Genomic DNA, 114,469 nt, shown 5'->3' on the forward strand with positions numbered 1-114,469 from the left:
CACAACCATCGCGTCCTGGTTGTAATTGTACCGCTTGAAGTTTGGCATGGCGGGATTCCCCTTTTCGACCTGCCAATTCTATCAAAAAACACTATATTTTAAGAGTTTTTCTACAGCCAGAACGCCCACGGCAGGGGCGGATTACCTTATGTACGTTTTGCGCAATAATGGGAGCGAAGCGACCGCGCAAAATGTGCATAAGGTAAGCCGTCCCGCGGAGGCCCGAAGGGCCGGAGCTTCACTGCCCGTGTTTGTTATATGGCCTTAGGTCTCAGCCGACTTCGGTGACAAAAGGGTGAGAACCGCCAGGTACAGCCAGCCGCCAGCCCAACTTAGGCCAAGTACAAGCGCCACCAATGCGCATGCTACTTAAGAACGACCTTGCTTACGTGCCACCCAGAATGCAAGTACCGCGGGGAGCACTGATGTAAACAGAAAGAAGTATGGAAAGAATGCCAAATTCATATTCATTGTTATTCAAATAGTCCTAAAAATTACGAAATTAGCTTAGACATATAACGTTGCCAACAGGGGCGCCTGTAAGGCGTCCCTGCTTGCTTGGCCTTGTTATGCATTGATGCCACGCAATACCCCTTTTCGGTGCGCAAGCCACCCACCTTCTTCTTGTTGCTCAATATATCGGGAAATGGTGTTCTTATCCTCGCCAGGCAGCTCGTTGAGTGCTCTTATGAATAGAGCAATATCAGCCTCATGCTGCGTACCCACTGAATTGGCCAGGCTACACAGAAGCTCGCCTGCCCATTCTGAGCCTCTCTTTATCATTGGCGGCAGTTCTAGAGTTAGCGCTTCTATATATTCCTTGCTCGAGAACTTCCCCAGCGCTGCTTGGGTGGTCTGATAGGCTCCATAATCATCGTCAGACTGCATTGATTGAATTAAAGCCCTAGCAACAGGCAAACCTTCGCTCCCGTCTATTGAATCAAGAAGCTCAATATACCTATTGAATCGATTCTCTCTTTCTGGCCAAGGCACAGACTCATCAGAATCCTGAACAATGTTGCCAGTGAATATCAGCTCTCTAATTAGTGCTTCCATGCTCGCCTATGCATAACAGTTAATTCAAAGGACGCACCCTTCTATCCTCCCCGGCTCTATTTGTCGCGCGAAAATTGTACAGGAAAGAATAAGTCTTTTATTTTCAATGTATTAGAGCGTTGTAGATATCGTTTTGCCGGTAGTTACGGCAACTGAACCTATATCTGCCAGAGTGCTGCGTCTACTGATGTTAAGAGTAACCCTTTCAAAGTCAATCAGTTGCCAGATGTGCGGTGTGGATGCGCGACGTATCTCCTGATCCCCGCCTTGACGGCGTCTAATCGGCCATATGCTGTACAAATAAACAGTTAAGTGGCTGCATCATGGACGATATCCGCCATCATATACCCCCCGAGAGCCGCGAACGGCTTGTGCCCCGGTTGCGCCTGTTGATCAGGCGTATCGGGCTTTCCTATTCCACCGAGCAGACTTACGTACACTGGGTAAAGCGGTTTATCCGTTTTCACCAGTTGCGTCATCCCGAAGACATGGGGGCAGCGGAGGTGGAGGATTTTCTCGGCCACCTGGCGGTGGATGCGCACTGTTCGGTGAATACGCAACGGGTTGCGCTTAATGCCATGGTATTCCTTTACCGGCGCTTCCTGGGTCGGGAGCTGGAGTTGTTGCGCTATCGATCGGCGCGGCAGTCGAGGCGCTTGCCGGTGGTATACGGTGCAGCGGAAGTCGCCGCGATTCTTGAACAGCTGGAGGGTGTGTTCCGGTTGCAGGTGGAGCTGATGTACGGCAGCGGGCTGCGCAGTGCAGAGTTGCTGTCCCTGCGGGTGATGGATATCGATTTCGCCCGCCACAACATCTTTGTGCGGGCCGGCAAGGGTGGCAAGGATCGCACAACACTGTTGCCCGCATCCCTGGTCCCGCGCCTGCAGCAACAGATCCGCCGGGTCGGGCGGTTGCATGCCCAGGACCTGGACGATGGCTATGGTGCGGTCTACCTGCCGGATGCCCTTGCCCGGCAGTATCCCTCCGCCGCCACGGATCCCGGGTGGCAATACCTGTTCCCCGCGCGGGAACTCAAGCTCGATCCCGCTGCCGGGGTGATGCGTCGCCACCATATGCATGCGTCCACGCTGACCAGTCAGGTTCGTAATGCGGTGCGCCGGGCCGGTATTCACAAGCCCGGCCGCAACCATGCGTTTCGCCACAGCTTTGCCACCCGCTTGCTGGAATCCGGGTGCGACCTGCGCACGATCCAGGAGTTGCTCGGCCATTCTGATATCAGGACAACGGAAATCTACACCCATGTGGTCGATAGGGCTGGCAGTGGTGTGGTGAGCCCGGTAGACCGGCTGGGATGACATGCCCGGGGCCGTCGCGGGGTGAGGCCTGCTGCCTACTGGACGTGCTGCCCCCACGGGGTTGCGGTGGTTTGTATTGCACCCGGGGTCGCGCCCGGGCACAGCGGGCGTATGTTATGGGCTGCCCTGGCTACAGCCAGCCAGTCGTAGGCATCATCGTCGGCAAAGTAGTAATAGACGCTGTTATTGGGTAGCAGCAGTACCACCACGCCACCATAACCCGTCATATACGGTATCCATACTTCGCTCTCGCATCCCTCGAGGTTTTCACCAATCTCCAGTCCCCAGAAGCCATTGTTGTAGTGGCTGCCCGGGCCCAGCTCCGGGCCCCGGTCGGCCGGGTCTTGCTGGCGCGCGGCAGCCAGTTGCTGGGGGTGAAGCAGGCTGTTGTTGGCGTCGTTGAAGAAGCGGGCGATTTTGGCGATATCGTCCCGCAACCAGTAGAGGCCCCAGCCGGTAAAGGGCTGCCGTCTCTGGTCGTAAGTGCGGCGAGTATGGGCGGCGGTGGCGCTGAGGCCCAGCGGGGCCAGCAGGTCCCGGTACAGGAGGTCGGTAAAAATATCGCTGTTCGGTCCCTCATGCTGGCGCAGCAGGGTATTCATGGCGGTGCCGAGGATATAGGTATCGGAAGTGTGGTAGGCCCAGTCGGTACCGGGTTCTCCCTTGCGCGGGTAGTAGCTGCAGCTGTAGTGGATTTTTTCCCGGTGGCTGGTGGACAGGAACAGGCCGTCGGTATGTTCCGCCTGTTCGTCCTCCATAAACCCCGCCTGCGTAAAGTTGCCGCTTGCCATATCGAGCAGGTCATTGAGGCTGACACCCTGCCAGTTTTCACTGGCGGCACATTCCGGCACCAGCCCGGCGACCGGTTTCTGGAAGCTGCCGGGGTATCTACGTTCCAGCCGCATCAGGGCGCCGCCGGCAAAGACCGACTTGGCCACGGAATAGGACGGCACCACCAGTGAATCGCAGTAGGGGTACTGGCCCTGGCGGGTCTGGCAGCCGCCGGTGTAGTGAATGCCGTCGATTACATAGCCCACCAGCGACAGGGCGGCCGGGTCCTTGCCTGCGGGTGTGGAGAATGCCCGGTGGTCGCTACCGGGGAAGTCCTTGCCCAGTTCCGCCAGTGGTTTTACCCGCAGCCGTCGCCGTATTTCCGCCCGGTAGTCACGGATATGCAGGTCCGCTCCCGGAATTTCAGCTCGCGTATAAGTGGCTGCGAGTTTTCCCCACAGGTCCATCTGGTAGTAGGCACAGGTCTCCCCGGCGATCTGGTAGGCAGCATCCGAGATGTCACCGTTATCCCGGAAGAGGAAAGTCATCACGCCGTTGTGAATACAGTTGGCATTTCTCTCCTGTAATGCGAAGGGCAAGGCTACCCGGCTGTAACCGCGATCGCCCTGCTCATCCCATACGCGCCCGGGGGCCAGGATAAACTCCCAGTCCGGGTGGGCGCCGGCAACTGAACCGCGCTCCAGCGGAAAAATGTGGCTGCCGCTCTGTACCAGCTCGAAATCGAACTCGGGCAGGTGCTTGCGCGGGGCGTCGCGATCACCGGTGTAGCCGAAGCGGTCGCGGTGCTTGCGGAAGTTGCCACCGGTAGCTTCGCCAGATAATTGCAGCCTGCCCGTGAAGTGATTGCCGGGCGGGGCTGCATTGTCAGGAACCGCATAGTGACGGTAATCCAGCAGGGGCAGTGGAGTGTTGCCTTCAACAAGGGTGGAAAAGCGGAGTTGCGTGCGCTGGACTTCACCACTGGCTTCCGGCCTGTTGCCATACTCTCCGGCAGCATAGGAAATTGCGCCGGGGTGGCAGGTTATCGCCAGCAGAAGCACCCACCAGCAGGTCGGGCGCAGGCTGGAATACGTTTTTGGCGAGGCAGGAACCATGCGCGGCCTGTTCGGGCATTGGTGCGGAAGGGCAGCGACGCGACCCCGGTCCCCGGAGGGGAAAGTCTCCGGTACTTCGACCCGGGGCTGCGTGCTGCAGGACACAGAGCACCGACAGGCTGCCTCAATTTACAGGGTTTTGTTAGCGCCAGCTGCGTGATTGTTATTGGGCCAGTTGCATTTTTGGTCATTGGTAACCGGGCTGAAACTTGCGCAATCTGCGGCTTTAGGGGCATTATCGTTACAGGAAACTTGCCCGCAACGCCGCGATTCTGGCGGCGTCGGCACAGCAGAATAATAACTCCATGGCGGAATCACTTATCGTGCTGGACCCGCAGGCCGACAAGGGGCTGCAGGCACAGATACGCGAAAAAATCATTCAGGGTATCCTCTCCGGCAGTATTCCTGCCGGTCACCGGATGCCGTCATCGCGCCGTATGGCGGAGCAGCTGGCGGTTGCCCGCAACACCGTGGTGCTGGCCTACCAGCAGCTGGTCGATGACGGTTTCCTGGTGACCCGTGAGCGCAGTGGTTTCTATGTCAGTGAAACCGTGCAGGCCCAGGGGGTTATCAGCCCCGGCGATGCCACTGTGCCGGGCGAAGGCTCCGAGCCGGACCGGGCCTTCTGGCGCGAGCGGTGTAACCCGGTTTCCGTCAGCCGGCGGGCGCTCAGGTCCCGCCCGGCCAACTGGCTCCAGTATCCCTTCCCGTTTGTCAGCAACGAGTATGACCCACGACTGTTCCCGGGCGCCGAATGGCGTGAGTGCACCCGGGATATCTATACCGGTCGCGAGGTTGCCCAGTGGGCCACCCTCGGCGGCAACGAGGATGACCGGCAACTGGTCGAGCAGATCTGTACACGGTTGCTGCCGCGGCGCGGGATCTATGTGGATCCGGGCCAGGTGCTGCTGGCCAGCGACCTGCACCAGGCCTGTTACCTGATTGGCGAGCTGTTTATGGGAGCCGGGCGCAGTCTGGCCATGGTACTGCCCGGTTGCAGTGAAACCGAGGAGATTTTCCGCCGCACCGGGGTGCGCCTGCTGGGGTTGGCGCAGGACCGTGACGGACCCAACCCGGGATCGCAACTGACAGGCAGCGACTGCTGGTTCCTGCAACCCAATGCCCACAACCCCACTGCCGTGACCACCAGCCTCGAGCGGCGGCGCAAGTTGCTGGCACAGGCAAACGAGCAGGGCGCAGTGGTTATCGAGAATGACTGCGAGCACGAGTTCTGCTACCACGGCAATCCGTTGCCGCCCCTGAAGAGTCTCGGTGGCGGCGAGTCGGTCATCTACCTCTACCAGTTCCCCCGGGTCATAGACCCGGGCATGCAGCTGGCCTTTGTGGTGGCGCCCAAGCCAGTGATCCAGAGATTGCGGGCCCTGCGCTATACCCTGCGCGAGCGGATCCCGGCCATCAACCAGCGGCTGCTGGCCAAGTTCGTGGCCTCCGGTCACCTGGACGCCGCCACCTTCCGCATTACCCGGCAACTCAGGGAACGCTGGACCGCGCTGGGCGAGGCCCTGATGCACCACCTGCCCAAGCTGCTGGTGCGTCGTGCCAGTTGTGGCACGGCCTGCTGGCTGGAACTGCCGGATAGTATCGACGCGGAGCAGCTGCAGAAGCAGGCAGAGCAGCAGGGCCTGTTGCTGGAGGTGGTGCGGGAGTTCAATGCCCTGCGGATCGGGTTTTCGGCCATCGAGGCTGACCGCATCGAGGGCGGTATCAGCATCCTCGCGCAATTGATCAATGGTGAGCTGTCGCAAAACGAGGAAACCCTGGACAACGCCACCGGCAGGCACCTGTCCGCCGCGGATATCCAGGCGGAATTCCCGGGGGCGATTATCCTGGGCACCAATACGCTGGGTGAGTCCTACCGGATCCAGGTTTTGGCCGACGGTACCCTGCAGGGTTATTCACGCAATGATGTCGACGTGGATGAGACCGATACCGGTCGCTGGTGGCTGGACGGGGACATGTGGGTGCGCCAGTGGCGCACTTGGTCCTACGGCCGCAAGGCCGCTTTCCATGTGGTGGCGGAGGAACACCGGATCAAGTGGTTCAGTGAAGAGGGCCAGCTGATCGATACCGGTATCCTGGCCCAGCAGTAACCCCTGTCGGCAGCCAAGGGCCGATACAAGATCGGCCCCTACGGGTGGGGATTTCCAGGTGTAGGGGCGCACCTCGTGTGCGCCCAGGCCGGAGGGTCCTGGTGGCTGGGCCGATACAAGATCGGCCCCTACGGGTGAGGATTTTCAGGTGTAGGGGCGCACCTTGTGTGCGCCCGAGCTACGCGGAACCAGAGGAGTCAGGCATGGATGCCCGACGTCGCCGACTGCGTTTACGGGACTATGATTATTCCCGCGCTGGTGCTTATTTCATCACGATCTGTACCCAGGATCGACGCTGCCTCTTTGCCGATATTGCAACTGAGGGCCTGCCGTTGCTTGCCGCGGGCCGAATGATCTGGGATCACTGGCTGGGGTTACCAGAGCGGTTCCCCGGCCTGGAACTGGATGAGTTTGTGGTAATGCCCAATCACGTACACGGCATTTTTCTGTTTCCCGCTGGAGAGTCGGGTGACAAGAGCCCGGTGGCATTTACCGTGAGCAGGGTCATCCAGGCTTTTAAGTCATTTACCACCAACAGCTATATTGCCGGTGTCAGGGCTTGTGGCTGGCCCCGATTCGAGAGGCGCCTGTGGCAGCGCAGTTTCTTCGATCGCATCATCCGCGATGAATCAGAATTCTCGTTTGTACGTGAATATATCCAGAATAATCCTGCCAAATGGGAGCTGGATAGTCTGTATATTGAGCCCTGAAAGGAAACGGGCGGACACAAGGTCCGCCCCTACGGGTGGGAATTTCCAAATGTAGGGGCGCACCTTGTGTGCGCCCGGGCCCGGAAGGGCCTGGTGTTTGGGCCGATACGAGATCGGCCCCTGCGGATGGGAATTTCCTGATGTAGGGGCGCACCTCGTGTGCGCCCTGGTCTGGAAAAACCTGGTGTTTGGGCCGAAACAAGATCGGTCCCTGCGGGTGGGGATTTAAGGTGGAGGGGGCGCACCTTGTGTGCGCCCGGGGCCCGGTTCACGCGCGATCAAGTCGTGCGGCCGATGGCAATGCCGCCATGCACAGCACGATCATCACACAGGCAATGCCCACCAGCTGGGTATAGCTGCCCCCCGCCGATACAAAGTGCCCTGCTACCAGGGGCCCGCAGGCCAGCCCCATCTTGGAGGCAAAACCGCCGAACGCCCCCATCTGCCCGGCGGTATCAAACCGTGAAGCCATGGTGAGCAGGTAGGGCACGCAGAAAGCCCAGGTCATGCCGGTGGCAATATTGGCCAGGATAAATACCAGCGGAATATCACTGAAGGCGAACATGGCCAGCCCCAGCAGGGTAATCACCAGGGCGATCCCCAGGGGCGTCGCCAGAGCAAAACGCTGGCCGGTATAGGCGGCCAGGGCCGCGCCGCCGATGGCAATCAGGTTGGCCCAGAACAGGGTCTGGCTGATGAAGTCCAGCGGCAGGGAAAATGACTTGCCCAGGTCGAAGATAAAGGCGAACAGGGACATGTTGGCGAACTGGAAACAGAACAGTGCGACCAGCGTAACCAGCATCGGTGTCATGGACGCTTTCTTTTCTGCGATTGCCGTCTCAACTTCAGAATCAGTAGGGAGCAGGCTCTTGTCCGCGTCTTTCGGCAGGGGGTAGTCCGCAACAAACGGCAGCATCGCCAGGGTGATGGCGCTGAAGGTGATCAGGGCATAGAAGGGCACATAGGTGCCATGCTGCTGCACCAGTCCCGGCAGTACCAGCAGGCCGATGGCGCCGCCGGTGTACTGCACCAGTAACACCATGCTGTAGGCACGCCCGGCGATGCCACTGCGGGCAATCGCCGCAAACCCGAGTCCCACCAACGCACCGCCCAGCATTCCATGCACCAGCCGCAGTGGTTTCAGCAGTTCGATGTTCGCCAGGCTGATGGTCAGCAGGTCCATGCCGATGGAGCCTGCCAGCAGGCAGGTGGCGGCCAGTTTCCAGCGGGGAATCCGCCGCACCAGCAGCGAAATGGTGAATGCCCCGATAACCGCGCCCACCGTATTGGCAAAGGTGATCTCCCCCGCCTGCGCCGCTGACAGGCCGGCCCCGGCCATCAATGAGTCCACGATCACCGGGAAAATGTTCACATAGTAGAGGCCGGCCGATGACAGGAAGGCCAGTAACAGGCTGGCGATCCAGCCGTCAGCCGCAGCCTTCGGCAGTCCAGTGGGAAGCGGTCCGGTGGCAACGGCTGGTTGCCCCTGCTCGGTGAGGCTATCTGCATTGTGACTCATGGGCTCTCCGGGAAGGGTCTCAGAAAATAGTTATTAGCCCCGGCCTGCTCCGTTATTTCAGGACAGTTCCGGGAAGCCGCTTCCGCCAGCTGACAGTTTACGGCGTTACTGGCCCTAAGCTAACCCATGGCCCGTTCGCCGATAGTGCCAGTCAGCAGCGGGCGATGGGGCCAATGGCACAAAATGGGCCGCTGCGGCCCAATATGGATCCCCTGGCCTCATCCGCGGCCGGAATCTGGACCTATCGACCCTCCTGCGGATTATCCAAGATAAAGCCAGATCCAACGCCCGACCTGAATCGGGCGGTAGAAGCAGGAAACAATCTGGCGATGAAGAACCGAACATTTGGGATCGCGGCCCTCCAGCTACGGCTGGACGAAGCGGACAACCTGGAACTGCTGCTGCAGCGCATCCAGAAAACCAAGCTGCGTTACCCGTGGGTGCAGATGATCGTACTCAGCGAGCTGGCACTGCGGGGCGTGGGTGTACAGCACGCCCGCGAACTGCCCTCGGCGGAAGAGGACGCGCTCTGCCGCAGTGCGCGGGAGCTGGGGGTCTGGCTGGTACCGGGCTCCATGTATGAAAAGAACGGCAGTGCAGTCTACAACACCACTCCGGTGATCAACCCGGAAGGAAAGGTTGTCGGCCGCTACCGCAAGCTCTATCCGTTCCTGCCCTACGAAAAGGGCGTAACGCCCGGGGAAGATTTCCTTGTTTTTGAGGTGCCGGAGGTCGGGTGTTTTGGCGTTTCCATCTGCTATGACATGTGGTTTCCCGAAACCACCCGGGCACTGACCTGGCTGGGGGCGGAGATCATCATCCACCCCACCAAGACCGACACCATCGACCGTGGTGATGAGCTGTCGATTGTGCGGGCGAGTGCGGTCACCAACCAGTGCTACATCGTCGACGTGAATTCTGCCGGGACCCAGGGTGTGGGGCGCTCGATCGTGGTGGGCCCGGAGGGGGAAACCCTGCATGAGGCCTCTGTGGATGAGGAAGTGATCGCGTTCGAGGTGGACCTGGAGAAAGTGACCCGGGTCCGCGAGCGCGGCATGAAGGGGCTGGGCCAGGTACTCAAGAGTTTCCGTGATGGCAGGGTCCGTTTCCCCCAATACGAGGATGGGGCGGCATCACCCGCCTATGGGCGACTCGGGCCATTGAAACTGCCGGAGTAAAAGACGGGAGAAATCCCAAAAATTTTTTAGGCAACAACACCAGGCGGCGCAGTCCGGCCGATACAATAGAGAAAATACAGAGGGAATCATGGACAACAAAGACACCAGGGGTTTCAGCAGGCAACATCTGGCCATGGCGATCGCGGCGGTATCCGCTGGCTGCGCCGTGACATTCAGCCAGGCCACCTTTGCCCAAAATAACGAAGTAATCGAGGAAGTCATCGTTACGGCAACGGCCCGGGAAACAAGGCTCCAGGATGTGCCTTATAACATTTCCGCTGTCTCCGGTGACGATGTCAGTGCGGCGCAGATTACCGACCAGGCCGAGCTGATGCGGAACGTTCCCGGGGTTGCCGTGGTGGACCGAGGCAATCGCAATTCCGGTGTCATCAACGGCATCATGATCCGAGGCCTCAATGTCGACAGTGCCGCACTGGGGGATTATTCCGTGGCCGCGGCGCCGACAGTCTCCACCTATGTAAACAGCACGCCGGTTTACGCCAACTTTATCCTCAAGGACCTTGAGCGGGTGGAAGTCCTGCGCGGGCCCCAGGGCACGCTCTATGGTTCCGGGTCACTCGGCGGTACCGTCAGGTATATCACCCGCAAGCCGGAGATGGATGGCAATTCGGTGGACTTCAGTTCCGGGGTCTCCAGCACAACGGGCTCTGACGGGCTCAATTACTCGGCTGACTCCGTCGTTAACCTGGCACTGTCCGATAGCTTTGCCATTCGTGCCGCCGCTGGCCTTGTGGACAATGCGGGTATTGTCGATTACGTGAATGTGTATCGGCTCGACAGCAATGGCATTCCCACCGCCCCCGAGGGTGTCCTGTCTCCGGAAGCGGAATACCGGAATGTAGAGGATGCCGATACTGTCGAGATCACCTATGCCAAATTTGCGGCATTGTGGCAGCCCACCGACGGCTTTGAATTACTCTTTACCCATATGACCCAGGACGATGAAGTCGGCGGGCGTCGCCAGCAGACCGAGGGCCTGGATGGTTGGGGCAATGCCTATGACGATTATGAGAACGGCTCCATCCAGCTCGAGCCGTCCAGCCGTGAGGCCAGCCTGAACACCCTGGAAACAGAAATTGAGCTGGGCTTTGCCACCCTGACCTCCTCGACTTCCGATTACGATCACAGCGGCGATTCTGTTTCCGAGAATACCGGCTTCTACGCTCAGAATGGCTGGATTGGGGCCTTCTATTACAACTACAACCGGCCCATGGCCTCCGCCGTGCGCCAGTACGAGGATTCGGCCTTTATCCAGGAAGTGCGACTGGTATCCAACGGTTCCGAGAGCCTGGACTGGATCCTGGGTGCCTTCTATATCGACCAGGAGACTTCGGGTGCCCAGCAGAGTTACCTGCGCGGCTATCAGCAGTGGGCCGATACTGCCTGGGGACCGGGCATCGTCGCCAGCGACCAGGACTGGGATTATGCACGGGAAGACAACTTTACCGAGACGGCATTCTACGGTGAGCTCACCTGGCACCTGGATGCCCTGCACCTGACTTTCGGTGCCCGGCAGTTCAGCAATGAATATGAGTCGATGGTGTATATGGACTTCCCCGCCTACGGTTCGGGGGCAATCTTCCCGGTGCTGAATGACAGCCGGGTCACCGAAGATGACGGTGTTCTGTTCAAGGCCAATGCCGCCTACGATATTGCGGACAACATGATGGCCTATGCCACCGTGTCCGAGGGCTACCGTCGCGGTGGTTCCAACGCGGCACCGACCAGCGGTTTCTTTGGCGAGGACCCGTCCTGGGCGCAGTACGAAGCGGATACGGTGATTAACTACGAGGCCGGTATCAAGGGCAGCTTGGGTAGCGTCACCTATACCGCCGCTGCGTTCGCCGTCGACTGGGACAATGTCCAGGTCAATACCGCCACGCCGGTGTGGGGCTTCTTTGCGGTTGCCAATGGCGACCAGGCCAGCACCTCGGGTATAGAACTGGAGCTGCAGGGAGACCTGAGCCAGAGCTTCAGCTACAGCCTGGGTTACGCCTACGTCAATGCGGAGCTGGATGCCGACCTGCTGGCCCCGGGTTACTCGACCCCGCTGGCCAGTGCCGGCACGCGCCTGCCGGGCACCCCGGAGAATACCCTGACCGCCGCACTGGATTACCGGGCGCCGCTGGGCAACGGCGGGCTGGAAATGATCGGGCGTATGGCTGCCTACTACCAGTCCTCCACCATGAACGCCGCCAGTGACAGCGAGCGGTTTGCCGCCGAACTCGATGGCTTCTCCCTGCTGGACGGTCATATCGGCGTTGCCGGCGACTGGTGGACTGCCACCCTGTTCGCCAAGAACCTTACGAATGAGGAAGGTACCACCGGCCTGTTCAAGGAGGAGTATATGGGGACGGACCCGTCGCAACAGTATTACGGCAACGGGGCCAAAAGCTTCCTGGTGCAGCCGCGCACAATCGGTGCCAACCTGAAGGTCAGCTTCTGATTTTCTCCTTGATTGGGTACATTGGGGCGCATTGCGCCCCTTTTTTACGCCAGTAAAGCGAAACACATAGTGAATGCCAGTGAATCCGCAGCCGGAATACACGATGGAATAAAACGAGCCAATCACCTGCTCAGCCAGGGCCGGTTTCGTGAGGCTGATGGGGTTGTCGAACAACTTCGCTACAGCCATGTCGGCAATCTCGAGCTGTTTCCCCTGCAGGTACGCTGCCGGCTGTTCCTGGGGCAGCACCGTGCAGTGCGATCATTGCTGGCGGAATACCGCCATCATGCCGGACAGGATCGCCGGCACCTCGAACAGTGCGCTGAACTCTTTTCGCAGTGCCAGCGGCCCGCAGAAGCCGCGGAAATCTATCGCCGGCTGGCGCAGGCAGGCGACCGCAATGCGCGCTATAACCTGGCCGCAAACCTGCTGGCGCTGGGTGACCTGGAGCAGGCGGAGTCCATCCTCGGGAACCTCGTGCAGGAATCGCCAACCGATGGCCAGGCCCAGCAGGTACTGAGTGGTATCCGCCGCGTATCCCGTGATGCCAGCCATATCCCCACCCTGGAACAGCTGGTTACGCGAAGTGATCTCAGGCTCAATGACCGTATCCAGTTGCACTATGCGCTGGGTAAGGAATACGAGGATGTTGGTGAGTTCGACCGGGCATTCCAGCAGTTCAGCCGGGGGGCGGAGCTGCGTCGTGCGACGATGCGTTATCGCGTTGAGGGTGATCTCGAGGTGCTGCAGCTGATCGCCCGGGAACACGGGCAGCTGGAGGCTGGCGACGCGGATCGGCAGTGTGGTGAGCAGGCGGTTTTTGTCTTCGGCCTGCCCCGCTCGGGCACGACACTGGTGGACCGTATCCTGTCCAGCCACAGCCAGTGTGACAGTTTCGGCGAGATTACCGACCTGCCCCTTTCCCTGATGGTGGCTGCCGGTCGCAGCCTGCCGAAGGAAGAGTTGGTCAGGGCTACCGCACAATGGCCCGCCGGGAAAATTGCCGGCGGCTACCTGGCGCGTCTCGGGCAGTACGATTCACCCGCCCGCAAGCATATCGACAAGACACCGCAAAACTTTCTCTACGCCGGCCTGATCGCGCGCAGCATGCCCGGCGCCACCATGGTCTGGATGGATCGCCACCCGCTGGATGCCTGCTTCGCCATGTACAAGACCCTGTTCCGGATGGGGTATCCGTTCTCCTACAGCCTGCGGGACCTGGCGCGCTACTACATTGCCTACCACCGCTTGCGGGAAACCTGGCAGGAGTCGCTGGCTGGCCGCATACGCTTCCAATCCTACGAGCAGCTGGTGGGGCAATTTGACCGGGAAGCCCCCGCCCTGGTCTCCGCTGCAGGACTTGAATGGGAAACCGCCTGTGGGGAATTCCACCGCAACAGCAGCCCGGTCGCCACCGCCAGTTCGGCCCAGGTGCGCCAGCCGCTGTATACACGCTCGGTGGGCCACTGGCAGCACTACCGCGAGCAGCTGGCACCGCTGGCGGAGGAACTGGAAAATGCGGGTATCGCCGTAGGGTAGGTCCGGCAGGGATAGCCGGGACCCGTACAGTGCCGGGACCCGGTCATGCAGAGTGGGTCAGCGGGACAGGGCGCGGATAAACTCCGGTGCCTGCTCGCGCTGCGCCATGCACAGCTCGATGGTTTCTTCCGTCTGCGCCATGCTGCGCTGGTAACCCGGCGTCAGTGCACTGTGTTGCTCAAACAGTGCCTGAAGCTGGTCCAGCCGGTCGCTGGTGCAGAAGGTGCGGGCAAATGACGGGGTGCGGCGGCGCCACTGGCCCGGAATTTTCTCCACCACGGTGGGGAAGTTATCCCGCAGCCATTGCCAGTGTTGTTCCTGTACCGCCGGTTGTGCCACGGCGGTGGCGATCAGGCCGAAGGCCTCGCGCGGGCCCATTTCCTCACTCACCGCCAGGCGCTGGACATCCTGCACCTGTTCGGGATCGTTGGCCGCGCCGATGGCATTCGCGCTGGCATTCTCAAAGCGCGGGTCATCCAGCTCGCCACGGACCTTCACCAGGTGCGGCAGGAACTCCCGGCCGGCATCCTGTACCGCCACTACCAGGGCCGCTTCATAGAGGTCGGAGTCCAGTGCCGCGGCATCGCGCTCACGCTTGAAGCCGGTAAAGGCAATGGCCTTGTCGGCGAGGGTCTTGCGTGCCTGCGGGTCCTCGGCCACCAGTGCCATAAAGGCCAGCAGCTCGCTGTACAGCAGCTTCTGCTCCGGGGTGTCGCTGCCGGCGGTGCGCTCGAGCACCGGCTGGTAGAGTCCCTGCAGGAAGCGGGTGAAGTCCGGCAGGGCTTTCTCCGGCAGGATGCTGCGACGGTATTTTCCCAGGTACTGCAGCGGCGCAGTGATTACCTGCCGCTGGCTGGCGACAGCGGATTCGCGCACCACGTCGAGCACGGTGGCGATGGGCAGCTCGCCGGCCTCGAAGGCCGCAAAGGCGCTGTCGATAATGGAGAGCTGCTCGGTCGGGGTGAAGTCGGCGAAATTCTTCACCAGTGCCTGCCACTGTTCCCCGGCAAGGTTCCAGCGATAGTAGCCGCTGCCGTCGGCATTGGGCAGCAGCCATTGCGGGCACTGTTCACTCTCCAGCTCGACGGTCTGCTCGCTGTCCGCCAGCATCAGGCACTGGCGGCCCTGGTCGCTGCGCAGGCACAGGGGAATGGTCCACTGCTGGCCGCTCAGCTGGATCGGTGAGCCCAGCGGCTTGTAGCGTCCCTGGCGGATGGTGACCCGGGGCTTGTCGCCGCTGTCACAGTCCAGGTTGACTGTCAGTTCCGGTACGCCTTTCTGCTCGACGAAGCTGCGGAAGGTGTCGGTCAGTTCCGGGGTGTTGGTCTCCTCGCCGATGACACGATAGAAGTCGTCCGAGTCTGCCACGCCGTCGGCAAACGTCTCGATATAGCGGCCCAGGGCGGGGCGGAAACGGTCCGCGCCGAAGTACTGGTCCACCATATGGATCACGCCCAGGCTCTTGGAGTAGGTGATGGAGTCGTAGGCGTTGCGGATATCGTCATTCTTGTCGATGGGTTCGCGAATGGCGCGGGTGCTCGCCAGTGAATCCAGCTGCATGGCGCTGATGGCGCGCACCGCGGCGTTGAGGTCGTGGCCACCCTCGGGCTCAAAGATTGTCAGGGTGAGCGGGGTGCCCCAGGTGGAGAAGCCTTCCTTCAGCCACAGGTCGTCCCACCAGGGCGGGGTGACCAGGTTGCCGAACCACATGTGTGCGATCTCGTGGGCATGCACACCCAGCAGTGCCAGCCGTGCCCCCGGTGCCGGCTCATCCCCTTCCACCAGGATACGCTGCTCGCGGTAGGTAATGGCCGCGGACAGCTCGGTGGCGCCACTGGGCCACTGTGGTGCGGCGATGATGTCCAGTTTCTTGAACGGGTAGGGACGCTGCAGTTCTGTCTCAAATATCTCCAGCATGCGCGGCGTGACATCGAGGATATAGTCCAGGTCATCTCCGCGGCCCTTGCGGGCAAAGCCGCGCAGCGGGATGGGTTCCTTGCGGTACTTGTTAGGCGGGATGGCGTCGCGCTCCACCACATCGAACGGCCCCACTGACAGGGACAGCAGGTAGGTGGGGGTAGGCCGGGTGGTGGCGAAGGTGACTTTTTCCAGCCCCTCGCCCGCCGGTTCGCGCTTCAGTTCCGCGCCATTGCTGATGGCGGCATAACCCTCGGGCACCGTCAGGCTGATATCGAACGGTGCCTTCAGGCCGGGCTCATCGAAGCCCGGCAGGTACTTGCGCGCCTGGATCGACTCGGACTTGGCCAGGGCGTAGGAATCACCCTGTTCCTCCACCTTGAACAGGCCCGACAGGTTGCGATCGAAATCGGCGCTGTAGGCCAGGCTCAGGGTGAATTCGCCGGCAGGCAGCGGCTCGGCGAAGCTGACCCGCACCACGCCACTGTCGAGCACCTGCTGGTAGTCGGCGGCGACCGTCTTTCCGTCGGCAGTGGTGGCGGTGGCCTCACTGACGCGGATGTCCTTGCCGTGCATCCAGATATGGTCGGCGGACTCGTCCAGCTGGATATCGATTTCCACGGTGCCGGAAAAGTCGTCACGGCGCGGGTCCAGCAGCAGGTCGAGGCGGTAGGCGGTGGGGCGGACGCCCTCCGGCAGGCGGCCGTCCGGTGCCTCTTTCTCCGCATCGCCGGAGATCTTCACCAGCTGGGAAGTGGGTGGCTTGCCGCTGGATTCGGCACGCTCGCCGTCCGCGGGCTTTTCTGACGGGCTGCAGGCGGCCAGGGCCAGAAGTGGCACTGCCAGCAGGCTGCGCAGGGTTATCTTTCTCATAAGCTCCCGATGCTTGGCAAAACCGGCATTGTAACGGACCAGCGGCGGCTTGGCCCGTGGCTGGCCAGTGGTCGCCATTGATGGTTGCCGGAACAGCTGGCGCCACATTGCTCAGTAATGTGCCTACGTGTAATTGACGCCATTGCGGCACGCCCGCCGGGCCGTGGTAACGTGGATGCTCTGGGTATCGTGGTAGTGGTTTGCGTGGCTTGTTGATGGCCGCACGCAGGTTTGCAATCAACACAGGGAATCACCATGAATAAGGTCTTCGGTAACTGCATCGCCTTCTCCATCTCGCTGTGCGGGCCAGCCGCAATGGCTGGTGAGCCCACGCCAGCCGATATCGACGCAGTGTTCGCTGCATACGATAGTAAGGAGGCCCCGGGTTGTGCGCTGGGGATTTACCGCGGTGGCGAAATCGCCTATGCCCGCGGCTACGGCATGGCGAATCTGGAGTACGATATTCCGCTTACTCCCGATTCAGTATTCCGGATGGCATCCACATCGAAGCAGTTCGTGGCTACCGCCATTGCGCTGTTACATGAGTCGGGGGATCTCGACCTGGACGATCCGGTCCAGAAATACTTTCCACAAATGCCCGATTACGGCAGCCCGGTGACCCTGCGCCAACTGGTGCATCACACCAGCGGTATTCGCGATTACCTGGACCTCGCCGAGCTTGCCGATATGGGTGACTCGTACAGCACAGAATCAGCATTGCGACTGGTTACCGGGCAACAGGCATTGAACTTCGAGCCGGGGTCACAGCACCTGTATTCAAACTCGGGGTACCTGCTGCTGGCCCAGGTGGTAGAAAAAGTCACAGGACAATCCCTGCGCGAATGGGCTCACGAGAATATGTTCGAGCCGCTGGGTATGGAGCAAACCCACTTCCATGATGATCACACCCACGTTGTCCCGCGCCGGGCCGATGGTTATGCGCCGGGAGAAGACGAGAAATGGCGGATCAGCATGACGCAGCTGGATATGGTGGGGGATGGTGGCCTCTATAGCACCATCGGGGACCTGAAGCGCTGGGATGACAACTTTAGTGAGAACCGGCTCGGAAAGAAGCGGCAGGAGTTGATTCATGAGCTGGAGAAACCGGGTCGCCTGGAAAATGGTGAGGAGCTGGATTACGCCTTTGGCCTTTTTGTCGACGAGTTTCACGGTGCGCGGGAAGTGGCCCACGGGGGGACTTTCGTGGGCTTTCGTACGGAAATTGCCCGTTACCCGGGGGCCGACCTGGGCCTGGCAGTGCTCTGCAATCGCGCCGATGCCGACCCGAGGTCCCTGGCGAGGCAGGTCGCTGCACTCTACCTGGCAGAGAAGCGAGCCACAGGAAGCCGGGCGCCATCTCCGGTGCAAGCGGATGGTAAATCTCCCGCTGCCGTAAAACGGTTCAAGGACACTGACGAAAAGTTGCAGCAATATGCCGGCCATTACTGGCATGAGGATAAAATGATGGTGCAGGGTTCCATCACTGAAGAAGATGGGGATTATTACCTTGTATTCAGTGGCTGGGGCCGTTTCCAGCTGGATCCGGGCTCAGCTAGCAGTTTCCGTGCCTCAATTTTCGGCTCTCCCGCACAGGTGTCATTCACGGGCGCCGCCATGAAAGTGGCAATCCAGGGGTGGACCGAGATGGAGTTCGAGCGCTATGCCCCGGATTCTTTCGACACCGGGGAGATCAAGGCACTGGCCGGGAACTATTACAGCCCGGAGCTGGATCACTTCCAGCGACTTGAGCAAACCGGTGACCAGCTGGTAGCAAGGCGACGAACGGGGGATGAGAAGCTTTTGCCGGTGCCTGGTGATCGTTTTATCAGTGGGCGCGCAGTGATCGAATTCGAGCGCGATGCCAGGGGACGTGTCGTCGGGTTCTCAGCCAGTACTGAACGGGTGAAAAACCTGAAATACAAGCGTCTCTGATTCACCGTGCGAACCGGGGCGAATGGCCAGGAGCGCCGCGCAGCGGACCCGGCTATGCCCCGGGAGTTGCCATCACTTCCGGGGCAACTGGATCCCGGCCTGCCCGGGGTAACGAATCGCTGGGCGGAATCCCTGTGCTACCGGTCACCCGAGTGCCACGCGGAATATTGCCGGGTGGAAATGGCCTACAGCACGGGCACACTCAGCCTGGACACACGGCTGCCGCGGTAGGGAATCTCGACGGTGTAATTGCGGTCGTCGAGTTTCTGGTACAGCAGGCCCTCGGTGTCGATGGCCAGTGACAGGAAATGGCCGGCGGGCAGGTCGTAGCTGGTGGTGAAGAAGTCCACTTCCACCCGTTGCTCCTGGCCCACCTCCAGGCCCCGCAGGGTGATTGGTGCGTGGGTGACCAGCCGTCCCAGGCCGAGCATGTCGGTGTCGTAGAGGTGCAGGTGCAATTGCACGTCCGGTTTGCTGGGGCGGATCCAGAGCTCCAGGCTGGGGGTGCCGCGGATTCTCATTTTGCGCCACTGGATCGGCGAGTGGTATTCGATCGCGTGGTAACCGTTGATCCCCAGCATGTTGGTGTACACCGGGATACCCAGGCCCTCAAGTGCATCCGAGACCAGCGGGATACCGGTGCCGGCCCTGGTGTCGGCACCACCGTGGAACTCATTGCGCCAGCTCCAGCCGCCGTAGGCGTAACCCTTGAGGTCACCACTGTCGAGATAGCCGTAGCGCGGGTGCAGGTACCACTGCTGGCGCTGGTTGGTCACCGGGAAATCCTCGAATTGCTCCAGCCGGTTGTCGATGCGCACGGTCATATCCACCCGTGGTTCGCTGTCGATGCCATTGGCCGCACCCCTGAGATAGCGATCGAACCAGCGGAATGTGGTCTGCCAGATATGGCCGTTGTTGCCGCCCAGGAACTCGGTGATGGCGTGGGTGCCCGGGTTTAACAGCAGTTTTTTCGGGCCCTCGAGCAGCGTATACAGGTCAGTCATGCTGTTGGGCTTGAACAGGTAATCGGCGAAATTATTCGACATCAGCACCGCGGTGCCGTTGTCGTTCAGCGCGTCCACCATGGCGAGGGCCGAGCGCGCGGCACCGAATTCGCGTACACCATCGATGTTGACCCCGTTGCGCAGGTCCGACCAGACGTTGTCCACCACCGGCTCGCGGTGAAAGGCGGTGTTGACAAGCAGGGACCCCCAGACCAGGTTGACGGTCTCGTTGGGATACAGGGCCTCGACCACATCGGCCCAGCCGGATAGCGCCGCCACGGCATCCACGCGCGGATCGGCGGCAGCGGTCAGCAACGAGATGCCGGCGCCATAGGAAATACCCGAGAGCGCCAGCTTGCCCACCGGGTAATTGGCTTCCAGCCAGTCGATCAGTACCCGGGTGTCGCGGATACTGTTGTCCCCGGCAACATCCACCAGCCCGCCGGACTTGCCGAAGCCGCGGGTGGAGTAACTCATCACCAGGTAACCGTCTTCCGCCAGCGCCTCGGCCTGCAGCAGGTATTCGTTCTTGTCCAGCACCCAGCTGTTGGTGAACAGCACGGTGGGGTAGCCACCGGGCGGGGGCGCGCTATCCGGCACAAACAGGTTGGCATCCAGCTCGGTGCCATCAAAAGTGGTGATATCCAGGTCGGGAATAAACTGTGGCGCAGCCAGGCACTGGAACGACAGCAGCGCCCCGCCCAGCAGCCCCAGCAGGGGAGTGGTTTTCATAGATATCTCTCTCATCATCGCAAATTATTATTAGTTATCGTGACCGCTTTATTTTTATGGGTCACATGGAGACTTTAGCGCTGATTCGCAGCTTTTAGGGGTGCCTTGGCGGCAGTTTGCGAGCAGGTTCACCTGACTGGCGGTTCTATCTGCGAGTTTGGCGGCCAGGGCTGACCGGGAGTCGTTCCCGGGTCCCAATCAATCCGACGGATGCCCGGTTCTGGTCTAAAATTGTTCTTTTTTTGATCAATGAAAACCGGTAGGGTGTGAGGCTGTTATTCCCGCCACGGAGGGCCCGAGTAAAACTCACCAAGTGGCCAGAACTATGTTCCATCGCACACTCGCCCTGTTGGTAATATTTTCCAGTTTCGTGTTGTCCGCTTGCAGCGCCCAGCACAACCTGGGGGAGGAGACCTGGTACCAGGTAGACAGCACCAACTTCCGGATTGTCACCAATGGTGATCCGGAGGCAGTGGAAACCCTGGCGCGCGACCTGGAGCGCTATCGCGCGGTCGCCCTGAAGCTGCTGGGGACCGAGGGCGCCCGCCAGGAGCAGCACAAGCTTACTATTTACGCCACCGCTGACCGCCAGACCTACGCCGGCCTGGTTGGCCCGGAGCTGGCGGAAATGACCAATGGCCTGTTCGATACCACGGCCCAGGGCAGCTATGCGCTGGTAAACCTGGATGGCCGTACCGGCGAGCGCCAGCTGCAGGCGCGGGAATTCCTGTTCCACGAATACACCCACTTCCTCAGCTATAACCGCAACACCACGCACTACCCCTACTGGTACAGCGAGGGCTTTGCCGAGTTCATGTCCACCATGACATTCCCGACCCCGGGCCGTTACAAGCTGGGTGCCGTGCCGGAAGAGCGGGCCATGACGCTGATTTACACCAGCCCCATGCCGCTCGAGGAATTGCTGCGTGCCACGGTCATCAACACCCCCGATGAGGAGAAGCCGCGCGTGTACGCCAGTGGCTGGATGCTGGCCCACTGGCTGATCATGGAGAGCGGCAAGGTGGACCAGTTCCGGGATTACGTGCGGGCCTACAACAACGGTGCCGACCCGGTGGAGTCCCTCACCAGCACCTTCGGCGTCAAACTGGAAGACGTTCAGGAACGCTATGCGCAGCTGTTCCAGGAAGGCGAGTTTGAGATGGTGAGTGGCATTGTGCCGAAGGAGTTCCGCGAGGTGTCACCCGGCGTGCAGCAGCTCTCGCCGCAGCGTGCCATCGCCGAGGTGGGGCACTTCCTGGTGCTGTCCGGCTATAACCTGGGTGGACTGGGTTCCCTGCTGCAGTATGCGCACGCCAACGGCCTGATGAGCGCGGAGCTGATATCCGTACAGGCAGATGCGGAAACCCGTATGGGTAACTACGAGGCCGCCGAAGAACTGCTGGCCTCGGTGCCGCTGCAGGACCGCAGCCAGTTCCGCTACCAGAATGTGGACGCCTGGCTGGGACTGACCCGGCAGGCCAACACTCCCGGGGCGGAGCGCGACCGGGAAGAACTGAAGAAGGTACGCGACAAGTTCGTGTACCTCGTCAACAACGATGAAGACACGGCCTCCCACTGGTACGGCCTGGCGATGAGCATGCAGATGCTGGACTACCCGCAGGAGAAGTACATGGAGATGCTGGAGCAGGCTTACCTGCGCGCTCCGCGCCAGGTGCACATTGCCCAGTGGCTGGCCCAGGAGCTCTACAACAAGCGCGATGCCGAGTACTTCGCGCGCGTGGCACAGCCGCTGCTGATGGAACTGGATGATGAGGAACAGCACCAGCAGATGAAGCTGATGCTGGCGGAAATGAAGGCCGAGCAGGAGCCCGGCGTCAAGGCCCGGGTCAACAAGACCCTCGCCAGCAAGGAGCGTTCGGGCAACGAGAATAACGAGGGCTGACGCCTTTCCGCCCGTGCAGCCAGGAAGCCCCCTCCGTCCGGAGGGGGCTTTTTTATGGGGCGGGATTAAATCGTGGCCCCGCCGGCGGCATCCAGTGACTCGCCGGAACCGGTGTGGTGCTCGGCGGTGGTGGGATCGATGATATTGCGGACTTCCGCCACCGAGTCGGCGGGGAAGCCACCCATCTCTGCGTGCTTGAGGATGGATTCCCGATCGGGCGCGATATACACGCAGTACACCTTGTCATCGGTGACATAACTCTGCACCCACTGCACCTGGGGCCCCAGCTGGTGCAGCACATCGCAGGATTTCTGTGAAATTCCCGCCAGCTCCTGCTGGGTGAGCTTGCCGGCATCGGGGATTTCCCGCTCGATAACAAATTTAGGCATAACCTTTCTCCCTGCTTGTACCCCTTGCTCCATTGACTTTGTCTCTCCCGGGCGAGACATCCGCCGGGTATTCCCGAGAGCAGAACTATAGTCGCGGACGCGCTACTGAGGGTGACCGGTAGGGAAATTTACCGCAGAAATCCACCGTTGCCCGGTGGCTGCCCCAGCGGCGCTATAAATGGCTAAAAACTCGCGGCGGATACTGGCTACAGGTTTCCAGGGGGGACAGCACGCCGCAATCGCTCGGGCCGAGGTGCTCAGCGTGGGGCGGTCCCGGGCGGGTTAAGGCTGTTCTCCTGCAGGTGATCGCACGCTATAGCAGGCTACCTGTGAGGTTGGTGGCAATTGCTGGTAACCGGCCGGAGCCATTGCCTGCGGGTGATAATCGCGAACTAGTGCGAAGATGCATGGTCGTAGCGTCTGGAGCGTCGCGGAGTTACCCAGCTCGCCGGGGCTGCTGCCGGGTTTGTGGTGACAGCGTGGCGGGCTGATTGGATAATTTGGTCTTGGCGGGGTGCGCGCAGTAACCCCGGTAGTGAGTCAGGCCTGGCATATGATTAGTTTACAAGATTGGCGCAATGGCGCCGGCATTTTTGCGCACGGCGACTGGCCGGTGGTGACGCGCACCGGTGGCAATCCCGCGGGACCGGCGCTGTTGATGATCCACGGTTTTCCCACCTCTTCCTGGGACTGGAACCGGCTCTGGGATGCGCTGGCTGCAAATTTCAGCCTCTATACGCTGGATATGCTCGGCTTTGGTGATTCACCCAAGCCCCGGAGGTTTCGCTACCGTATCGCAGACCAGGCCGACCTGCTCGAGTCCTGGCTGAACCTGCAGGGTGTGGGTGAGTACCATATCCTCGCCCACGATTATGGTGATACGGTGGCCCAGGAACTGCTGGCACGGGATGCCGAGCGCCGGGCCGGTGTGCGTCCGGAGGATGATACCGGCCTGCGCATTGCCAGTGCCTGCCTGTTAAATGGCGGGTTGTTTCCCGAGAGTCATCGTGCAGCGGGAATCCAGAAACTGCTGCTATCGCCCCTGGGGCCACTGGTGGCGCGCTACAGTAACCGGGACAGGCTGGCGGAGAACATGCAGCGTATTTTCGGCCCGCAGACCCAGCCCAGTGAAGAGGAAATCGATAATTTCTGGAAGCTGCTGCAGTGGCGGGGCGGACGGCGGGTGATGCACCGGCTGATTCGCTATATGCCCGAGCGCAAGCGCCACCGGGCACGCTGGGTGGGTGCCCTGTGTGAAACACAGGTGCCAATAAAACTGATCAATGGCCTGCACGACCCCATTTCCGGTGCGCACATGGTGGATCGCTATCGGCAACTGGTTCCCGAACCGGACATTACCGGGCTCGAGGGAATCGGCCACTACCCACAGCTGGAGGCGCCGCAAGCAGTACTGGATGCGTTTCGGGCCTTTATGCACCGGCATGATTTCGCCCGCTATCCGGCCCAGGTCCTGGCCGGCGCCTGACCGGTGAAGCCGGGTAACTGAATTGAACTGAAACGGAGGCACCGATGGACTGGTTCAGCCGTCACTGGAAGCTGCTGCTGGTAGGCGCAGTGATCGCCGGCATGGTCGCGCTGCAGTGGCTGGGGCGGCGCGGGGAGAATCGTATAGCACCGCCTGGACCTGATTCCGCAGCAAAGACTATCGAGGGCCAGCAAAGTCCGGCCCGTTTTGTCGGTGCTGGTGCCGCAGGACGAAACCCGGCTGCGGCACCTTCCAGCGATGCCGCATCCACAGCGGTAACGGCTAGTGATATCGAGTCGCAGCAGCGTGCCTTCAAGGACTGGATGGCGGAGCGCGGCTTTTACTCTGCCGCTGACCTCCAGGCCTATGCCAGTTACGACCTGGCAACACTGCAGCAACTTGCCGCGGGTGGTGACCTGTTGGCAAACACGGTGCTGTATTCGCGCTATGTGAGGGATGGCGCGGAGGAAGCAGCCCTGGAGACCGCGTATAACGGTGCGGTAATGGGTTCCCTGCTGGACCTGCGTAACCTGGCCGGGCCACACCTGGGGCGGGCGCGGGAGTTCCGCGACAGCAACGGGCCAGCCACCGAGCGCGAGTTGCTGGATGTGCTCACCTGGTACCAGGTGGCACTCATGCGCGGTGACCAGTGGGCCCTGCGCGATGGGCTGCGTATGATTGAGGAATACGACCTGCAACTCGATGAGGGTGAGTTGCGGGTAATCGAGGGTCGTGCCGCGGCCATTTACGAGGGGCTGGAAAATGCGCGCATGGAGCGTGGCCTGGCACCCTTCGACAACAGTGCCCTGCCGGTGCAGTTTGTGGAATTTGGCGACGAACCCCCGTCAGGCTGGGGGCGTAGCTATTACCAGCAATTCAATTCTGGCGCGCAAAATAACGCCGATTGACCGGTCTTTTGCGCCCTAACAGTCCTTTCCTGATCTTTCCTGCCTTTTGCCGCCAGAGCAGAGTGGGTGTGACGTGTTTCTCAATCCGCTCGCTTGGTATAGTCGTAGCCGTGTATGAACGTTGACCAGAGTTCGGTCGCCGCAATCCATAACTACGCAAAAGGCCCCGTCGTGAAAACCAGACTCTACCGTGTAATCCCTGTCCTGCTGTTGCTGCTCACCCTGGGCGCCTGCGGGCCGGGAAAAGACCCGGGCAGCGAAACGGGTGCTGCGCCAGCGGAGGATGCTGCCGTGGCAGATACCGTGGATGCAACAGAGCCCGAGGTGCCGTCATTCCGCAATTACACTGAACGCGGTGACCTGCCCGCACTGGCCGAGCATGGCGTACTGCGCTTGCTGGCCCCGCGCGGGGAAACCAATAACGCCCTGCCGCGGGATGGCCTGCCGGGAAGTGCCTGGCGGCAGCTGGCAGAAAAGTTCGCCCACAGCCGGGGTTTGGATCCGCAGTGGGTGTACGTGGAATCTTTCTCCGACCTGGTACCGGCGCTGCTGGAGGGGCGGGGCGATGTAATTGCGATCAATTTCTCCCGCACCGACGGGCGCGCCGAGCAGGTGGCATTTACCCGGCCCCTGCAGTTTGTGCAGGAGCTCCTGGTCACCCGCAGTGACACCGCGGAAGGCGGGGCCGAACCGATGATGGTGGCGGTGCGCCGGGGCAGCGCTTTTGCGCGTACCCTCGAGGCGGAAAACGCGATGGTCGCCAGTGCTGCGGACCCGGTTCCGGGCGCGGGCACGGAAGCTGCCGGCGGTACACAAGCCCGTTTTGATATCACCTACCTGGATGAACCCGTCAATCACGACACGTTGCTCACTGCAGTGGTGGATGGCGAGTACCAGGCCACAGTGCTGGACAGCAACCTGGCGGATGCCCTGCTGCCAGATTACCCACAGTTGCAGGCCAGTGACAGCCTGGATTCGCAGCGCGCCATCGCCTGGGCGGTGCGCCAGGACAACTCGCAACTTGAGCGCGCGCTGAATGAGTTCCTGACCTCGGAACACGTAGTCGCGCGGCAGATGGAACAGCGTCCCCTGCGGGACTGGGCCGAGATCCAGTCCAGCCGCACACTGCGGGTGCTCACACGTAACCACCCCGCCTCGTATTTCATGTGGCAGGGTGAACTGATGGGATTCGACTACGACCTGCTCAAGCAGTTTGCCCGGGAAAATAACCTGCGCCTGAGCATGGTGGTGCCGGGGCCGGATGTGGACCTGGCCGAGGCGCTTGAATCCGGGCTCGGCGATATGGTGGCGGCGTCGATGACTGTCACCGACAAGCGCCGTGAGCAGGGCATTGAGTTCACCCGCTACTACCTGAAGGTGACCGAGCAGCTCATTGCCGCCGAGCCGTTGCCGGAAAGCGAGGCCGACAAGCCGGTGGCCGAGCTGCTGGCGGGAAGCGAAGTGGCAGTCAACCCGCTGACCAGCTTTTACGCCAACCTGCGCACGCTGGCAGCCGGCCAGGAGCAGCCGATGAAGGTGATACCGGTGAAGGGCGCGGCCACCGAGCACCTGATCGACGCAGTAGTACAGGGCAAATATGCCTATACCATCGCAGACTCGCACCTGGTGGATATCGAGCGCACTTACCGGCGCGATTTCCATGTGGTGGGTGAACTACCGGGCGAGCAGGAGATTGCCTGGGGAGTGCGCCAGGACCAGCCCGTGTTGCTCAAACAGCTGAACAGTTTCCTCAACAAGCACTATCGTGGGCTGTTTTTCAACGTCACCTACAACAAGTACTTCAAGCAATCCAAGCGCACCAGAACCCAGATTGCCGAGCGGCTGCGCAGTACGGACCAGTTGTCGCCCTACGACTCGCTGGTGAGAGAGCACGCCGCACGTTCGGACCGGGACTGGCGTATGGTGGTGGCGCAGATGTACCAGGAGAGCCAGTTCGATCCACAGGCACGCTCTTTCGCCGGCGCGCGCGGCCTGATGCAGGTGCTGCCGCGCACCGCAGGCCAGATGGGCATCAGCGACCTGTTTGTGCCGGAAAACAATATCCAGGCGGGCGTCACCTACCTGGACTGGCTGGAGGATCGCTTCCCGCGGGACCTGGATTTCGATGAGAAAATCTATTTCACCCTGGCCGCCTACAACGCCGGCCACGGCCATGTTCGCGATGCGCGCCGGCTGGCTGAGGCCATGGGTAAAGATCCGGATCGCTGGTTCGGTCATGTGGAAGAGGCCATGCTGAAGCTGTCCGAGCCGGAGTACTACCGCAAGGCGCGATTCGGTTATGTGCGCGGGCGGGAGCCGGTCAACTACGTGCGCCAGATCCGCAGTCGCTACCTGGGCTACCTGGCGGTAGCGCGCAACGACAGTGGTGAATGAGACTGGGATAATGTATTAACCTTGGCCCGGTGTGGGCATAAGCCCCGGGGCCAGGTCGCGAATCAATGTGGCAAGCCATTCGGTTACCCCCGGGTATTGCTGTGTATCCAGCACGAATTCCTGGCCGCGGGCGGCACTCTGCAGTTGGCAGTAGCCTGTCCCTGCTTCTGCCGCACGCTGCCAGCGGTCGCGGTTGGCGTGGTAGCTGAGCGGGCTGCGTCCCGGTTCCGGGTAGAAACTGGCCGGCAGGCGCCAGGCCGACGGGCGCGGTGAATCCGGCCGGGTCAGGACCAGCCGCTGGTCCAGTTGTGGGAATATACCGGCACCCGGGAGGGGGCCCTCAAGCCCGGGCAGCGACAGGCGCTTGCCGGAGATGTACAGGGTGTTATTGCTGTCCGGGCCGATATTGAAGTGGGGGTGGTAGCGCGCCCAGCCCAGCGCATCTTCTGCCAGGCTGTCCACCGGCGCTATCTCCCCGACCGACATCCAGCCCCAGATTATATGCTGCGCCGGGGCATGCCTGACAAAGCGCCAGCGCCCACCGGAATTTTCCACCGGGCGGAATAACCCGAAGTAAAGGAACAGGTCCCCCTGGGTAACGCCCTGGCGCCGCAGGTGGCCCTGGGCCGACCCGGTCTGCCCCAGTAGCGGCCGCCAGTCCCGATGGCGTGGCAGTGCGTCGGCGTGCATGTCCGGGTCCAGGTGTGCGCCCTCATCGCCACTGTGCCGCCCCCTTGTCAGGTCCTCCACCAGGTTGCCGATATTCTGCCCGCCGAACGCCAGGGCATTGAAAGGAATCGAAGACTGGCGATCGGGTATCGGCAGTGCATACAGGGAGCCATCGGGAAAAATCGGGCTGGGACAGCCGCCGGCGGAGGAATCGAAGCCCTTGCGACTGAGGATCAGGCGCATGGTTCCACCTGTGGCTGGTGGAGGTGAAGTTCGTTGGGGACGCCAGGAGATTTGGGGGAGGTGAAGGAGTTATCCATGAGGCGGAGTGATTGGTTGTTGTATGCGTGTTTAAGGCCAGTTGCGCGCGTTTTGCCTTTGCCCGTTACGGAGGGTTTTCCCCGAGGTCAGGCATGGCGTCAATCCAGCGATGTCGGTGCTGCCCGGGCTCTTTATCGCCACCCGGGGTACTCGAGCTGAAACACCCAGCCGCTGTTAACTGTCTCTGATGGCCGTTTACGCAGAAAGACTGTCTCCTCGCTATCTTTGCCTACGGTATCGCCATTTTGCAAGTCGCAGCCATTGACCAGTGCGTACCCGGCCAGGCCAATAAGGCGGCCGCGCAAAGCATCCGGTTCCTCCGGGGCATCCAGGGCTTCGAACTCGGTCCTGCCCAACAGGGCCAGTCCCTGTGTATAACCGACAGTTCGGCCATCGGTATCCCGGAATGCCTTGGCTGAGATCCACAGGCCCAGGGGCAGCTGTCGGTCAAAATCCTGGCTGAGTTCGCTCAGCAATGTTGCCCTCGATACAACATGGGAGGCCGTAGCCCAGAGAGCACCGATTACCTGGGGGCAGGTTGCCACCATTGCCCCGACCGCCTGCGATAATGCTATGGAGTGATCGAGCCCCATACCGCCCACCCGGGCTGAAACGACAATACACCACTCATGGGACCCCACCATCTCCCCCGCTTCAGGCCAGAGTGCGTTGTGTTCTAGGGCCTGACCAAGCCCTCCGGATATTGGTGTCGCGCGAGTCAGCTCAAACTGCAATTGCCCGCAGCTGGTAGCCAGCCTTTTTTCGCTGCCATAGCCTGGCGTCTCCGCCACAGGTTTCAAGTTGGGCCAGTGCCGTTCGAGATATGACTTGACCTCCTGGAGTGAAAGCCGGGGCGAACCGGTGCCGAACAGGATGGAAAATTGCGCACCCTGTTGTCCCAGCTCCTCGATGACGGTAGAACAATCCCGCAACAGGCTGAAGTCGACCGGGGGTGCGTGTTCCCGGTGTTCAGCCGGGACTGGCGTCGACCGTCTCACACCGGCAAAAACCAGTCCGAATAAGATTATCCCGCCGAGCAGATATACCAGGAGCATACCGATATCCGAATTTTCTGTCAGAACCAGCGAGTATAGCTACCCTGCCGGAGGTGGCCATGGTGGGGGAGCGCCATGGGCACCATGGGTTCAACTGGTGAGCAGGCGCAGGAAGCCCCCGCTGTGAGAGTGGTGCCGGGATGCACCGCGGAATTGCGGGCCGGGCTCAAATGGGCGGCTGAACCCTGTCAGGTTTCACCTCCAGGGCGTAATCATCCGGCCCGCTTGCGCGTTGCCGGCGAAGGATGCGCAGGTTATTGCGTGCGACGCTGTCCTCCCCGTTAAGGGACAGCGCATGCAGGTAACTCTCTTCAGCGAGTTCCAGCTGGCCGTTGCGACGGTACACTGTGCCCAGGCCTGCCCAGAGGTAGCTGGCATCCTCGTCGTGCAGGATTGCCTCACGGCTGTAGTGAAAGGCATCCCCATAGGCGTTGCGCCGCATCGCCTCCATGGCAAGGTTGTTGAGGTAGATAGCGTAGGCTTCCCGGTCACTGAGCTGGGAGAGCAACTTGCCGGCAAAGATGCGGAAATCCTCCTCGATGACATATGGCTTGTTGTCTGAAATAACGACGGCATTGATATGGCGGATATTCTGCACATAGCCCGCTTCTGCGCTGCCTGTCGCCAGTTGCTGTCGCACTGGAATGGTTGCCTGGTTAAGGCGTGCTTCTGCTCCCAGGTAGCGCGCCATGCTGACAATCATGGCAGCAAAAGAGACACAGTTACCCCGTCTTTGGGAAAAGGCCTGGGCTGCAGAGGCGGTCTGGTTCAGGTCATAGTGGAGGCGGAATTCTTTTTCCTTCAGGTCTTTCAGCACCGCGTTAAGCCGGTTGATTGGCGAGTTCCCTATCCCCACCCGGTCCAGGTAGCTACGCATTTCCTCGCTCACGATAAACAGGTCACGACCCGTGATCCGTTGCCCCTGCCGGTGTTCCGTCAGGGACGGGTGCCCCTGTAGCAGTCGGCTGGTGTTGATCCCGGGTCCGCTTTCCGGAGTGGTTGTCGTTTGTGTACAGCCCGTCGTTATGACCGCGAGCAGTAAAATCATCCATCGCATTGTTCACGCACCTCCCTGTTCCACACGTAATAGGATTACAGCGAGAGCGGAAATAGTTGCGCGGCTGAGATGAGCTACAGCGCTAGGGCGGTGAGTGGAAAACCGAGGGAATTACAGTGCCAGGCGGTTAAATACGACGAATAATCCATTCGTCCTGAAGCGCTGTTATTTCGTCGCGCCCCCGTGAGTTCCTGCCCTTTTAAGAGCCATAGGGGCGCACATCTTGCTTGATAAATGCTTGCGGCGTGCTAGCACGGTTGGTGTTCGGCCAGGCGGCCGTGATGCCAGCCTGGCTCGCTAACTCAGTACTCCTTGTAGGGCAGGAATTTTCCCGAAAGTACTACCTTCACCCGGTCGCCCTTCGGGTTTTCCTCCCGCTCGATATCAAGCGAGAAATCGATGGCGCTCATGATGCCGTCGCCGAACTCCTCGTGGATCAGTTCCTTGATCGTGGTTCCATAAACGTTGACCACTTCATACCAGCGGTAAATCAGCGGGTCGGTGGGAATGGCAGTGGGCAGGGAGCCCTTGTAGGGTACCGCCTGGAGCCAGGTAATGGCTTCATCGGGCAGGTCGAAGATCTCCGCAACCACCCTGGCCTGGGCTTCGGTCATTGCCATCTGCCCGAGACAGGCGGCGGTGGTCCACTCCCTGGACAGGCCGATGGCATTTGCCACCTGGGTCCATTGTATATCCTTGCGAACCTTTGCGGACTGGATCAGCCGGGTTACCTCTTCGCGACTGTTAATCATGGTTTTCTCCTTAAGTGGGCTGGTTGAGCAGGTACAGCAGGGTCAGGATCAGAACAAACTGCAGCGCGGCAAGGCCCCGCCAGAACGCGACTGGGTTTCGCTCGATCAGCGGCGGGCGCTGGCCAGACAGCAGGCTGTGGTTAGGGGTGCGCAGATCGTGGACGAATTCCGACAGGTGGGCATAGCGCCTGAATGGATCTGGGTGGACAGCCTGGCGGATAGCCGCATCCACCCAGCGGGGGACGGCGCTGTTGTCGCTAGCCAGGCTCCGGTAGCTGAGTCGCCTTTGCTCTGTGACTGTGCGCGCCCGTGCCATCCTGGGGCCATAGGGGAAGGCACCGGATAACATGTGATACGTGAGTACGCCGAGGGAGTAGAGGTCAGAGCGAGTGGTGGGGCACTCCCCAAGCAGGCACTCGGGGGCTGCGTACAGCGCAGTGCCCAGCAGCTCGTTGCCGCCACTGGCGCCGGCCAGCTCCTCCAGCCCGGAGACTCGCACGGCACCAAAATCAATGAGTTTTACTGTTCCACTGCGGTCGAGCATGATGTTCTCGGGTTTCAGGTCCCGGTGCAGCATTTCCATCCGGTGCAGGGCCCGCAGGCCGCGTGCCACCTGCTCGGTAATATCCCGCACACGCTCGAGGTCTGGCCGCTGGTTGTCCCGTAGCCACTGGGCCAGTGTCTGGCCGTCAATATACTCGCTGACGGTATAGAGATAGCGCCGCTGCCGGTCGATCGCTGCGGCGGCCAGCAGGTGCGTACTGCGCACCCGGCGCGCAACCCACTCTTCCATCAGCAGTCGCTCGAGATAAGCCCGATCCCCGCCAAGTTCCGTTGAGGGCGTCTTGAGGAATACGTGAGCGCCTGACTTGAGGTCTGTGGCCAGGTAGGCGTGACTACGCGCGGATATCTGCAGTTGGCGCTCGATGCGGAAGCCATCCAGTTGCTCCCCCGGTCCCAGTATGGGGGGTAATGGCAGTTGTTCTGCCTTTTCCCGTAACAGTCTGGCGCCCTCGCCGGGCAGTTGGTCGATACGGGCTATCTGGATGGTCAGGTTATCTGCGCTGCCATTGAGCTGCGCGGCGTCGACCAGCGCCTGCGCTACCTGGTCCAGGTTGGCCTGCGGGTCGGACAGCCGCTCGATAACCTGTTGTGGCGATATATGCTCATAGAGGCCGTCGGTGGCCAGGATGTAATGCTGGCCCTCCTGCAGCGGTAACTGCCGGTAGTCCGGCTGGTCCCGGTCTCGAGCCCCAAGGGCACGGCTCAGGTGGCGTTCCCCGCCAGCTGCCCACTTGCAGTGATCACTGGTGAGCAGTTCCAGGGAACCCTGGTGCAGGCGGTAAATCCGGCTGTCACCAAGGTGGAACAGGTGTGCCGACCGCCCTCGCAGTACCAGGGCGGCAAAAGTGCAGACATAGCCGTGGTCGCGTTGGTAGCGGAACTGCGTTGCACGGGTCTTGGCATCGAGCCACGCGTCAATGGCGGAGATCACGCGGGTCCCGGCTGCGCGCACAGACCAGGCCTCCGAGGTGCAGTAGTAGTCGGCCAGGAACGCTTTTACTGCGGTCTCGCTGGCAATACCACTTACTCGGCTGCTACTGATGCCATCCGCCAGGGCCAGTGCAATTCCCTTGACCACCAGTTGCGCGGCACGGGGAACGGTTGCGCCGTGGCAGTCCTGGTTATGCGCTTTCCTCCCGGCGCTGCTGTACTGGCCGATCGCGACCTGTAGTTGGCCGGGGGTATCCCTGTGGGAGTGCCCGGCCGCTGTTGGCGGCCGGGCTTTCAAGCTTTCCATACTAGAGCAGCAGGGAATCAGCTGGCGGCGGCCGGCTCTGGACTGGAATCAAGGCTGCGAGCCGGGGCCGTGCGTACATGGGTGCTGTAAAGCGTGAGCCCGGTAAAGGCGAGGCCACCCACCAGGTTACCCAGTGCAGTGGGGATCTCGTTCCAGAGAAAATAGTCGGCTACAGAAAAGCCACCACCCATGATAATGGCCGATGGAAACAGGAACATGTTTACCACCGAGTGCTCGAAGGTCATAAAGAAGAACAGCATGATCGGCATCCACATTGCCAGCACCTTGCCGCTCACGTGGGTGGAGATCATCGCGCCCACCACGCCCATGGAGACCATCCAGTTACACAGCATGCCGCGCAGGAAGATTGTAAACCAGCCGGCGGCACCGTATTCCGCATAGCCCACGGTGCGGGACTCACCGATGCCGGCAATCTTCTGCCCTACTGCACCGGGCTCGACTGAGAAGCCGTAGGTAAACACGAAGGCCATCATAAATGCCACGGTCAGCGCCCCGCCAAAATTGCCCAGGAACACCAGTCCCCAGTTGCGCAGGATCCCATTGACGGTCACCCCGGGGCGCCGGTCCAGCCACGCCAGGGGGGTCAGCACAAACACCCCCGTCAGCAGGTCAAAGCCCATCAGGTAAAGCATGCAGAAGCCCACCGGGAACAGCACCGCGCCGATCAGCGGGTTGCCGGTCGTCACCGTAATGGTAATGGCGAACACCGCTGCAAGTGCCAGGATGGCCCCGGCCATATAGGCCCGGATCAGGGTGTCGCGGGTGGACATGAAAATTTTAGCCTCGCCAGCGTCGACCATTTTGGTCGCAAATTCGGTTGGAAGTAGATAAGCCATGTTTTTGCCCCTGGAATCTGGTTATGGGTGTTTCCACTTAAAGCCATGGGCTGATTCTGCAGGCCAAAAAAAACGGCGCCTTCACCCCGTGGGGCCAAGAGGCCCGGGGAGAAGACGCCGTCGTCTGTGGAAACTGGTTGTTACAGCAAGCCGCGGAATCACGGCGAGCCTGGCAATACCAAAGCAAGCTCTATGCCAATACCTTCCAGAAAGCGTGGCCGGCCAGGAAGTGCAATAGCTGATTTACGAACTCACTTGCCCCTGGCCGGTCTGTGCGTATTTATAGTGTTTCTGGTGCACCGAGTTGGTGCGCACCCGTCCTCTGAGATTCATTCAGTCCTTGCAGTCTTCAGAACAGGTTAGAGCCGGGGAGGTTCGATTTGGCTACAGGCACTAACTTACTGTGTAAAGTTGAGCCTTCTTCTTGGTAGAGAAGCTTTTCTTTACGCGGTCGAAAATCTCATTGGCCTCCTCTCCGGAAAGGGCATCGGTTGAGAGCAGAAGCTCCAGGGCTTGTTTACAGGCGAGAATCTTCTGCTCGGGACTCGCTTCCGGATTTAGTTTCAGTTTATCTATCTCTGTCTCAAGGGACTCCAGGAAGTTTTCGCAGGCTTCCCTGCTGGGTGAGTTTTGCCACAATATGATTGCCGGTGCGCCATTATGCCTGTTTTTCACAATGACCAGATTTACCGTCTTGTAAAAGAATGCGGCCAAAAACATCGACGCGGGAAACAGTACCGAGAATAGCGCAATATACTCCCCGGTCAGGTCGTTGGGGGTGGTGTCTTTAGCAAGTATGAATATCCCCAATGCAAACAGGATCACGCTCAGGACCAGGTAACGGTAGGGTCTTTGCATGTACCTGTCGTATTTTGTGTCAAGGTCGAAGAGGTTGAAGGTCTCCTCTTTACTTGCCCTGAGGGTTCTGTATTTAACCCGGACCCTGGATTTGTCCAGAATTTCAACTTCTCGACTTCCCTGTAAGAACTTGCGTTGTCTGATTTTTTTCATTATTTAATTCCTTGTATTCAGTGTGCAAAGTTTCCATTGATCATTATGGTGGGAGACCCCAGGCATGATCCATGGTGAGGGGGTCTCAGTATCATAAGCACTGTTGGGTATTCTAGAATTTCATCGCGATGCAGCGCTGGCTTTGTTGTTGGCGGTTCATTATTACCTTTTTCAGTGTTGGCATAAGACCGGGATTGCTGTCCAGCGCCCTGCGGTACTTCTCTGCGCCGGCTTCATTACAGAGTATCGGGAATACCTGGGCGAAGGCCTTGTTATACAGCGTATCCGCTTCCGCGTTCACTCCGGGGACTGCTCCGAGGACACGTTGGCTTAATCTGTCGAAGATTTCCAGCTGCTCTGCCGGGAAGAGTGCCCCCGTCGCGGCCTTGATCTGGCTCAACTTGTACTGGTCACGCTGCCCGAGGATATTATCCAGCCATCGCTGCTTTGCGTCTTCAATCGGTCGTATGGCTTCCGCGGTAATCGCGCTATTGCGGGCTCGGTCCGTGTTGTCCCTTTCCAGTTCGGACTTAACCAATGCTTCGTAATTACCGTGCAGGTGACGGTTCAGCAGTACGATGAGTTGCCAGCGCTTGTCCTGGTCGATGGTGAGCCCATCGATGGCCAGCTCGCCATCAAGGAGCTTGCGGGCGTTGTCGAGGGCGGCCTCGGTGTGGGCGACCCGGGTAAAGGTACCGAGCCAGGTTTTCTGTTCGTCGCTGCCGGCGGGAGCATCATTCAGTTGCTCCCAGGCAAAATCCTCGATTGCGGCAAGTTGCTGGTCACGTTTATCCCGGGCCAAGTCGAGGCGATATAAATAGTCGCGGGCGGATGCCAGGTGGCCGCTGATGGCCCGGATCACATTGATATCCTGCTCGGCCGCGGCATTTTCCAGGGCGAAGCTGATCCACTCGCCCAGGGGCATCTTGCCGGACAGTACGCTGCCATAGAGGTTCTGCCACAGCATCAGGCGGGTGAAGGGACTCTCTATCGCATTGATATGTTGTGAAAGCTGCCCGACAGACTGCGGGTCCAGCTCCACCTTTACATAGCCCCAGTCCTCGTCGTTGGGGTTGAGAATCTGCGGGCAGGGCAGTCCCTCGGCTGCCTCTACCCGGGTCGAGGCGCCACTGTAGGTTACGGGTATGGCTTCCACGCGGCTCATGGTGCCGTCCTGCATCCGGTAGATGCCCAACTGGATGCGCTGGTCCCGCAGTACCGGGTACTCGTCCGGCGCTGTCTGTTCCAGGGTCAGCCCGGTGATCCTGTCGTTTTCGCACTGGAAGCTGGCGCTGAGGGTGTTAACCCCCGGCTGGTATAGCCAGGCGCGGGTCCAGTCCCCGAGGTCCTTGTCCGCCGCTTTGCCCAGGCTGCCCATAAAGTCCTGTAGCGTGGCATTGTCGTAGGCATATTCATTCAGGTAATTGCTCACTCCCTGCTGGAACTCTTCCTTGCCCAGGTAGAATGGCAGCTGCTTCAGGACCGAGCCGCCCTTGCCGTAGGTAATGCCATCGAAGTTGGAAAAGGCTTCTGCGGTGTTAGCCACTGGCAGCTCGATCGGGTGCGTGGTAACCAGCTCGTCAGAATCGTAGGCCCATTGTTTGGTGCGCAGGTAGAAATTCTCCCACACGTCATCGAACTCACTGTTCTCCGCCAGCGCCAGGTAGGCCATATAAGTGGCGAAGCTTTCCTTCAGCCAGAGTCCGTTCCACCAATCCATGGTGACCAGGTCACCAAACCACATATGGGCCATTTCGTGCGCGATCACATTGGCCAGGCGCTGTCGCTCGGCCTGGGTTTTCTCGCCACGGGAAACATAGGCCTCGTTAAAGGTGACGGCGGCCACATTCTCCATGGCACCGATGGTGAAATCCGGCACGATTACCTGGTCGTATTTGCCGAATGGATAGTCGATGCCGTAGTAGTCCTGGAAGAAGTCGAATGACTGTCTGGTGAAGGTGAACCAGTCTTCCGGTTTTACATTCGGTGCCAGTGTCTGGCGTGCCATCAGGCGCAGGGGGATACCGTTCGCGTCGTCTTCCCAGACTTCGTAGGGGCCGGCATGCAGCGGGAAGATATAGGAGGAAAACTTCTTCGTCTGCGGGAAGTGCCAGAGCCTGTGGCCATCTGCGGTGTTCTCGACCTTGTCCTCGCGGGCAGTGGTCACCACCTGCCAGTCGGCCGGGGCTTTGACCTGCACGGTATAGCGCGCTTTCAGGTCGGGCTGGTCAAAGTGTGGGAAAAAGCGATTGGCCTTGTAGGGCTCAAAGTGGGTGTACAGGTAGACATTACCGTCTTCCGGGTCCTGGAAGCGGTGCAGGCCGGAACCATCGGTGGAGTATGGGTGGTTGTAAGTAATGGCGATGCTGTTCTCGCCAGCCTGCAGGCGCTCTGGGGCAATGCTGATAAAGTAGTCGTTGTAGTCGAAGGGAATTTCCTTACCTCCGACCGTCACTTTCTCCACGTTGCCACCGGTGAAGTCGATAGTCAGGGGCTGGTCCGGAACTTGCGCCAGCGTGGTGTCGGCTACCACGGTGCCGGTAAAAGTCTCTCCCTCGTTATCCAGTGCCACAGAGATGCTGTAGTCCACATCGGCAATCTGCTGTTTGCGCCACTTGGCATACTCGGCCGTCAGCTCCGGGCCATCAGCGCGCGAAACCGCATTACCATCGCTTTGCTGTGTGCTGGCTGCGGCGGGACGGTCCGGGGATTGACCGGACGCGACCGGGTCATTGCCCGCGCTGTCCTTTCCACAGGCGGTGAGTATGGCTGCGGATAACAGTGTTGCCGTAAACAGGGGTAGCTTTCTCATGGGGAACTCCGGTGTTCGCGCCGGTCGGGATCGCGGATTGTTATATATACATATCCAGGCGGGCTGTGCGCCGGGCTTTAAGTGAGTTATACCACGCCGACGCAGCCGCTTCGAGGAACAGGATATTCAGAGAGTGGTGGCAAAATGGTGGCTTGTGATATCGAACCCTTCGCGCAGGTAGAAGCGGTGTGCGGCGAAGCGTTGCACGCCGGAATCCAGGTGCAGTTGTTCGCAGTTGTTCTCCCGTCCGTAATGCTTCAGCCAGCTGACCAGAGCCTTGCCGGCTCCGCTGGAGCGGTGATTCTGGTCCGTAACCAGGTCGTCCACATAGATATGCTTACCCCAGGCGAGCTTGCGGTTGATGACGAACCCTGCAACGGCAACCGGTATGCCGTCGACCAGCGCGATGGCTACCTGGTAACCGTCCTCCTGCTGGGCCCTGATTTGACGGAGCAGGGCTGCGTGGCTGAATTGGGGCCGCAACTGCAGCAGTAGTTCCGCGGCAGCCGAGAGATCGGTGTCGCTGGTGGCCAGTCGGATTTCCATTGATGCATTTCTCCGGTTCAGTTGCCTGTGTTTGCCGCTTCATTCCTGGATTGCAGGACCTGTTCGATAAAGTCTGCCCAGACCGGGTCGGGCTCCCAGACCTGCAGCAAAAGTTCCCGCGCACGGCTCTCGGGCCAGTCCTGCTTCACGGTGTGATAGAGGTACATAAATGCAGAGACGCGCATATTCATGGCGCAGTGCACCCACACCCGGCTGCCGGCCTGTTGGCGCAGTACAGCCGCGAAGAGTTCAAACTGGCTTACCTGTGGCCGGTCGAAACGCACCGGGATATGCACATAGCTCATGCCGTGCCCGGTCACGACATCGCCCTCGTGTTCGATGGCGTTACTGGCGGTACTGAGGGCAAGGTTGATTACGCTGGTATAGCCGAGTTCGGCGATCTGCCTGAAGTCATCGGCGCTGGGTTGGCCGGATGTGGCAATGTGGTCGGAGACCCGTAGGAAATTGGTGATATTGATAGCGATTCCCTCCGTGGAAGTGGGTCGCCTTTATAACATGCCCCGCCCGGCACTGTGGCCGGGCGGAAGCGGGCGGGGAATCAGTTGCTCGGGAACGAGAACTGGGCACCTTCGCGTACCCCGCTGGACGGCCAGCGCTGGGTGATGGTCTTGCGGTTGGTGTAGAAGCGCACACCGTCCGGGCCATAGGCGGACAGGTCGCCGAACAGGGAGCGCTTCCAGCCGCCGAAGCTGTGGTAAGCCACGGGTACCGGCAGCGGTACGTTGATGCCCACCATGCCGACCAGGATATTGTCGCTGAAGTAGCGCGCCGCTTCGCCGTCACGGGTGAAGATGCAGGTGCCGTTGCCGTACTCGTGGTCGTTGATCATCTGCATGGCCTCTTCCATGCTGTTGGCGCGCACCACCAGCAGCACCGGGCCGAAGATCTCCTCCTCGTAGCAGGTCATGCCCGGCTTGACGTTGTCGATCAGGGTGCCACCGACAAAGAAGCCGTTCTCGCCGCCGTCCACTTTCGGGTTGCGGCCATCTACCACGATGCTGGCACCCTGCTCTGCGGCGCTGGTGATATAGCCGTTGACCTTGTGCATGTGCGCCTCGGTGATCACCGGGCCAAAGTCATTGCTGCTGTCGGTGTAGGCGCCGACCTTCAGCTTGCCCATCTCTGCGGTCATTTTCTCGACCAGGGCATCGGCGGCTTCATCGCCGACACACACGGCAACCGACAGGGCCATGCAGCGCTCACCGGAAGAACCGAAGGCTGCACCGGTGAGGGCGGCCACGGCGTTGTCCATATCGGCGTCGGGCATGATGATGGCGTGGTTCTTGGCCCCGCCCAGGGCCTGGCAGCGCTTGCCGTGGGCGCTGGCTGTGGCGTAGACATATTCGGCGATCGGGGTGGAGCCCACGAAGCTGACCGCCTTCACGCGGTCATCGGTCAGCAGGGTGTCGACGGCTACCTTATCGCCGTTCACCACATTCATGACGCCGTCCGGGAGGCCGGCCTCCTGCAGCAGCTGGGCCAGGTATAGTGAGGCGGACGGGTCGCGCTCGGACGGCTTCAGCACGAAGGTGTTGCCGCAGACGATGGCCAGCGGGAACATCCACAGCGGCACCATGGCCGGGAAGTTGAACGGGGTGATACCGGCGCAGACGCCCAGCGGCTGCATCTCGCTCCAGGAGTCGATGCCCGGGCCCACGTTGCGGCTGTGCTCGCCCTTCAGCATCTGCGGGGCGCAGCAGGCGAAGTCCACATTCTCGATGCCGCGGGTCAGTTCGCCCATGGCGTCGTGGGAGATCTTGCCGTGCTCTTCACCGATCATCGCGCAGATCTGCTCGGCATTCTCTTCCAGCAGCTGCTTGAACTTGAACATGACCCTGGCGCGCTTGGCCGGTGGGGTGTTGCGCCATGCCGGGTAGGCGGCCTGTGCGGCGGCGATGGCTTCCTCGACAGTGGATCTGGCCGCGATGGCCACCTGCCTGGTGACCTCACCGGTGGCCGGGTTGAATACGTCCTGGGTACGCTCGGCGGTCTCGTTGACCTGGCCGTTGATGTAATGACCCACAATGCTCATGTGTCTTCCTCTTTTTATCTATCAATTCTCTGGCCGTCATCCGGCGGGATGACGGCATTGTTTGTTATTGGCTGTCCGCCACCTGCTTGATGGCGTCGCCCAGCGCGCTGACCAGGCTGTCGATCTCTTCCGGCTGGGCGACGAAGGGCATGCCCAGCTGCACGGTGTCGCCACCGTAGCGCACATAGAAGCCTTTCTCCCACATTTTCATCGCAATCTGGAAGGGCCGCAGCAGCGGTTCGCCAGGCGCCGCCTCGATGGTGAGGCCGGCGGCCACGCCGCAGTTGCGGATATCGGTGACCAGCGGCAGGCCCTGCAGCTGGTGCACCCGGTCCTCCAGTACCGCGGCCAGCTCGCCGGCGCGGGCGAACAGGTTTTCCTTCTCCAGGATGTCCAGCGATGCCAGTGCCGCGGCGCAGGCGACCGGGTGGGCGGAGTAGGTATAGCCGTGGGGCAGCTCCAGCAGGTAGTCGGGGCCACCCTGTTCCATAAAGGTGTCGTAGATCTCCTGCCTGGCGATAACCGCACCCATGGGCACGGCGCCGTTGGTGAGCTGCTTGGCGGTGTTGATGATGTCCGGGGTCACGCCGAAGGCCTCGGCACCGGTGGCGGCCCCCATGCGGCCGAAGGCAGTGATCACCTCATCGAAGATCAGCAGGATATCGTGCTGGTCGCAGATCTCCCGCAGGCGCTGCAGGTAGCCCCTGGGCGGCGGCAGCACGCCGGCGGAACCAGCCATGGGCTCGACAATCACCGCGGCGATGTTGGAGGCATCGTGCAGCGCCACCAGCTCCAGCAGCTCGTCGGCCAGGTGGGCACCTTCCTCCGGCATGCCCCGGCTGAAGCGGTTCTCCGGCAGTACGGTATGGGCCAGGTGGTCAGCGTCCACCGCAGCGCCGTAGAGGGCGCGATTGGCCCCGATGCCGCCAACACTGATGCCGCCGAAGTTCACCCCATGGTAGCCCTTGGCACGGCCGATCAGCTTGGTCTTGGACGGCATGCCTTTCTTGCGCCAGTAGGCGCGGGCGATCTTCAGGGAGGTTTCTGCGGACTCGGAGCCGGAACCGGTAAAGAACACCCGGTTCAGGCCCTCGGGCATGAACCGGGTGATGCGCTCGGCCAGCTGGAATGCCTTGGGGTGGCCGAACTGGAAGGCCGGGGCGTAGTCCAGGGTGGTCAGCTGCTTGCTCACCGCCTCGGCAATCTCTGCCCGGTTGTGGCCCGCACCGCAGGTCCACAGGCCAGACAGGCCGTCGAAGATACGGCGGCCGTCGGCACTGGTGTAGTAGCAACCGTCGGCACCGGTGATGATGCGGGGGTCGCGCTTGAACTGGCGGTTGCCCGTGTAAGCCATCCAGTGGGCATCCAGCTGTGACTGGGTCAGCCCGGCGTAGTTGTCACTCATTGTTATTCTCCGGAAGACACGGATTGTTGATGTGGGATGCCAGGACTTTAGGTGAAGCTCAAAGTTGCATAAACTGCAATTTATCGATCTTTAGTTTCACTAATATGCAACTAAGGGGGGGTGGCCGACTTTGAGTGAGGGTAAAGATGGCGCGTAAACAGGCGGCCCTGCTGGGGCAGCTCTCCGATATCGACCTGCGCCTGTTGCGGGTATTCCGTGCCGTGGCCGAGGCCGGTGGCTTCTCGGCGGCGGAACTGGAGCTGAACGTGGGGCGCTCCACCATCAGCCGCCATATCAAGGACCTGGAGGTGCGCCTCGGGGTCACCCTGTGCCGGCGCGGTCGCGCCGGCTTTGCCCTGACCGACGAGGGCCGCCAGATCTACCAGGCCACGCTCAAGCTGCTGGCCTCCCTGGATGCCTTCCGGGGCGAGGTGGCGGACGTGCACCGGCGCATGACCGGCCATATTGCCATCGCCTTGTTCGACAAGATGGTCACCAACCCCGCCGCCCATATCGCCGACGCCCTGCGCCGCTTCGATGACCTGGCACCGGAGGTGAGCCTGGATATCCATATCGAGCCCATTAACGAGATCGAGCGCGGCGTGATGGAGGGGCGTTTCCAGCTGGGGGTGATCCCGGCGCACCGGGCTTCCCCCAGCCTCAGCTACCAGCACCTGTTTGATGAGCAGATGTACCTCTACTGCGGCTACCGTCATCCGCTGTTCGACACTGCGGATATCTCCATTGACGATACCGCGATCCGCGGCTGCAAATATGCCGGGCTGGGCTATCACTCCCCGAACATGGAGGTGGGCAACCGGCTGGGGCTGGAGCGGGATATCACCGTCAACGACCAGGAAGCCATCGTGCACTGCCTGCAGTCGGGCCGTTATATCGGCTACCTGCCGGATCATTATGCGGAGACGTTCGTGAAGAAAGGGGAAATCCGCGCGATCTGCCCGCTGCGCTACCAGTACCAGTGTGAGTTCGTGGCTATACAGCGGATCTCACCGAAGCCCTCGCGGATAGTGGCGACGCTGTGGGAATGTCTCGCTGACGTACATGACAGATAAGAAGGCAGGTGAGCATTGCCGCCATCATGGTGGCCCGGAAGGTGGTTGCCGGGGACGTAGCTCAACGGTATAGCAGCGGGTTTATACCCCGCAGCGCCAGATAAGCGGCAGGTTGTGGGTTCGATTCCCACCGTCCCTACCACAGGTTCCGGATATCCCCGCCGGCAATCGATATTTACCCCTGGGCGGATTTTCCTGCGCGAAAGAATCAACCCTCTTCGCTGTCCACAGCCTCGCGCAGCTTGCCGAACACATCGCGAATAAATTTCTTTGCGGCCGGCATCCTCTTGTCCAGCTCTGATCGCATTGCCAGCAGCTCCCCGTTATCCGGACTGACGCGCAGGCCCCATTTCACGTTGTAGTCTGCACGCTCCAGGTCGTCTTCGAGCAGGCCGGCGCGGGCGCGGCGGATATATTCCGCGGTTACCTGCCCGATCCCGGCAGTGGCCTGGGGATTGTCCGGGTCCAGGGTCAGGGCCTCACGATAGTAGTGGATAGCATTGTCGTTCTTGGGGCGGTGCAGTCGATCATGCTCGATCGCCTCTGCGCCCATGATAACCAGGGCCTCGATACGTTTCTCTGTCACTGCCTGCAGTCCCCGGGCTGCTGCCGGGTTGTCGCCATCCAGCAGCAGGACCTGGCGGTAGTAGTAGCGCGCATTGTCCTCTTCCGGTGATATATAGCGGCCTTCCTGCAGGCCCCGCCCCGCGAGTTCCAGCAGTTCGCGAATCCGGCGGTCGGTCTCGCTCTCGTAAGTCAGCGCCATGATGACGGCGGCCAGTGCCAGCACGGCGGCGCCAGCGACGGGAGCTGCTTTCCCTTTCAGCCACTGGGGAGCCGTCAGTGCTGGCCCGCGGGCAGTGGCGATACGCGTTCCGGTCGGGCTATCGACCAATGTTGTAATGGCAGCAGCCAGTTCATGGCAGGACTGGAAGCGCTGCGCGGGTTGCTTTGCCAGCATGCGTGACAGCAGCGGTGACAGGTAATCCAGCTCCGCGGGCAGGGTCGGGATCGGTTGCTGGATATGGTTGATGGCGGTGGAGGTGTGGCTGTCGCCCTTGAAGGGATTGTAGCCCAGCAGCAACTCCAGCAGGATCACGCCCAGGCCGTAAATATCGGTGGTGATATCCAGCGGCTGTCCCTGTGCCTGCTCCGGGCTGCTGTAGGACGGGCTGCCCAGGCTGAAACCGGCTTGGGTCAGGTCCGAGTTGTTGTCGGCATCCTTGGCGATACCGAAATCCGTCAATACCGCCGTGCCATCAGCACGAAAGAGGATATTCGCCGGCTTCACGTCCCGGTGGATGATGCCCTTGTCGTGCACCACCGCCAGGCCCTCGGCAATTTGCCGGATCAGCTGCAGGATTGCACCGGGCTTCCGGAACCGTTCCTGGTTCTCGCTGAGATCACCACCGTCCAGGAGCTCCATGGCGATGTAGTAATCGCCGCTGGGGAGAGTCGAGATATCGTGGATGGTGATGATATGTGGGTTGGCCAGGCTGGCGATAAAGTGCGCTTCCCTGATAAAGCGCGCATTGAGCGACTCATCGGCACTTTTGCGCAGTACCTTGATGGCCACCTTGCGATTCAGGGATTCCTGGGTGGCCAGGTACACCGAGGCCATACCGCCATGGCCGATCTGGCCGTGGACCGTGTAACCGGGAATTTCGAGATCGGGATGACTCATCGGGGTGACTTACCAGGTGCGCGGATTTCCTGCCGTAGAACAGGGGCGCTTACTTTGTGAACACAGTCACAGGGCCCCATCACATTACCAGCTAGCGGCAAGGATACCGCTCCCGTGGGGCGAGATAAAGCTGGCCCGGAGCCTCGCGCTGGGGGTTTATGTCTTCAGTGCAACGCTGCTGGCAGCGGTCGATGCCCTCGCCGACCTCACCCTCGCCGAGGTCACATAGTGCCGAGAGATAAATATCACTGGCCGGGGAATAACCATTTTCGGACAGGTAATCGACGATTTAGGTAAAGAAGGAGGCATCAATATCCAGCGTATTCAGTGCGTAATCGAACATGGGCGCCAGCTTCTGGTGCTGTTCTGCCGATTGATATCCAGCTTAAACGAACGGCAAACAGCAGTCAGTGAAGCCGTGACCAGCGGCAGCTGTTTGTATGTGAGAGTGGCCCGGCCGGGCAATATTAAAACGGTGCGGGTTCGGCGGGTGGGAAACTGGATCAGGCTGCGCCTGATAGAGGGTTAGCAGTCGCCACCACCACCATCACCACCACCGTCTGCACCATTGCTGGCGCTGGAGATGCCGGCTGCGTCGCCCCCGGAATACTGCCTGCTGCCACTGCGCTGGTCTTTACCGAAAGTGACAACCAGCCACAACAGGGACGAAACAAGAAAGAAGGTGAAAATCATCGGGGCAATACCCGACCGGAAAGTGCTTTCTGAAGAAATGTCTATCAGCTGCCAGGAGCCGAAAAGCCCCAGGGCGTTGATCAAAAATGCTTTCATCAATAATCCTTATCTTCGGTAGTGATAAACACTGCCCGGCAGCCCGATTCCCCGGGGACTGCTGCACTCCCAGCTCTCACTCTGGCGCGTTTTATAGCACCCGCTGGCGCCGCCTACGACCGGGTGTAAGGTAATGTAATTGCAGTATGTACCAGAGTGCCATTTGGGTCGGAAAGCTATGTCGAACGTACTTTTTCTTTTCACGCAGAGCGGCATCGCTCTTATGGGAACATAGTTGATTTTCAGGCAGGCGAAAGGCTGCGGCGAGAGTGTGAATCACACAGTGAATTTGTGTGGGGTACTGCCCGGCTAAATCCTGGCTTACTGGGATTGCTCGCCAGAGCTATGACCATGGCGATTCATGCCTTGCAGGCCAGCTTGGGGATCTGGTGATGATGGTAAAGGGAGGAAAGAAGAGAGGGGCGGGCGTTGCCCTGAAAACAGGCGGGGGCATTCCTGCCCCCGATAATCATAAATGTCAGGCGGGGGCAGGCTCCGCATCGGCGGTGGCAATGCGGTCGATATAGGGTGCCAGTTCCGGTTTGTTCTCCAGGATTTCCGCGCGGGTCAGGCCGTCGATCTCATGCGGGAACACCAGCCACTGGCTGGTCTTGTGGATAAAGTAATCCGGCTCGCGCTCGGTCTTGTTGTTCGCCGGCTTGTAGTATGGCGTCGCCACGCGGATCTGCGGGGTGTTCTTCTTGCAGGCCTTTTGCAGGTCCTTGATGGTCTGGTCGATGCTGAGGCCTGAGTCGTGCACGTCGTCCACGATCAGCAGGTTGTCGTGGGACTCCAGGCGCTTGATCAGGTAGGTCAGGCCATGCACCCGCACATGCTTGTCGCGCTGGCCAATACCGGTGTAGGACGAGGTGCGGATGGCAATATGGTCCGCGTCCACGCCCATCACGTGCAGCAGCTCCTGCACGGCGATACCCACGGGTGCGCCGCCACGCCAGACGCCGACAATGTAGTTGGGGCGGAAACCGCTCTGGAAAACCTGCTCTGCCAGTGCGTAGGAGTCTGCCAGCAGTTGCTGCGCGCTGATAAAATGCTTCTTCACGTTACTTCCCTACCTTAGAAAAATACAAACTTGGCAATGAACAGGGCCGCCAGCAGGTAAACACTGATGCTGACATCCCGCGAGCGACCGCTCAGGGTCTTGATGACCGCGTAAGCGATAAAGCCCAGGGCGATACCGTTGGCGATGGAGAAAGACAGCGGCATCATTACCGCGGCGATGACCGCCGGAGCCGCCTCGGTAATGTCATCCCAGTCGATGGAGGACAGGCCCGAAGTCATCAGCACTGCCACGTACATCAGGGCACCGGCGGTGGCGTAGGCGGGCACCATACCCACCAGCGGCGAGAAAAACAGGGCCAGCAGGAACAGGCCGGCACAGACCACGGCGGTGAGGCCGGTGCGTCCGCCAGCGGCAACGCCCGCAGTGCTCTCGACATAAGTCGTGGTGGTGGAGGAACCCAGCAGGGAGCCCACGGCAGAGGCCGAGCTGTCGGCCATCAGCGCCTTGCCCATGCCCGGCAGCTTGCCCTCTTTATCCAGTAGCTTGGCCCGGTCGGCGGTGCTCAGCAGGGTGCCGGCGGTATCGAACAGGTCGACGAACAGGAAGGCGAAGATCACGCTGATCATGCCCACTTCAAAGGCGCCGGCAATATCCAGCTGCATGAATGTCGCTGCCATGCTCGGCGGGGCGGAAACCAGGCCGGCGTATTGCACCTTGCCCATCACCAGTGAAATCGCGGTGGTGACAAGAATGCCGATCATCACGGCACCCAGCATGCGCCGGAACGCCAGCGCGGTGATCAGGAAGAAGCTCAGCGCGGCCAGGATGGCATCGCTGGAGGTCATATCCCCCAGGGTTACCAGGGTGGCCGGGCTGGCGACCACAATGCCGGCGCTCTTCAGCGCGATAATGGCCAGGAACAGGCCCACGCCCGCCGCCAGTGCCTGCCGCAGGGACATGGGAATACTGTCGATAATCCACTGCCGCACCTTGAAGATACTCAGCAGCAGGAAAACCACACCGGAGATAAATACCGCCCCCAGGGCTACCTGCCAGCTGTAGCCCATCTCCCCGACGACCACGAAGCTGAAGAAGGCGTTCAGGCCCATGCCCGGTGCCAGTGCGAAGGGGTAGTTGGCGTAGAGCCCCATAATGAGGCAGCCGATGGCCGCGGCCAGGCAGGTGGCCGTGAACACCGCACCCTTGTCCATGCCGGCTGCGGCCATGATGTTCGGGTTAACAAAGATGATATAGGCCATCGTCAGGAAGGTGGTGACACCGGCAATTATTTCCTGGCGGACACTGCTCTGGCGCTCGGACAGCTTGAAGAGGCGCTCCAGCAGTGAGGCTTTCCCGGGCGACTGGGGTACTGCGGTCTTGTCGGTCGCAGAAGCGGGGGCTTGGTTCATGGTCTGGTTTAATCCCGAAAGTAATGCTTAAAAATGATACTTGAGCAGCAGGTTTATGTTGCGTTCATTGGAGTCGATACCGAAGGAGCCGTCCTTGATACCGAATTTATCGTTCCAATGCACGTACTCGATGCCTGCATACAGGGATTTCGGCTGGCCCCAGCGGGCGCCGACATCCCATTTCAGCTGGGATGCAAAATTCATGCTCGGGTGCGCGTCCGCCGACGCACTGGTCCAGTCGATAAAACCGTCGTAGAGGAAATCCGCGTTGCCAAGGGCAAACGGCAGTGCCCACACCAGGGTCAGCTGCTCGTTGTCCGCCCTGTCGTCATTGATGCGGTGGTAGATATTGGCCTGCACATAATTGAAGCCCGGCACTGCCAGGTCAAAGCCGATGCCCGCCAGCCTGTTGGTGAAGTGCGGCCCGGTGGCGGTTAGATGGTTGGGATCGTCCATATTGCCGAACTCGAGTGTGCCGGCAGCCAGTACGTCCTTTACCGGCCCGAGAGACAGGTCGCGGCCACTGAGCTTGCCCAGGCTCAGGCGCGGTGACACCTCGGTGTAAAGCTCGTCGGAGCCCGCATCGGAGGCCAGGTAATCGGCGAACATGAACAGGTCGCCCCAGCTGTGGCCACTGGCGTGCTCGAAGGTCACCACGTTGCGGCTGGAATCGTCCGTGTCCAGGCTGTAGTCGACCTCGTAGTCATTGCCGTACAGATAGCTGAGGCTGTTGTCCTGCCACAGCATCTCGGCCTGGGCCAGGAACGGCAGTGATAGGGCAGCCAGGCCGGCGGCCAATCGGGAAGAAATTGACAGGGAAGACAGGGACAGCTGCATCGGGTACCTCTGGGTCAGCAAACCGCGGTAAAGCTCGCCCCGCGCTGGCGTCCGGCCGTCCTGTCCGGCATCTGGTTAAAAAATGAGCGCGGAATTTACCGGATTCATGACCGGATTTCCAACTTTTTACCGGGCGGATTGCATGCGTGGACATGCTGTGGGAATAGCGGTCCCACATGAAGGGAAAAGCGGGGAAATAATTCCGGCATCGGGGTGGCTGGCCAGTCTGTAGGAGGCCGTTGCTGGACTCAGCTCTCCACAGTAGCGGCCCCGGGGGTATGGTTATCGACTGGAGTGGGAAGCGCGTCGAGCAATTCGAAAATGCCCTCTTCCCGCAGGACCCGCATGCCCAGCCGCTGTTCGGAAATGCCGCTACGCAACCGGTAGTCGAAGCGCAGGCGCCCCGCAGTCTCTTCCGCCTCGAAGTAACGGCAATCGACCTGGCCATTGGCGACGTGCAGGTGGTCCCTGAGCTCAATATGGTGGGAGGAGAACATAAACAGGCAGTTCTCCCTTGCCGACAGGCGCTCCAGGATGGCCAGCGAAGCATCGAAGGCATCCTTGACGTTGGTTCCCTTGAAAGGCTCGTCCATCAGCGCCACCACTTTGTGGCCGTCGGTCACTGCCTGTGCCACTGCCTTTACGCGCAGGGCCTCGGCACGGAAATAGCTGACGCCCTGGCGCAGGTCATCGGAGAGGGAGATGGAGCTGAACAGCCACTGTACCGGCACAAAGCGGAAACTGGTTGCCGGGACGCCCATGCCCAGCTGGGCCAGGTAGAGCGCGGTTGCGAATGCACGCAGGTAGGTTGTTTTACCGGCCATATTGGGACCGGTGAGGAAGAGCACGCGCTGGTCCTGGTTGAGTGCAACCGGGTTGGCCACCGGTCGCTCGAGATAGGGATGCACCAGTCCCTCCACATCCACCCGCGGCAGTCCCTGCTCTATAACCGGCATGTTGAATCCGTGCTTGCGAGTGGCCTCTGCCATGGCGAACAGGGCATCGATCTCATAGACCAGTTCCAGCAGCCGTGTGACGGTGTTTTTCTCCTGTGTCCGCAAGACCTGGTCCAGGCGCAGCATGCGCCACATGCCCCAGTGGCCGATTTCCTGGTCGGGAACGCGGGCCATGTGAGGGCGCCTAAGCAGTGAGCGCATCTCCCGGATAAGGGGAACCAGTTCGCCACGGAGCGACGCCAGCCCGGGCTGGACCAGGAAGGCGCGCAACGCCCGTATCATCCGGGCGGTGGCCTGCACGCCGCGCACAATACTGAAATAGTGGCTGTCCTGGTTGGTCCACATCTGCAGCGCACCCAGCGCGAACTCAAGCGGGTTGCGGTAATCCACGGCGGGCAGTATTTCGCGCATATAGGCCTCCGTGCTGACGATGACGTAGGCCGATGGCAATTTGGAAAATACCTGGGGGTGGGTGGCGATAAAGGTGACGGATTCCTGGGTGCTGCGAATCCGCACAGCAGTGGACCACGGTTGCTCCATGCGTCGGCGCAGTACCGCGGCACCGCCCTCGGTGCGCGACTGGTTGCAGAAATCGAACAGACTGGCCTGGCCGGCGCCGGCCTCAAAAATTTCCAGGTCCTTGAATGTATTGCTATCGAGGCCGAGGATTTCATCGGGGGCACAGCGATCGGTCATGGGCAGGATTCCCGTTCAGTAAGGAAGGCTGGCGTTACCTCGTGCCGGTATTATTGCCGTGTGTGGCAGAAGTGCGGGACCAGGGTTTCCTGCATCACCACAGGAAGCATCATGGCAAGTATTTATCCCGGCGTAAAATTATACGGAAAATTTACGCGCCATTATGGCCAGCAACTCTCGCCATGCACCACTTTGCTAAGCTTCAGGCTTCGAAGCGCATCGAGTGCTGGAAGCCGGTCATCCGTTTGCCGGATTCGTCCAGCCCGGGGAGGCACCTTGCTGGAATACAAACTCTATTACTGGGCGTTGCCGTTTCGCGGCAATTTTATCCAGCTGTTCCTCGAGGAGGTGGGGGCGCAGTATGAACGGCACGACGCCGGGGAGATTTACCCGGAACGCAGCCTGGGAATCCACAATCCCGGCATGGCGCCGCCCTATCTCTACGAATGCAAGAGCAAAACCTACTTTGCCCAGATGCCGGCCTGCCTGATGCACCTGGGCCGCGAATACGATTACCTGCCGAGGCGCGCTGAGACCCATACGCTGGCACTGAAGACAATCCTGGACTGCAACGACGTGTTGATGGAAATCACCAACAGCAACGGGCAGGTGATGTGGACAAAAAGCAACTGGGAGGCATTCCGCTACGCACGCCTGCCGGAATGGATGAAGGTATTCGAGAACACCGGCCTGCGACATGGGCTGAAAGATGGCGGCAGCAATGGCATGGGCTTCCTGCTGGGTTCCCGGCTGACGGTCGCCGATATTGCCACTGCAGCCCTGTTCGGCGCCATGGTGTATTCGTTCCCGGAGCTGCAAGGTGACCTGCAGGAGAACGCGCCCCATATCGCCGGCCTGTGCCAGCGGGTGGAGGCTCGCCCGAATATCAGGCGTTTCCTGGCGGAGCAGCGGGAGGAAATGGGGCGGGGTTACTGCGGCGGCCAGATCGAGGACTCCCTGCGCAAGATGATCGGGTAGCAGCTGCATGGCTGGGCATGCCGCCCGGTCAAGTCACATAAAAAAGGGGCGGCCAGTTGGCCGCCCCTTCTGGATTACCGCATTGTATTAGCGGTTCACCTTCGCCGGATTCAGGATTTCTCCAGGTCGAACCGGTCCAGGGTCATGACCTTGGTCCAGGCGTCGACGAAGTCCTGAACGAACTTTTCCTGGTTACCGTTCATGGCATACACCTCGGCCACTGCGCGCAGTTCCGAGTTGGAGCCGAAGATCAGGTCCACGGGAGTGGCGGTCCACTTCATTTTGCCGGTCTTGCGGTCATAGCCCTCGTAGAGGCCGTTCTCCTCGGCAGACTTCGACCACCTGGTGGACATGTCCAGCAGGTTCACGAAGAAGTCGTTGGTCAGTGCCCCCGGGCGGTCGGTAAATACACCGTGCTTCACATCATCGTGGTTGGCACCGATGGCACGCATACCGCCGACCAGTACCGTCATTTCCGGCACGCTCAGTGTCAGCAGGTTGGCACGGTCGACCAGCATATCCACCGGTGCGAAATGCGCATCCTCGGTGTAGTAGTTGCGGAAGCCGTCGGCCTTGCGCTCCAGGAAGCTGAAGGCCTGGACGTCAGTCTGCGCCTGGGTTGCATCGTTGCGGCCCGGGGTGAACGGCACCTCGATATCGTGGCCCGCTTTTTCTGCCGCCTGCTCAATGGCAGCTGCGCCACCGAGGACGATCAGGTCGGCCAGTGATACCTGCTTGTTACCGGATGCCTTGCGGTTGAAGTCTTTCTGGATGCGCTCGAGACGATCCAGTACCCCGTCCAGCTCCGCGGGATCGTTAACGGCCCAGTCGTTCTGCGGGGCCAGGCGGATCCGGGCACCATTGGCACCACCGCGCATATCGGTTCCGCGGAAGGTGGAGGCAGAAGCCCAGGCGGTGCGCACCAGTTCCGGTACGGACAGGCCGCTCTCCAGCACTTCGGCTTTCAGTTCACGGATATCGGCATCGTCTACCAGGGTGTAGTCCACCGCCGGGATCGGGTCCTGCCAGACCAGGGTTTCTTCCGGTACCTCGTCACCCAGGTACAGCGCCCGCGGGCCCAGGTCACGGTGAGTCAGCTTGAACCACGCCTTGGCGAAGGCCTGCTGGAATTCTTCCGGGTTGTTCTGGAAGCGCTTGGCGATCTTCTGGTATTCCGGGTCGAAGCGCAGCGACAGGTCGGTGGTAAACATCATCGGTGCGTGGCGCTTATTGGCGACGTGCGCGTCCGGGACGATTTTCACCTGTTCCGCATTTTCCGGCTCCCACTGGGTCGCACCGGCCGGGCTCTTGGTTTTCTTCCACTCGAAGCCAAACAGGTTATCCAGGAACTGTGAGCTCCAGGCGATAGGGTTGGCGGACCAGGCGCCTTCCAGGCCACTGGTTACGGTATCTTCCGCGTTACCCTTGCCGCACTTGTTCTTCCAGCCGAAGCCCTGTTCCTCGATGTCGGCACCGGCCGGGGCCGCGCCAACACACTCTTCCGGCTTGTGCGCACCGTGGGCCTTACCGAAGGTGTGGCCACCGGCGATCAGGGCTACCGTCTCCTCATCGCTCATTGCCATGCGACCGAAAGTCTCGCGAATGCGCTTGGCGGCAGCCTTCGGGTCCGGGTTGCCGCCGGGGCCTTCCGGGTTTACGTAGATCAGGCCCATCTGCGAGGCGGCGAGGGGTTTTTCCAGCTTCTTGTCGCCCTGGTAACGCTTGTCGTTACCCAGCCATTCGCGCTCGGAACCCCAGTAGACCACGTCGGCTTCCCAGTCGTCCTCGCGGCCACCGGCGAAGCCGAAGGTTTCGAAGCCCATGGATTCCAGTGACACGTTACCGGCCAGTACCATCAGGTCGGCCCAGGAAATCTTGTTGCCATATTTCTGTTTAACCGGCCACAGCAGGCGACGGGCCTTGTCCAGGTTGCCGTTGTCGGGCCAGCTATTGAGCGGCTCAAAGCGCTGCTGGCCACCGCCGGCACCACCGCGACCGTCGTAAACACGGTAGGTGCCGGCACTGTGCCAGGCCATGCGGATAAAGAAGGGGCCATAGTGGCCGTAGTCTGCCGGCCACCAGTCCTGGGAGGTGGTCAGTACCTTCTCGATATCGCTCTTCACCGCATCCAGGTCGAGGCTCTGGAACGCTTCCGCGTAATCAAAGTCTTCGTCCATCGGGTTGGATTTGGCTGCGTGCAGGCGCAGCGGCTGCAGGTCGAGTTTCTCCGGCCACCAGTCCTGGTTGGACATGGGCGTGTCGTTGGCGCTGGCGCTGCCAGCAATGGCAACGGCAAGTGCCGCGGCTATGGGTAGGCTTTTCTTAAACATCGGGTTGCGTCCCTTATTGTCATCATCGATTACACGAGCGAAGGCTATAGAGGTACGCAATTCGAAGGAAATTAGACCTTGTTATCGCTTTGATAGAGGAGACCAATCTACAGTGATAGCGAAATTATATCTGGCTGATTGGTCCTTCCTATTAGTAGTAGCTGCTCCCAATCCGGATGCAGCGTAAAAGGCTTCCCGGCTTTTTGCCCGGCGCCGCTGCAGCGTCCCCTGCCAGCCGTGCGTACGCGTGAGCTCTATTTCCGGAGCAGGTTTGGCGCGTACATCATCTCGAGATGCGTTAACCGGCCTGAACTATGATTCGTGCGTCGACGAAGATATTATTAGGATGTTCATAACATTGTGATGATGTTTGGCGTGATTATTTATCTTCCGCCAAGCTATTCTAAAAAGAATAAAGTAATGGAGGCACCATGAAATCCAATTGTCTGCACCTGGCCATTCCCGCCGGTGACCTGGAAAAAGCCAAGGCCTTTTACTGCGACGTGCTGGGATGCAAAACCGGTAACAGCGAGGAAGGCCGCTGGGTGGATATCGACTTCTGGGGCAACGAACTGACCCTGCACCAGAGTGAGGAGCAGCTGCCGAATGTGCGCCACGAAGTGGATATGGGTGCTGTCGCCGTCCCGCACTTCGGCATCCACCTGCCGGACGACGAGTTCCAGGCGCTGAAGGGCCGTATCGAGGAAGCCGGGCTCGAATACCTGGATAAACCTTACCGTCGTTTCGTCGGCGATGAGTACGAGCAGGAGACGTTCTTTATCAAGGACCCGAACGGCAATGTGCTGGAGATGAAGTCGATGGTGAACCCGGAATTGATGTTCAAGTAACTGTTACTGCCAACGCCCGGGGCCCTGTCCGGACGGCCCCTCTGTTACCCCTGCATCGCGCTGAGGGCGATCCTGTTACCGGTCATTCAGGCCCTTCCCGTCGAGTATATCCTGGATGCATTTCTCCACCCGGCTTGCCCGTGTCTCCGATTGCCTGGCGCCACCAAAGTGGAGCAGGTAGCCGCGCTGACGCCCGGGAGTCAGGGCCGCAAAGGCGGCCTTTAATTCAGGCATGGCGTCCAGTTTGTGCTGGAATTCCTCTGGCACGGGAAAGTCTTCTGTCTTCCTGAAGGCTACCTTTTTCCCGGACTTTTCAACCTCAATGGCATCCGCAATATAGCGACCGAGACTGCCTTTCATCCCATCAATCTGCTGCGCGCTGGTGAAAGGTATGCGGCGTGCCGATTGTGTGTTCTCACCGGGTTTTTCCAGTATGCGGTCCGGGTCCTGAAGCAGGGCGCCCTTCGTAAACAGGAGGGCGCAGAATCCCTTGAAGCCCTGCATGATGACTACATTACTGTCTCCCAGTGTGTAACAGGGCTTGCCCCACTTCAGCTGCTCGTCGAGCTCACTCTGCAGTAGCAAGGCGCGGAGGGCATTAAACTCCTCTTGCCATGATCTGGAAGACGTGAAGAAACGATCGGCGTGTGGGTTCTTTTTCGTCACAAGAGATGCCCCGGCAGTGAGAGATTCCAGGAAAGTGTTGCCAGTATATGGCGGCAACTTGCAGGCGGAATAGCGTTGCGCCTGCTTATTCACAGGTGTGTGACCTGGGCCTCACCGGGAGGAGGGGCAGCAGCACCGATTGGCTGCAGGAAAGCGTAACTGGAGCCTGCTCAGCCGAATGCGGAGAAGCTCATCAGGCCCAGGCAGGAAAGCAGGCCTACCGCGGGTATCCAGGCGGGGTAGCAGATTACGCCTTCCTCGCGGCCGGCCCCGTGGGCCTTGATGGTGAGTAGCGCACTGTTCACCAGGCAAAACACCAGCAACATGATAAAGCTGGTGATCTTTGCCAGGGCGGTGAGCGGTAGCCACAGGGCGAAGGTGAGGATAAACGCCCCGATCAGCAGGGTGGCTATCACCGGCGTCCGTGTCCTGGGATTCACCTTGGCCAGGAACCCCGGTGCCATCTGCTTCTTTGCCATCCCGTACAGCAGGCGGGATGCCATGATGATCTGCACCAGTGCCCCATTAACCACCGCGAACAGGCTGATCACGCCGATAAATGCCGGTGAATAACCGGCATTGGTGACCATGGTGGCCAGGGGCGCTTCGCTCCGGGCCAGCTCTGCTACCGGCAGGGTGCGCACCGCCAGTGCGGCAATCACCATATACAGCACCGTCGACGTGCAGATGGCCAGCAGTATCGCCCGTGGCAGGGTTTTCCGTGGGTTCTTGACCTCCTCGGCAGTATTGACCATATCCTCGAAGCCGATAAATGCATAGAAGGCCAGGAAGCTGCCTACCAGTAGACCGGGCACGGCATCCCATTTGGGCAGCGCGGTAATCGCACTCCATGTATTGGCCGGGGTGGCATTGCGGCTGGCGTAAATCACAAACAGCAGGCCACCCACCTCGATCAGTGTGACCAGCATGACGGTGAGTGCGGACTCATTGATGCCCCACAGGGCAATCAGCGTCAGCAGTGTCACCAGCAGGGTGATGGCCAGTGCATCCGGAACCTGGACAAAGATCGCCAGGTAGCCGACAAAGCCGTTGGCAATTGTGGCCGCCGATACAATTCCGGTGAGTGCCACCAGCGCGGCCACAACCTGGGCCGGCCATCGCCGTTGCCACGCCTGCCAGATATAGGCAGCGGAGCCCGCGCTTACAGGGAATCGTGACGCCAGCTCCGCGTAAGACAGTGCCGTAAATCCGGCAATAATACCCGCCAGTAAAAACGCATACGGAAGTGCCATGCCCGCCGCCCCGCCCACTTTGCCTACCAGCACGTAGATGCCGGCGCCGATAATGGTGCCGATGCCATAGAAGCTCACTACGGGCAGGGAAAGAGAGCGTTTTAGGGGAACTATCCCGGGCATCTGTCTATATATCGGTTTGCATCAGGGTGGTCTAGGATTTTAGCGCGACTTGCCGGTAAGCGCGGTGTCTGCGGATAGGGCATGAAATGTAGGCCGGTGTTACCCGGGAGCAGTCCGGCGGGAATTTGGTTGAAATCAAGCCAAGCTATGTGTGAAGCCGTTCGATAACTGCAAGGAGAGGTGCGCCCGATGGGTAAATACCGGATATGTTTTGTAGCAGGATCTGCATTGGTTTTGGTCCTGGCGGCGATTCTCTTCAAGCCGCAGATTTCAACTGCGATAGAGAACCAGTATGTCCTCTGGCACCTGGATCGCTTGGATGCAGAACGCTATCACGTGACGACTTTGCCAACCGTATTCCATGTGATGGTGAATAAAGGCAGGCACAGGTTTGTCTTCTATTACCGGGGTGTGTCAGATATATCCCGGCAGGTTTCTGCGGCAAACGAATTCCTGTCGGGTTGGCCCGGCAATCGATCCCGGTGTGAAAACCGGGACTTGCCGGGGCAGGAGGCCTGCCTTATTGCGGGCAGTACGGCAGTGTTGGAGCACTGACTATAATTTATAGGGCCAATATCCGGGGTTTATTATCACAAACGGCGCGAACTTGTACCCGGGGATCAAGCTGTAAGTTTGCCATTGTCCATATGGCTGTCGAATGATGGGCTACCTGCCGAGCAGCAAAGCTAGAAAAGAAACTGGTAAACGGCGCGCGTTGAGCAGTAAGGGTTGAGCGGGCAGGAGTTTGGGGCCGGTCCGCTGGCCGGACAAGGGAAAGCGGGGTCAGAATTGATAAAACCGGTAGCGCCCAAGCTCTGTGCGGATGTGGCTCACTACTTCGTTACTGAGCTGGCGGTAATCCGGGTAGGGCGTCAGTAACAATCGCTTCTCCGCATCAATGCGCACAGATGGACACCCGGGCAGCGGCTCCGCCGATTGCCCCAGGCTGCCAAAGCGCTGCAGGTTGTCCTTGCCGCCGATCCAGTGCCAGCAGGCGCTGTCAGATAATATGGACGTAAAGCAGAGTGCTGTATGGCGAAACAGCGCTTCATCCCTGAACTGGCGCCAGCCCTCGGCGTCCGGGCTCGCGACCTTGGCCAGCAGGTTGACAATCTTGCGCCAGTGGTTGGAGTTGGCGTCGATTAACCGCTGGCTGTCGGGGGCTGCAGCGAGTTGCGACAGGCCATTCGGGCGATGGGGCAGGTAAAGGGCGAGTCGCGGCTCGGGGCAACCCAGCGTATCTATTGATGTCATTTTTTTATCCCAGCAGCGATAGGTACCCAGGGGAGTCGACAGGTCTGTTTCACGGCCGGTATAGGCTTGCAGCTGGCTCGACAGTGCTGCAGTCATTCCCGGCGCGCGGCAAAGTAAGCCCGAATTGGATCGCGTACCACTTCCTCAGCAGGTCCCTCCGGCAGCTTGATGGTGTCCGGGTGGAATGGGTGCCAGGCCTCCGCGCGGGAAACCCATAGTTCATGGGTGGGGGCAAAGATACCCTGGTCATCGAGGCTGGCCACGGTCAGCATTTCCACCACCGGCGATGCGGGCCAGTGCGCCGATATCGGCGAACCGCACGCACTGCAGAACTGCCGGCGCAATTCGCGACCACTCTCCGCCTTTACATCGTAGTGATGCATCTTCCCGGAAAGGTAGGTGAGCCTGTCCCGCGGCACGAACACAAAGGCCGAAAAGGCACCGCCGCTGGCGTGCTGGCAATCGCGGCAGTGGCAGATAAACTGCACCAGGGGTCCTGCCGTGGATTCGTACCGCACCTGGCCGCAGGCGCAGCCACCTCGCAGTGGGGTCATTACCAACCTCCTCCAGGGAAAGTTTTATGGTTCAGTGCCCGGTTAACGGGGCGGCATCGCCAGTTCGGCGATTGACTCGGCCTGCGGTAACCGGCATTTTGTGCCGACTCATTGATCCCCACCGGGCGACTAAAGTCAATACCGCCACCGCCAGCCCCGATGGCAAGCCCTTCGTCCCGGCCGTGTGATTTGCCTTGTGGACTTGTCCGTGATCCAGCCAGCAGGAGCCTATGCCGAACACAGCAGAACCCAGCACCAGTGCACCAGTCGAGAAACCGGTAGTCCGGGGCTCATCCACGATGAGCTTCCGCGAGATGATGGCCGAGCTCTGGCAGTTTATGCGCCCGTATAAAAAGGTCCTGGTGGCTGCGGGGGTAGCGCTGGTGTTTACTGCGGGCATTACCCTCTCCATTGGCCAGGGAATCCGACTGCTGGTGGATGAGGGACTGGTGGAAAGCTCCGGTACCGCGTTGCGAACCGCGGTGCTGGTACTGATGAGCCTGGCCCTGCTGATGGCTGTGGGTACCTACGCGCGCCATTACCTGGTGTCCTGGCTGGGCGAGCGCGTGGTGGCGGACCTGCGCAAGGCGGTGTTCGACCATATCGTGACGCTGCATCCCAGTTATTTCGAGATGAACCGCAGTGGCGAGATCATGTCCCGGCTCACTACCGATACCACCCTGCTGCAACATATCATCGGTACCTCCTTCTCCATGGCACTGCGCAGCTCGCTGATGTTTGTCGGCGCGCTGGTACTGCTGTTGTTCACCAACCTCAAGCTGAGCCTGATGGTGCTGGTGGGCGTGCCGCTGGTGCTGCTGCCGATCGTGCTCTACGGCCGGCGGGTGCGGAAGCTGTCCAAGGCCAGCCAGGACTCGATTGCCGATGTGGGCAGCTACGCCGGTGAGATTATCCAGCATATAAAAACAGTGCAGAGCTACACCCGCGAGGAACACGAGAAACAGGCGTTCGGCCGCGAAGTGGAAACCGCATTCCGGGTGGCCAGGCGGCGCATACGCCAGCGGGCCCTGCTGATCGCGGTGGTGATACTGTTGATGTTCGGCGCGGTGAGCGCGCTGCTGTGGGTGGGGGGCAACGACATGATTGCCGGGCGCATCACCGCCGGGGACCTGGCCGCCTTTGTGTTCTACGCCATGCTGATGGGCTCGGCGCTGGCGACTATCTCCGAAGTCTACAGCGAGCTGCAGCGCGCCACCGGCGCCACCGAAAGGCTGGTGGACCTGTTGCAGGTGGAAGCGGAAATCCCGGTCAGCACGGGCGGTGACAGGCCTGTGTCATCTGTGAATGCGAGGGAAGGCCGGGTTGCCTTCGAAGAGGTTGATTTCAGCTACCCCTCCCGGCCCGACCAGCCCGCGATCCGGGCGCTGAGCCTGGTGGTGGAAGAGGGCAAGAGCCTGGCCCTGGTGGGCCCGTCCGGCGCCGGCAAATCCACCCTGCTGGAACTGCTGCAGCGCTTCTACGACCCGCAGGCGGGGCGCATCACTTTAGATGGCGTGGATATCCGGGAAATAGACACGAGCGTACTGCGTCGTGAAATGGCCGTGGTGCCGCAGCAGCCGGCCCTGTTCACCGCGGATGTCTGGTACAACATCCGCTATGGCAGGCCCGATGCCAGCGACGAGGAAGTGATTGCAGCGGCGAAGGCCGCCCATGCCCACGAGTTTATCCGGCAGCTACCGGCAGGCTATGACAGTCACCTGGGCGAGCAGGGCGCCCGGTTGTCCGGCGGGCAGAAGCAGCGCCTGGCAATTGCCCGCGCGATACTGAAAGACCCGAAAATCCTGCTGTTGGACGAGGCCACCAGTGCGCTGGATGCCGAGAGCGAGTACCACGTGCAGCAGGCGCTGCAGGTGCTGATGCAGGGCCGCACCACCATCATCATTGCCCACCGGCTGGCGACGATTCTGCATGCGGACAGGATTGCGGTATTAGACCAGGGCCAGGTGGTGGCACAGGGTAAGCACCTGGAGCTTATCGACACATCGCCGCTGTACAGGCGCCTGGCGGAACTGCAGTTCCAGGACTCCAGGGCCTAGGCTCCGGACGCCAAAAGACATTGTTATGGCTTGAGGTATTGCCAGTAACTCTCCGGTGCCGGTTTGACCAGGATACCTTTGGAGACAAAATCGGCTTCTGCTTGCTGTATATGTGGTGTGTTGACATGGGCCTCCGAGTCCCAGGTCATGAAAAGCAGAAAAGTTCTGGGGTCCTGGCGTGAGCGATACCAGCGATATTCCCGCATGCCGGATTCGCGGATGCTGGGCAAGTAGACATCTTTCACTACTTGTTCCATTTCTTCGACTTTGTCGCTACTTGCCTCAAAAACTACCGAAACCGTATAGCCGTCCATCCCGCTATCCTCTTCCGAAATATACGTAACAAGGTCGTCCAGGCACTGCTCGTCGCACCATTTGGCGATTTTCCTTCGGCTGCCGGCGGGGACCCAGGCCATTCTAGACCAATATTCTGATCCGGGTTGTCCCGCAATACAGGTCTTGAGCTGCTCTCCGGGACGAAATCGGGGCCCCGCTGTATAAACAAGCGGAGGAGGTGCAGTTCTGACTATTTGGGAGGTCAGAAGCCCGTTGTGGGGTAGAGGGATAATGGGGAGGCGGCGGTGTTTCGAGGCGGGCTTCTACACGAAGCACAAACAAAAACGGGCCCCGCAGGGCCCGTTTTCACATCGATAGTGAGTTAGATCACTACGATGTTTTCAGCCTGGGGGCCTTTCTGGCCTTGAGTCACGGTGAACTCAACTTTCTGGCCTTCGATCAGGGTGCGGAAGCCGGAGCTGGAGATCGCGCTGAAGTGGGCGAAAACGTCCGGGCCGGACTGCTGCTCGATAAAGCCAAAGCCCTTGGATTCGTTGAACCACTTGACGGTGCCGGTAACTGTATTAGACATAACTAATTCCTGAAATTTAAACAGAGTATTGCCTACGGGAGGCGGGTGTTGCTTGGAGGTAAAGACTCTTGAAAACTGCAGGACGAGGTATTACGAGTAAAACAGCGAAGTAGCGGTATCAATAGAGGACTTTCTTTCTAGCAGCCGTCACATTACCCGCAAATGGCGGCGCTGTCTATAAATTGTTCAGCTTTTTTCCTGGCGCAGCTCACCGCCTGTGCCGGGGAGCCGCGCCAGTACTGTTAAGTCAGTCGAGCCGTCAGGCCGCGCGGGCTTCCGCTCGTGCCCGGTCCACCAGGTACTCGTCGTAGGTGCCCTGGAAGTCATACAGCCGCTGGTCCTTGATCTCCAGCACCCGGGTCGCCAGCGAAGAGACAAACTGGCGGTCGTGGCTGACGAAGATCAGGGTGCCCTCGTACTGGGACAGCGCTTTGTTCAGTGCCTCGATGGACTCCATATCCAGGTGGTTGGTGGGCTCGTCCATGACCAGCACATTGGTGTCCATCATCATCAGCTTGCCGAACAGCAGGCGGTTCTTTTCGCCACCGGAACAGACCCGGACCCTCTTGTTGGCGTCGTCTGCGGTAAACAGCAGGCGGCCGAGTATGCCGCGGACTATCAGGTCATCGTGCTTGGGTGTGCGCCACTGGGACATCCACTCGAAGATGGTGAGGTCGTTGTCAAAGTCCGCGCTGCTGTCCTGTGGGCAGTAACCAATGGCGGCATTCTCGGACCACTTCACCACGCCGTTGTTCGCCTGCAGTTCGTCCACCAGGCAGCGCAGCAGGGTGGTCTTGCCCACGCCGTTCTCGCCGATCACCGCCAGGCGAGCACCGGCTTCCAGCAGCATCTCACCGCCGGCAAACAGCTGTTCGCCGTCAAAGCCATGGCCGATGCCCTCCAGGGTCAATGCCTGCCGGTGCAGTTTCCTGCACTGCTGGAAGGTGATGTAGGGTTTCACCCGGCTGGAGGGTTTCACCTCGTCCAGCTTGATCTTTTCCATCTTCTTGGCCCGCGAGCTGGCCTGCTTGGCCTTGGACGCGTTGGCGGAGAAGCGGTTTACAAAACTCTGCAGCTCTTCCAGTTCCGCGGTCTTTTTTGCGTTCTCCGCGTGCAGCTGTTCCTGGATCAAGGTGGAAGCCGCGACAAAGTCCTCGTAGTTGCCCGGGAAGATGCGCAGCTCGCCGTAATCGATATCCGCCATATGGGTGCAGACGGAATTGAGGAAATGGCGGTCGTGGGAAATGATGATCATGGTGGAGCGGCGCTGGTTCAGCACTTCCGCCAGCCAATGGATCGTATGGATATCCAGGTTGTTGGTGGGCTCATCCAGCAGCAGGATATCCGGGTCTGCGAACAGTGCCTGGGCCAGCAGCACGCGCACCTTCCAGCCGGGTGCCACCTGCTTCATCAGGCCGAAATGCAGCGACTCCTCGATGCCCGCTTCCAGCAGGATCTCGCCGGCGCGGCTCTCGGCGCTGTAGCCGTCCAGTTCCGCGAACTGCACCTCCAGCTCCGCCACGCGCATGCCCTCTTCCTCACTCATTTCCGGCAGCGAGTAGATGCGGTCGCGCTCCTGCTTGATCGCCCACAGGCGGGCATCGCCCATGATGACCGCGTCGACCACCGAGTACTCCTCGAACGCAAACTGGTCCTGGCTCAGGATGCCCAGGGTGCAGCCGGGTTCCATGGACACATTGCCAGAGGTCGGCGCCAGCGCGCCGCTCAGGATCTTCATAAAGGTGGACTTGCCACAACCATTGGCCCCGATCAGGCCATAGCGGTTGCCGTTGCCGAACTTGGCGGAGATGTTTTCAAACAGCGGCTGGGCACCAAACTGCATGGTGATGTTGGCGGTGGTGATCAAGAGCGTATTCCCGGGGGCTTTAAGGTGGGCGGTATCAGTGGGGTCCGCCATCGCAGGTGCGTAGGGCGGGCCGCGCACTATAAGGGCTGACGGGCGGGGTGTCGAGGAATTTGGCTATTAGTTGTACAGCCTGGAGTGTCGGAATCCGGGGCTGGTAGGGGCTTTCTAAGTAGTTGGGCCGGATATATCCGGGTCCCCGCACTCTGCAAGATTGCTATCCATCAAGCCATCGCGATGGCCAGGAGTCTCTCGGCCTGGCGGCGCAACTCGACCCGCAAGTCTGACGGCGTGAGAATATCGAAGGTAAATGGCAGTCGCACCAGCTGCGCCGCAAACCAGTTCAGGCAGCCGGTGTGCGCCCGCCATAACACGGAATCCCCTTTGGGGGTCAGCAGGCCCAGCTCGTCGCCGAGCACGGCGCTGGCATTTGCCAGGTCCGTATGCAGCAACAGCTCCACTTCAATGCCCGAATCCATGCTGGCAAAACTGCTGGTGAGATAAGCCGCAGCGTCAAAATCCTGTGGCCGTTGAAAAGGAACTTCCAGCCGGCGCAACTGCTGCATTCGGTCGAGGCGAAAGGTGCGGAGATCTGCGCGCAGGTGGCAGTGGCCCACCGCATACCAGCGACCGCGGCGGAACACCAGGCCATAAGGGTCGAACTCGCGCCGCGTCGCGCTCCCGTTACTGCTACCGCCGGTATAGTCGAATACCGTGCGGCATCGGTTCTGGGTAGCGGCGGCCAGGGTTGCCAGCGTGACACTGGCCGGCGCCGCCGTCGGCACCAGGTCCAGGGTGACGCTATCACCGAGCGCGCGCAGTTGCTGTTTCAGTTTCTGCGGCATGACCCGTTCCAACTTGGCCCGGGCACTGGCGACGGCGGTGGAGACCTCGCCCACACTGAGGCTGCTTGCCGCCAGCAGACCGAGAGAGATGGCCAGCGTCTCCTCGTTGGTGAACATCATCGGCGGTAGCTTGTAACCAGACACCAGCCGGTAACCGCCGTAGCGCCCGCGCTCGGCCATCAAGGGAATGCCAATCTCCTCAAGGGTCGCGATGTAGCGACGCAGCGTACGGCCGTCCACGCCGAGCATTTGCGCCAGTTCGCTACCACTGGCATTGCCATGGATCTGCAACAACTCCAGCAGTGCCAGCACCCGTGTCGTCGGATTCGACATCTCTTGCATCCCGAAAAATTTATTAGGGCGGAATATAGCCTATTTAACAACTACAGTGCTCTCGTTCCTGTCACAGGTCCTGACAACCGAAGAGAAATGAAGAGCAACGGAGAGCTGCTATGCAAGATGAAGTGATGTTCTATACCAACCCCCAGTCCCGCGGTCGTATTGCGCGCTGGATGCTTGAGGAAGTGGGCGCGCCCTATCGCACAGAGGTTCTCGAATATGGCGGTAGCATGAAAGCGCCCGCCTACCTGAAGATCAACCCGATGGGCAAAGTGCCGGCCATCGTGCACCGCGACCAGGTGGTGACGGAGAGCGCCGCCATCTGTGCCTATCTGGCGGAAGCCTTCCCGCAGGCGGGACTGGCCCCGCTGCCCGAAGAGCGCGCCAGTTACTACCGCTGGCTGTTCTTTGCCGCCGGACCGCTGGAGGCGGCGATTATCGACTTCAAGACATTCAGTGTGGAACCGGATGCGCAGCAGCAGATGACGGTGGGCTACGGCAGCTACGCGGCCGCGCTCGACAGTCTTTCCAGCTGGCTCAAGGGCCACACCTATGTAACGGGCGAGCGCTTTACCGCCGCCGACGTCTATGTGGGAGCTATGATCGTCTGGGGGATGGAATTCGGTACGATCGAAAAGCGGATCGAATTCATCGACTACGCGCAGCGGGCCACAGCGCGCGATGCCTATCACCGCGCCACGGAAAAAGATGATGCACTTGAGGCAACAGCCTGACGAAAAGACCCACCCCGACAGCTGTCACTGTGGCATGCGCTCATTAGGGAAGGGGGCATGAAGGAGATAGGCGGCGACTATGTCGCCGCCTATTTGTCGATGTGAGGAAGCGTTGACTACCGGCGAGCCTTAACGCAAACATACACCGAATTGGTCGATTCCCCACTCAGGAAAGGGTTATAGAAAGAGACTACATGTGAATCCACAGTCTCGAACACCGTTCGCAGCAATGCCTCAAAGTTCTCCTCCGGCAGGTTCTGCGACCACATGGCAAATACGCCCCCGGACTTCAGCTGCTCAGCCATCAGCGCTAGGTTTTCGGTGGTATAGAAGCCGGCATTGGCGGCATTCAGGTATTCGGTGGGGGAGTGGTCGATATCCAGCAGGATGGCATCGAACTTCTTCCCCGGGGTTGCTGGGTCAAAGCCCGCCTCCGGGGCCGTGGCCAGGTCGAAGAAGCTGCCGTGCACATAGCGATTGCGTGCGTCGGCGTTGAGGATCTTGCCCAGGGGCACCAGTTCATTCTTATGCCAGCCGATGACCGTATCCAGCGCCTCCACCACCAGCAGCTCATCAATGCGCTCGTCCTTCAGTGCCGCCACGGCGGTATAGCCCAGGCCCAGCCCACCGACGACCACATCGAGCCTGTCGCCCTGCACGGCGGCCAGGCCTAGTGTAGACAGGGCCTCTTCTGCCTCCACAAACATACTCGACATCAGGAACTCGTCGCCCAGCTTCACCTCGTAGATATCCCTGTCCCCCAGTGCGGGAATGCGTCGCCTGCGCAGGGAGATTTCACCCAGGGGGGAGGGCTGGCTGTCGATTTCTTCAAAAAGGAGGGACATGGGGTGTTCCTAGGATATTTGCTGGGTTACGGCCGGCGGTTGAGCCAGATTATTCCATATTGAGCCGAGGCAGGTAACTGCCACCATCAGTGCCTGGCCTACATCTCCCGCAGCACATCCGTTGAGCGCCTGAGGATGTCGAAGCCGGGCGCCTTAGCCACTGCTCAGCAGGGTAATAGCGTTGGGGTAACTGACCATTGGAGAGTTAGAGTCGCGTAACCTTCAGGCGAGCTGCGATAAAGCTCCGCTTTATCGCTAAAAGTTGCGTTCTGCTACTCAGCCTGATGGGTAAAAAGTGGAAAAATAAAACAGTGCACAGCCCATCTGGCATCGCGAGTATTACCCGATAGACGATTAACTCCCGCCTGCACTGGTTAGATGATCAGCCCCTTCTCCTTCTTTTCTGGTCGGGTTGCACACTGGGTTAGTGCCTACTCTTCACACCTGTGGTACCAAAAATGGTGCCACATATCTAGGTCATCCGGATTCTTATCAAAGACCACATCTCCATCATGAGTGGCGAATTTCAAAATGGAGACATGCCAGTCTGTTTCAGGAATGTAGTACATTTTTATTAGGTTTAGAGAGTTTTCTGTCCACTCCCTGTAAGTATCGCCCTTTACCTCAAAACGCAATACTTCGTCACCGAGTTTATTAGAATTATATTTCGCTTGATGGGACTCGAAATCATAAGAAAAATATTCCGTATCACATTTTTTGGGCTGCCAGGCCCACACACCCTCCAGGTATTTTTCGGCGTTAGCTTCTATTACAGGAACAGCTCTATAGAACTTCATCTTATCGTCGGTGCCATAGGAATAAATAAAAGTGTTGTCTTCAGCCGAGTCCACTTGCCTTAAAAAAGCACTGATTCGATCGGACCTGTCGGGATGCTGCTTTTCGCCAGGAAATATGCTTTTGTTGATTTTCTCACTTAGCCGTATCTCTTCTGTCCTGAGGTCGACAATGATTAACGGTTTAAAAGAGCCATCGGCCTTGAAGTTGTAGTAGCTGAACCAGATTCCTTCAAGTGCCAGTGCAATGCTGGGTAGTGCAAAAAGTAAGCTAGAGACGAAGTATTTCATTTTGTGGCCATGAGGTAACGTCATTCATAGTGAAAGCCTGGCGAGCTATACCCGGATATAATTTACGGTTTATAGCGTTGCTGTAGCGTTTTCAGGGCTCAGCGCCAGACTTTCGCCTGCCTCAATTTTTCTGCAAGGCGATCGGCGATATCGAAACGGGGCGCCTTCGCTGCGTTGGTCAGCAGGATGATGGCGTTGCCCTCTCTGGGATAGCTGAGCAGCAGGGACTTGTAACCACGTATACTGCCAGGGTGGCGAGCGATAAAGCGGCCATCCACCTCGTAGACCTGCCATCCCAGGCCGATGTGAATATCTCCCCATGTGGTCTTCACGCGCGGTTCCAGCATTTGTGAATAGCTGGCTCTGCTGAGCAGCCTGTTATCCTGGTTCAGGGTGGCCACCAGCCAGCGCCCCAGATCTCCGGCAGTGGAAACCACTCCTTCACTGGGGTAAAAGCTGGTATCGAAAGGCCGCCGCTGGGCTTCGGTCAGCACCTTGCCTTGATATGTTGGCGATACCTCGGGAGCGGTACCCTGTTGGCCGTCATAGTAGCCGCTGTGCCGCATGTTCACGGGCGTGAGTATGTGCTGCTGGATGTAATCAGGGAAAGCCTTGCTGCTAGCCCTGCTGATAATGGCTCCCAGGAGGTTAAAGCCGGTATCGCTGTATTCGAAGCCGTGCTCGGTACCAGTGATCTCCATCGCGGTATTGACCAGCGCGAAATAGGCTTGTTCCGTTCTCTGTTCTTCAGTGCCAACTGGCCGAACCAGGTCGCTCAGGCCCGAGCTGTGGGTGAGCAGTTGCCGGATGGTGATGGGGGATTGTTCGAAACCGGGCAGGTAATCCGCAATCGGGTCATCCAGGTCTAGCTTGCCAGCCTCAGCCAGCTGCATAATAGCCTGGGCTGCAAACAGCTTGGAGATGGAAGCGATACGGAACCTGGTATCCCCCGTGACTGGCACCTCTTGCTCCTGGTCCTCGTAGCCGGCCCCGCCCGTATAGACCAGCTCTCCAGACGCGATAACGGCGACGGAGAGTGCCGGAATCTCAAAGTCCCTGGCGATGGCATCAAGCTCGCGATCAAGGCCGGCGCCAGGCCCACCGTGACTGGCTGTTTCCATTGCCAAAGCTGGTGAACATAGCAGGGAGATCAGCAGCACTATCTTTCCCGTCAATCGCATGGTCTTACTTTTATCTCTTCTTCTTGTGTGGGCTTTCCGGGAATAGCTGGCAGAGAGGTTCAGAGCGCGTAGCGGCCTATATAGTGCGCGATGTCCTTGATGCGGGCCTTGCCGCTGAACTCAAACCTCACCCTGCCAACCTCGGAGAAATAGAGTTCCAGTTCGCTGTCGATATCGAGTGTACCCGAGGTCTCGATAGAGAAGGCGACGATATTCTTGTAAGGCAGGGAAGTGAAAGACCTCTTGCTGCCAGTGATGCCCTGGATATTGACCGCGATAATGCGCTTGCTGGTGAATACCACCCCGTCGCGCATGGACTTGAAAGCATCCAGCACTTCCTCGCCATCCATCAAAAGCTCGGATACTTTTTCAGCGTAGGAATGCTTCTGCTTGAGCTTGAAGATGGTCTTGTTTTCGAAATCGATCATGATGCCTTCCCCCTTGTACATATGCTGACTGGCCTGGGGCCAGAATCTGGATAATTACATGGAATTGCGCAAATAGAAATGACCTGGGTCGCGGATATAAAAGCCTGAAAATTAGGCTGCGCCTGTGCGCCTGTGCGCCTGTGCGCCTGTGCGCCTGATAGAGACTCCGTTTCCCCTTGGCGCACTCACCGACTACCGCCTGTCGCGCGCAAAGTCTGCCGATCTCCGCCGCCACTTGGGGCTGGAAAGATGAAATACGCGCCGCCTACCAGTGCATGCTGGAACCGGCACAGCAGGGCCCGGAACAGCGCTTCCGCGCACGGTGCCAGGCCGAACTGAAGGCCGGCTGAACCAGTCCGGAAAAAGCCAAAAAAAATTTCAGCCCATTGTCGAATACCAGCACTTCCGTTCGACTAACTATCAAGACGCATGAATTCAGCAGGGCAACCCGCAGTGCATCACAGTGGTCTGCTGCCCATTTGGGCACTATGGAGTTATTAATGAAAAGGCAAATAGATTGTTGACCCGCCTGCGCGATCATACACGCGACTGAGACAACCAACGGAACAAAGAACAGGGGAAACACCATGACTGGCACCGTAAATTTACATCGTATCCTGCGCGCCCCGACAGAGCGCGTGTATCGCGCCTTCCTGAATCCCCAGGCAATGGCCAAATGGCTGCCGCCGGATGGCTTTTACGCCAATTTCGACTACCTGGAGCCGGAGGTGGGCGGCACCTTCAGGGCCTCGTTTATCAACTTCAGCAATGGCCAGAGCCACTCTTTCGGCGGCGAATACCTGGAGTTGGTGGAGAACGAACGGATCCGCTACACCGACACCTTCGACAACCCGCATCTCCCCGGCACCATGCAGGTGACGGTGACCCTGAAGCCCGTGTCCTGTGGTACCGAGCTTAAGATCGTCGCGGAGGGCCTTCCCGCAATGATCCCGGTGGAAATGTGCTACCTGGGCTGGCAGGAGTCACTGCTGGCACTGGCCCGCCTGGTCGAACCGGAAATCAGTGAGTGATTTTTACCCGCTAAACATGCAATCGATACCACCAATGTAAGGAACGACAATGAAAAACTACCTCGCCATGTACCTCGGCACTCCCGGCTCAATGAAAGGATGGGAGCACCTGTCCGAAGAAGAGCGCCAGCAGCGCATCCAGGAAGGCATGGCCGCCTGGGGCGACTGGATGGAAACCCATAAGGACATCCTGGTGGAGTCCGGTGGACCGCTGGGCAAAACCAAGCGTATTGACTCCGCCGGCATCACCGACACCAGTAATAACATGACCGGCTATGTCATTATCAAGGCGGACAGCCACGACGCCGCGGCAAAGCTATTTGAGCACCACCCGCATTTCAGTATCTTTCCCGGTGACTGCGTGGAAGTGATGGAGTGTATGCCGATTCCGACCCCATAGAGCCTCCCGCTTTGGGGTCATGAGTTTAAAAGGGGCCACTGTTATTGCAGGAGTTCGAATGCGGTGGCCAGCCTGAAACCAGGCAAGGGGGTTATTCGCCCCGATACTGGCAAAGGGAAAAAACCTTCAATCCCTGTTGCCCGAGCTTTTCACTGCCCCCCAGGTCCGGCAAGTCAATAATCGCACAGGCCTCGACAACTTCCGCCCCCAGTCTGCTGATCAGGCTGCTGGCTGCCAGCAGGGTGCCGCCGGTGGCAATCAGGTCATCCACCAGGATAACCCGGTCCCCGGCCCGCAGGGCGTCGGCATGCAGTTCAACTTCGGCAGTGCCGTATTCCAGCTGGTAGCTTTCGGTAATGGTGTCAAAGGGCAGCTTGCCCTTCTTGCGCACAGGAACAAAGCCGGTTTTCAGTTCATAGGCGAGTGGGGCACCCAGGATAAAGCCCCTGGCATCCACACCGACCACCGCGCTGATATCGGCGTCAAAATAGCGCTGCACGAGGGTATCTATCACACAGCGGAAGGCCCGGGCATTTTCCAGCAGGGTAGTAATGTCCCGGAACTGCACACCGGGTTCGGGCCAGTCGGGGATGGTGCGTATATACGATTTTGGGTCAAAGCCCTGGCTCATTATTAACCTTCGATATGCAGAGAATGATCTTGGAAGGACTAACTGTACTGGCTTGGCGGGTAGGGTCAATATGGACGGGAATGTCCTGGCCCATTGCCTCGCCTGGCTTGCTGTTATTGAGCCGGTTCTTACGGGGGGAGTATTCAGGCGGGGATTGTGCCTTTTTCGCCAGGGAGGCAGGCCGTTGATTTGGCCAGGTTAATTCTTTCCCCGGTGTTGTTGTCAGCTTTTCCCCCAGGGATTGTCGCTGCTGAAGGTGGCCAGGTAGAGCTGCTCCACTTTAGTCCGTGCCCAGGGGGTCCTGCGCAGGAACTTGAGGCTGGACTTCACCGACGGGTTACTCTTGAAGCAATTGATATCGATGCGTTCGGCCAGCCCCTCCCAGCCATAGTGCTCTTCCAGCTCCTCGACGATAGTGGCGAGCTTGATGCCGTGGAGGGGGTTGTTGGGCTGGGATTGCTGCATAGGGATTTGGTGACGATCCTAGCTTATCGGGTGGTTTGCCGTCTTTCGGGTAGAGTGCTCAGTATAGACAGCCGGGCCCTTAACGCGAAATATAAAGTCAGTAATCGTGCGGGCTGCGAATCACCTGACGGGCCCGGGAGCGCAGGCCTTCCAGGTCGTCCGGGTCCATCCTGTCCAGGGTACTCAACATCATCGCCATCCGCTGGTTCCCCGCAAAGTGCTCCCGCTTCTCCGCCAGGAAATTCCAGTAGAGGCTGTTGAATGGGCAGGCATCCTCGCCGGTTTTTTCCTTTACGTTATAGCGGCAGCTCTTGCAGTAGTTGCTCATCTTATCGATATAGCTGCCACTGCTGACATAGGGCTTGGTGGCTACCAGGCCGCCATCAGCGAACTGGCTCATGCCGCGGGTATTGGTGATCTCCACCCACTCGATGGCATCGATATAGATGCCCAGGTACCAGGCGTCCACCTGGTCCGGGTGCACGCCCAGCAGCAGGGCGAAGTTGCCGGTGATCATCAGGCGCTGGATATGGTGGGCGTAGGCGTGGTCCAGGCTGTTTTTGATGGCGTGGTGCAGGCAGTTCATCTGCGTGTCGGCGGTCCAGTAAAATCCGGGCAGGTCCTTTTGATTGTCGATTCGGTTGCAGCGGGCATAGCCGGGCATCTCCTTCCAGTAGATACCGCGCATATACTCCCGCCAGCCGAGGATCTGCCGCACGAAGCCCTCCACCTCGTTCAGTGAGATACTGGACTTGTTGTCTTGCCAGTGTTCGATCACTCCCTGGATCACTTCCATCGGGTGCAGCAGCTTGCTGTTCATGGCGAAGCTCAGGCGACTGTGGAACAGGTAGACCTGGTCCGGATCCATGGCATCCTGGTAGTCACCGAAGTGGACCAGGAGGTGTTCGCAAAAGTAGCGCAGTACCTTGAGGCTGTCTGCGCGAGTGGTGGGCCAGCTGAAGTTCTGCGGGTCGATATTGCCGAAGGTTGTTACCCCGGCGGTCTCGATGCGCTTCAGGGTCTTGCGTACGTCCTTGCGGAAGCCCTTCTCGTGGGGGACCTGCGGCTGGCCCTTCCACTTCCTGCGGTTGCTCTGGTCGAAGTTCCATTTACCCCCTTCGGGTTTACCGCTTTCTGTCATCAGCACATCGTGCTTCTTGCGCATATGCCGGTAGAAACTCTCCATCAACAGGGACTTCCGGCCCTCGAAGAACTCCGCCAGCTCATTGCGCTTGGTAATGAAATGCTCGGTGTCGAAGGCCTCACACTCGATGCTCAGGTCGTCCGCAAGCTGCTTCAGTTGCTGGTCCAGCCGGTATTCATCCGGTAGCTGGTACTCAAACTTCTCGATTCCGCGCTCCTGCACCAGGGCGGCAATATTCTTGCCCAGGTCCTGGGTATTGTTCTTGCCGTCCAGCTTGTAGTGCACCACCTTCTTGCCCTGGTCCCGCAACCGGTTGGCGAAGGCCTCCATGGCCTCGAAGAAGGCCACCACTTTCTGGATATGGTGCTTGGTGTAGTCGGTCTCCTGGCGCATCTCGGCGATGAAATACAGGGTGTCGTCATCGTCGTTCCTGTACCAGCTGTGTTTGTGATTGAGCTGGTCACCCAGGATCAGTCGCAGTCTTTTCATGCTTGCCCTGTGTGGGGTTAGTCGTTGCCGGGTAGCCACAGCCGGCGATAGTCCCCGTCCGGGTCGTAGCGGTCTGCCTGGCTGTCGATATTGAAGTGGCGGTCGCGCGGGTCGTTGCCAACGCCGCTGTTGTACATCCAGTTGCCGTAATTGCTGTGCACGTCGTAGTCCAGCAGCAGGCTCTCGAAGTAGGCGGCGCCGATGCGCCAGTCCTGCTGGCGCTCGCGGGCAAAGTAGCTGGCCACATTCTGCCGGCCGCGGTTACTCATCCAGCCGGTGGTGGCGATTTCGCGCATATTGGCATTGACGAAGTCGTATCCGGTCTCGCCGTTGATCCAACGCTGTACCTCTTCCGGGTCGCGGTGCCAGTCGTACTGTTCCTGCAGGATGCCGCCCTGCTGGAAGATGCGGTCGCCGTGCTTCAGGCTCACGTAGCGGAAGAAGTCCCGCCACAGCAGTTCGAATACCAGCCAGTAGGTATCCTCGTTGGCAGTTACGTCCCGTTCGAACTGTTGGACCTGTTGGTATACCTGCCGCGCCGACAAACTGCCGTTGGCGAGCCAGGGGGACAGCTTGGAGCTGTACTCGGTGCCGATCATGCCGTTGCGGGTGTGCTTGTAGCGGGCCAGGTTCTCGGTGTCCCAGAAGTATTCCTGGATGCGCTGGCGGGCGGCCAGCTCGCCGCCATCGAAGGGAAATGCGCTGCGCGGGTCGGGGGTAAAGTCCTCGAGGCCCAGGTCAGCCAGGGTGGGCAGCGGGGCCCCGGCGGCTGCCTGGTTTTCCCGGGGCATCGGCGTCGGGCGGGGCAGGCAGTCGCGCACCTGCCAGTCCGCTTCGCAGGCCTTGCGGAACCCGGTAAACACGCGAGGAAGTTCTTCCGTAGCGAAGGGCACGTCGTCCGGGTGCAGCAAGAACTGGTCGAAGTATCGGTGTGGCGTGACCAGGGCCATACCCTCGGCTCGCATCACTGCGGTTTCCACCCGCCGGTCGTCCCGGGTCCACTCATGCTGCAGGTACAGGTCGGAGACACCGGCCTTGCGTACCAGTGCCGGGATCACGGCTTCCGGGTAATCGTCGCGCACCAGCAGGGTGATATTCAGGCTGGCCAGCTGTGCGCGCAGTTCGGCCAGGGTCTGCAGGAGGAAGCGCGCGCGGAATTTTTCCGTGCGCCGGAAGCCATACCGGTCGCGCTGGAACTGGCGCGGGTCCAGGCAGTAGACGGCCCGCACCTGCCGGCCCCGCCGCCGGGCGTCGTTACAGGCGGCGGTCAGTGCGGCGTTATCCGCGGTACGCAGGTCGTTGCGGAACCAGACCAGGTTCACTCGGGGTCGGCCTCCCTGCCGTCGCTGTCTTGCCTCGTTCGCTGTCCCCGCTGGCGTTGGCGGCGACAGCGCTCACTGCAGTATTTCACCTGTTCCCAGCAGTTGGCCCATTTCCTTCTCCAGCAGAACCGCAGCCCGCACACCGGGCAGGTCTTCTCCGGCAGGTGGGGTTTGCGGTGGGCCATGGCGATGTGCCCAGGCTCAGGCGATCACGCCCTGGCTGCGCAGCGCCTCGATCTCCTCACCATCGTAGCCCAGGTCACGCAGCAGCTCGCGGGTATGGCTGCCGAGCGGGGCGCCGGCTACATGCCGGCGGGGTTTGGCGCTGCCGAATGACAGTGGTGTATTGACCTGGTGCAGGGTCTCGCCGTTGGGGAGTTCCGCGTCGCACAGCATCTCGCGTTCCTGCATCAGGACGCTCTGGGATGCCTCGAGGAAACCCAGCACCGGCTCCACGCAGGCGTCACAGCCCTCAAACACCCGCATCCAGTGGTCCAGCGGGCGGCTGGCGATAACCTCGCTGATATCGCGTTTCAGGGCGTGCTGCTGGTCCGGCTGTAACACCCGCTCTATCCACTCCCCGTAGCCGATGCCGTGGAAGAACTGCTCGGCGAACTGGGGCTCGAGGCTGCCCACCGACAGGTAGCGGTCGTCGGCAGTGCGGTAGTAATCGTAGTAGCTGCCGCCATTGAGCAGCTCGCCACCCAGTTGTGGTTCACCGGCACCGGCAAGGGCATTGGCGGCGCTGATGGCATTCAGGGCGAAGGCGCAGTCGGTCATGCTGATATCCACATGGCTCCCCTTGCCGGTTTTCTCGCGCTGGTACACGGCGGCAAGGATGCCCATCACCGCGTGGTGCGAGCCGCCAGCGATATCCGCCAGCTGGGTACCGCTGAGCGTGGGGCCGCTGTCGGCGCGGCCCGAGTAGCTCGCCAGTCCCGACAGGGCCAGGTAGTTGATGTCGTGCCCGGCACGGCCCTTCATCGGGCCGGTCTGGCCGTAGCCGGTGACGGAGCAGTAAACCAGGTCCTTGCGCATCTTGCGCAGGGTACTGTAACCCAGGCCCAGTCGGTCCATCACGCCGGGGCGGAACTGTTCCAGCACCACGTCAAATTCGGTCAGCAGGCGCCTGATGATTTCACCGGCGCGCTCACTCTTCAGGTCCAGCGCCAGGGATTTCTTGTTGCGATTGATACTGGCATGGGCGGCAGAAACCTTTTCCGCTCCCGGGCCATTGCCCCCCACCATCGGAGGCAGTCCGCGCAGCATGTCGGGGCGGCTGGGTGACTCGATTCGCAGCACCTCGGCGCCCATGTCCGCCAGCAGCATGCTGGCGTAGGGGCCCGGCAGCAGGGTGGAGAAATCCAGGACTTTCAGGCCGTTCAGGGGGCCGTCAATTTTATGCATGGTTTTTCCCTTCGGGGGTTGCCCGGGCCGGTGTGTATTGATTCTCTGCGGAGAATTGGCTGTCGCTATTTCCAGCCTGGTCATTCGTGCGTCCGGTTCCGGTTTTCTTTCCGGGCAGGGCGAACACAAGGTTCGCCCCTACGGTGAATGGAAACCACCGGGATTTTCGGGTGGTATGTACGCCGTAGGGGCGGATCTTGTATCCGCCCGGTTCCGTCGTTCCTACCGGGCAGGGTGAACACAGGGTTGCCCCTACGGTGAGTGGAAACCACCGGGATTGCCCGGTGGTATGTGCGCCGCAGGGGCGGATCTTGTATCCGCCCGTTTTGCGTTTCCCGTCAGTTTTTCACCAGGTCGCGGCCGATAATCAGTTTCATGATTTCGTTGGTGCCGGCGTAGATGCGCTGCACGCGGGCGTCGGCCCAGGCGCGGGCGATGGGATATTCCCACATATAGCCGTAGCCGCCGTGCAATTGCACGCATTCGTCCAGCAGCTTGCACTGGAAATCCGTGGCCAGCAGCTTGGCCTTGGCGGCGGTGGGCACGTCGAGTTTTTTCTCGTAGTGCAGCTCCAGGCAGCGGTCGACGAACACGCGCAATGCAGTGAGTTCGCTGGACAGCTCCGCCAGCTTGAACTGGGTGTTCTGGAAGCTGGCAATGGGCCGGCCAAAGGCCTTGCGCTCGCGCACATAGTCAATGGTCCACTGCAGCCCCGCCTCGGCATTGGCGATGGCGCCGATGGCCACGCCCAGGCGCTCCTGCGGCAGCTCCTGCATCAGGTAGATGAAGCCCTGGCCCTCGCCGCCCAGCAGGTCCTCTGCCGGCACACGCACATCGTCGAAGAACAGCTCCGAGGTGTCCTGGGCCTTCATGCCGATTTTTTCCAGGTTGGTGCCTTTCTTGAAGCCGGGCAGGCTGGTGTCCACCAGCAGCAGGCTGACGCCACTGGCACCCTCGTCGGGATTGGTCTTGGCCACCACGATCACCAGGTCGGCATGCTGGCCGTTGGTGATAAAGGTCTTGGAGCCGTTCAGCACATAGTGGTCGCCGTCGCGGATGGCGGTGGTGCGCACATTCTGCAGGTCGGAGCCGGTGCCGGGTTCGGTCATGGCAATGGCGGTAACAATTTCACCGCTGATGCACTTGGGCAGGTATTTCTGTTTCTGTTCCTCGGAACCGTAATTGGCGATGTAGGGCACGGCGATATCCGAGTGCAGGCCCCAGCCGATGCCGGTGAGGCCCAGGCGCGAGATCTCTTCGTCGATAATGGCGTTGTAGCCGAAGTCCAGTTCCAGGCCGCCGTAGGCCTCGGGCACCTGCGGGCACAGGAAGCCCATTTCGCCGGCCTTGTTCCACAGGGCGCGGTCCACCTGGCCGTCTTTTTCCCATTGGGCATGGTGGGGCGCGGCCTCGTTTTCGAGGAATTTGCGCACGGTATCGCGGAACTGTTCGTGCTCGGTGTTGAAGACTGTTCTCGGGATCATTTTGTTTCTCCGCCTTTGTTAAGCGTGATCTGTCTCTTTGTGTAGGAGCGGCCGCTGGCCGCGATTAATCGTGCAACCTGCCTCCCCATCGCGGCCATGGGCCGCTCCTACAACAAGGGAATCCTGTCTGGTTTATTCGTCGGTGATGGGTTGGTTGGATTGCGCCATTTCCCGTAGCAGGGCCGGCGGGGCAAAGCGATCGCCGTACTTTTCCGCCAGCGTGTCGGCCCGCTGGCAGAATTCTGTCGGCCCATACTGGTTGATGTACTGCAGCGCCCCGCCGGTCCAGGGGGGGAAGCCGATACCGAAGATGGAACCGATATTGGCATCGCGCACACTGCGCAGTACCTGCTCCTCGTAGCAGCGCAGTGTCTCGATGGCCATGATAAACAGCAGCCGCTCTTTCACGTCTTCATAGGGCGGCTGTTCGCCCTGGGGGTATTCGCCGGCCAGGCCGGTCCACAGGTGTTTCCTGCCGTCCTCGGGATAGGTATAGAAGCCCTTGCCCGCGGCCTTGCCGGCACGGCCCAGTTCCAGCATATGGTCGATCACCTTGTCCGCCGGGTGCGAAGGTGGTGTCTTGCCCTCGCGCTCCAGGTCGGCAATGGTCTGCTGGCGGATCTTGCCCATCAGGGTGAGCGACACCTCGTCGCTCACCGCCAGGGGGCCCACCGGGAAACCGGAGAAGCTGGCGGCGTTCTCGATGGTGGCCGGGTTCACACCCTCGCCCAGCATGGCGATACCCTCGTTGGTAAAGCAGCCGAATACCCGCGAGGTGAAAAAGCCGCGGCTGTCGTTGACCACGATGGGGGTCTTGCCGATCTGCAGCACGAACGCAAAAGCGCGGGCCAGGGTCTCGTCGCCGGTCCGCTCGCCGCAGATGATTTCCACCAGTGGCATCTTGTCCGCCGGCGAGAAGAAATGCAGGCCGATAAAGTTCTTCGGCCGGGCGGAGGCTTCCGCCAGTCCGGTGATGGGTAAGGTGGAAGTGTTGGAGGCAAAGACCGCGCTGTCTGCCAGTACGGATTCCGCCTCGGCGGTGACACTGGCTTTCAGTTCCCGGTTTTCGAAAACCGCCTCGATCACCAGCTCGCAGCCGTCCAGGTCGGCTGCCTTTGCTGTGGGATGGATGCGGTCGAGGATGTCAGTCATGCGCTGCTCATCCATGCGGCCGCGCTCGACGCGCTTGCGCAGGGATTTTTCCGCGTAGCCCTTGCCCTTGTCGGCGGCCTCCTGCGAGACATCTTTCAGTACCACCTCGACGCCTTTCATCGCGCAGGCGTAGGCGATACCCGCTCCCATCATGCCGGCACCGAGGATGCCGACCTTTTTCACCGGTTCGGCCTTGATGTCGCGCGCCGCCGGCGGCAGGGATGCGCCGGCCTTGACCGCGTTGAGGCCGAACCAGAAGGTGCCAATCATGTTCTTGGCCACCTGGCCGCAGGTGAGCTCGACAAAATAGCGCGACTCGATGCGGGTGGCGGTGTCGAAATCCACCTGGGAGCCTTCGACCACCACCGACAGTATCGCCTCAGGCGCCGGGAAAACCCCCTTGGTTTTCTGTTCCAGCATCGCCGGTGCGACAACGAGCAGCTGCGCATTCTTCGGGTTTTTGGCGTCGCCGCCGGGCATACGGTAGCCGGGCTGGTCCCAGGGTTGCTGGACCGGCTCGTCGCGGTTGGCAAGGATAAAGTCGCGGGCGTGAGCCAGCAGCTGGTCGGGATTTTCGGCCAGCTGGTGCACCAGCCCGGCATCCAGCGCCTGTTGCGGTCCCACCTGCTTGCCTTCCATCAGGAATGGCAGGGCGGCCTGCATGCCGAGCAGGCGGGGCATGCGCACGCAGCCACCGCCGCCGGGCAGCAGGCCCAGGGTGACTTCCGGCAGGCCGATCTTCACCCTGCGGTCGTTGAGAGCAATACGGTGGTGACAGGCCAGGGCCAGTTCCCAGCCGCCGCCCAGCGCGGCGCCGTTGATGGCGGCCACGACCGGCTTGCCCTGGGTCTCCAGCCAGCGCAGGTCGGCCTTCAGCTGCTGGCAGCCATCGAAGAATTGCTGCGCCTCTTCCTGCCTGGCGGCGTAGAGGCCGTTCAGGTCGCCGCCCGCGAAGAAGGTGTTTTTTGCCGAGCGCAGGATGATGCCGGCGAAGTCCTCGTCATCCAGTTGCTGCACGGCTTCATGCAGCGAATCGGTGAAGTCCCCGTCCATCACGTTGGCGGATGCGTTGGGGTTATCCAGGACCAGGTGGACAATATTGTCGTTGTCTCTCTCGATGCGGATAGATTTCATTGTTCTTGTTCTCCCTTGTGTCCCAGGCTTAAACACGCTCGATGATGGTGGCCACACCCATACCGCCGCCCACGCACAGTGTGGTGAGGCCGTAGCGGAGCTGGCGCTGTTCCAGTTCGTCCAGCAGTGTGCCGATCAGCATCGCGCCGGTGGCACCCAACGGGTGACCCATGGCGATGGAGCCACCATTGACGTTGATTTTTCCCGGGTCGATATCCAGTTCGCGCTGGAAGCGCATCACCACTGCGGCGAAAGCCTCGTTCACCTCGAACAGGTCGATATCATCTGCTGATAACCCGGCTACCCGCAGGGCCTTGACCGTGGCCGGTGCCGGCCCGGTAAGCATGATGGTGGGATCGGTGCCCACCACGGCGGCGGACACGATGCGCGCGCGTGGCTTGAGCCCCAGGTTTTTACCCGCCTGCTCGCTGCCCACCAGTACGGCGGTGGCGCCGTCGACGATGCCGGAAGAATTACCCGCGGTGTGCACATGATTGATGGCTTCCACCTGTGGGTAGCGTGCCTTTGCCACCGTGTCGAAACCGAACTCGCCCATGCCGGCGAAGGAGGGTTTCAACTGGCCCAGGCCTTCCATGGAGGTGTCCGGGCGCACCAGCTGGTCGCGATCGAGGATAGTGAGGCCGTTCTGGTCCCGTACCGGGATCACGGATTTGCCGAAGGCGCCGCGTTCCCAGGCGGCAGCGGCTTTCTGCTGTGAGTGCAGCGCAAAGGCATCCACGTCCTCGCGGCTGAAGCCGCCCAGGGTGGCGATCAGGTCGGCGCCAATACCCTGCGGCGCGAAGCCGGTATCCAGTGCCGTGCGCGGATCCGCCGCCCAGGCACCGCCGTCGCTGCCCATGGGCACCCGCGACATGGATTCCACCCCGCCTGCCACCACCAGCTCTTCCCAGCCGGAGCGCACCTTGGCCCCGGCCAGGTTGACGGCCTCGGCGCCGGAGGCGCAGAAGCGGTTCAGGGTCACGCCGCCAATATTCCAGTCCCAGCCGGCGGCCAGGGCGGCGGTCTTGGCGATATCCGCGCCCTGGTCGCCGACGGGGGTGACGCAGCCCATGACCACATCGTCCACGGCGGCGGTGTCCAGGTCGGTGCGTTGCTGCAGTTCCCGCAACAGGTCGGAAAGCAGGGTGACCGGCTTCACTTCGTAGAGTGCGCCGCCGGGCTTGCCCTTGCCGCGGGGGGTGCGGATGGCGTCGTAGATAAAAGCTTCGTTCATCGTTTCGCTGGGCATAGTGGGTGCCTCTTTATTATTGGACTGCCTCTTACATTAGCCCCATCCCGGTGGCGCGCAATGATAAAAAGCGTCAGGGGGCGTGACTGCCGCGACACCAGCGCCGGATTCTTCACCGCAGTCGGAATCGGCGGGCCGGGACCATGGGCGCACCTGGCGCTCCAGGCATTTTGTTATTCAAAATCGAACTAATGTAGAACGTTAGCTGCTTTACACTCATGGGAGACGTTAAGTTGTTTTTGACGACGAGGTTCTGCTATGGCTGACAACCTGCTGGATATGGCCGTGCGCCAGCTGGGCACTTCCGGGATCGATGCGCTCAGGGGGGCCCTGGGGCTACCGGAGGACCAGGGGGAGGCGGCGGTCAACACCGGAGTCTCGTCCGTGCTGGCGGGCATGCTGAACAAGGGTGAAAGCAAGACCGGTCTGACCAGCATGTTCAACCGGGTGACAGAAAGTACCGGGCTGGACCTGTCGGCCTTGCCGGATATCCTCCGTGACTCGTCGCAGATGGGCAGCCTGCTGGAGACCGGCGGTAACATGGCGGATTCCATCTTCGGCTCCAAGGCCGGGGATGTGGGTGGTGTACTCGGCAGCTCGCTGGGTGTCGGCGGCGACAAGGGCAGCAGCCTGCTGAAAATCGCCGCACCGATCGTGATGTCACTGATGGGCAAGCTGGTGAAGGGCAAGGGCCTGGATGTGGGTGGCCTGGCCGGGCTGCTGTTTGCGCAGAAATCCCATATCAAGGGCCACCTGCCGGATGGCCTGCTGAAAACCATCGGCGTGCACGATTTCGAGGACCTGGGCCAGCACCTGGAGAGCCACGGCCACGCCGAGCCCCAGACCTCACGCCCGCACCACAAGAAGGTCGAGAAAAAACGCGGTGGCTTCGCCAAGTGGTTCTGGCCGTTGCTGATCGCGCTGGCGGTGCTTTACACACTGAACATGTGCTCGAAGAAAGAGCAGATGGAGGAGTCCCCGGGCGAGGGCGTGCTGGATGAGGAGATCATCACTGAAGAGCCGGATACCTCCGGGCAACCGGAGGACCAGCCGGATACCACTCCGCCCGGAGCCGCTCCGCAGCAGGATGGTGACCAGGCTGGCACCATGGGAGCCGCTGCCGACGAGGACCTGGGTAGCAGCATGGAGCAGTACCTGGGCAATACCTCCCGCGACCCGAACCGGGAATTCCGCCTCAGGATCGAGTTCCAGCAGGACAGCGCCGAGGTCACCAGTGCCTCGGCACCGGATGTGCAGGCTCTGGCTACCATCCTCACCAAAAACCCGGAACTGACCATCGCCATCGAGGGGCATACTTCCAGCGACGGCGATGAGAACCGCAACAAGGCGCTTTCGCAGCAGCGCGCCGATGCGGTGAAGCAGATGCTGGTGGAAAAGGGAATCGATGAGAGCCGTATTACCAGTATGGGCATGGGCTCCGCCAAGCCCCTGGCCGACAACGCCACCGAGGCGGGCAAGCAGCAGAACCGGCGTATCAGTGTACGGGTGGTGAAATTCGAGTAAGAATTCTTCCGTGTGCCTTATCAACACTGGCGCAAAGGTAAATCCCCGCTGCGGCGGGGATTTTTGCGTTTTGTTTTTGCAGGCAGAAAGTCACGGCTAGCCCTGTGAATCGTCGGCTCCCTTCAGGTCGTCCAGAGACAGGTTCACCGGTATCTCGGTTTCAATCCACTCGGTGACTGTTTTCAATTCCACATGGTCGGGCTCTCCCCAGAAGTAGAGCGAATATGAGTCGTCGCCCCAGGAATCGCTGCCGGGTAAGTAGGCGATACGGCGCCCCTCGCTATCGAAGGCGTTGGCGGATCGCGGGCTGAATACAGGGTTATAGCGCGGGAAATCGCCGTCGTTCGGGTAGCTCAATTGTGCGCCGTCCAGGGTCGCTCCCCGGATGCTCTCGCCCTGGTTGACGCGTAGCGTCCCGACCCTGGCCGGGTAGCTGAGCTTGATGGTGCCGGCAATGCGGTCGGGTGTCAGGTAGCCAGCGTTGGAGCCGTTGCCCTCCTGAAAGGTAACCTCGTAGTTGGTAGCACCTGAGCGGTTCTGCGAGGGTGTAAATTCAACCGCCTGCTCATCCCTGAAAACCTGGAGATCGCTGTAATCGACGCGGGCAAATACGCTGTTGCCAAGGTCTGGCAGGGTAAATTGCAGCGAGGTGCGTGGCTTGTTGTCCCAGCCAGTCTCCCTCACCAGTTCGGCCTCGATACTTTCCAGTACGCTGGCGTCGACCTGGGACAGCTCCCGTTCGGCGCCCGGCGCCGCATAGCGGGTCTGCTCTATCGGGGTTTGCAGCTCGCCGAAACTGACCTGTGGCTTCCGCGTCGCGGTGAACTCTACCTCCAGTTGCTCCATTTCCAGGGGGAAATAAATATCGACACTGGCTGGCGTGCCGGTTACGGAATAGCTGGTTTTGGTAACGCGCATGGGGCGCGAAAACTCGTCCTTCTTGACCGCTTCAGTGGGCGAGACGGAGGAGGCACGTGGTTTGCGTAGTGGCTGGCCCCCTGCATTGCGGATGTACACCATGGGCTCGACATCGGGCTGGTCGTGCGGCCGGTACAGGCTGAGGCCAACCCTGCCGTTTTCCATCTCGGTCACGCTTGCGGCGACATCGCCCTGCACCTGTAGCTGGTTCAGCTGGTTGGCATTCAGGGAAATATGCTCGACCCGCGCGGGCAGCATTAACTCCAGTTGCCCGGTTGCAGTGGCGACGCTGGCGTCCGCTGAGCTCTTTGGCAGCTTATCCTGCCATAGTCCCCGGAATGTACCTTTGCCGCTCCTGAACTTCTCCCGTTCCTGCTTCTCCTCCTCCGTGAAGCTTCCCAGCACCGGGTTGCCGTCTGGATCCCGTGCATCCAGCCAGGTCACTTCAACTTCCGTACCTGGGGTTAGGGGGACGTAGTGGAAGTCACCCTCGACCATTGCCCTGTCAGAGAAGTCGCCGGTGATGAAAAAGGACCGGGCCAGCTGCTCGCGGAGAGATTCCCGATCGATCCTGGTCTGGGGTGGTGGCGGGCTGTGGGTGTCGATTTCATCGGCGACAGGTTCGGTAGTAGCGGCGCCTGTGGTTGCCACAGCCTGTCCCCGCGGGGCGTCCATATCCAGTAGGCCGTCGATACCGATGGCGGTCAGCTGCCAGCGCCACTGGCGCATTTCCATGTACAGCGACAGGTCACCGGCTGAAATGCGGAAGCGATCCGGGCGGTCAAAAAAAGCATGCCAGTCGAGTTCGGCCTCAGTGTTCCCACGACCCTCTTCCGGGGCAGCAGCTGTTGCATCAGCGCGAGCCGGTGCGGGCTGCAATTTCCCGGACTGGATCAGCTCGGCCAGTTTATCCGGCTGTACCAGCTCATCGATCACTGAGTCCAGCGCCGGACGGATCATCGGCGCGAAGGCCGCGACCATGGGATCCTTCTCCGCCTGTACGGTAAAGGCAGTGTCCACCTGCTGGCGCAGGGAAGACTGCACACTGGGAAAATCGATATAGCGCTGCATTTGTGCGGGGGAGCCGGATGAGACCGACTGCATGATGCGCCAGGCGCTGTAGTAGGGGGAGGCCAGGTAAATAACGAGATTGATCCCGATAACCGCTGCAGCAGCTATCGCCATATTGTTTTTCATTTGGCACTTCCTGTGACTTATTGTTTTTTGTTGGAGAGGTGGTGTGGAATTTTATACTGAGTCGATTATGGCGCCTCCCGGAGCGACCTGTAAAGGCAGCGCCCAGGAGGCACCCGGTAGGGGAGGCGGGCAGGGGGAACAGCAATCGATGGGAGTGCAGCGGGCGACAGCGCAAACGCATGTCGCAGGAAATCAGCTGCGGAACTTGTCCCGGTAGGCACCCGGTGCCAGGCCGGTCCATTTCTTGAACGCGCGGTTAAAGGCGCTGGGTTCGGAGAAGCCCAGCCGCTCGGCGATTTCCGCCACCGCGGTTTCCTGCTGTTTCAGCTGGTAGACCGCCATATCCCGGCGCACGGAATCCTTGATGTCCTGCCAGCTGTTGCCCTCTTCTTTCAGGCGCCGGCGCAGGGTCTGCGGCGAGATATACAGGCGTGCGGCGACGTCATCCAGGGACAGGTTCTCGATCGCATTCTGTGCCTGCAGCATGCGCCGGATCCGGCCGGTGAAACTGTTGTCGGATTTGTACTGGGCCAGCAGGCACTCGGGCGCGCGGGAAAGGAATTCACTCAGTTGCTGCGGGTCGCGCACCAGGGGCATCTGCAGGAAGCGGGTATTGAAGACCAGGCAGGTCTCGCGTTGGTTGAAGTAGTGCCGGCACGGGAACATATCGCTGTAGTCCTCGTTGTAATCCGGCGGCGGGAAGGCGAGGTTGACCCGCTCCAGCAGGATGGTGCGGTCGATCAGCCAGCTGAAGAAGCGCAGCCAGATCAGTGCCAGTGACTCCACGAAAATCTGGTTGGGCAGCTGCCGGTCGTTGCCGTGGTGGAAGATCAGGCGCGCTTCCTCGCCGTCTTCCACCAGCCGGATATGCATGTCGTCGCTCACCATGGCGACGAAACGGGCCGAGCGCAGGAGGGCGCGGCGCAGGTTGGGACAGTGAATGCAGGCGTGCCCCATCATGGCAAAGGTGCCCGGTATCCAGGGGCGGGCCAGGAAGCCGCCGGATTCATCGCTCAGCAGGTCCCATTCGCGGCGCAGCAGGCCGGCCACCTGGTCGCGCCCCAGCCGCGCATCGGGTTCATCCAGCAATTGCGGCGCAATGCCGCAGTCCAGCAGCAGCCGGTCGCAGTCCAGCCCGGCAGCACGGGCGCCCGCCAGCTGTGCGCGAATGGCGGCGGCGGGGATACCGGGATCCTCTCCGGGGAGCTTGGGGGTCTCGCTGTCCACTCTGTCAGCCCTCGGCGTTATTGATTTGTCAGCGTGCATCGCAGGTGTGGAGCAGGGATTATGCGCAAACGGCAGCGGAAAGTCAGGTTTGCACTGAAAATGGGCAGGAAACGGGGGCTGGTTCAGTAGGCTGCGTTGGGCTGATTGCAGCGTTCAACGCCGCGTTAAAGCCAGGTAAACAGGGCGGCCCCTGCCCGGGGAGTGGTCCCACGATGCTGCAACGGTCACGCCGACAGGGCGGCGCCACGGTCGGCGCCCAGGCGACTCCAGGCCCTCTCATGGAGGTAGTAGGCCACGGTGTTAACGGCAGGTTCCACCAGGGCCAGCGCACTGCCGACCCAGAGGCTGCCGGTCACCAGGAACCCCACCGAGAAAGCCACTGACATATGCACTGCTGCAAAGCTGAGCGTCTTTTTCATAGCGATCACCGCACCAAGTGAGTTTGATTTCCATTATTGCGGCAGGTGTGTGATTGTAGAAATTGAATAACGCTCTTGGATTGATTGCCTGAAGCTATGCACGAGGGTGCATTCCGGGGTGCACGGGTGTGTCACCGGTCGGTGGTACCGCCGGTATCGCGGCACTGGACCGGCAGCTGTGGTACAAACAGGGGCTGGACAGTCACGGAAACACACCATGCCCAATGACCCGGAGCTGCAGCTCAACCCCACCATCTGCCGCCGGATGCTGATTGCCTACCTGATCGAGTCGCTGGAGAAGCCCAATAACCCCGCGCTGGAGGCGGCAACCGGCTGGCCGCGGCGCACGGTGCAGGACATTATCGCCAAGGGATTGCCCGGCCACGGTACCCGGGTGGAGTTTGTTCAGGAGGGGGTGCGCAACAACGACGGGCACTACCTGCTGCACGACTGGGGGTCGTTTGACCGGGAATGGGTCCGGCGGCACCTGGCGCAGATCTGCGCGACGCTGGGGGTGTCGCTGGACTGACGGGCGCGGCCCCAGGTGGGGCGCGCCGCAGGGGTTACTCGCTGTCGGCGTGCTTCTGCAGCATGCCGTTGATGCGCTCGACCAGCTTGGGATCGTCCTTCAGGCTGGCGGCGATCTGCTGGTATTCCTCTTTGGTCAATCCCGCCTGCTGGATCGCGGCAACCATCTTGCCCTGCGCTTCCTTGTTCAGCGCTTCCGCCTGCTCGATATTCTCAGCGGCCTTCAGCTTGGGGGCATATTCCCGGCTGAGTATCACGATGGAGCGATAGGCGTTGGCGAAGCTCTCCAGCTTGGGCTCGGAGTAGGAGGCCGCCCGGGCCGAGGCAGCACCGGCTTCCCCGTTTTGAGCATGGGCGGCCGACAGTGCGAGAACGAGGGACAGCGCGGCGATACAGATGGCGGGAATTTTCATTGAACACCTCTAGTGGGTCTGAGAGGGACGCTTTTGCTTGGTGTCACGCGCCCAGCGTCGCAATGGGGCTACAGGCGTTGTTCTCTCGCTGCGGCAAAAGAAAGACTGGAGCTGTTCGTCCAGCTTAGTCGCTGTCACCACGCTCTTGTCTGATTTGCCGCCATCCGCGTGGTTTTTTTACCGCCGGCGCGGATGGATACAGCGCCTGTGGGGAGCTGTGACAGCCCCCGCCCCTAGAAGATCCCCAGGAATTTCTTGCGCCGTTGCAGCGAACTCTCGCAGCTGTTGAGCTGGCGCTGGTAAGTCCGCGCCTGGGCCGAGACTTTCTTTGCCACGTTCTTGAGCCACGGCTTGCGGTTGAAGCTGCGCCGGTTAAAGCCGCCGTGACCCTCGTGGTAGGCGAGGTACAGGTGGTAGGCATCGTCCGGGCGGATACGGCACTGCGCCTGGCTGGTGTTGTTGTACCAGCCGACAAAATCCACCGCATCGGCGAAATCGTCGCGGTCGGCGCCATAGTTGAAGGTGGTGCGCTGGTAGCTCCGCCAGGTGGTGCCCAGGGCCTGGGAGTAGCCATAGGCGTCAGAAGGGCGCGGCCCCGGGAAGATCCACAGGATTTTGGTCCGCGGCGGGCGGGCATCGTGCACGAAGCGGGATTCCTGGTGCAGGAAGGCCATCATGGTGGCCACCGGCGAGCCCCATTTTTCCTCGGCGTCCTTGGCGTCTGCGTACCAGTCATCCTTCTCCCGGAAAATACTGCAGATGTCTTCGGTGTTGCTGGGCGGGGTGGTGGCGCAGCCGGCCGCCAGCAATGGCAGGAACAGCAGGCCCAGGCACCGCTGGAGGCGGCGCGATACTTTCTTGTTATTCGGCATGGCGATCGATTTCATTCTCACAATTATCCGGCGGTGTACGTCTTCACGCCCGCGGCTGTGCCCAACAGCAGGATGTCAGCGGGACGCATGGCGAAGATACCATTGGTCACCACCCCGGTGATGTTGTTGATCGCCTGTTCCAGCGCCACTGGCTGGGCGATCTCCAGATTGTGCACATCGAGGATCACGTTGCCGTTGTCGGTGGTCACACCCTGGCGGTAGACGGGGTCGCCGCCCAGCTTGACCAGCTCGCGGGCGACGAGGGAGCGGGCCATGGGGATGACTTCCACCGGCAGGGGGAAGTTGCCCAGCATCGGTACCCACTTGCTCTCGTCGGCAATACAGACGAACTCCTCGGCACAGGCGGCGACGATCTTCTCCCGCGTGAGGGCGGCACCGCCGCCCTTGACCAGCTGCAGGGCGGCGTTGGCCTCGTCGGCACCGTCCACGTACACCTGCATCCCATCTACCGCGTTCAGGTCGTATACCGGGATACCGTGGCTCTTCAGGCGCTCGGCAGAGGCCTCCGAGCTGGCCACGGCGCCGTCGAACCGCCCCTTGATTTCCGCCAGGTAGTCGATAAAGAAGTTGGCCGTGGAGCCGGTGCCCACACCGACGATCGAGTCCGCCTCCAGCTTCGGGGCAATATGCTCGACGGCAGCGCGGGCGGTGGCCTGTTTGAGTTCATCCTGGTTCATGGTGACGGGTGGGTCCTTTGCAATGATTTTTACTGTTGTGGCTTTTTGGGGCTAAAAATTCGCGCCGAATTGTCATTATGGTGGCAAAAATGCCGTGTGGCGTTTAGACTGGCCAGCCTGTGATGCGTTTCCCGTATCGGTCACCGGGATGCCGGCGGCCACTGGCGCGATTCGGGAGGCGCGATGTCCATGTAGTCGATTTCGATGTACTGGATGTACAAGTATCAAACGCCACGGCCGCCCGATTTCACCATGCCCCATTCCTATATCAAGCGCATTTTAGACGCGCGGATTTACGATGTCGCCACCGAGACGCCACTCGAGGGAATGCGGCAGCTGTCGCACCGCTTCAATAACCGCATCCTGCTCAAGCGGGAGGACCTGCAGCCGGTCTTTTCCTTCAAGATCCGCGGTGCCTACAACAAGCTGTTGCAGCTTCCCGCGGAGCAGCGCGCCCGCGGCGTGATCGCCGCCTCGGCGGGCAATCACGCCCAGGGCCTGGCGATGGGCGCGGCCCAGTTGGGGGTGCGCGCCACCATCGTAATGCCCACCACCACCCCGCAGATCAAGGTGAATGCAGTGCGTATGCGCGGCGCCGAGGTGGTGCTGCACGGCGATACCTTTGACGAGGCCAAGACCCGCGCCCAGCAGCTGGTGGAGGAGCGCGGCCTGGTGTTCGTGCACCCCTATGACGACCCCGATGTGATTGCCGGCCAGGGTACGGTGGCGATGGAGTTGCTGCGCCAGCACTCCGGCAACCTGGATGCGGTGTTCATCCCGGTGGGTGGCGGTGGCCTGGCGGCGGGCATGGCCGCCTATATCAAGTACGTGCGGCCGGAGATCAAGGTCTATGCGGTCGAGCCCGAGGAGGCCGCCTGCCTGCAGGCGGCGCTGGCTGCCGGGGAGCGGGTATGCCTGCCGCAGGTGGGGTTGTTTGCCGACGGCGTGGCGGTGGCGCAGATCGGCGAGGAGACTTTCCGCGTGCTGCGCGAGACCGTGGACGGCGTCATTACCGTGTCCACTGATGAGGTCTGCGCGGCGATCAAGGACATCTTCGAGGATACCCGGTCGATCGCCGAGCCCGCCGGCGCCGTGGGGCTGGCCGGCCTGAAGAAGTACATCGAGCAGAGTGGCAGCCGCAACGCCACCCTGGCCACCGTATGCAGCGGCGCCAATACCAATTTCGACCGGCTGCGCTACATCAGTGAACGCACCGAAATTGGCGAAAAGCGCGAGGCGGTGCTGGCGGTGACCATTCCCGAGCGGCCCGGCAGCTACCTGCAGTTCTGCCGCGACCTGGGCGACCGTGCCATCACCGAGTTCAATTACCGCTATGCCAACAGTGGCGAGGCACATATCTTCGTCGGCCTGCAGGTGGCGGCGGATGCCGACCGGCACCAGCTGGTGGACGCCCTGCAGGGCGGTGGCTACCAGGTCACCGACCTGACCGACAACGAGATGGCCAAACTGCATATCCGCCACCTGGTGGGTGGCCGCGCCCAGGGCCTACAGGACGAGGTGGTCTATCGCTTTGAGTTTCCCGAGCGCCCCGGAGCGCTGCGGAAGTTCCTGGAACAGCTGGCCGGGCGCTGGAATATCACCCTGTTTCACTACCGCAACCACGGTGCGGCCTATGGCCGGGTGCTTGTGGGTATGGAAGTGGTGCCCGCCGAGCGGGAGCAGCTGCTGGAACTGCTCAACCAGCTGCAGTTCCCCTACTGGGATGAGACCGGCAACCCGGCCTATCGCTTCTTCCTGTCAAGCTGAGCTCGGCCAGTTGGGAATATCGGGGCAGTTATGGGAGCCTGTTTTCAGGCGCGGGTAGGCCAGGAAAATGCTTTTGTCCAACGCGGCAGGCTAAAAATGAGACATTTATCTCAAAATTTGTACGGCGATCGGTTACTATTTGTTCGCTATTAAAGTATCTTCTCACCCGCGGAACTTTTGCGTTAAAGCGAATCTAACGCGGGGTGAAGTGCTCATAACAAAAATACAGTCGAACTTACAGGATGGTCCCCATGAAACCCGATGCACTGACAATCGCAGTGGTTGTCTTTGTTGCGGGCGTGCTGTTGAGCAGCACCGGCCTCACCGAGGTGTTTGCCTCGGATGAAGAGTCGGAGCCGCCGGCGGCATTGCAGCAAGGAGTGGTAACGCGCTGAGTGTGCCCCCATGCCCGCAGGCAAAACACAAAAAAGGCCGGACGCGAGAGCGTCCGGCCTTTTTTGTTGTGGGTGCCAGGGGGCGGGGTCAGCGGCAGCGATACAGCTGGTGGTCCGTGATCACTGCATCCAGCGGGATATCCCAGCTGTCAGTGGGTAGGTGGTCGACACACTGTAGCTGGTGGGCTGCGCCGATCATTGCCGGCCCGGTGCCGGGCAGCTGGCGCTTGAAAGCGAATGTCCGGTCATAAAAGCCGGCTCCCATGCCCAGCCGCGCGCCGCTCGGGTCAAAGGCCACCAGCGGCACCAGCACCAGGTCGAGGCGCATGGGAGAATGGCTGTCCCCCCGTACCGGTTCCGGGATGCCGTATCGGTTGCGGTAGGTCAGGGCCCTGCCCCGCCAGTGACAGAAGCGCAGGTGCGGATGGGGCTCTGCCGGTAGTCGCGGCAGGTAGAAGCGCTTGTCGGGAAAGCGGCGTGGCAGGCCCAGCAGGTCCAGCTCGCCGTCCATCGGCCAGTAGATGCCGATGTGCCTGGCCACCCGGAACTCGGGGGTGCGCCCCAGGCGTGTCAGTGCGGCGCGGGCGGCGAGTCGCTGGTGATGGGCGGACAGTGCGCGGCGGGCGGTGCGCATGGCGCGGCGCAGTTCCGCTTTGCTCTCGCTCATGGTAAGTCGCCACCGGGAAGGAAATTAAGAGCCCCAAAGTGCGGCTGATGACGTAGCCTTGAACCGTAAAGTTCAAGGTGGCGGTTCCCGGGATGTATCAGGCTTTCCGCTGCGAGGCGGACTTGCTCAACAACACCCTCTGGCAACCACCCGGGTCAGATTATCGGCTCGAGGACATAGTCAACTGGCCAACACTCCAGGGTATGTGAAGTATAACAATGGCCGGGGAAAAAGGCTAAGCGCGTAGTGCGCGCCGGATGTCTCCGGCGGCAAAAGTCAAGGCTGCTCAGGCGTCGTGGGAATCAATCTTGCTGAGGGCGGACTGGACCTTGTCCTGCAGGCGGTCAAGCATGTCCTGCTCCAGCGGGACGCGGGTCAGGTCCGCTTTTGCCTGGATCAGTTCGTGGGCAATATTCAGCGCGGCCATAACCGCGATGCGCTCGAGGCCGATCACCGAGCCGCTGGCACGAATACGCGACATGCGCTCGTTCAGCAGGCGTGCGGACGCCTGCAGTTCTGCGCTCTCGTCTTCTGTGCAGGCAACGCGGTATTCCTTGTCGAGGATGGTTACCGTTACCGTTTCCTGCGTTGCTGCTGAATCACCCATCAGGATTCTTGTGCTAGCCCCTTGAGGCGGTTGATCATGGCTTCCACCCGGTTGCGGGCGGCTTCATTATTCTTTACCAGGCGCTGGCGCTCGCGTTGCCATTCAGCCTCCAGCTGACGTAGCTCGCGGTTCTGCTCCGCCAGCTGCTGGCAGCGGGCGATCAGCGAGTCCACCGTGCTTTCTAACGCTTCAATTCTGTCCATAATTCCTGCGTTTCAGGCGTGCGCCCTGAATAGACTCCCACCACGACAGACCGCGCGGGATTCCGCTACTATATTGCCGGTGTCATGGTGGGTCAATTATCCCGCCCGAGCACGCAATCACAAATTTGCGTGCGGCCTGCCCACGCCCGTGGTGAAGTGTGTGCAGTTGCGGCATAAAGCGACGAACTGCGCAAACTCTGAGCACCCCGGGGCCGGGAGCAGATTGCCGGGCGATAATCTGCAAAACTGTAAGCACAAACCGTTCAATCCAATAAAGTACCGAGCCGTCTGTATGACAAGTCCCGCAAACGATTTTCACTCCCTCGCCAACGCCATCATGGCTGCCGGTGGCCGGGCCGACCCCAGCGAATTGCACGGGTTCGTCTGTGGCATGTTGTCGGCGGGCGCGCGCCCGGACAAAAAACGCTGGCAATCAGAGCTTGCGGGCCTGCTCGACCTGGAAGCGGTCCCCGCCGACCTGGACAAGGCACTGGTGGAAATGGCACAGCAAAGCCAGGCGCAGCTGGAAGACAGTGACTTTGATTTCCAGCTGTTGCTGACTGATGACCCGGACCTGGCAGCCCGTACCCTGACGCTGGGACACTGGTGCCAGGGCTTCCTGCATGGTTTCGGTATCGGCCAGTTCAAGGGCAAGCTGCAGGAAACCAGTGAAGAGGCACTGCGTGACCTGGGCGCGGTGGCCCAGGTGGATGAAACCGAGCTGGGGGATTCCGAGGAGACTGAAAACCAGCTGTTGCAGGTGGAGGAATATGTGCGGGTGGCCGTGCTGAATATTTTCACCGAAGTGGCTGCCGCGCAGGCGGCGAGCCGCCCGGGCAGTGCAGGGGGCAAGGGCGGTCCCACGGTTCACTGATGGCAATTGGCAAGGCGGAATATGCACGGCGCCGCGCGCGCCTGGTGGCGGCACTGGATTCGGATGGCCTGGCAATTGTGCCGGCGGCAAGGGAGCAGTTGCGTTCACGGGATACCTATTTCCCGTTCCGGCAGGACAGTGATTTTCTATACCTGACGGGGTTCCGCGAGCCGGAGGCACTGCTGGTGCTGGTCCCCGGCAGGGCGCAGGGGGAATCGATCCTGTTCTGCCGTGAGCGCGACGCGGAAAAGGAAATGTGGGATGGGCCCAGGCTGGGCCCGGAGCGCGCCGCCGACGAGTGCGGCCTCTGTGATGCCTTCCCGATCGGCGACCTGGACGACATCCTGCCGGGCCTGCTCGAGGGGCGCAGCCGTATTTATTACACCCTGGGCCGCTTCCCGCAGCTGGACCGGCGCCTGCAGGGATACCTGCGCGTGCTCGACGGTGCGCCCGGCAGTGACGGTGCGCCGGAGCTGGTGGACCTGGACCGGCACCTGCACGACCTGCGCCTGTACAAGAGCGCGCAGGAAATACGCCTGATGCGCCGCGCGGCAGAAATCACCGCAGCGGCACACAAACGGGCCATGGCGGCTTGCCGGCCGGGGCTGTATGAGCACCACCTGGAGGCAGAATTGCTGCACGGTTTTGTTGCCGCGGGTGCGCGGGAGCCGGCCTATCCCAGTATTGTTGCCGCGGGTCACAATGCGCTGGTGATGCACTATTGCGAAAACAATGCGCCCCTGAAAAACGGTGACCTGGTGCTGGTGGATGCCGGTTGTGAATACCGCGGGTACGCGGCCGATGTGACCCGCACCTATCCGGTCAATGGGCGTTTCAGTGGTGCGCAGAAAGCAATTTACGAAATCGTGCTTGAAGCGCAGGAAGCGGCGATCGCACAGCTGCAGGTAGGCAATGACTGGAATGTGCCGCATATGGCCAGCGTGGAAGTGATCGCACAGGGCTTGCTTGACCTGGGGCTGTTGCAGGGCGATCTCAGTGGCATTATCGAGTCCGGTGCCTATCGCCGGTTTTACATGCATCGGGCCGGGCACTGGCTGGGAATGGATGTGCATGATGTGGGCGACTATCGCGTGCACGGCCAGTGGCGCCTGCTGGAGGCGGGAATGGCGATGACAGTGGAGCCCGGTATTTATATCGCTGCCGAAGATGAGCAGGTGCCGGAAAAATTCCGCGGTATCGGTATCCGTATCGAAGACGATGTCGCACTGCTGAAGAATGGGCCCGAAGTGTTGTCGGCGGATGCGCCCAAGGGGGTGGCCGATATCGAATACCTGATCCGTTGTGGGGATGTACAGGAGGCGTTGCTGTGAGCCAGCCGCAAGATTTCGTGGATGTTGCCATTGTTGGTGGCGGCATGGCCGGGGTGAGCCTGGCGCTGATGTTACAGCAGTCCTGCCCGCACCTGTCGGTGGCACTGCTGGAGCAGCACCCGTTGCCGGAAGCTGCGGCCAGTGTCGAATTGCCCAGTTTCGATGCCCGCGCCACCGCGCTGGCATCGGGCAGCCTGCAGTTGTTCGACCGCCTGGGTGTGTGGTCGCAATTGCGTGAGTACGCAGCGCCAATCCGGCGGGTGCAGGTCAGCGACCGGGGGCGCCCGCTGGGGGTTTCCCTGCGCGCGCAGACCGAGGCGCGTGCCAGCTATGACGGTATGCTGGGTGCAGTGATTGAAAATGCCGCGCTGGGCCCGGTCCTGCACGGCGCGCTCAGCGGGACCGATGTGCGCCTGCTGGCGCCGGCGCGGGTCCTGGACGTGCAGATGGAGGAAGCCGGTGCGCAACTGCAGTGGAGTGCCGGCGAGGACAGCCCGATACAGTTGCTGCGTGCTGGCCTGCTGGTGGTGGCGGATGGCGTGAACTCACCGCTCTGTCGCCGGCTCGGGATCGAGACCGAGCAGGTCTCTTACAGCCAGCGCGCCCTGGTGACAACGGTAGGGTTGCAGCGCGACCACGGGGGGGTGGCCTACGAGCGATTTACCCCGGATGGCCCCATGGCGCTGTTGCCGCTGCCACGCCGCCACGGCCAGCACCGCATGGCACTGGTGTGGACCAGTCCCGAAGAGGACGCGGCAGAAATAGAATCACTGTCGGCCGATTCATTCGTCCGGCGCCTGCAGCGAACCTTCGGCTGGCGGGCCGGGCGGATCGAGTGCGCGGGCGAAGTGAGCAGTTACCCACTGAGTCTGTCTCTGGCGCGGGAGCAGTGGCGCCGCGACCTGGTTCTGGTGGGTAACTGCGCGCATTTCCTGCACCCGGTGGCCGGCCAGGGCTTCAACCTGACCCTGCGCGACTGCCATGGCCTGGCGCAGAGCCTCGCCCGGGGCGGTTTGGCGCAAAATTCATCTGAGCGGCTAGACTTGTTACAGGAATATGCGCGGTCGCGGCAGCTGGACCAACAGCTGACCATCGGTTTCAGTGATCGCGTACCGGCCCTGTTTGCCGCCCCCGGCCCGCTGGCCCGGGGCCTGCGCCAGTTCGGCCTGCTGGGCCTGGCGCTGGCGCCGCCCCTGCGGGCAGAGTTTGCCGGCCAGGCGGCTGGATTTGGGCTTTAATTGAGCGCACCCGACCGGTATGGCGCCGGCGCGGAATTAGCTGGAATGGCACCTATGAACAGACAACGTCTCGATATTGCGGTGGTTGGCGCCGGTATGGTGGGGCTCGCCCAGGCAGCGCTGCTGGCCGTGCGCCATCCGCAGTTGCAGGTGGCGGTGCTGGAAGCCTCCACGGAGCTGCCGGAGGTGTCACCGGACACCTACGATCCGCGGGTGGTCGCACTGACCCAGGCCTCCCGCGAGTTGCTGGAGGAGGTGGGCGCCTGGGCGCTGATTGAGAACAATCGCGCCTGCCCCTACACCGAGATGCGGGTATGGGATGCCGAGGGTACCGGCTCGGTCTGCTTCAACAGCCGCGATGTGCAGTTGCCGAACCTCGGCCATATTGTCGAGAACAATGTGGTGGTGGATGCACTGCGCCGGCGTATCGATGAGCTGCCCAATGCGGAGTTGATCAGCGGTTTCCGCCTCGAGAGCTGGTGGCGGGATTGCGGCCTGTGGCACCTGCAGCCGCGTTCCGACCGGCTGGCAGATGTGGAGGGCGGTGAGCGCAATCCCGAGACCCTGCGCGCACGGTTGCTGATCGGTGCCGACGGTGTGCGTTCGCGGGTGCGCGACCTGCTGCATATCCGCTGTCACGAGACCAATTACCACCAGACTGCGATGGTGTGCGTGGCCCGCTGCAGTGAGCCCCATCGCCACACTGCATGGCAGCGCTTCCTCAAGGAGGGGCCGCTGGCCTTCCTGCCGCTCAGTGGGCTCGGTGACGAGAATCACTGCGCGGTGGTGTGGTCCGCGGACGATGCCCTGGCGCGCGAGCTGCTCGAGCTGGACGATGCCGCCTTTGCCCTGAATATGGAGAAGGCCTTCGAGAGTCGCCTGGGCGAGGTGGAGGCGGTGGGTGAGCGTTACGCCTTCCCGCTGCGCGCGCGCCATGCGGAATCCTATTTCGGCCCGGGCGCCGTACTGGTCGGTGATGCCGCACACAGTATCCACCCGCTGGCCGGGCAGGGCGCCAACCTGGGATTGCAGGACGTGCGCGTGCTGAGCGAGGAAATCGGGCGCGCACTGAAACGCGACCTGGACCCATCAGATAACTCGGTACTGGCGCGCTACCAGCGCCGCCGCCGCGGCGACAACGCGGCCACACTCAAGGCGATGAGTGCCTTCAAGTCCCTGTTCGGGGCCGGCGACCTGCACTGGCGCTGGCTGCGCAACACCGGATTGAGTATGGTGGACGCCAGCCCGCTACTGAAAAAACGAATTATCCTGCGCGCGATGGCGGTTTGACCGGGTTCCTGTCCGGTGACCCGCGCACAGGCCTATAGGGAAGACACAGGCACACCTTGAGCGACTGGATTACCGTCCGGGAATTTCCCCCGCAGCAGGATCTCTCCGAACTGGCGCAGTTTATACGGCGCAGCGGCTTGCCCCTGCGCATTACCGAAGAGCGCAACTGCCAGCGCCTGGCCACGCCCGATCCCCGCCTGAATGAGCTGTTGCAGCCGTTGCTGGACCGCTGGAGCGCCGGTGAAATCGATCTGTCACAGATCCAGGTTACCGCTCAGCACAGTGAGACCGGCAGTGACACCGGGCAGGCACCGGGGGAAACCGGGGGCGACTACCAGGCAACCGTTGCGGCATTGCCCAGCTGGCCGCTGGATCGCACACCGGTAAGCCTGATACTGATTCTGCTGTGTTTCGTCGGCTGGTTCCTGGCCAGTGACAGTTTTGCGCGGCAGCTGATCATCCTGCCCGATCGCGGCGCGGACTTTTCCCTCGCCACGTCCTCTCTCGCCTGGCACTTCGCCAATGGTGAATACTGGCGGCTGTGGACGCCGGCTATCCTGCATTTCTCCCTGCCCCACGCGCTGTTCAATGCGTTGGGCATATGGATCGTCGGCCGGCCGCTGGAAGCGCGTGCCGGCAGCGGGGTTTTCACTGTTGCGGTGCTGGTGAGTGCTGCGGTGGCCAACCTGGCACAGTACTGGTGGTCGCCGGGAACGATTTTCGGCGGCATGTCGGGCGTGGTGTATGCACTGGTGGGCTGCGTGTTTGTCCTGCAACGGCGGCACCCGGAGTGGCTGGAAGTCCCCCGTGGTATCGTTGCGGTGGCAGTGGGCTGGCTGTTAATTTGCGCCACCGGCCTGGTCACACTGCTGGTCGGTGTCGGTGTGGCCAATGCGGCGCACATGGGCGGGTTTGCCTGCGGCGTTGCGCTCGCGGCAGTCTATTGCCTCGCCGGCGGGGACCGCCATTTCACCAATGACGACGGGGCTGCCTGATCCAAAATGATTCTGTTGATCGTCTATGTGCTGATCGCGCTGGGTTTTTCCTTCCTGTGCTCGATCGCGGAGTCCGTGATTCTCAGTGTCAGTACGCCCTATGTGAGCCTGCTCGAGCGTGAGGGGCACCGCTCGGGGCGAGTGCTGCGGGAGCTGAAGCAGGATATCAACGCGCCGCTCGCCGCTATCCTCACCCTGAACACCGTTGCCCACACCGCCGGCGCCGCCGGTGCCGGTGCCCAGGCGGCAGCGGTATTCGGCAGCCAGTACCTGGGGATTGCCTCGGCCATCCTTACGCTGCTGATCCTGGTTTTTTCCGAGATCATCCCCAAGACCCTGGGGGCCTTTTACTGGCGCCAGCTGGCGCCGGCTACGGCCTATGCCCTGCGCGGCCTGGTGTGGCTGCTGTACCCGTTTGTGAAGATGTCCGAGTGGCTGACCCGTGGTCTCTCCCACGGCCCCACCCTGACCGGTTTCAGCCGCGAGGAATTTGCGGTGATGGCGCAGCTGGGAGAGGAAGAGGGACAGCTCGAGGCCCAGGAGTCCAGCATCCTGCGCAACCTGTTTTTCACCCTGCGCGACCACTCGGTGCGGGAAGTGATGACACCCCGTACGGTGGTGTTCTCCCTGTCCCAGGATGCCACCGTGGGGGAATCCTATGACGAGGTGGAAAAGAGCCGCTTCTCCCGGCTTCCCATTTACGAGCAGCAGGACCCGGATTGCGTGGTGGGCTTCGTCCTCAAGCAGGACCTGCTGCTGGCCTACGCCCGCGGTGGGGAGAAGGAAAAACTGTCGACTTTTCGCCGCGACATGTTGATGTTGCCGGAGACCGCCACCATCTACCAGGTATTCCAGAAGATGATGCGCCGGCGCGTACAGATCAGCGCGGTGGTGGATGAGTACGGCAGCCTGGAAGGGCTGGTGACGCTGGAAGACATTCTCGAGACCCTGCTGGGCGAGGAAATCGTCGACGAGGCAGACAAGACCGCCGACCGCCAGGAAGTGGCCAAGCGACTGTGGCGCTGGCGCTCCAAGCGATACGGGCTCAAGGTGGACGAGGAGGCGGACCGCGATGCGGAACCGGAGGCCGAGGGGGGTAGCCCCGCGGATGACGAGGAAGCCTCGCGGGGCGATGACCCGGACCAGCAGTCGCGGGGATGAGTCGATCCGGCGGTGCGGAACCCGTTACCGGGATTCCGGTCAAAATTTGTAGTCGGCAGTAAACCGCTTCGCGGTACTGCCGGCATTTTTACCCGAGGGCACCGCAGGTGTGTGAGCGTGCGTAAGAACCTGGCGTTTATTCTGCTGCAATCGGTACTGCTGTGTTCGGCGGTGCTGGCAGGGCCCGTTGCGCCGGGAACTGATCGCATCGACCTGGCGGGCCAGCCCCCAGGCGATACCCAGTACGCCCCGCTTCTCTCTCCCGACGGTGATACCGACTCGCTACCGCCGCGCAGCAGCGGCCCACTCTCTGCAACTCCCTTTCCCCGCGCCGTAACCTCTGCGCGGAAGATCGGCCGGGTACAGCCCCGGACGCGAGCCGCCAATGCCATCCGGGCACCCCCGTTCACGGCTTAACTTTCCTGCCACCAAGTAACCGGGCGCCAGTGCGGCCGCCCGACCGATTTTGCAGGCACGGGCCACCGCCCGGCGATTGCCCGTGCAAGAGAGTTATGCCATGAAAAACCTGGATTTCGTTCCGCTCGAAACGGCGGACAAGCTCGTCTTTCCCGAGGAGTTCTGTGAACTGCACCTGGACTCCCCGGCCCTGAGCTTCATTACTGACTTCAAGGATCACCACCCGGCAATCCTGACCCCCTCGGTGCCGGCCTTGGAAGCATCCCGGCTGATGCGGGCCGGTCACCTGGGGGCCGTGCTGGTGCTGGACCGGCAGGGGGAATTTGTCGGCCTGTTGAGCGACGACGATATTTCCTACCAGCGGGTGATGCAGCGCGTGGCTGCGGGGCAGCTGCGCCAGGAGCTGACGGTGGGCGACCTGATGCGCCCGCGCCGGGAGCTGCAGTTGCTCAGTTACCCACAGGTGGAAAGCTGCACCATCCGGGAAGTCCTCCAGGCCATGCGCCGGGAGGGGCAGCCCTGTTGCCTGGTGGTGGACCGCGACCTGCACCATGTGCGCGGCCTGGTCAGTGCGATGGATGTGGCCCGGCGTCTGCACGCCGATATCCATATCGAGGCACACCCCACCGTGGCGGGCATGCTGCGCTCGGTATCGGCCACCAGCTGAGTCTGTAGCCAGTGGTGCGCGGCCGGGGGCCGCGCACCCTGTCAGGAAGCCGGGTCGACGATGTCGCCCAGGCTGTTATTGACCCGGTACCAGCCGGTGACGCTATAGCGTGGCCGGTTAACGGTGAGCACCTCGTGGGGAAATTCCTCGCTCAGGAAAATCACCATCTGGCCAAAGCGCGGTGCCACTTTCAGCAGGGGTGGCGCGTCTGCAGCAGAACCTTCCTCACCCGCGGGATAGATCGCCAGCTCGCCGCCATCGCGGGGCTGCCAGTTCGGGGTCAGGTAGAGCACGGTGCTCAGGACCCGGTTGGTGCTGCCCTGGAAGGAGTCCAGGTGTTTTTTGTAAAAGGTGCCGCGGTCGTAGTAGGCGTAATGGCACTCGTAATCGAACAGGCCCAGGAACAGCCGCCGGTTGAGTCCCTCGCGCAGGGTTTCCATCCACGACAGGTAGGTGTTGACCGAGGGGTTGGTGTTATCGAGCCAGTAAATCTCGTCGCTGCGCACGAAGCGGTTCAGCTGGTGTTCCTCTTCCCGGCCGATACCGGCACGGCGGAAATGCTCGCGGTCGATGGAGCGGAAATGGCGCAACAGGCCCCCCAACGCGGCGGGTGGCAGCGGCGCGGGCAGTACGACATAGCCGTCGGCGCGCAGTGCCGCGGCGATCCGGTCAATGGGGTCGCCGTCCCGGGGGCCGCAGGGGCGGTCGTCGGTGGCGCGCAAGGCAATGTTCAATTGGGGAGGCTCCGGGCTGGTGGCGAACGGGTGTCGCTGCGAGGGACTTATACACCCAAACCCCCGGGTTGCAAAGCTTTCCCTTCCCCATATCGGGCTCCCCGCCCGGCGGCGCCCCGCCTCACGGAATCTTTGTCGGTGAGCGGGCCGTGGTACAGGTTTAAGTCCCGTTGCCTGCTAGGCTTGCAGAAGATCGCCATCTGGTAACGGCGGCGGCGCGGCCGGTAGAATACGCGGCTTTCTAACAGACAGATTCGAGAACAAAAGATGGGAAACAGAACGCCTCTGTATGACGCGCATGTCGCCATGGGCGGCAAAATGGTCGACTTCGGTGGCTGGGATATGCCGCTGCACTATGGTTCGCAGCTGGAAGAGCACAACAAGGTGCGCACCGCGGCGGGCATGTTCGATGTGTCCCACATGACCGTCGTGGATATCGACGGCGACGGCGCCCGCGATTACCTGCGCTACCTGCTGGCCAACGACGTGGCCAAGCTGGACGGCAAGCCGGGCAAAGCCCTCTACACCGGTATGCTGAATGAGCGCGGTGGGGTGATCGATGACCTGATCGTGTACCTGCGCGACCCGGGCTACCGGGTGGTGGTCAACTGTGCCACCCGCGAGAAAGACCTGGCCTGGATGCAGGAGCAGGCGCAGCAGTTTGATGTCACCCTGACCGAGCGCCCGGAGCTGGCCATGGTGGCGATCCAGGGCCCCGAGGCCCTGGACAAGGCCAAGGAGGTGCTGGGCATCGAGTGGACCGCGGCCATTGACGATCTCAAGCCGTTCCAGAGTGTCGCCCGCGGCGAGTGGTTCGTGGCCCGCACCGGCTATACCGGGGAAGACGGCCTGGAAATCATGCTGCCGGCGGAAGACGCCGACGGTTTCTGGCGCGCCCTGGAAAAGGCCGGCGTGGCTCCCTGTGGCCTCGGCGCCCGCGATACCCTGCGTCTCGAGGCGGGCATGAACCTGTACGGCCACGAGATGGACGATGACACCTCGCCGCTGGCGGCGAACATGGGCTGGACCATTGCCTGGGAGCCGGAAGAGCGCAAGTTCATCGGCCGCGAGCCGCTGGAAGCGGAAAAAGCCGCGGGCCGGAAGCAGAAGCTGGTAGGCCTGGTGCTGGAAGAGCGCGGCGTGCTGCGCGCCGGCCAGGTGGTAAAAGTGGACGGCAGCGACGAGGCCGGTATCATCACCAGCGGTACTTTTTCGCCGACCCTGGGTCACTCCATCGCCATGGCCCGCGTGCCGGCGAGTACCGGTGACCGGGCCCAGGTGGAAATCCGTAAGAAGCTGGTGCCGGTGAAAGTGGTCAAGGCCAGCTTTGTGCGCAACGGCAAGTCGGTTATCTGACGCCGGGAAAATGACAAGCGACCGGCGCGGTGCCAGGCAGGCATCCCGCGCCGGGTTTACCGAATGAGAAATGCTTAATCGAGGGATCACAGCATGAGCGAAATCCGCAACGAACTGAAATACCTCTCCAGCCACGAGTGGGCGCGCCTGGAGGAAGACGGCACCGTGACCATCGGCATCAGCGATCACGCCCAGGATGCGCTGGGCGATGTGGTCTTTGTCGAGACCCCGGAAGTGGGCACCAACCTGGCTGCCGGCGACGAGGCCGGTGTGGTGGAGTCGGTAAAGGCCGCCAGCGATATCTACGCGCCGGTCTCCGGTGAGGTGGTCGAGGTAAACGAGGCGCTGGAAGACGCCCCGGAAACCGTCAACTCCTCACCTTACGACGAGGGCTGGTTCTTCCGCGTCAAGCCCAGCGATACCAGTGAGCTGGACAACATGCTGGACGCCGATGCCTACCGTGCCGAGTCCGAAGAGGGCTGATCACCGGCAGGGCAGCAAAAAGCCGCAACGGGAAACCGGTGCGGCTTTTTTTGTGCCTGCTTTTGCGCCCGCAACCCTGCCGGCGGTTACTGGGGCTGTAACAGTGCCTTCAGGCCGATGCCCTTGAGGTACCCGGCCAGGGTCTCCTCGATTTCCTCCGGGCACTGCATATCCAGTACACGCTCCAGCAGGCTCTCGGTATCGGCCCGGGTCACCGCGCGCAGGGCTGCCTTGACCCGCGGCAGGTTGGTGGCATTCATCGACAGCACGTCATAGCCCATGGCGAGCAACAACAGGGCCCCGCCGGGATCGCCGGCCAGCTCGCCGCAGATGCCCACCTTGGTGCCGGCCTCGTGACCGGCGGTGATGACATCCCGCAGTGCCCGCAGCACTGCCGGGTGCAGGGAGTGGTAGATTCCCGCCACGCGGCTGTTGTTGCGGTCCACCGCCAGCAGGTACTGGGTGAGGTCGTTGCTGCCCACGGACATGAAGTCGACCCGTTCGGCCAGTTCGCGCGCCTGGTACACGGCCGAGGGAACCTCGATCATGATGCCCAGCGGCGGCATGGCAATATCGAAACCCTCGTCGACCAGTTCCCCGTGGGCCCGCTCCACCAGCTTGCGCGCAGCCTCCACCTCGGCCACGCCGCTGATCATCGGCAGCATGATGCGCAGGTTATCCAGGCCCAGGCTGGCCTTCATCATCGCGCGCACCTGGGCCAGGAAGATTTCCGGGTGGTCCAGGGTCACGCGGATACCGCGCCAGCCCAGGAAGGGGTTGGTTTCCTCGATGGGGAAATAGGCCAGGGCCTTGTCGCCGCCGATATCCAGGGTGCGCATGGTGACCGGTCGCGGGGCGAAGGCCTCCAGCTGTTCCCGGTAGATTTCCCGCTGTTCCTCCTCGGACGGGAAGCGGTCGCGCAGCAGGAAGGGAACCTCGGTGCGGTAGAGCCCCACGCCCTCGGCACCGCGCTCCAGCGAGCGCACCACGTCCGCCATCAGGCCGGTATTGACCCACAGGCGCACCCGGTGGCCGTCGGCGGTTTCGCCGGGGAGGCTGGCCAGGTGATCCAGGTTGCGCGCCAGCTCCCGCTCTTCCTCGACGATACTGTCGTAGCGGCGCCGCAGCTCCGGGCTGGGGTGCACGAACAGCTCGCCGCGGTAGCCGTCCACCACCAGGTCCTCGCCGTCGATGCGCTCGAACGGCAGTTCCTGGGCCCCCATGACAGCGGGCAGGCCCATGGCGCGGGCAATGATGGCCACGTGGCTGTTACCCGAGCCCCTCACAGAAACCAGGCCGATCAACCTGTCCCGGGGCACCTGCGCCAGTGCCGCGGCGGTGAGCTCCTCTCCCACCAGGATGGTGTTTTCGGGATAGTCCCGCTCGATCTGCTGTTGCTGGCGCAGGTGCATGAGCACGCGGGCGCCAAGATCCCGCACGTCGGCGGCGCGGTCGCGGAAGTAGGAATCGGACATGGCCTCGAAGCGGCGCACATGCTCCAGCATTACCTCTGCCCAGGCGCGGCTGGCGGTAAGCTGCTGGCGGATGCGCTCGGAGACCTCGACCGCGATGGAACTGTCATCGAGCATGCTGATATAGGCATCGAACAGTGCCCGCTCCTCGCGGTTGAGATCCCCCTTGAGCCGCTCGCCCACCTCGCGGATCTCCGCGCGGGCATTGGCCAGCGCCTGGTGGAACAGCTCCAGTTCGGCGTCCACGTCCATGCAGCAGGCGAAGGGCACCGTTGCCAGGTTGGCGGGGGGCGCGACGATATGCGCGCGGCCGATCGCCACCCCGGGTGAGGCGGCGAGGCCGCTGAACTTGGCCTCCCGCCGCTGCTGGCCAATGGCGGCCAGGGCGCCGGTGGCCTCCGCGTGGGCGATGACACCGGCCAGCTGGGCTGACAGGGTGACCAGGAAGGCCTCTTCACCCTCATCGAAGCGCCGCTGTTCGGCCTGCTGCACGACCAGTACCCCCAGGACCTGCCGGTGGTGAATGATGGGGGTGCCCAGGAAAGCGCTGAAACGCTCCTCGCCGGTGGCCGGGAAGTAATGGTAGGCGGGGTGGGCCTCGGCGCGCTCGAGGTTGATCGGCTCCTCGCGGGTGACCACGTTGCCCACCAGGCCCTCACCGGGGGCCAGGTGCACATTGCCCACGGCATCGGGGTTGAGGCCACGGGTCGCCATCAGCACGTAGGTGCCGGACTGGTTATCGCGCAGGTATACGGAGCAGACCCGGGTGTGCATGACCTCGCGCACGCGCCGCACGATAATATCCAGCACCGCGGGCAGGTCGCGTGCCGCGTTGACTTCCTGAACGATACTGCGCAGAGATCCGAGCAAAGGCCTGTCCTCGCCGTGAAGCGGAAGTGTCGGCCGGCCATTCCCGGGCCGGTACGATCGGGGCCGGGCGGGCAGGACTATTCCCGCTCGCCCAGCCAGCGTTTCTCCAATTGTATTTGCTGTGGCGCCAGTTCGGTAAGCGCGCGGCGGTACACCTCGCGCTTGAAGGCCACCACCTTGTCCAGGGGGTGCCAGTAGCTGACCCAGCGCCAGTGGTCGAACTCGGGCTTGTAGCCGTTGTTGAAGCTGATGACACTTTCCGGGGCCCGCAGCTGCAGCAGGTACCACTTCTGCTTCTGGCCGATACACAGCGGTTCCGATCGCCGGCGCACCAGGCGCTTGGGCAACCGGTAGCGCAACCAACCCCTGGTACAGGCGATCATGCTCACCTGGTCACGGGTAAGCCCGATTTCCTCGTATAGCTCCCGGTACAACGCATGTTCCGCGGACTCGCCCGGGTTGATGCCGCCCTGCGGAAACTGCCACGCGTCCTTGCCGCCCACCCGCCGTGCCCAGAGCGCCTGGCCGCGCTCGTTCAGCACAATGATGCCGACATTGGGGCGGAAGCCCTCCGCGTCGATATTACTGCTGTTGTCGCCGCCCGAGCCGTGCGCCTTGCGGTTACCGGCGCTGTTGCCGGTGGCGGGGCTGTTGGTGCGGTTGGACTTGGCGGATCTGCGGCGGTTTTTTCGCCCGGCTTGCTTTGGCTTGCCGTCGCCCAAATTCCCGTCCTCTAAACTGTGTCTGCGCGGCCCAGACGCCGCGCAATCTTGCCCAGCATTGTTCCACAGCGGGGGACATTACTGCAATTCAGTGAAACGGATCCTGTGAACAGCTCCCGGGACGGGTAAAATTGCCCGCCGCAATGGTCCGAAGTGTGGGCTGTGTGGCGGCGAATTAATCTATGCCGACTATATTTGAATAGGGAGTGCGCGGTGCACCTGGCTATTTTTGACCTGGATAACACCCTGATTGGAGGGGACAGCGACTACGCCTGGGGCGAGTTCCTGGTAGAGCGTGAGCACGTCGACAGTGATCGCTATCGCTCCGCCAATGATCGTTTCTACCGGGATTACCAGCGCGGTGAACTGGATATCTTCGCCTACCTCGAGTTCGCGCTAGAGCCGCTGGCGCAAATCTCGCGGGCGCAGCTGGCCAACCTGCAGCGGGAGTTCATGGAGGAGGTGGTCAGCGAGATCTGGCTGCCGCAGGCGGAGGAGCTGATCGCCCGGCACCGGCGCCAGGGTCATCACATCATGATCATTACCGCCACCAACCGGTTTGTGGTGGAGCCGATCGCCGCGCGCCTGGGGGTGGACACCCTGCTGGCCACCGAACCCGAGGAGGTGGAGGGGCGCTTTACCGGTAAGGTGGTGGGCGAGCCCTGCTACCAGAACGGCAAGGTGCTGCGGCTCGAACAGTGGCTGGCCGGCAACCCCGACTACCGCCGCGGGGAAAAGTGGTTTTACAGCGACTCGATCAATGACCTGCCGCTGTTGAAGACGGTCGAGCACCCGGTAGCGGTGGACCCGGATGCAACGCTGCGTGCCGAGGCAGAGCAGCGCGGCTGGCCGATAATCAGCCTGCGCGAACCGCTGGAATAACCGGCAGGCGCAGCGAAATTTTGACAAGCCGGGGCCCCGGGCGCCGGAACCGAAGCTTTGCAATTGCTTGACGTGGGGATTTGTGTGACTGGATCAATCGTTCTCAAGCGTGTCTCAGCGGCCCTCGCCATCCTGCTGGGCCTGGGCCTGGCTGGCTGTGACAGCCGCCGGGCGGAAGAGCCGCAGCAGGAGGCGCAGGCGGTGAAGACACCGCCAGCCATCGACCGCAAGGTGGCCGAACGTTTTTCGCATACGATGTGGCAGGCGGGGGAGGCCCAGCTGATTGATGTGCGTGCCTCCGTGGAGGCCCTGAACCGGGCGCTCACCACCCTGTTGGACAGGCCCAGTGAAGACCACCTGGAGTCCGCCAAGCTGGCGTGGCTGGATGCCCACCGTGAATTCGCCGCCGCACTGCCCTACATCCAGCTGGCCTTTGCACCGGCTGAATTGCGCGATGAGGGCCGCGAGCTGGTACTTTCCATGGACAGCTGGCCGGTGCAGCCCGGCTACCTGGACACGGTACCCGGCTATTCGGAGAGCGGTATCGTCAATGACACCGCAGTGGAGCTTACCCTGGCCAACCTGCGCCGGCAGCATCGACTGACTGCCCACGAGGAGGCCAGCACCGGCTTCCATGCCCTGGAGATCATGCTCTGGGGCCCCACCAGCGAGCGCAGTGCGGACCAGTTCCAGGCCGCGTCCGCGGGTGAGGAGCCAGAGGCACTGGCAGCCAACCGCCGGCGCCAGCTCACGCGGCTCATGGGCGAGGCGCTGGCAGAGGACCTGGCGGGGCTGGAGCGCCGCTGGCCGTTTACAATGAATGACCTGTCGCGCCACTTCCTGGCCCTGGACCCGGTGGCGCGCCTGCAGCAGGTACGGGCCTCACACCTGCGCACGCTGGATGAGGAGCTGTTGCGGCGGCTGCCGGAAAGCTCTGAGAGCGATGTGGAGAGCGGTCGTGCGGCGGACTCCAAGCAGGCGATCCTGGCCATGCTGGGAAGCCTGCAAGCCGCCTGGGTGCCCAACGAGGGGCCCGGCCTGGCAGACCTGTTGCTCGACCCGCGCCAGCGCGAGGCACTGGCCGAGCGATTTGAGGTGCTGGAGGAGTTGCTGCTGAAAATGGAGGACCCGGTGGAGCTGGCCGAGCTGGGGCAGCTTGCCAGGGCACGGGAGCTGCTGGAGGAAATTGCCAGCCTGATGTCCGGCCGCGCGGAGATTCCCGCGGGTGAGGACGAGGTCACCCCGGTTTCCCTCACGACTGAACAGTGAACCCCGGATTCCCGGTGCCCCTGCCTGCGCCGGAAGCGATGATTCTGCTACCCCGGAAACGACAAACCCCGGCCTGGGCCGGGGTTTGCTTTATGGGCTGCCTGCGCCGTATTACCAGCTACGAACCGGACCGGTATCGACGTGCACAAAGCCGCTCTTCGGGTAGTGGCCTACACCACCGGCCTTGAGGTCCATGGCCGCCCGGCGCAGTTTGGAGGTGCTGATACCCGGGAAACGGATATCGAGCGCCATGCCGCGGGTGTGGTAGCTGCGTCGTGCAACACCGCGGCCCTGTGCGCGCAGTTTGGCGTTGGTCTTGGGTGAACGGTAGCCGGAGATAATCTCCACGGTGCCGTTAAAGCCCAGTTTTTCCTTCAGCTTGTAGACAATGTCGAACAGCTCCGGGTCCATGCGCGTAACTTCGTTGGCGCGGTGGTCGCGCAGCAGACGGTTGAACTGCTTCAGGCCGCTGCTATCGTACTTACCATTCGACCAGAAGGCGGTGTTCAACGTCTCACCGGTGTGCAGGTTGCGCATTTTCAGAGTGCGGGCATTGCCCACTTTTGCGAATGTCGGTCCGGCAGTGACCGCAGCCGCTGTAGCACAGGTAACTGCCAGGAATCGACGTCTGGATGGATTGTTCATACCCTGTTTCCGCCTCGTCATGTGTTTCTCTTCAGTCGCTCGCGGCTCCCTGCAGTTAGTTGCTTTGGGCGCCATCGAGCACGGGAATAACTGTACGAAAAATAACCAAGCGTTACAAACCTTTTACGGGTCATTACAAAAGGATCGTAAAACAGGTTTGGCAATATTGTTCCAATAGGCTAATGGCGCAGGGGATTTTTCCGGCTTCATTGGCCATGCAGCCCCTAAAAAATGAGACAGCGTTGTCATCTGGCGGTTTTGCACTGAAAAATAATTTTTTTGTGACCGCAGGGTGCCAGTTTGGGCCCATCGCGGAATGACTGCCTGGTGTGGCGGAAATCAGCGGAATACCAGTTGCGTACAGCTGAACCGACCGGTCAGTGGGTGACGTTTGCGGGCTGGTCGCGGTGGTAGATGTCCCGCCGGAACTGGGGGCGGCCGTCCTTGTCGATCCAGGCCGTGAGGTAGGTAATGAAGAGGCGTGCCGGCTTCTTTACGCGGATGTTCATGATTTCGGTGCCGGTGGTGACCTGGGCGATACGGGTGCGGTCCCAGCCCTGCTTGCGCAACAGGGCGTAGGCCAGTTCCTCGGGATGTTCGAGGCGCACACACCCGTGGCTGAATGCCCGCTGGTGCTCCTCGAACAGGCTCTGGGCCTGGGTGTCGTGCAGGAAGATCGATTGCTTGTTGGGCAGCACGAACTTGACCCGGCCCAGGGTATTGCCGGGACCGCTTATCTGGCGCAGGGTGGCGTGGCCATGTGCTGCGCGGTCAATACTGTCCGGGGATATGGTGGTGGTGTTGCCACTGCGGTAGGACACTACCCGGTAACCGCGATTGTGCATCGCCTCGGGATTGTTGCGTGCCTTGGGCAGGAGGTCGGTGAGCAGGATACTGCGCGGCACCGTCCACGTGGGATTGAAGACCACATTGGTGATACGGCTGGTGATCGGCGGGGTGCGGGTGCTGCTCTTGCCCACCACCGTGCGCATGCCCAGCACCTCGCGGCCGTCCTCGATCAGTTGCAGGCGGTAGTCGGGAATATTGACCAGCACATAGCGATCCCGGTCCGGCAGCGGCAGTTTCTCCCAGCGCTCTGCATTCAACTCCAGCTGGTGTGCCCGAACGGCGGGGCTGATTGCGAGTTCGGCCAGGGTTGCCTCGCCTGCGTCACCGGTTACCTCGAGCCCGTGGCGTCGCTGGAAGCGCTCCACCGCACTCTGCACTGCACTGTCGTAGCGGCTCGCATCCGGCGGTAACAGGGTGATGGGGCCGGGCAGGCCGCGGTAGTCGCCCAGCAGCTGCAGCAGTTCCCGCAGCTGTTCGACACGGCGATCGCGATCACCGGGCTGTAGTGCTGCGCCCTCACCGACAGGCTGCCAGCGATCCTGCATTTCCCGGTAGCGCGACGCCTCGGCGCGCAGCTGTTCGGCGGCGCGGCGGGAATCGGCTGGCGGGCTGATGGCGATGGCGGATGCGGCGAGAGCACCGGTCAGGGCGATTGCCACGAAGCCGGAGAGGCAGCGTCGCCAGTAACTCATGGAAATGGCCATGTTCACTCAGCCGCCCGGGCGGCATCCTCCGGATCCCGGTCGTAGATGTCGCGCCGGAACTGTAGCATGCCCTCTTCATCCACCCATGCAGTCCAGTACACGATGTAAACCGGCAACGGCTGTTCCAGTGGCACGCCACGGGTACGGCGGGTGTTCAGGTAGTGCTGGATCCGGTTTTCGCTCCAGTTATTCTGCTCCGCGAGCATCAGGCGGGCGAATTCCAGCGGTTTTTCCAGCCGGATACAGCCGTGGCTGAAGGCGCGCTCATTTTTCTTGAACAGGTGCTTGCTGTTCGTGTCGTGCAGGAAAATGGCCTCGCGGTTGGGGATTAAAAACTTGACCCGCCCCAGGGCATTACCCGGGCCCCCCTTCTGGTGCAGCATCACCTTGCCCCGGCGGATCGCGGCGATATTGCCGCGGGTAAAGGGGACGGAACGGCCGCGGTGGTTGACCAGGCGGTAACCGTTGGCGGTGAGGTTGGCGCTGCCCTTGGGCAGCAGCTCGCGCAGGGCGATATTCTGGGGCACGCGCCAGACCGGGTTGAAGATCACCCGGGTCATGCGGGTCGCAATCTGCGGGGTGGCATGCTTGGGTTTGCCCACTACCACCCGCATGCGGAAAGCCTCCCGCTCACCGTCCATCAGGCGCAGCTGGTAGTCCGGGATATTGACCAGGATAAAGCGCGGACCCAGTTCCCGCGGCATCTGTTGTAGGCGCACCAGGTTCGCAGTGAGGGTCTCCACCCTCTTTGCCGGGGCCACGTTCAGGTGGCTGCGGGTGGCATCATCCACCAGCCCGTTATCCCGCAGGCCGTGGCGGCGCTGGAAGCGCTGGGTGGCCTGTTGCAGGCGCGGGTCATATTCGTCCGGGTTGTGTGCCGGGCCGTCGTGGTCCTCCAGGGTGTAATCCCCATACTGCATAAGCAGGCTCCGCAGCTGTACGACCCGCGGGTCGCGCGCTCCCGGTGCCAGTGCCGGGCCGTCGGCAAGCGGCTGCCAGTCATCGCCCGCCGCCAGCGAGCGATAGCGTTCCAGCTCTTCGCGGAGCAGGGTGTGTTGGCGGCCGTAAGGGGCAAACGGGTCGGAGAGGTCGGCAATGGCGCTGGCAACGGGTGTGTCAGCGGTGCTGCCGATCAGTGGCTGGGGCGCAGTAAGGCCCAGGGCCAGTGCGAGCGCCAGGGCGCTACAGTGGCGAATTGACGCAAATGTGCGGGAACGGAACGGATTGTCGGCACCCATGACTTACCCCTGTGAGACGGAAACGGTCAGGCGGACTGAACGCCGTGCTCACAGTGATAATTAATGCATGGGCCCGAACCAATACCTATGGGGAATGCGCCGGGAGCCCTCTTCGCTCAAAAAGGCATATGCATGGCCCGGCGGGGGCTCCGCCGGGCACCGGGGTCAGAACTGGTTGGCTGCAAGCCCGTCCTTGCCGTAGATATCCGGCCGGAAGTGCAGCTCGCCCTGGCCATCGACCCAGGCTGTCCAGTAAGTCACGTAGACCTTCACATTGTCCTCCATCTTCACCTCGGTGGTTTCATCACCGGTGGTGAGCTGGTTGATGCGCCACTGATCCCAGTCACCCTGGGGCCGCAACAGGGCCTCGGCGAGGTGGCGGGGCTTTTCCAGCCGGATACAGCCGTGGCTGTAATCGCGGTCGGTGAGGGAGAACAGGCTGCGCGCGCGGGTGTCGTGCAGGTAGATATCATCGGTGTTGGGGATCTCGAACTTCACCCGGCCGAGGATGTTCTGCTCGCCACCCAGCTGGCGCATCAGGTAGGACCCGGCACCGGCCGCGGACAGGTTCTTGGAGGTCAGGGGCAGGTGCTCACCGCTGCCGCTGACCACCCGGTACCCCATGTTTTCCATTCCCTGGGGGTTGGCCCGGGCCTTGGGCAGGATCTCGTTGACCAGGATGCTGCGCGGTACCGTCCAGGTGGGGTTGAACACCACGCGGCTGACACGGGTCTTGATCTCCGGTGTGGCGTGCTTCTTCTTGCCCACCACCACATTCATGGACAGGCGAATGCGGTCGTCCTCGACGTAATAGAGTTCGTAGGCGGGCACATTGACCTGGATAAAGCGGTCCCCCAGGGTTGCCGGGAGTTCCCGCCGGCGGCGGATGTTCTTCTCGATGATATGTGCCCGGGCAGTCGGCGACAGGTTGAGGCGCTTGCGGGTCTCACGACCGACGATACCGTCGGACTTGAGCCCGTGCCGGCGCTGGAAGCGCAGCACGGCCTCGTGCAGGCGCCGGTCAAAGTGATTGCTGTTGGCCTCGCCGTAATAGCTGCGGTAGTCGCCGTACAGGGAAAGCAGGTTGCGCAGGTGGGCGACATGCGGGTGCTTGGCGCCGATGGTCATGGCGGGTCCCGCCGGGATCGGGCGCCAGCGGCCACTGGCGGCAATGCTGCGGTAGAGCGCGAGCTGCTCGCGCAGGGCCTGTTCGTCACCGCCATAGGGGGTATTTTCCTCGATGAAGGGCCCCTCGCTGTGATCCGGCACGCGGCCCACCTGGGGCTGGCCGTCACTGTTGCCGTAGCTGCGCTGGCCATTGCGCGGGGGCAGGCCACCGGGGGCAAAACGCGATGTGCGGGGTTGGCTGTAGTGGCGCGAGCGGTCGATATTGCGGCTGCGGGTGTAGTGTCGATAGCGGTCGATGCCCGTGCCGCGGCGAGTCTCGGCGCTGCGGTCATAACCACGGAAATACTTGCGACCGTCGGTGCTGGCCTGGCGGGGCGCAGTGTAAGCCACCAGCGCGAAGCCGCCTTCACCGTTGTGCACCGGGGTGATGTCGCGCTGCTGGCGCGTGCGCGGCTTCATCTTGTCCAGCTGCGTGTCCTGGGCGTAGGAGACGAAGGCATCGGTTAGCAGGACATCGAGCACTGCCGCCATCTGCAGGCGCTGCGGGGTGTCGCGCAGGGTGCGGTCGAAGTAGCCCAGGTGGTAGCGGTAATCCACCATGCTGCTGGGATTGCCGGAACTGGAGGCCGTGAGCTGCTTGAGCAGGTCATTGGCGGTATCGCTGAGGCTGTAGTTGTCGAACCACAGCAGCCGATAATCGGTGCGTTCGTAGATGCGGCGCACCGCCACGGGATTGAAAATGGGATCCTGGGCTGGCCAGGAGTCGGGATTTTCAACCAGCCAGCGAATCAGGTGCGGGCGCACGGCATTTTCCGGTAGCACCGGTACCGTCTTCTGGTTCGCGGTAAAGGCGTAATAAAGGGCAACAAGGCACAGACTGCCAAGCATTAACAGTGGCAGTAAAGACTTGCGTTTGTGGCGCTCAGGGTTGAAATACGACATGGTACCTCAGCGATGCTGCAGGGCCCGGTGCTCTGTCATGTTGAGACGCCGGGCGCCAGATCGTTCATACCTTCCCAACCTGCGGCGAGCCCGTCCTGTTGTTCGTCGATAGTGACTTATCGACGGCCCGCCTTTGTCTTGCGTCCCGCGCGACGTTCCTTTTTATGGGCCAGCCAGTGCGCGCTGTTGCGCGTATATCAACATTGGCCGGCCCGTGAAATTAAGTATGGCAACAAATCCGGGATTTGCTTGGCGCCTGGTTCATTTCACCTTAAGTGACAGCGCTATTTGGGACTAACAGGTCAAATATTGACCAGGGTTCAGCCGTGAGCGCTGTCTCCGGGGTGGGCGGTAATGATCGCGACGGCAGGGATGGGCGCGGGACAGGGGGGGCAGGCACCGCAGGAATGCGGGTAGCTGTTGGGGGTGATGGGGGAGCCACAGCAGCTTCCCCCGTCAGTGGGGGGACAGGGTGAAGTGCCGCAGTGGGCCCGACTGGCCGGTCTCGGTGAAAGTCTGTTCCCAGAACTGTGTGACGCCGTCCCGGTCAACCGCCACCAGCGTGCTGGCGCGGGTGCCATAGACGTCCGGCGGAGTCTTGTCGCCATCGCGGGGAACAGCAAGTTCGCCGCGCTCGATATGCACAAACATCGGCGACAGGGCCCGTTCGAGCGCCCTTCCCACGCCGGTATCCGGTAGCTCTTGCACAGGGGCTGGCTGCCGGTCGCCGAGCAGCGCCAGGGCCGGGGTGACGAAATTGTCCTGCCCGAGGCCCGTACCCAGTCCTGCCACCAGCTGCGCCAGTTGCGCCCGGCCCCTGACCACCTTGGGCCAGGGCGCATCCGGTGCGCCGTTGGAGATACCGTGCACCCCGGGGGCGAAAGCAAAAGCCGGGTGCCGGTTGCCGGCGCAGACCAGTTCCGGCTGTTCCCCGAGCTGGAACAGCAGCGCGTTGTAGCCACGGTAGCGCTCTGCCGCAAGTTGTGCGGCAAATTCGCGCGGCTTGTCCGGGCCCAGCAGGAAGTCGCGCGGGATATCCCCGCGGGAGAGCGGCGCGGTGGGTGAGGGCACCTGGGGTTCACGGATGTTGGTCACCGCCGCCACCCGCCCGGCTGCCGCGCCGGCCCAGGTGCCGCCGGCCTCCAGGTCGCGGCCGGCGACGACCCCGGAGTCTCCCCAGTGGTCCGCGGCTGCCGTGGGACGGGCGAAAAACTCATCGCGGTTAGCCGCCATCAGCAGCGGGTAATGGGGGTGGGTACGGTATGCGAACAGCAGCAGGCACATGCGCGGGCTTTTCCTTCTTGCTTCTCGGCCTGGTTGACATGCCCCGGGCACCGGGCGAGGCGGTGACATTTTGGCAGCAGGCACGTTTACGCCCATAATACGCCCTTTGCCAACTGAGCCGATTTACCCATGCTGACTTACCCCGAACTCGACCCGGTGGCCGTGGCCATCGGGCCCCTCAAGGTGCACTGGTACGGAC

Annotated in this window: 99 protein-coding genes, 1 tRNA gene and 1 other RNA gene (1 of these 101 cut by a window edge); 37 read left to right on the plus strand and 64 right to left on the minus strand. The window is 61.3% G+C overall.

Annotation, left to right across the window (positions count from 1 at the left end; all coding sequences use genetic code 11):
- Window positions 1-567: 567 nt before the first annotated feature.
- The gene (locus tag ACH6CX_RS16135) at window positions 568-1,056 is read right to left on the minus strand and encodes a hypothetical protein (RefSeq protein ID WP_233006650.1); all 489 of its coding nucleotides are present in this window, start codon (window positions 1,054-1,056) and stop codon (window positions 568-570) included.
- 323 nt (window positions 1,057-1,379) lie between these two features.
- Here ACH6CX_RS16135 and ACH6CX_RS16140 point away from each other — a divergent pair, with 323 nt between their 5' ends.
- Window positions 1,380-2,372 carry an integron integrase gene (locus tag ACH6CX_RS16140; protein ID WP_396675897.1) on the plus strand — a complete coding sequence of 331 codons (993 nt, stop codon included), beginning with the start codon at window positions 1,380-1,382 and terminating at the stop codon, window positions 2,370-2,372.
- Between the two features lie 35 nt (window positions 2,373-2,407).
- Here the strand turns inward: ACH6CX_RS16140 and ACH6CX_RS16145 are convergent, their stop codons facing one another.
- Window positions 2,408-4,258 (minus strand): serine hydrolase, encoded by a 1,851-nt coding sequence (locus ACH6CX_RS16145; protein ID WP_396675899.1) that lies wholly within the window; start codon window positions 4,256-4,258, stop codon window positions 2,408-2,410.
- 305 nt (window positions 4,259-4,563) lie between these two features.
- Between ACH6CX_RS16145 and ACH6CX_RS16150 the strand changes: the two genes are divergently transcribed.
- Together ACH6CX_RS16150 and ACH6CX_RS16155 are read left to right on the plus strand one after the other, a co-directional pair.
- Entirely contained in the window at window positions 4,564-6,369 is a 1,806-nt protein-coding gene (locus ACH6CX_RS16150; protein WP_396675901.1) for a PLP-dependent aminotransferase family protein, read from the plus strand.
- Between the two features lie 203 nt (window positions 6,370-6,572).
- Entirely contained in the window at window positions 6,573-7,079 is a 507-nt protein-coding gene (locus tag ACH6CX_RS16155; RefSeq protein WP_233006646.1) for a transposase, read from the plus strand.
- A gap of 268 nt (window positions 7,080-7,347) precedes the next feature.
- Here ACH6CX_RS16155 and ACH6CX_RS16160 read toward each other — a convergent pair whose 3' ends face one another.
- Window positions 7,348-8,598, minus strand: coding sequence for an MFS transporter (locus ACH6CX_RS16160; RefSeq protein WP_334079259.1), 1,251 nt, complete (start codon window positions 8,596-8,598; stop codon window positions 7,348-7,350).
- Window positions 8,599-8,927: 329 nt separating this feature from the next.
- Between ACH6CX_RS16160 and ACH6CX_RS16165 the strand changes: the two genes are divergently transcribed.
- The 3 genes from ACH6CX_RS16165 (at window position 8,928) to ACH6CX_RS16175 (ending at window position 13,782) form a co-directional block, all read left to right on the plus strand.
- Window positions 8,928-9,776, plus strand: a complete 849-nt coding sequence (locus ACH6CX_RS16165) for a carbon-nitrogen hydrolase family protein (RefSeq protein ID WP_233006644.1) — start codon at window positions 8,928-8,930, stop codon at window positions 9,774-9,776.
- Between the two features lie 88 nt (window positions 9,777-9,864).
- Window positions 9,865-12,243: a TonB-dependent receptor gene (locus tag ACH6CX_RS16170; RefSeq protein ID WP_396675904.1), complete on the plus strand. Its 2,379-nt coding sequence runs from the start codon at window positions 9,865-9,867 to the stop codon at window positions 12,241-12,243.
- 69 nt (window positions 12,244-12,312) lie between these two features.
- A complete protein-coding gene (locus ACH6CX_RS16175; protein ID WP_396675906.1) occupies window positions 12,313-13,782 on the plus strand; it encodes a sulfotransferase in 1,470 nt (489 codons plus the stop codon).
- Window positions 13,783-13,839: 57 nt separating this feature from the next.
- Here ACH6CX_RS16175 and ACH6CX_RS16180 read toward each other — a convergent pair whose 3' ends face one another.
- Window positions 13,840-16,572 carry a M1 family aminopeptidase gene (locus tag ACH6CX_RS16180; protein WP_396675908.1) on the minus strand — a complete coding sequence of 911 codons (2,733 nt, stop codon included), beginning with the start codon at window positions 16,570-16,572 and terminating at the stop codon, window positions 13,840-13,842.
- Window positions 16,573-16,827: 255 nt separating this feature from the next.
- Between ACH6CX_RS16180 and ACH6CX_RS16185 the strand changes: the two genes are divergently transcribed.
- Complete coding sequence (locus ACH6CX_RS16185) at window positions 16,828-18,504, plus strand: serine hydrolase domain-containing protein (RefSeq protein WP_334079255.1); 1,677 nt, start codon at window positions 16,828-16,830, stop codon at window positions 18,502-18,504.
- Window positions 18,505-18,689: 185 nt separating this feature from the next.
- Here the strand turns inward: ACH6CX_RS16185 and ACH6CX_RS16190 are convergent, their stop codons facing one another.
- Window positions 18,690-20,240 (minus strand): alpha/beta fold hydrolase, encoded by a 1,551-nt coding sequence (locus tag ACH6CX_RS16190; RefSeq protein WP_237063116.1) that lies wholly within the window; start codon window positions 20,238-20,240, stop codon window positions 18,690-18,692.
- Window positions 20,241-20,565: 325 nt separating this feature from the next.
- Between ACH6CX_RS16190 and ACH6CX_RS16195 the strand changes: the two genes are divergently transcribed.
- Complete coding sequence (locus tag ACH6CX_RS16195; protein ID WP_396675910.1) at window positions 20,566-22,143, plus strand: hypothetical protein; 1,578 nt, start codon at window positions 20,566-20,568, stop codon at window positions 22,141-22,143.
- A gap of 65 nt (window positions 22,144-22,208) precedes the next feature.
- Here the strand turns inward: ACH6CX_RS16195 and ACH6CX_RS16200 are convergent, their stop codons facing one another.
- Window positions 22,209-22,532, minus strand: coding sequence for a DUF4242 domain-containing protein (locus ACH6CX_RS16200; RefSeq protein WP_233006637.1), 324 nt, complete (start codon window positions 22,530-22,532; stop codon window positions 22,209-22,211).
- Window positions 22,533-23,085: 553 nt separating this feature from the next.
- Between ACH6CX_RS16200 and ACH6CX_RS16205 the strand changes: the two genes are divergently transcribed.
- From ACH6CX_RS16205 to ACH6CX_RS16215, 3 genes are all read left to right on the plus strand, one after another.
- Complete coding sequence (locus ACH6CX_RS16205; RefSeq protein ID WP_233006636.1) at window positions 23,086-24,018, plus strand: alpha/beta fold hydrolase; 933 nt, start codon at window positions 23,086-23,088, stop codon at window positions 24,016-24,018.
- Window positions 24,019-24,062: 44 nt separating this feature from the next.
- Complete coding sequence (locus ACH6CX_RS16210) at window positions 24,063-24,926, plus strand: hypothetical protein (protein WP_233006635.1); 864 nt, start codon at window positions 24,063-24,065, stop codon at window positions 24,924-24,926.
- Between the two features lie 171 nt (window positions 24,927-25,097).
- Entirely contained in the window at window positions 25,098-27,320 is a 2,223-nt protein-coding gene (locus ACH6CX_RS16215; RefSeq protein ID WP_396675913.1) for a transporter substrate-binding domain-containing protein, read from the plus strand.
- Window positions 27,321-27,335: 15 nt separating this feature from the next.
- Here ACH6CX_RS16215 and ACH6CX_RS16220 read toward each other — a convergent pair whose 3' ends face one another.
- From ACH6CX_RS16220 to ACH6CX_RS16275, 12 genes are all read right to left on the minus strand, one after another.
- Window positions 27,336-28,232, minus strand: coding sequence for a hypothetical protein (locus ACH6CX_RS16220; RefSeq protein ID WP_233006633.1), 897 nt, complete (start codon window positions 28,230-28,232; stop codon window positions 27,336-27,338).
- 209 nt (window positions 28,233-28,441) lie between these two features.
- A complete protein-coding gene (locus ACH6CX_RS16225) occupies window positions 28,442-28,858 on the minus strand; it encodes a DUF4261 domain-containing protein (RefSeq protein ID WP_255774646.1) in 417 nt (138 codons plus the stop codon).
- A gap of 673 nt (window positions 28,859-29,531) precedes the next feature.
- Entirely contained in the window at window positions 29,532-30,422 is an 891-nt protein-coding gene (locus ACH6CX_RS16230) for a transglutaminase domain-containing protein (protein ID WP_233006631.1), read from the minus strand.
- A 302-nt stretch (window positions 30,423-30,724) separates the two neighbouring features.
- Window positions 30,725-31,174: a cyanase gene (cynS, locus tag ACH6CX_RS16235; RefSeq protein ID WP_233006630.1), complete on the minus strand. Its 450-nt coding sequence runs from the start codon at window positions 31,172-31,174 to the stop codon at window positions 30,725-30,727.
- A 10-nt stretch (window positions 31,175-31,184) separates the two neighbouring features.
- Complete coding sequence (locus ACH6CX_RS16240) at window positions 31,185-32,975, minus strand: bifunctional protein-serine/threonine kinase/phosphatase (RefSeq protein WP_233006629.1); 1,791 nt, start codon at window positions 32,973-32,975, stop codon at window positions 31,185-31,187.
- Between the two features lie 17 nt (window positions 32,976-32,992).
- Window positions 32,993-33,832 (minus strand): formate/nitrite transporter family protein, encoded by an 840-nt coding sequence (locus tag ACH6CX_RS16245; RefSeq protein ID WP_233006628.1) that lies wholly within the window; start codon window positions 33,830-33,832, stop codon window positions 32,993-32,995.
- A gap of 393 nt (window positions 33,833-34,225) precedes the next feature.
- Entirely contained in the window at window positions 34,226-34,843 is a 618-nt protein-coding gene (locus ACH6CX_RS16250; RefSeq protein ID WP_233006627.1) for a hypothetical protein, read from the minus strand.
- A gap of 112 nt (window positions 34,844-34,955) precedes the next feature.
- Window positions 34,956-37,655 carry an aminopeptidase N gene (pepN, locus tag ACH6CX_RS16255; protein WP_233006626.1) on the minus strand — a complete coding sequence of 900 codons (2,700 nt, stop codon included), beginning with the start codon at window positions 37,653-37,655 and terminating at the stop codon, window positions 34,956-34,958.
- A 126-nt stretch (window positions 37,656-37,781) separates the two neighbouring features.
- Entirely contained in the window at window positions 37,782-38,201 is a 420-nt protein-coding gene (locus tag ACH6CX_RS16260) for a GNAT family N-acetyltransferase (protein WP_233006625.1), read from the minus strand.
- Between the two features lie 17 nt (window positions 38,202-38,218).
- Window positions 38,219-38,686: a protein tyrosine phosphatase family protein gene (locus ACH6CX_RS16265; RefSeq protein WP_396675995.1), complete on the minus strand. Its 468-nt coding sequence runs from the start codon at window positions 38,684-38,686 to the stop codon at window positions 38,219-38,221.
- Between the two features lie 74 nt (window positions 38,687-38,760).
- Window positions 38,761-40,254, minus strand: coding sequence for a CoA-acylating methylmalonate-semialdehyde dehydrogenase (locus ACH6CX_RS16270; protein WP_396675918.1), 1,494 nt, complete (start codon window positions 40,252-40,254; stop codon window positions 38,761-38,763).
- A gap of 64 nt (window positions 40,255-40,318) precedes the next feature.
- Window positions 40,319-41,659, minus strand: coding sequence for an aspartate aminotransferase family protein (locus tag ACH6CX_RS16275; protein WP_396675920.1), 1,341 nt, complete (start codon window positions 41,657-41,659; stop codon window positions 40,319-40,321).
- 146 nt (window positions 41,660-41,805) lie between these two features.
- On the opposite strand from ACH6CX_RS16275, the gene ACH6CX_RS16280 reads away from it, so the two are divergent.
- Together ACH6CX_RS16280 and ACH6CX_RS16285 are read left to right on the plus strand one after the other, a co-directional pair.
- The gene (locus ACH6CX_RS16280) at window positions 41,806-42,732 is read left to right on the plus strand and encodes a LysR family transcriptional regulator (protein WP_233006622.1); all 927 of its coding nucleotides are present in this window, start codon (window positions 41,806-41,808) and stop codon (window positions 42,730-42,732) included.
- Window positions 42,733-42,782: 50 nt separating this feature from the next.
- Window positions 42,783-42,874 (plus strand) — tRNA-Ile (locus tag ACH6CX_RS16285).
- A 66-nt stretch (window positions 42,875-42,940) separates the two neighbouring features.
- On the opposite strand, the gene ACH6CX_RS16290 is transcribed toward ACH6CX_RS16285, so the two are convergent.
- From ACH6CX_RS16290 to ACH6CX_RS16315, 6 genes are all read right to left on the minus strand, one after another.
- Window positions 42,941-44,416 carry a protein kinase gene (locus ACH6CX_RS16290; RefSeq protein WP_396675922.1) on the minus strand — a complete coding sequence of 492 codons (1,476 nt, stop codon included), beginning with the start codon at window positions 44,414-44,416 and terminating at the stop codon, window positions 42,941-42,943.
- A gap of 525 nt (window positions 44,417-44,941) precedes the next feature.
- Window positions 44,942-45,205 carry a hypothetical protein gene (locus tag ACH6CX_RS16295; protein ID WP_396675924.1) on the minus strand — a complete coding sequence of 88 codons (264 nt, stop codon included), beginning with the start codon at window positions 45,203-45,205 and terminating at the stop codon, window positions 44,942-44,944.
- Window positions 45,206-45,683: 478 nt separating this feature from the next.
- Window positions 45,684-46,265 carry a phosphoribosyltransferase gene (locus ACH6CX_RS16300; RefSeq protein WP_233006619.1) on the minus strand — a complete coding sequence of 194 codons (582 nt, stop codon included), beginning with the start codon at window positions 46,263-46,265 and terminating at the stop codon, window positions 45,684-45,686.
- A gap of 14 nt (window positions 46,266-46,279) precedes the next feature.
- Complete coding sequence (locus tag ACH6CX_RS16305; RefSeq protein WP_233006618.1) at window positions 46,280-47,635, minus strand: NCS2 family permease; 1,356 nt, start codon at window positions 47,633-47,635, stop codon at window positions 46,280-46,282.
- Window positions 47,636-47,662: 27 nt separating this feature from the next.
- Window positions 47,663-48,472, minus strand: coding sequence for an outer membrane protein OmpK (locus ACH6CX_RS16310; RefSeq protein WP_396675927.1), 810 nt, complete (start codon window positions 48,470-48,472; stop codon window positions 47,663-47,665).
- Window positions 48,473-48,720: 248 nt separating this feature from the next.
- A complete protein-coding gene (locus ACH6CX_RS16315) occupies window positions 48,721-50,124 on the minus strand; it encodes a hypothetical protein (RefSeq protein WP_233006616.1) in 1,404 nt (467 codons plus the stop codon).
- Window positions 50,125-50,400: 276 nt separating this feature from the next.
- Between ACH6CX_RS16315 and ACH6CX_RS16320 the strand changes: the two genes are divergently transcribed.
- Window positions 50,401-51,102 (plus strand): glutathione S-transferase family protein, encoded by a 702-nt coding sequence (locus ACH6CX_RS16320; protein ID WP_396675929.1) that lies wholly within the window; start codon window positions 50,401-50,403, stop codon window positions 51,100-51,102.
- A gap of 110 nt (window positions 51,103-51,212) precedes the next feature.
- On the opposite strand, the gene katG is transcribed toward ACH6CX_RS16320, so the two are convergent.
- Entirely contained in the window at window positions 51,213-53,432 is a 2,220-nt protein-coding gene (katG, locus tag ACH6CX_RS16325; RefSeq protein WP_396675931.1) for a catalase/peroxidase HPI, read from the minus strand.
- A 431-nt stretch (window positions 53,433-53,863) separates the two neighbouring features.
- Here katG and ACH6CX_RS16330 point away from each other — a divergent pair, with 431 nt between their 5' ends.
- On the plus strand, window positions 53,864-54,280 hold the full coding sequence (locus tag ACH6CX_RS16330; protein WP_233006613.1) for a VOC family protein: 417 nt from the start codon (window positions 53,864-53,866) through the stop codon (window positions 54,278-54,280).
- A gap of 75 nt (window positions 54,281-54,355) precedes the next feature.
- Here ACH6CX_RS16330 and ACH6CX_RS16335 read toward each other — a convergent pair whose 3' ends face one another.
- Both ACH6CX_RS16335 and ACH6CX_RS16340 read right to left on the minus strand, forming a co-directional pair.
- A complete protein-coding gene (locus ACH6CX_RS16335) occupies window positions 54,356-54,946 on the minus strand; it encodes a YdeI family protein (RefSeq protein ID WP_233006612.1) in 591 nt (196 codons plus the stop codon).
- A gap of 170 nt (window positions 54,947-55,116) precedes the next feature.
- On the minus strand, window positions 55,117-56,322 hold the full coding sequence (locus ACH6CX_RS16340) for an APC family permease (protein WP_396675933.1): 1,206 nt from the start codon (window positions 56,320-56,322) through the stop codon (window positions 55,117-55,119).
- Between the two features lie 189 nt (window positions 56,323-56,511).
- On the opposite strand from ACH6CX_RS16340, the gene ACH6CX_RS16345 reads away from it, so the two are divergent.
- Window positions 56,512-56,877, plus strand: coding sequence for a hypothetical protein (locus tag ACH6CX_RS16345; protein WP_396675935.1), 366 nt, complete (start codon window positions 56,512-56,514; stop codon window positions 56,875-56,877).
- A 228-nt stretch (window positions 56,878-57,105) separates the two neighbouring features.
- Here ACH6CX_RS16345 and ACH6CX_RS16350 read toward each other — a convergent pair whose 3' ends face one another.
- Window positions 57,106-57,576, minus strand: coding sequence for a DUF6942 family protein (locus tag ACH6CX_RS16350; protein WP_237063064.1), 471 nt, complete (start codon window positions 57,574-57,576; stop codon window positions 57,106-57,108).
- Window positions 57,577-57,668: 92 nt separating this feature from the next.
- Window positions 57,669-58,130, minus strand: a complete 462-nt coding sequence (locus tag ACH6CX_RS16355; RefSeq protein WP_233006608.1) for a GFA family protein — start codon at window positions 58,128-58,130, stop codon at window positions 57,669-57,671.
- 299 nt (window positions 58,131-58,429) lie between these two features.
- Here ACH6CX_RS16355 and ACH6CX_RS16360 point away from each other — a divergent pair, with 299 nt between their 5' ends.
- Window positions 58,430-60,187: an ABC transporter transmembrane domain-containing protein gene (locus ACH6CX_RS16360; protein WP_396675997.1), complete on the plus strand. Its 1,758-nt coding sequence runs from the start codon at window positions 58,430-58,432 to the stop codon at window positions 60,185-60,187.
- A 23-nt stretch (window positions 60,188-60,210) separates the two neighbouring features.
- Here ACH6CX_RS16360 and ACH6CX_RS16365 read toward each other — a convergent pair whose 3' ends face one another.
- The 4 genes from ACH6CX_RS16365 to ACH6CX_RS16380 all read right to left on the minus strand — a co-directional run bounded on the left by ACH6CX_RS16365 (window position 60,211) and on the right by ACH6CX_RS16380 (window position 64,097).
- Window positions 60,211-60,603 carry a putative quinol monooxygenase gene (locus ACH6CX_RS16365; protein WP_396675938.1) on the minus strand — a complete coding sequence of 131 codons (393 nt, stop codon included), beginning with the start codon at window positions 60,601-60,603 and terminating at the stop codon, window positions 60,211-60,213.
- Window positions 60,604-60,845: 242 nt separating this feature from the next.
- Window positions 60,846-61,055 (minus strand): cold-shock protein, encoded by a 210-nt coding sequence (locus ACH6CX_RS16370; RefSeq protein ID WP_233006605.1) that lies wholly within the window; start codon window positions 61,053-61,055, stop codon window positions 60,846-60,848.
- Window positions 61,056-61,314: 259 nt separating this feature from the next.
- Complete coding sequence (locus ACH6CX_RS16375) at window positions 61,315-62,922, minus strand: ABC-F family ATPase (protein WP_396675940.1); 1,608 nt, start codon at window positions 62,920-62,922, stop codon at window positions 61,315-61,317.
- Between the two features lie 221 nt (window positions 62,923-63,143).
- Window positions 63,144-64,097: a YafY family protein gene (locus tag ACH6CX_RS16380; protein ID WP_233006603.1), complete on the minus strand. Its 954-nt coding sequence runs from the start codon at window positions 64,095-64,097 to the stop codon at window positions 63,144-63,146.
- A 119-nt stretch (window positions 64,098-64,216) separates the two neighbouring features.
- Here ACH6CX_RS16380 and ACH6CX_RS16385 point away from each other — a divergent pair, with 119 nt between their 5' ends.
- Window positions 64,217-64,837, plus strand: coding sequence for a glutathione S-transferase family protein (locus ACH6CX_RS16385; RefSeq protein ID WP_233006602.1), 621 nt, complete (start codon window positions 64,217-64,219; stop codon window positions 64,835-64,837).
- A gap of 116 nt (window positions 64,838-64,953) precedes the next feature.
- Here the strand turns inward: ACH6CX_RS16385 and ACH6CX_RS16390 are convergent, their stop codons facing one another.
- The 4 genes from ACH6CX_RS16390 to ACH6CX_RS16405 form a co-directional block, all read right to left on the minus strand.
- A complete protein-coding gene (locus tag ACH6CX_RS16390; RefSeq protein WP_233006601.1) occupies window positions 64,954-65,682 on the minus strand; it encodes a spermidine synthase in 729 nt (242 codons plus the stop codon).
- Between the two features lie 431 nt (window positions 65,683-66,113).
- On the minus strand, window positions 66,114-66,767 hold the full coding sequence (locus ACH6CX_RS16395; protein WP_233006600.1) for a hypothetical protein: 654 nt from the start codon (window positions 66,765-66,767) through the stop codon (window positions 66,114-66,116).
- Between the two features lie 98 nt (window positions 66,768-66,865).
- On the minus strand, window positions 66,866-67,888 hold the full coding sequence (locus ACH6CX_RS16400) for a serine hydrolase (RefSeq protein WP_233006599.1): 1,023 nt from the start codon (window positions 67,886-67,888) through the stop codon (window positions 66,866-66,868).
- 119 nt (window positions 67,889-68,007) lie between these two features.
- The gene (locus ACH6CX_RS16405; protein WP_233006598.1) at window positions 68,008-68,376 is read right to left on the minus strand and encodes a PH domain-containing protein; all 369 of its coding nucleotides are present in this window, start codon (window positions 68,374-68,376) and stop codon (window positions 68,008-68,010) included.
- A gap of 587 nt (window positions 68,377-68,963) precedes the next feature.
- On the opposite strand from ACH6CX_RS16405, the gene ACH6CX_RS16410 reads away from it, so the two are divergent.
- Both ACH6CX_RS16410 and ACH6CX_RS16415 read left to right on the plus strand, forming a co-directional pair.
- A complete protein-coding gene (locus tag ACH6CX_RS16410) occupies window positions 68,964-69,407 on the plus strand; it encodes an SRPBCC family protein (protein ID WP_233006597.1) in 444 nt (147 codons plus the stop codon).
- Window positions 69,408-69,456: 49 nt separating this feature from the next.
- Entirely contained in the window at window positions 69,457-69,807 is a 351-nt protein-coding gene (locus ACH6CX_RS16415) for a YciI family protein (RefSeq protein WP_233006596.1), read from the plus strand.
- A gap of 91 nt (window positions 69,808-69,898) precedes the next feature.
- Here the strand turns inward: ACH6CX_RS16415 and ACH6CX_RS16420 are convergent, their stop codons facing one another.
- The 9 genes from ACH6CX_RS16420 to ACH6CX_RS16460 form a co-directional block, all read right to left on the minus strand.
- Window positions 69,899-70,438, minus strand: coding sequence for an adenine phosphoribosyltransferase (locus tag ACH6CX_RS16420; protein WP_233006595.1), 540 nt, complete (start codon window positions 70,436-70,438; stop codon window positions 69,899-69,901).
- Window positions 70,439-70,660: 222 nt separating this feature from the next.
- Entirely contained in the window at window positions 70,661-70,903 is a 243-nt protein-coding gene (locus ACH6CX_RS16425) for a VF530 family DNA-binding protein (protein ID WP_233006594.1), read from the minus strand.
- Between the two features lie 97 nt (window positions 70,904-71,000).
- Entirely contained in the window at window positions 71,001-72,536 is a 1,536-nt protein-coding gene (locus tag ACH6CX_RS16430; protein WP_396675945.1) for a cryptochrome/photolyase family protein, read from the minus strand.
- 17 nt (window positions 72,537-72,553) lie between these two features.
- Window positions 72,554-73,858: a DASH family cryptochrome gene (locus ACH6CX_RS16435; protein ID WP_233006592.1), complete on the minus strand. Its 1,305-nt coding sequence runs from the start codon at window positions 73,856-73,858 to the stop codon at window positions 72,554-72,556.
- Window positions 73,855-74,043, minus strand: coding sequence for a DUF2256 domain-containing protein (locus tag ACH6CX_RS16440; RefSeq protein WP_237063031.1), 189 nt, complete (start codon window positions 74,041-74,043; stop codon window positions 73,855-73,857). The genes ACH6CX_RS16435 and ACH6CX_RS16440 overlap by 4 nt, the downstream gene beginning before the upstream one ends.
- A 16-nt stretch (window positions 74,044-74,059) precedes the next feature.
- Window positions 74,060-75,265: a CaiB/BaiF CoA-transferase family protein gene (locus ACH6CX_RS16445; RefSeq protein WP_237063029.1), complete on the minus strand. Its 1,206-nt coding sequence runs from the start codon at window positions 75,263-75,265 to the stop codon at window positions 74,060-74,062.
- A 338-nt stretch (window positions 75,266-75,603) separates the two neighbouring features.
- Window positions 75,604-76,749: an acyl-CoA dehydrogenase family protein gene (locus tag ACH6CX_RS16450; RefSeq protein ID WP_334079234.1), complete on the minus strand. Its 1,146-nt coding sequence runs from the start codon at window positions 76,747-76,749 to the stop codon at window positions 75,604-75,606.
- A 132-nt stretch (window positions 76,750-76,881) separates the two neighbouring features.
- A complete protein-coding gene (locus tag ACH6CX_RS16455) occupies window positions 76,882-79,035 on the minus strand; it encodes a 3-hydroxyacyl-CoA dehydrogenase NAD-binding domain-containing protein (protein ID WP_396675948.1) in 2,154 nt (717 codons plus the stop codon).
- 28 nt (window positions 79,036-79,063) lie between these two features.
- Window positions 79,064-80,269: an acetyl-CoA C-acetyltransferase gene (locus ACH6CX_RS16460; RefSeq protein WP_334079260.1), complete on the minus strand. Its 1,206-nt coding sequence runs from the start codon at window positions 80,267-80,269 to the stop codon at window positions 79,064-79,066.
- Window positions 80,270-80,542: 273 nt separating this feature from the next.
- Here ACH6CX_RS16460 and ACH6CX_RS16465 point away from each other — a divergent pair, with 273 nt between their 5' ends.
- Entirely contained in the window at window positions 80,543-81,808 is a 1,266-nt protein-coding gene (locus ACH6CX_RS16465) for an OmpA family protein (RefSeq protein WP_237063014.1), read from the plus strand.
- Between the two features lie 96 nt (window positions 81,809-81,904).
- On the opposite strand, the gene ACH6CX_RS16470 is transcribed toward ACH6CX_RS16465, so the two are convergent.
- From ACH6CX_RS16470 to ACH6CX_RS16480, 3 genes are all read right to left on the minus strand, one after another.
- Window positions 81,905-83,923 carry a DUF2939 domain-containing protein gene (locus ACH6CX_RS16470; RefSeq protein WP_237063012.1) on the minus strand — a complete coding sequence of 673 codons (2,019 nt, stop codon included), beginning with the start codon at window positions 83,921-83,923 and terminating at the stop codon, window positions 81,905-81,907.
- 192 nt (window positions 83,924-84,115) lie between these two features.
- Complete coding sequence (locus ACH6CX_RS16475) at window positions 84,116-85,150, minus strand: AraC family transcriptional regulator (RefSeq protein WP_233006584.1); 1,035 nt, start codon at window positions 85,148-85,150, stop codon at window positions 84,116-84,118.
- Between the two features lie 224 nt (window positions 85,151-85,374).
- The gene (locus ACH6CX_RS16480; protein WP_334079231.1) at window positions 85,375-85,569 is read right to left on the minus strand and encodes a DUF2061 domain-containing protein; all 195 of its coding nucleotides are present in this window, start codon (window positions 85,567-85,569) and stop codon (window positions 85,375-85,377) included.
- A 217-nt stretch (window positions 85,570-85,786) separates the two neighbouring features.
- On the opposite strand from ACH6CX_RS16480, the gene ACH6CX_RS16485 reads away from it, so the two are divergent.
- A complete protein-coding gene (locus ACH6CX_RS16485; protein WP_233006582.1) occupies window positions 85,787-86,098 on the plus strand; it encodes a helix-turn-helix domain-containing protein in 312 nt (103 codons plus the stop codon).
- A gap of 34 nt (window positions 86,099-86,132) precedes the next feature.
- On the opposite strand, the gene ACH6CX_RS16490 is transcribed toward ACH6CX_RS16485, so the two are convergent.
- The 3 genes from ACH6CX_RS16490 to rpiA all read right to left on the minus strand — a co-directional run bounded on the left by ACH6CX_RS16490 (window position 86,133) and on the right by rpiA (window position 88,080).
- Complete coding sequence (locus ACH6CX_RS16490) at window positions 86,133-86,510, minus strand: DUF4168 domain-containing protein (RefSeq protein WP_233006581.1); 378 nt, start codon at window positions 86,508-86,510, stop codon at window positions 86,133-86,135.
- 233 nt (window positions 86,511-86,743) lie between these two features.
- The gene (locus tag ACH6CX_RS16495) at window positions 86,744-87,397 is read right to left on the minus strand and encodes a hypothetical protein (protein WP_233006580.1); all 654 of its coding nucleotides are present in this window, start codon (window positions 87,395-87,397) and stop codon (window positions 86,744-86,746) included.
- Window positions 87,398-87,405: 8 nt separating this feature from the next.
- Window positions 87,406-88,080: a ribose-5-phosphate isomerase RpiA gene (gene rpiA / locus ACH6CX_RS16500; RefSeq protein WP_233006579.1), complete on the minus strand. Its 675-nt coding sequence runs from the start codon at window positions 88,078-88,080 to the stop codon at window positions 87,406-87,408.
- Between the two features lie 252 nt (window positions 88,081-88,332).
- Between rpiA and ilvA the strand changes: the two genes are divergently transcribed.
- Together ilvA and ACH6CX_RS16510 are read left to right on the plus strand one after the other, a co-directional pair.
- Window positions 88,333-89,847 carry a threonine ammonia-lyase, biosynthetic gene (gene ilvA, locus ACH6CX_RS16505; protein WP_233006698.1) on the plus strand — a complete coding sequence of 505 codons (1,515 nt, stop codon included), beginning with the start codon at window positions 88,333-88,335 and terminating at the stop codon, window positions 89,845-89,847.
- Between the two features lie 251 nt (window positions 89,848-90,098).
- Entirely contained in the window at window positions 90,099-90,242 is a 144-nt protein-coding gene (locus ACH6CX_RS16510; protein ID WP_233006578.1) for a hypothetical protein, read from the plus strand.
- 88 nt (window positions 90,243-90,330) lie between these two features.
- Here the strand turns inward: ACH6CX_RS16510 and ACH6CX_RS16515 are convergent, their stop codons facing one another.
- From ACH6CX_RS16515 to ACH6CX_RS16530, 4 genes are all read right to left on the minus strand, one after another.
- Window positions 90,331-90,909: a 5-formyltetrahydrofolate cyclo-ligase gene (locus ACH6CX_RS16515; RefSeq protein WP_233006577.1), complete on the minus strand. Its 579-nt coding sequence runs from the start codon at window positions 90,907-90,909 to the stop codon at window positions 90,331-90,333.
- 26 nt (window positions 90,910-90,935) lie between these two features.
- Window positions 90,936-91,115: non-coding RNA, 6S RNA (gene ssrS, locus ACH6CX_RS16520), on the minus strand.
- Window positions 91,116-91,195: 80 nt separating this feature from the next.
- Window positions 91,196-91,516 carry a cell division protein ZapA gene (locus ACH6CX_RS16525; protein ID WP_233006576.1) on the minus strand — a complete coding sequence of 107 codons (321 nt, stop codon included), beginning with the start codon at window positions 91,514-91,516 and terminating at the stop codon, window positions 91,196-91,198.
- Window positions 91,516-91,719 carry a TIGR02449 family protein gene (locus tag ACH6CX_RS16530; protein ID WP_233006575.1) on the minus strand — a complete coding sequence of 68 codons (204 nt, stop codon included), beginning with the start codon at window positions 91,717-91,719 and terminating at the stop codon, window positions 91,516-91,518. Before ACH6CX_RS16530 ends, ACH6CX_RS16525 begins: the two co-directional genes overlap by 1 nt.
- 292 nt (window positions 91,720-92,011) lie before the next feature.
- On the opposite strand from ACH6CX_RS16530, the gene ACH6CX_RS16535 reads away from it, so the two are divergent.
- The 8 genes from ACH6CX_RS16535 to ACH6CX_RS16570 all read left to right on the plus strand — a co-directional run bounded on the left by ACH6CX_RS16535 (window position 92,012) and on the right by ACH6CX_RS16570 (window position 99,692).
- Complete coding sequence (locus ACH6CX_RS16535) at window positions 92,012-92,593, plus strand: UPF0149 family protein (RefSeq protein WP_233006574.1); 582 nt, start codon at window positions 92,012-92,014, stop codon at window positions 92,591-92,593.
- The gene (locus tag ACH6CX_RS16540; protein ID WP_334079230.1) at window positions 92,593-93,924 is read left to right on the plus strand and encodes an aminopeptidase P N-terminal domain-containing protein; all 1,332 of its coding nucleotides are present in this window, start codon (window positions 92,593-92,595) and stop codon (window positions 93,922-93,924) included. Before ACH6CX_RS16535 ends, ACH6CX_RS16540 begins: the two co-directional genes overlap by 1 nt.
- On the plus strand, window positions 93,921-95,162 hold the full coding sequence (gene ubiH / locus ACH6CX_RS16545; protein WP_237063006.1) for a 2-octaprenyl-6-methoxyphenyl hydroxylase: 1,242 nt from the start codon (window positions 93,921-93,923) through the stop codon (window positions 95,160-95,162). The genes ACH6CX_RS16540 and ubiH overlap by 4 nt, the downstream gene beginning before the upstream one ends.
- Window positions 95,163-95,216: 54 nt before the next feature.
- Complete coding sequence (locus ACH6CX_RS16550; RefSeq protein ID WP_233006571.1) at window positions 95,217-96,452, plus strand: UbiH/UbiF/VisC/COQ6 family ubiquinone biosynthesis hydroxylase; 1,236 nt, start codon at window positions 95,217-95,219, stop codon at window positions 96,450-96,452.
- Window positions 96,453-96,508: 56 nt separating this feature from the next.
- Complete coding sequence (locus ACH6CX_RS16555) at window positions 96,509-97,447, plus strand: rhomboid family intramembrane serine protease (RefSeq protein ID WP_396675954.1); 939 nt, start codon at window positions 96,509-96,511, stop codon at window positions 97,445-97,447.
- Window positions 97,448-97,453: 6 nt separating this feature from the next.
- A complete protein-coding gene (locus ACH6CX_RS16560) occupies window positions 97,454-98,608 on the plus strand; it encodes a hemolysin family protein (RefSeq protein ID WP_237062989.1) in 1,155 nt (384 codons plus the stop codon).
- Window positions 98,609-98,725: 117 nt separating this feature from the next.
- Window positions 98,726-99,025 carry a hypothetical protein gene (locus ACH6CX_RS16565; RefSeq protein WP_396675956.1) on the plus strand — a complete coding sequence of 100 codons (300 nt, stop codon included), beginning with the start codon at window positions 98,726-98,728 and terminating at the stop codon, window positions 99,023-99,025.
- A gap of 100 nt (window positions 99,026-99,125) precedes the next feature.
- Entirely contained in the window at window positions 99,126-99,692 is a 567-nt protein-coding gene (locus ACH6CX_RS16570) for a CBS domain-containing protein (protein WP_396675958.1), read from the plus strand.
- 41 nt (window positions 99,693-99,733) lie between these two features.
- On the opposite strand, the gene ACH6CX_RS16575 is transcribed toward ACH6CX_RS16570, so the two are convergent.
- Window positions 99,734-100,426: a 2OG-Fe(II) oxygenase gene (locus tag ACH6CX_RS16575; RefSeq protein WP_233006567.1), complete on the minus strand. Its 693-nt coding sequence runs from the start codon at window positions 100,424-100,426 to the stop codon at window positions 99,734-99,736.
- 267 nt (window positions 100,427-100,693) lie between these two features.
- Between ACH6CX_RS16575 and gcvT the strand changes: the two genes are divergently transcribed.
- Both gcvT and gcvH read left to right on the plus strand, forming a co-directional pair.
- Window positions 100,694-101,782, plus strand: coding sequence for a glycine cleavage system aminomethyltransferase GcvT (gcvT, locus tag ACH6CX_RS16580; protein ID WP_233006566.1), 1,089 nt, complete (start codon window positions 100,694-100,696; stop codon window positions 101,780-101,782).
- 93 nt (window positions 101,783-101,875) lie between these two features.
- Window positions 101,876-102,265 carry a glycine cleavage system protein GcvH gene (gene gcvH, locus ACH6CX_RS16585; RefSeq protein ID WP_233006565.1) on the plus strand — a complete coding sequence of 130 codons (390 nt, stop codon included), beginning with the start codon at window positions 101,876-101,878 and terminating at the stop codon, window positions 102,263-102,265.
- An 86-nt stretch (window positions 102,266-102,351) separates the two neighbouring features.
- Here the strand turns inward: gcvH and ptsP are convergent, their stop codons facing one another.
- Together ptsP and ACH6CX_RS16595 are read right to left on the minus strand one after the other, a co-directional pair.
- Entirely contained in the window at window positions 102,352-104,607 is a 2,256-nt protein-coding gene (gene ptsP / locus ACH6CX_RS16590) for a phosphoenolpyruvate--protein phosphotransferase (RefSeq protein ID WP_334079226.1), read from the minus strand.
- Between the two features lie 77 nt (window positions 104,608-104,684).
- The gene (locus ACH6CX_RS16595; protein WP_233006697.1) at window positions 104,685-105,188 is read right to left on the minus strand and encodes an RNA pyrophosphohydrolase; all 504 of its coding nucleotides are present in this window, start codon (window positions 105,186-105,188) and stop codon (window positions 104,685-104,687) included.
- Window positions 105,189-105,542: 354 nt separating this feature from the next.
- Between ACH6CX_RS16595 and ACH6CX_RS16600 the strand changes: the two genes are divergently transcribed.
- Together ACH6CX_RS16600 and ACH6CX_RS16605 are read left to right on the plus strand one after the other, a co-directional pair.
- Window positions 105,543-106,211 (plus strand): HAD family phosphatase, encoded by a 669-nt coding sequence (locus ACH6CX_RS16600; protein WP_233006563.1) that lies wholly within the window; start codon window positions 105,543-105,545, stop codon window positions 106,209-106,211.
- A gap of 84 nt (window positions 106,212-106,295) precedes the next feature.
- Entirely contained in the window at window positions 106,296-107,480 is a 1,185-nt protein-coding gene (locus ACH6CX_RS16605) for an imelysin family protein (RefSeq protein ID WP_396675962.1), read from the plus strand.
- A 111-nt stretch (window positions 107,481-107,591) separates the two neighbouring features.
- Here ACH6CX_RS16605 and ACH6CX_RS16610 read toward each other — a convergent pair whose 3' ends face one another.
- The 5 genes from ACH6CX_RS16610 to ACH6CX_RS16630 all read right to left on the minus strand — a co-directional run bounded on the left by ACH6CX_RS16610 (window position 107,592) and on the right by ACH6CX_RS16630 (window position 114,270).
- Window positions 107,592-108,125, minus strand: a complete 534-nt coding sequence (locus ACH6CX_RS16610) for a DUF882 domain-containing protein (protein ID WP_233006561.1) — start codon at window positions 108,123-108,125, stop codon at window positions 107,592-107,594.
- Window positions 108,126-108,502: 377 nt separating this feature from the next.
- The gene (locus ACH6CX_RS16615) at window positions 108,503-109,678 is read right to left on the minus strand and encodes a murein L,D-transpeptidase (protein ID WP_233006560.1); all 1,176 of its coding nucleotides are present in this window, start codon (window positions 109,676-109,678) and stop codon (window positions 108,503-108,505) included.
- Window positions 109,679-109,680: 2 nt separating this feature from the next.
- On the minus strand, window positions 109,681-110,916 hold the full coding sequence (locus ACH6CX_RS16620) for a murein L,D-transpeptidase (RefSeq protein ID WP_233006559.1): 1,236 nt from the start codon (window positions 110,914-110,916) through the stop codon (window positions 109,681-109,683).
- A 165-nt stretch (window positions 110,917-111,081) separates the two neighbouring features.
- Window positions 111,082-112,986 carry a murein L,D-transpeptidase gene (locus ACH6CX_RS16625; protein WP_233006558.1) on the minus strand — a complete coding sequence of 635 codons (1,905 nt, stop codon included), beginning with the start codon at window positions 112,984-112,986 and terminating at the stop codon, window positions 111,082-111,084.
- 456 nt (window positions 112,987-113,442) lie between these two features.
- On the minus strand, window positions 113,443-114,270 hold the full coding sequence (locus tag ACH6CX_RS16630; RefSeq protein ID WP_396675965.1) for an NRDE family protein: 828 nt from the start codon (window positions 114,268-114,270) through the stop codon (window positions 113,443-113,445).
- 129 nt (window positions 114,271-114,399) lie between these two features.
- On the opposite strand from ACH6CX_RS16630, the gene lgt reads away from it, so the two are divergent.
- Window positions 114,400-114,469 carry the 5' portion of a prolipoprotein diacylglyceryl transferase gene (lgt, locus tag ACH6CX_RS16635; RefSeq protein WP_233006556.1) on the plus strand. The gene runs 770 nt beyond the window's last position, so 70 of the gene's 840 nt are visible here — the first part of the coding sequence; the start codon lies at window positions 114,400-114,402; the stop codon falls past the right edge of the window.

The organism is Microbulbifer sp. JSM ZJ756 (genome assembly GCF_044383805.1).
GTDB classification, from domain to species: domain Bacteria; phylum Pseudomonadota; class Gammaproteobacteria; order Pseudomonadales; family Cellvibrionaceae; genus Microbulbifer; species Microbulbifer zhoushanensis.

Excerpts from the sequence above, each read along its gene's own strand:
- ACH6CX_RS16195 (WP_396675910.1), top strand. The coding sequence starts at position 20,566 with ATGTTCCATCGCACACTCGCCCTGTTGGTAATATTTTCCAGTTTCGTG.
- ACH6CX_RS16570 (WP_396675958.1), top strand. The coding sequence starts at position 99,126 with ATGAAAAACCTGGATTTCGTTCCGCTCGAAACGGCGGACAAGCTCGTC.
- ACH6CX_RS16470 (WP_237063012.1), bottom strand. The coding sequence starts at position 83,923 with ATGAAAAACAATATGGCGATAGCTGCTGCAGCGGTTATCGGGATCAAT.
- ACH6CX_RS16490 (WP_233006581.1), bottom strand. The coding sequence starts at position 86,510 with ATGAAAATTCCCGCCATCTGTATCGCCGCGCTGTCCCTCGTTCTCGCA.
- ACH6CX_RS16230 (WP_233006631.1), bottom strand. The coding sequence starts at position 30,422 with ATGCGATGGATGATTTTACTGCTCGCGGTCATAACGACGGGCTGTACA.
- ACH6CX_RS16380 (WP_233006603.1), bottom strand. The coding sequence starts at position 64,097 with ATGTCGAATCCGACGACACGGGTGCTGGCACTGCTGGAGTTGTTGCAG.
- ACH6CX_RS16150 (WP_396675901.1), top strand. The coding sequence starts at position 4,564 with ATGGCGGAATCACTTATCGTGCTGGACCCGCAGGCCGACAAGGGGCTG.
- ACH6CX_RS16290 (WP_396675922.1), bottom strand. The coding sequence starts at position 44,416 with ATGAGTCATCCCGATCTCGAAATTCCCGGTTACACGGTCCACGGCCAG.
- ACH6CX_RS16240 (WP_233006629.1), bottom strand. The coding sequence starts at position 32,975 with ATGGAAAGCTTGAAAGCCCGGCCGCCAACAGCGGCCGGGCACTCCCAC.
- ACH6CX_RS16315 (WP_233006616.1), bottom strand. The coding sequence starts at position 50,124 with ATGACCGATCGCTGTGCCCCCGATGAAATCCTCGGCCTCGATAGCAAT.
- ACH6CX_RS16465 (WP_237063014.1), top strand. The coding sequence starts at position 80,543 with ATGGCTGACAACCTGCTGGATATGGCCGTGCGCCAGCTGGGCACTTCC.
- ACH6CX_RS16485 (WP_233006582.1), top strand. The coding sequence starts at position 85,787 with ATGCCCAATGACCCGGAGCTGCAGCTCAACCCCACCATCTGCCGCCGG.
- ACH6CX_RS16370 (WP_233006605.1), bottom strand. The coding sequence starts at position 61,055 with ATGTCTAATACAGTTACCGGCACCGTCAAGTGGTTCAACGAATCCAAG.
- ACH6CX_RS16535 (WP_233006574.1), top strand. The coding sequence starts at position 92,012 with ATGACAAGTCCCGCAAACGATTTTCACTCCCTCGCCAACGCCATCATG.
- ACH6CX_RS16295 (WP_396675924.1), bottom strand. The coding sequence starts at position 45,205 with ATGAAAGCATTTTTGATCAACGCCCTGGGGCTTTTCGGCTCCTGGCAG.
- ACH6CX_RS16365 (WP_396675938.1), bottom strand. The coding sequence starts at position 60,603 with ATGGCCTGGGTCCCCGCCGGCAGCCGAAGGAAAATCGCCAAATGGTGC.
- ACH6CX_RS16185 (WP_334079255.1), top strand. The coding sequence starts at position 16,828 with ATGAATAAGGTCTTCGGTAACTGCATCGCCTTCTCCATCTCGCTGTGC.
- ACH6CX_RS16205 (WP_233006636.1), top strand. The coding sequence starts at position 23,086 with ATGATTAGTTTACAAGATTGGCGCAATGGCGCCGGCATTTTTGCGCAC.
- ACH6CX_RS16415 (WP_233006596.1), top strand. The coding sequence starts at position 69,457 with ATGAAAAACTACCTCGCCATGTACCTCGGCACTCCCGGCTCAATGAAA.
- ACH6CX_RS16180 (WP_396675908.1), bottom strand. The coding sequence starts at position 16,572 with ATGAGAAAGATAACCCTGCGCAGCCTGCTGGCAGTGCCACTTCTGGCC.
- ACH6CX_RS16260 (WP_233006625.1), bottom strand. The coding sequence starts at position 38,201 with ATGGAAATCCGACTGGCCACCAGCGACACCGATCTCTCGGCTGCCGCG.
- ACH6CX_RS16420 (WP_233006595.1), bottom strand. The coding sequence starts at position 70,438 with ATGAGCCAGGGCTTTGACCCAAAATCGTATATACGCACCATCCCCGAC.
- pepN (WP_233006626.1), bottom strand. The coding sequence starts at position 37,655 with ATGAGAAAGCTACCCCTGTTTACGGCAACACTGTTATCCGCAGCCATA.
- ACH6CX_RS16540 (WP_334079230.1), top strand. The coding sequence starts at position 92,593 with ATGGCAATTGGCAAGGCGGAATATGCACGGCGCCGCGCGCGCCTGGTG.
- ACH6CX_RS16440 (WP_237063031.1), bottom strand. The coding sequence starts at position 74,043 with ATGGCCCACCGCAAACCCCACCTGCCGGAGAAGACCTGCCCGGTGTGC.
- ACH6CX_RS16410 (WP_233006597.1), top strand. The coding sequence starts at position 68,964 with ATGACTGGCACCGTAAATTTACATCGTATCCTGCGCGCCCCGACAGAG.
- rpiA (WP_233006579.1), bottom strand. The coding sequence starts at position 88,080 with ATGAACCAGGATGAACTCAAACAGGCCACCGCCCGCGCTGCCGTCGAG.
- ACH6CX_RS16310 (WP_396675927.1), bottom strand. The coding sequence starts at position 48,472 with ATGCAGCTGTCCCTGTCTTCCCTGTCAATTTCTTCCCGATTGGCCGCC.
- ACH6CX_RS16305 (WP_233006618.1), bottom strand. The coding sequence starts at position 47,635 with ATGAACCAAGCCCCCGCTTCTGCGACCGACAAGACCGCAGTACCCCAG.
- ACH6CX_RS16630 (WP_396675965.1), bottom strand. The coding sequence starts at position 114,270 with ATGTGCCTGCTGCTGTTCGCATACCGTACCCACCCCCATTACCCGCTG.
- cynS (WP_233006630.1), bottom strand. The coding sequence starts at position 31,174 with ATGATTAACAGTCGCGAAGAGGTAACCCGGCTGATCCAGTCCGCAAAG.
- ACH6CX_RS16360 (WP_396675997.1), top strand. The coding sequence starts at position 58,430 with ATGAGCTTCCGCGAGATGATGGCCGAGCTCTGGCAGTTTATGCGCCCG.
- ACH6CX_RS16495 (WP_233006580.1), bottom strand. The coding sequence starts at position 87,397 with ATGAAATCGATCGCCATGCCGAATAACAAGAAAGTATCGCGCCGCCTC.
- ACH6CX_RS16385 (WP_233006602.1), top strand. The coding sequence starts at position 64,217 with ATGCAAGATGAAGTGATGTTCTATACCAACCCCCAGTCCCGCGGTCGT.
- ACH6CX_RS16610 (WP_233006561.1), bottom strand. The coding sequence starts at position 108,125 with ATGAACAATCCATCCAGACGTCGATTCCTGGCAGTTACCTGTGCTACA.
- ACH6CX_RS16395 (WP_233006600.1), bottom strand. The coding sequence starts at position 66,767 with ATGAAATACTTCGTCTCTAGCTTACTTTTTGCACTACCCAGCATTGCA.
- ACH6CX_RS16330 (WP_233006613.1), top strand. The coding sequence starts at position 53,864 with ATGAAATCCAATTGTCTGCACCTGGCCATTCCCGCCGGTGACCTGGAA.
- ACH6CX_RS16445 (WP_237063029.1), bottom strand. The coding sequence starts at position 75,265 with ATGCATAAAATTGACGGCCCCCTGAACGGCCTGAAAGTCCTGGATTTC.
- ACH6CX_RS16355 (WP_233006608.1), bottom strand. The coding sequence starts at position 58,130 with ATGACCCCACTGCGAGGTGGCTGCGCCTGCGGCCAGGTGCGGTACGAA.
- ACH6CX_RS16220 (WP_233006633.1), bottom strand. The coding sequence starts at position 28,232 with ATGCGCCTGATCCTCAGTCGCAAGGGCTTCGATTCCTCCGCCGGCGGC.
- ACH6CX_RS16390 (WP_233006601.1), bottom strand. The coding sequence starts at position 65,682 with ATGTCCCTCCTTTTTGAAGAAATCGACAGCCAGCCCTCCCCCCTGGGT.
- ilvA (WP_233006698.1), top strand. The coding sequence starts at position 88,333 with ATGCCCCATTCCTATATCAAGCGCATTTTAGACGCGCGGATTTACGAT.
- ACH6CX_RS16400 (WP_233006599.1), bottom strand. The coding sequence starts at position 67,888 with ATGGAAACAGCCAGTCACGGTGGGCCTGGCGCCGGCCTTGATCGCGAG.
- ACH6CX_RS16625 (WP_233006558.1), bottom strand. The coding sequence starts at position 112,986 with ATGTCGTATTTCAACCCTGAGCGCCACAAACGCAAGTCTTTACTGCCA.
- ACH6CX_RS16460 (WP_334079260.1), bottom strand. The coding sequence starts at position 80,269 with ATGAACGAAGCTTTTATCTACGACGCCATCCGCACCCCCCGCGGCAAG.
- ACH6CX_RS16340 (WP_396675933.1), bottom strand. The coding sequence starts at position 56,322 with ATGCCCGGGATAGTTCCCCTAAAACGCTCTCTTTCCCTGCCCGTAGTG.
- ACH6CX_RS16550 (WP_233006571.1), top strand. The coding sequence starts at position 95,217 with ATGAACAGACAACGTCTCGATATTGCGGTGGTTGGCGCCGGTATGGTG.
- katG (WP_396675931.1), bottom strand. The coding sequence starts at position 53,432 with ATGTTTAAGAAAAGCCTACCCATAGCCGCGGCACTTGCCGTTGCCATT.
- ACH6CX_RS16210 (WP_233006635.1), top strand. The coding sequence starts at position 24,063 with ATGGACTGGTTCAGCCGTCACTGGAAGCTGCTGCTGGTAGGCGCAGTG.
- ACH6CX_RS16280 (WP_233006622.1), top strand. The coding sequence starts at position 41,806 with ATGGCGCGTAAACAGGCGGCCCTGCTGGGGCAGCTCTCCGATATCGAC.
- gcvH (WP_233006565.1), top strand. The coding sequence starts at position 101,876 with ATGAGCGAAATCCGCAACGAACTGAAATACCTCTCCAGCCACGAGTGG.
- ACH6CX_RS16345 (WP_396675935.1), top strand. The coding sequence starts at position 56,512 with ATGGGTAAATACCGGATATGTTTTGTAGCAGGATCTGCATTGGTTTTG.
- ACH6CX_RS16225 (WP_255774646.1), bottom strand. The coding sequence starts at position 28,858 with ATGGTGGCAACCTGCCCCCAGGTAATCGGTGCTCTCTGGGCTACGGCC.
- ACH6CX_RS16620 (WP_233006559.1), bottom strand. The coding sequence starts at position 110,916 with ATGGGTGCCGACAATCCGTTCCGTTCCCGCACATTTGCGTCAATTCGC.
- ACH6CX_RS16560 (WP_237062989.1), top strand. The coding sequence starts at position 97,454 with ATGATTCTGTTGATCGTCTATGTGCTGATCGCGCTGGGTTTTTCCTTC.
- ACH6CX_RS16455 (WP_396675948.1), bottom strand. The coding sequence starts at position 79,035 with ATGAAATCTATCCGCATCGAGAGAGACAACGACAATATTGTCCACCTG.
- ACH6CX_RS16200 (WP_233006637.1), bottom strand. The coding sequence starts at position 22,532 with ATGCCTAAATTTGTTATCGAGCGGGAAATCCCCGATGCCGGCAAGCTC.
- ACH6CX_RS16145 (WP_396675899.1), bottom strand. The coding sequence starts at position 4,258 with ATGGTTCCTGCCTCGCCAAAAACGTATTCCAGCCTGCGCCCGACCTGC.
- ACH6CX_RS16140 (WP_396675897.1), top strand. The coding sequence starts at position 1,380 with ATGGACGATATCCGCCATCATATACCCCCCGAGAGCCGCGAACGGCTT.
- ACH6CX_RS16170 (WP_396675904.1), top strand. The coding sequence starts at position 9,865 with ATGGACAACAAAGACACCAGGGGTTTCAGCAGGCAACATCTGGCCATG.
- ACH6CX_RS16270 (WP_396675918.1), bottom strand. The coding sequence starts at position 40,254 with ATGAGCATTGTGGGTCATTACATCAACGGCCAGGTCAACGAGACCGCC.
- ACH6CX_RS16155 (WP_233006646.1), top strand. The coding sequence starts at position 6,573 with ATGGATGCCCGACGTCGCCGACTGCGTTTACGGGACTATGATTATTCC.
- ACH6CX_RS16425 (WP_233006594.1), bottom strand. The coding sequence starts at position 70,903 with ATGCAGCAATCCCAGCCCAACAACCCCCTCCACGGCATCAAGCTCGCC.
- ACH6CX_RS16190 (WP_237063116.1), bottom strand. The coding sequence starts at position 20,240 with ATGAAAACCACTCCCCTGCTGGGGCTGCTGGGCGGGGCGCTGCTGTCG.
- ACH6CX_RS16515 (WP_233006577.1), bottom strand. The coding sequence starts at position 90,909 with ATGAGCGAGAGCAAAGCGGAACTGCGCCGCGCCATGCGCACCGCCCGC.
- ACH6CX_RS16525 (WP_233006576.1), bottom strand. The coding sequence starts at position 91,516 with ATGGGTGATTCAGCAGCAACGCAGGAAACGGTAACGGTAACCATCCTC.
- ACH6CX_RS16450 (WP_334079234.1), bottom strand. The coding sequence starts at position 76,749 with ATGATCCCGAGAACAGTCTTCAACACCGAGCACGAACAGTTCCGCGAT.
- ACH6CX_RS16350 (WP_237063064.1), bottom strand. The coding sequence starts at position 57,576 with ATGACATCAATAGATACGCTGGGTTGCCCCGAGCCGCGACTCGCCCTT.
- ACH6CX_RS16405 (WP_233006598.1), bottom strand. The coding sequence starts at position 68,376 with ATGATCGATTTCGAAAACAAGACCATCTTCAAGCTCAAGCAGAAGCAT.
- ACH6CX_RS16275 (WP_396675920.1), bottom strand. The coding sequence starts at position 41,659 with ATGAGTGACAACTACGCCGGGCTGACCCAGTCACAGCTGGATGCCCAC.
- gcvT (WP_233006566.1), top strand. The coding sequence starts at position 100,694 with ATGGGAAACAGAACGCCTCTGTATGACGCGCATGTCGCCATGGGCGGC.
- ACH6CX_RS16510 (WP_233006578.1), top strand. The coding sequence starts at position 90,099 with ATGAAACCCGATGCACTGACAATCGCAGTGGTTGTCTTTGTTGCGGGC.
- ACH6CX_RS16160 (WP_334079259.1), bottom strand. The coding sequence starts at position 8,598 with ATGAGTCACAATGCAGATAGCCTCACCGAGCAGGGGCAACCAGCCGTT.
- ACH6CX_RS16135 (WP_233006650.1), bottom strand. The coding sequence starts at position 1,056 with ATGGAAGCACTAATTAGAGAGCTGATATTCACTGGCAACATTGTTCAG.
- ACH6CX_RS16615 (WP_233006560.1), bottom strand. The coding sequence starts at position 109,678 with ATGGCCATTTCCATGAGTTACTGGCGACGCTGCCTCTCCGGCTTCGTG.
- ACH6CX_RS16480 (WP_334079231.1), bottom strand. The coding sequence starts at position 85,569 with ATGAAAAAGACGCTCAGCTTTGCAGCAGTGCATATGTCAGTGGCTTTC.
- ACH6CX_RS16245 (WP_233006628.1), bottom strand. The coding sequence starts at position 33,832 with ATGGCTTATCTACTTCCAACCGAATTTGCGACCAAAATGGTCGACGCT.
- ACH6CX_RS16250 (WP_233006627.1), bottom strand. The coding sequence starts at position 34,843 with ATGAAAAAAATCAGACAACGCAAGTTCTTACAGGGAAGTCGAGAAGTT.
- ACH6CX_RS16430 (WP_396675945.1), bottom strand. The coding sequence starts at position 72,536 with ATGAAAAGACTGCGACTGATCCTGGGTGACCAGCTCAATCACAAACAC.
- ACH6CX_RS16165 (WP_233006644.1), top strand. The coding sequence starts at position 8,928 with ATGAAGAACCGAACATTTGGGATCGCGGCCCTCCAGCTACGGCTGGAC.
- ACH6CX_RS16530 (WP_233006575.1), bottom strand. The coding sequence starts at position 91,719 with ATGGACAGAATTGAAGCGTTAGAAAGCACGGTGGACTCGCTGATCGCC.